This is a genomic window from Nocardia inohanensis NBRC 100128, from assembly GCF_001612945.1.
Taxonomy (GTDB): domain Bacteria; phylum Actinomycetota; class Actinomycetes; order Mycobacteriales; family Mycobacteriaceae; genus Nocardia; species Nocardia inohanensis.
Genome location: NZ_BDBK01000010.1, coordinates 171,598 through 286,619 on the forward strand (window position 1 = coordinate 171,598; position 115,022 = coordinate 286,619).

The 115,022-nt window shown below is 67.7% G+C and carries 107 protein-coding genes, 1 tRNA gene and 1 pseudogene (1 of these 109 running past the window's edge); 42 read left to right on the plus strand and 67 right to left on the minus strand.

Features of this window, described 5'->3' with window-relative positions; all coding sequences use genetic code 11:
- Window positions 1-405 precede the first annotated feature (405 nt).
- The gene (locus NI1_RS20460; protein ID WP_067823201.1) at window positions 406-1,359 is read right to left on the minus strand and encodes a DUF5996 family protein; all 954 of its coding nucleotides are present in this window, start codon (window positions 1,357-1,359) and stop codon (window positions 406-408) included.
- Between the two features lie 222 nt (window positions 1,360-1,581).
- Window positions 1,582-2,262 carry a TetR/AcrR family transcriptional regulator gene (locus NI1_RS20465; RefSeq protein WP_067823204.1) on the minus strand — a complete coding sequence of 227 codons (681 nt, stop codon included), beginning with the start codon at window positions 2,260-2,262 and terminating at the stop codon, window positions 1,582-1,584.
- Window positions 2,263-2,396: 134 nt separating this feature from the next.
- Here NI1_RS20465 and NI1_RS20470 point away from each other — a divergent pair, with 134 nt between their 5' ends.
- The 6 genes from NI1_RS20470 to NI1_RS20495 all read left to right on the plus strand — a co-directional run bounded on the left by NI1_RS20470 (window position 2,397) and on the right by NI1_RS20495 (window position 9,239).
- A complete protein-coding gene (locus NI1_RS20470) occupies window positions 2,397-2,960 on the plus strand; it encodes a dihydrofolate reductase family protein (protein WP_067823206.1) in 564 nt (187 codons plus the stop codon).
- Window positions 2,961-3,161: 201 nt separating this feature from the next.
- Complete coding sequence (locus NI1_RS20475) at window positions 3,162-6,344, plus strand: AfsR/SARP family transcriptional regulator (RefSeq protein WP_169815604.1); 3,183 nt, start codon at window positions 3,162-3,164, stop codon at window positions 6,342-6,344.
- A gap of 73 nt (window positions 6,345-6,417) precedes the next feature.
- The gene (locus NI1_RS20480) at window positions 6,418-6,852 is read left to right on the plus strand and encodes a DUF4267 domain-containing protein (protein ID WP_084523465.1); all 435 of its coding nucleotides are present in this window, start codon (window positions 6,418-6,420) and stop codon (window positions 6,850-6,852) included.
- A 7-nt stretch (window positions 6,853-6,859) separates the two neighbouring features.
- Window positions 6,860-7,312 (plus strand): DUF2871 domain-containing protein, encoded by a 453-nt coding sequence (locus NI1_RS20485; RefSeq protein WP_067823212.1) that lies wholly within the window; start codon window positions 6,860-6,862, stop codon window positions 7,310-7,312.
- Entirely contained in the window at window positions 7,309-8,745 is a 1,437-nt protein-coding gene (locus tag NI1_RS20490) for an amidase (protein WP_067823214.1), read from the plus strand. The genes NI1_RS20485 and NI1_RS20490 overlap by 4 nt, the downstream gene beginning before the upstream one ends.
- A 59-nt stretch (window positions 8,746-8,804) precedes the next feature.
- Window positions 8,805-9,239 carry a nuclear transport factor 2 family protein gene (locus tag NI1_RS20495; protein WP_067823217.1) on the plus strand — a complete coding sequence of 145 codons (435 nt, stop codon included), beginning with the start codon at window positions 8,805-8,807 and terminating at the stop codon, window positions 9,237-9,239.
- A gap of 8 nt (window positions 9,240-9,247) precedes the next feature.
- Here NI1_RS20495 and NI1_RS20500 read toward each other — a convergent pair.
- Window positions 9,248-9,324 (minus strand) — tRNA-Ile (locus tag NI1_RS20500).
- A gap of 112 nt (window positions 9,325-9,436) precedes the next feature.
- Here NI1_RS20500 and NI1_RS20505 point away from each other — a divergent pair.
- From NI1_RS20505 to NI1_RS20515, 3 genes are all read left to right on the plus strand, one after another.
- Window positions 9,437-9,865 carry a nitroreductase family deazaflavin-dependent oxidoreductase gene (locus NI1_RS20505; RefSeq protein WP_067823220.1) on the plus strand — a complete coding sequence of 143 codons (429 nt, stop codon included), beginning with the start codon at window positions 9,437-9,439 and terminating at the stop codon, window positions 9,863-9,865.
- Between the two features lie 188 nt (window positions 9,866-10,053).
- A complete protein-coding gene (locus NI1_RS20510; protein WP_067823222.1) occupies window positions 10,054-11,067 on the plus strand; it encodes a TerC/Alx family metal homeostasis membrane protein in 1,014 nt (337 codons plus the stop codon).
- Between the two features lie 52 nt (window positions 11,068-11,119).
- Window positions 11,120-11,608, plus strand: a complete 489-nt coding sequence (locus tag NI1_RS20515; RefSeq protein ID WP_067823224.1) for a UCP032817 domain-containing protein — start codon at window positions 11,120-11,122, stop codon at window positions 11,606-11,608.
- Here the strand turns inward: NI1_RS20515 and NI1_RS37280 are convergent.
- From NI1_RS37280 to NI1_RS20600, 18 genes are all read right to left on the minus strand, one after another.
- A complete protein-coding gene (locus tag NI1_RS37280) occupies window positions 11,605-11,865 on the minus strand; it encodes a hypothetical protein (RefSeq protein WP_174564514.1) in 261 nt (86 codons plus the stop codon). The two genes, NI1_RS20515 and NI1_RS37280, sit on opposite strands and share 4 nt — an antisense overlap.
- 189 nt (window positions 11,866-12,054) lie before the next feature.
- Window positions 12,055-13,821 (minus strand): SDR family oxidoreductase, encoded by a 1,767-nt coding sequence (locus NI1_RS20520; protein ID WP_157535227.1) that lies wholly within the window; start codon window positions 13,819-13,821, stop codon window positions 12,055-12,057.
- A 23-nt stretch (window positions 13,822-13,844) separates the two neighbouring features.
- Window positions 13,845-14,954, minus strand: coding sequence for a PDR/VanB family oxidoreductase (locus NI1_RS20525; RefSeq protein ID WP_067823227.1), 1,110 nt, complete (start codon window positions 14,952-14,954; stop codon window positions 13,845-13,847).
- Window positions 14,951-15,859: a metal-dependent hydrolase gene (locus tag NI1_RS20530; RefSeq protein WP_067823230.1), complete on the minus strand. Its 909-nt coding sequence runs from the start codon at window positions 15,857-15,859 to the stop codon at window positions 14,951-14,953. Before NI1_RS20530 ends, NI1_RS20525 begins: the two co-directional genes overlap by 4 nt.
- A gap of 109 nt (window positions 15,860-15,968) precedes the next feature.
- Window positions 15,969-17,831, minus strand: a complete 1,863-nt coding sequence (locus NI1_RS20535) for an APC family permease (RefSeq protein WP_245663347.1) — start codon at window positions 17,829-17,831, stop codon at window positions 15,969-15,971.
- 257 nt (window positions 17,832-18,088) lie between these two features.
- Window positions 18,089-18,853 carry an N-acetylmuramoyl-L-alanine amidase gene (locus tag NI1_RS20540; RefSeq protein ID WP_245663321.1) on the minus strand — a complete coding sequence of 255 codons (765 nt, stop codon included), beginning with the start codon at window positions 18,851-18,853 and terminating at the stop codon, window positions 18,089-18,091.
- Between the two features lie 56 nt (window positions 18,854-18,909).
- On the minus strand, window positions 18,910-19,329 hold the full coding sequence (locus NI1_RS20545; RefSeq protein ID WP_067823238.1) for a MarR family winged helix-turn-helix transcriptional regulator: 420 nt from the start codon (window positions 19,327-19,329) through the stop codon (window positions 18,910-18,912).
- Window positions 19,319-20,695, minus strand: coding sequence for an MFS transporter (locus NI1_RS20550; RefSeq protein WP_067823241.1), 1,377 nt, complete (start codon window positions 20,693-20,695; stop codon window positions 19,319-19,321). The genes NI1_RS20545 and NI1_RS20550 overlap by 11 nt, the downstream gene beginning before the upstream one ends.
- A 66-nt stretch (window positions 20,696-20,761) precedes the next feature.
- The gene (locus NI1_RS20555) at window positions 20,762-21,547 is read right to left on the minus strand and encodes a hypothetical protein (RefSeq protein WP_084523467.1); all 786 of its coding nucleotides are present in this window, start codon (window positions 21,545-21,547) and stop codon (window positions 20,762-20,764) included.
- A gap of 186 nt (window positions 21,548-21,733) precedes the next feature.
- The gene (locus tag NI1_RS20560) at window positions 21,734-22,960 is read right to left on the minus strand and encodes a cytochrome P450 family protein (protein WP_245663322.1); all 1,227 of its coding nucleotides are present in this window, start codon (window positions 22,958-22,960) and stop codon (window positions 21,734-21,736) included.
- Complete coding sequence (locus NI1_RS20565) at window positions 22,957-24,222, minus strand: cytochrome P450 (protein WP_067823250.1); 1,266 nt, start codon at window positions 24,220-24,222, stop codon at window positions 22,957-22,959. The genes NI1_RS20560 and NI1_RS20565 overlap by 4 nt, the downstream gene beginning before the upstream one ends.
- On the minus strand, window positions 24,219-24,821 hold the full coding sequence (locus NI1_RS20570; RefSeq protein ID WP_067823253.1) for a GTP-binding protein: 603 nt from the start codon (window positions 24,819-24,821) through the stop codon (window positions 24,219-24,221). Before NI1_RS20570 ends, NI1_RS20565 begins: the two co-directional genes overlap by 4 nt.
- Window positions 24,802-25,158, minus strand: a complete 357-nt coding sequence (locus NI1_RS20575; RefSeq protein WP_067823256.1) for a DUF742 domain-containing protein — start codon at window positions 25,156-25,158, stop codon at window positions 24,802-24,804. Before NI1_RS20575 ends, NI1_RS20570 begins: the two co-directional genes overlap by 20 nt.
- Entirely contained in the window at window positions 25,155-25,568 is a 414-nt protein-coding gene (locus NI1_RS20580; RefSeq protein ID WP_067823258.1) for a roadblock/LC7 domain-containing protein, read from the minus strand. Before NI1_RS20580 ends, NI1_RS20575 begins: the two co-directional genes overlap by 4 nt.
- The gene (locus tag NI1_RS39420; RefSeq protein ID WP_245663323.1) at window positions 25,565-27,775 is read right to left on the minus strand and encodes a sensor histidine kinase; all 2,211 of its coding nucleotides are present in this window, start codon (window positions 27,773-27,775) and stop codon (window positions 25,565-25,567) included. The genes NI1_RS20580 and NI1_RS39420 overlap by 4 nt, the downstream gene beginning before the upstream one ends.
- Window positions 27,776-27,988: 213 nt before the next feature.
- Window positions 27,989-28,687, minus strand: a complete 699-nt coding sequence (locus NI1_RS20590) for a hypothetical protein (RefSeq protein WP_067823261.1) — start codon at window positions 28,685-28,687, stop codon at window positions 27,989-27,991.
- Window positions 28,684-29,043 (minus strand): hypothetical protein, encoded by a 360-nt coding sequence (locus tag NI1_RS20595; protein WP_157535228.1) that lies wholly within the window; start codon window positions 29,041-29,043, stop codon window positions 28,684-28,686. Before NI1_RS20595 ends, NI1_RS20590 begins: the two co-directional genes overlap by 4 nt.
- A gap of 85 nt (window positions 29,044-29,128) precedes the next feature.
- Entirely contained in the window at window positions 29,129-29,347 is a 219-nt protein-coding gene (locus NI1_RS20600) for a hypothetical protein (protein ID WP_067823267.1), read from the minus strand.
- Window positions 29,348-29,775: 428 nt separating this feature from the next.
- On the opposite strand from NI1_RS20600, the gene NI1_RS20605 reads away from it, so the two are divergent.
- Both NI1_RS20605 and NI1_RS20610 read left to right on the plus strand, forming a co-directional pair.
- On the plus strand, window positions 29,776-30,768 hold the full coding sequence (locus NI1_RS20605; RefSeq protein ID WP_067823270.1) for a zinc-binding dehydrogenase: 993 nt from the start codon (window positions 29,776-29,778) through the stop codon (window positions 30,766-30,768).
- A 244-nt stretch (window positions 30,769-31,012) separates the two neighbouring features.
- Window positions 31,013-31,276, plus strand: coding sequence for a GlsB/YeaQ/YmgE family stress response membrane protein (locus NI1_RS20610; protein WP_067823272.1), 264 nt, complete (start codon window positions 31,013-31,015; stop codon window positions 31,274-31,276).
- Between the two features lie 19 nt (window positions 31,277-31,295).
- Here NI1_RS20610 and NI1_RS20615 read toward each other — a convergent pair whose 3' ends face one another.
- Complete coding sequence (locus tag NI1_RS20615) at window positions 31,296-33,839, minus strand: cytochrome P450 (RefSeq protein WP_067823877.1); 2,544 nt, start codon at window positions 33,837-33,839, stop codon at window positions 31,296-31,298.
- A gap of 170 nt (window positions 33,840-34,009) precedes the next feature.
- Here NI1_RS20615 and NI1_RS20620 point away from each other — a divergent pair, with 170 nt between their 5' ends.
- Together NI1_RS20620 and NI1_RS20625 are read left to right on the plus strand one after the other, a co-directional pair.
- Entirely contained in the window at window positions 34,010-35,287 is a 1,278-nt protein-coding gene (locus NI1_RS20620) for a glycosyltransferase (RefSeq protein ID WP_067823274.1), read from the plus strand.
- Window positions 35,284-36,084 carry an ABC transporter permease gene (locus NI1_RS20625; RefSeq protein ID WP_245663324.1) on the plus strand — a complete coding sequence of 267 codons (801 nt, stop codon included), beginning with the start codon at window positions 35,284-35,286 and terminating at the stop codon, window positions 36,082-36,084. Before NI1_RS20620 ends, NI1_RS20625 begins: the two co-directional genes overlap by 4 nt.
- Here the strand turns inward: NI1_RS20625 and NI1_RS20630 are convergent.
- The 9 genes from NI1_RS20630 to NI1_RS20670 all read right to left on the minus strand — a co-directional run bounded on the left by NI1_RS20630 (window position 36,073) and on the right by NI1_RS20670 (window position 47,612).
- Window positions 36,073-36,933 (minus strand): UbiA prenyltransferase family protein, encoded by an 861-nt coding sequence (locus NI1_RS20630; RefSeq protein WP_245663325.1) that lies wholly within the window; start codon window positions 36,931-36,933, stop codon window positions 36,073-36,075. The two genes, NI1_RS20625 and NI1_RS20630, sit on opposite strands and share 12 nt — an antisense overlap.
- 74 nt (window positions 36,934-37,007) lie before the next feature.
- Complete coding sequence (locus tag NI1_RS20635; RefSeq protein ID WP_067823280.1) at window positions 37,008-37,637, minus strand: nitroreductase family protein; 630 nt, start codon at window positions 37,635-37,637, stop codon at window positions 37,008-37,010.
- Window positions 37,637-38,614, minus strand: coding sequence for a ScbA/BarX family gamma-butyrolactone biosynthesis protein (locus NI1_RS20640; RefSeq protein ID WP_245663326.1), 978 nt, complete (start codon window positions 38,612-38,614; stop codon window positions 37,637-37,639). Before NI1_RS20640 ends, NI1_RS20635 begins: the two co-directional genes overlap by 1 nt.
- A complete protein-coding gene (locus tag NI1_RS20645; RefSeq protein ID WP_067823283.1) occupies window positions 38,611-39,510 on the minus strand; it encodes a nucleoside-diphosphate kinase in 900 nt (299 codons plus the stop codon). Before NI1_RS20645 ends, NI1_RS20640 begins: the two co-directional genes overlap by 4 nt.
- Window positions 39,507-40,580, minus strand: a complete 1,074-nt coding sequence (locus NI1_RS20650; RefSeq protein WP_067823286.1) for an SDR family oxidoreductase — start codon at window positions 40,578-40,580, stop codon at window positions 39,507-39,509. The genes NI1_RS20645 and NI1_RS20650 overlap by 4 nt, the downstream gene beginning before the upstream one ends.
- Complete coding sequence (locus NI1_RS20655; protein WP_067823289.1) at window positions 40,577-40,828, minus strand: acyl carrier protein; 252 nt, start codon at window positions 40,826-40,828, stop codon at window positions 40,577-40,579. The genes NI1_RS20650 and NI1_RS20655 overlap by 4 nt, the downstream gene beginning before the upstream one ends.
- Window positions 40,825-44,361 (minus strand): AMP-binding protein, encoded by a 3,537-nt coding sequence (locus NI1_RS20660; protein WP_067823292.1) that lies wholly within the window; start codon window positions 44,359-44,361, stop codon window positions 40,825-40,827. The genes NI1_RS20655 and NI1_RS20660 overlap by 4 nt, the downstream gene beginning before the upstream one ends.
- Entirely contained in the window at window positions 44,358-47,114 is a 2,757-nt protein-coding gene (locus tag NI1_RS20665) for a phosphoenolpyruvate synthase (protein ID WP_084523469.1), read from the minus strand. The genes NI1_RS20660 and NI1_RS20665 overlap by 4 nt, the downstream gene beginning before the upstream one ends.
- 186 nt (window positions 47,115-47,300) lie before the next feature.
- Entirely contained in the window at window positions 47,301-47,612 is a 312-nt protein-coding gene (locus NI1_RS20670; RefSeq protein WP_067823298.1) for an EthD family reductase, read from the minus strand.
- 149 nt (window positions 47,613-47,761) lie between these two features.
- Here NI1_RS20670 and NI1_RS20675 point away from each other — a divergent pair, with 149 nt between their 5' ends.
- Window positions 47,762-48,664 carry a LysR family transcriptional regulator gene (locus NI1_RS20675; RefSeq protein WP_067823301.1) on the plus strand — a complete coding sequence of 301 codons (903 nt, stop codon included), beginning with the start codon at window positions 47,762-47,764 and terminating at the stop codon, window positions 48,662-48,664.
- 60 nt (window positions 48,665-48,724) lie between these two features.
- On the opposite strand, the gene NI1_RS38035 is transcribed toward NI1_RS20675, so the two are convergent.
- Window positions 48,725-48,892 carry a hypothetical protein gene (locus tag NI1_RS38035; RefSeq protein WP_157535229.1) on the minus strand — a complete coding sequence of 56 codons (168 nt, stop codon included), beginning with the start codon at window positions 48,890-48,892 and terminating at the stop codon, window positions 48,725-48,727.
- A gap of 251 nt (window positions 48,893-49,143) precedes the next feature.
- Window positions 49,144-49,569: an ATP-binding protein gene (locus tag NI1_RS20680; RefSeq protein WP_067823885.1), complete on the minus strand. Its 426-nt coding sequence runs from the start codon at window positions 49,567-49,569 to the stop codon at window positions 49,144-49,146.
- 262 nt (window positions 49,570-49,831) lie between these two features.
- On the opposite strand from NI1_RS20680, the gene NI1_RS20685 reads away from it, so the two are divergent.
- From NI1_RS20685 to NI1_RS20700, 4 genes are read left to right on the plus strand one after another with little or no spacing between them, the layout of a single operon-like run.
- A complete protein-coding gene (locus NI1_RS20685; protein WP_157535230.1) occupies window positions 49,832-50,158 on the plus strand; it encodes a hypothetical protein in 327 nt (108 codons plus the stop codon).
- Window positions 50,159-50,182: 24 nt separating this feature from the next.
- Window positions 50,183-51,118 (plus strand): alpha/beta hydrolase, encoded by a 936-nt coding sequence (locus NI1_RS20690; RefSeq protein WP_067823306.1) that lies wholly within the window; start codon window positions 50,183-50,185, stop codon window positions 51,116-51,118.
- Window positions 51,119-51,153: 35 nt separating this feature from the next.
- Window positions 51,154-51,585, plus strand: a complete 432-nt coding sequence (locus NI1_RS38040; RefSeq protein WP_157535231.1) for a hypothetical protein — start codon at window positions 51,154-51,156, stop codon at window positions 51,583-51,585.
- Complete coding sequence (locus tag NI1_RS20700; RefSeq protein WP_084523470.1) at window positions 51,519-52,247, plus strand: DUF2238 domain-containing protein; 729 nt, start codon at window positions 51,519-51,521, stop codon at window positions 52,245-52,247. Before NI1_RS38040 ends, NI1_RS20700 begins: the two co-directional genes overlap by 67 nt.
- Here NI1_RS20700 and NI1_RS20705 read toward each other — a convergent pair.
- The 3 genes from NI1_RS20705 to NI1_RS20715 are packed head-to-tail and all read right to left on the minus strand — an operon-like array spanning window position 52,216 to window position 54,955.
- Window positions 52,216-53,199 (minus strand): ABC transporter substrate-binding protein, encoded by a 984-nt coding sequence (locus tag NI1_RS20705; RefSeq protein ID WP_067823314.1) that lies wholly within the window; start codon window positions 53,197-53,199, stop codon window positions 52,216-52,218. The two genes, NI1_RS20700 and NI1_RS20705, sit on opposite strands and share 32 nt — an antisense overlap.
- A 5-nt stretch (window positions 53,200-53,204) precedes the next feature.
- On the minus strand, window positions 53,205-53,978 hold the full coding sequence (locus NI1_RS20710) for an ABC transporter ATP-binding protein (RefSeq protein WP_067823317.1): 774 nt from the start codon (window positions 53,976-53,978) through the stop codon (window positions 53,205-53,207).
- A gap of 2 nt (window positions 53,979-53,980) precedes the next feature.
- Window positions 53,981-54,955: a FecCD family ABC transporter permease gene (locus NI1_RS20715; RefSeq protein ID WP_218026791.1), complete on the minus strand. Its 975-nt coding sequence runs from the start codon at window positions 54,953-54,955 to the stop codon at window positions 53,981-53,983.
- Between the two features lie 301 nt (window positions 54,956-55,256).
- Between NI1_RS20715 and NI1_RS20720 the strand changes: the two genes are divergently transcribed.
- Genes NI1_RS20720 through NI1_RS20740 form a run of 5 tightly spaced genes read left to right on the plus strand, consistent with a single transcriptional unit; the run spans window position 55,257 to window position 60,548 of the window.
- The gene (locus tag NI1_RS20720; protein ID WP_084523471.1) at window positions 55,257-55,448 is read left to right on the plus strand and encodes a streptamidine-related RiPP repeat protein; all 192 of its coding nucleotides are present in this window, start codon (window positions 55,257-55,259) and stop codon (window positions 55,446-55,448) included.
- 60 nt (window positions 55,449-55,508) lie between these two features.
- Window positions 55,509-56,306, plus strand: a complete 798-nt coding sequence (locus NI1_RS20725) for a hypothetical protein (RefSeq protein ID WP_067823327.1) — start codon at window positions 55,509-55,511, stop codon at window positions 56,304-56,306.
- A gap of 26 nt (window positions 56,307-56,332) precedes the next feature.
- The gene (locus NI1_RS20730) at window positions 56,333-57,850 is read left to right on the plus strand and encodes a CocE/NonD family hydrolase (RefSeq protein WP_067823330.1); all 1,518 of its coding nucleotides are present in this window, start codon (window positions 56,333-56,335) and stop codon (window positions 57,848-57,850) included.
- Window positions 57,847-59,217, plus strand: a complete 1,371-nt coding sequence (locus NI1_RS20735) for a YcaO-like family protein (protein WP_067823333.1) — start codon at window positions 57,847-57,849, stop codon at window positions 59,215-59,217. Before NI1_RS20730 ends, NI1_RS20735 begins: the two co-directional genes overlap by 4 nt.
- Window positions 59,218-59,222: 5 nt before the next feature.
- Window positions 59,223-60,548 carry a YcaO-like family protein gene (locus NI1_RS20740; protein WP_067823336.1) on the plus strand — a complete coding sequence of 442 codons (1,326 nt, stop codon included), beginning with the start codon at window positions 59,223-59,225 and terminating at the stop codon, window positions 60,546-60,548.
- A gap of 18 nt (window positions 60,549-60,566) precedes the next feature.
- Here NI1_RS20740 and NI1_RS20745 read toward each other — a convergent pair whose 3' ends face one another.
- Genes NI1_RS20745 through NI1_RS20755 form a run of 3 tightly spaced genes read right to left on the minus strand, consistent with a single transcriptional unit; the run spans window position 60,567 to window position 62,810 of the window.
- Window positions 60,567-61,283 carry a SagB family peptide dehydrogenase gene (locus tag NI1_RS20745; RefSeq protein WP_084523473.1) on the minus strand — a complete coding sequence of 239 codons (717 nt, stop codon included), beginning with the start codon at window positions 61,281-61,283 and terminating at the stop codon, window positions 60,567-60,569.
- Window positions 61,276-62,505: an MFS transporter gene (locus NI1_RS20750; protein WP_067823342.1), complete on the minus strand. Its 1,230-nt coding sequence runs from the start codon at window positions 62,503-62,505 to the stop codon at window positions 61,276-61,278. The genes NI1_RS20745 and NI1_RS20750 overlap by 8 nt, the downstream gene beginning before the upstream one ends.
- Window positions 62,502-62,810 carry a hypothetical protein gene (locus NI1_RS20755; RefSeq protein WP_067823347.1) on the minus strand — a complete coding sequence of 103 codons (309 nt, stop codon included), beginning with the start codon at window positions 62,808-62,810 and terminating at the stop codon, window positions 62,502-62,504. The genes NI1_RS20750 and NI1_RS20755 overlap by 4 nt, the downstream gene beginning before the upstream one ends.
- A gap of 616 nt (window positions 62,811-63,426) precedes the next feature.
- On the opposite strand from NI1_RS20755, the gene NI1_RS20760 reads away from it, so the two are divergent.
- Entirely contained in the window at window positions 63,427-64,860 is a 1,434-nt protein-coding gene (locus tag NI1_RS20760) for a formylglycine-generating enzyme family protein (protein ID WP_067823350.1), read from the plus strand.
- Between the two features lie 231 nt (window positions 64,861-65,091).
- Window positions 65,092-65,520, plus strand: coding sequence for a helix-turn-helix domain-containing protein (locus tag NI1_RS20765; protein WP_067823353.1), 429 nt, complete (start codon window positions 65,092-65,094; stop codon window positions 65,518-65,520).
- Between the two features lie 20 nt (window positions 65,521-65,540).
- Here the strand turns inward: NI1_RS20765 and NI1_RS20770 are convergent, their stop codons facing one another.
- Window positions 65,541-66,572: an AraC family transcriptional regulator gene (locus NI1_RS20770; protein WP_067823356.1), complete on the minus strand. Its 1,032-nt coding sequence runs from the start codon at window positions 66,570-66,572 to the stop codon at window positions 65,541-65,543.
- A 271-nt stretch (window positions 66,573-66,843) separates the two neighbouring features.
- Between NI1_RS20770 and NI1_RS20775 the strand changes: the two genes are divergently transcribed.
- On the plus strand, window positions 66,844-67,977 hold the full coding sequence (locus tag NI1_RS20775) for a sensor histidine kinase (protein WP_067823358.1): 1,134 nt from the start codon (window positions 66,844-66,846) through the stop codon (window positions 67,975-67,977).
- Here NI1_RS20775 and NI1_RS20780 read toward each other — a convergent pair.
- Both NI1_RS20780 and NI1_RS20785 read right to left on the minus strand, forming a co-directional pair.
- Window positions 67,974-68,981, minus strand: a complete 1,008-nt coding sequence (locus tag NI1_RS20780) for an alpha/beta hydrolase (RefSeq protein WP_067823888.1) — start codon at window positions 68,979-68,981, stop codon at window positions 67,974-67,976. The two genes, NI1_RS20775 and NI1_RS20780, sit on opposite strands and share 4 nt — an antisense overlap.
- A gap of 237 nt (window positions 68,982-69,218) precedes the next feature.
- On the minus strand, window positions 69,219-70,889 hold the full coding sequence (locus NI1_RS20785; protein ID WP_067823361.1) for a hypothetical protein: 1,671 nt from the start codon (window positions 70,887-70,889) through the stop codon (window positions 69,219-69,221).
- A gap of 453 nt (window positions 70,890-71,342) precedes the next feature.
- On the opposite strand from NI1_RS20785, the gene NI1_RS20790 reads away from it, so the two are divergent.
- Both NI1_RS20790 and NI1_RS20795 read left to right on the plus strand, forming a co-directional pair.
- Window positions 71,343-71,984, plus strand: a complete 642-nt coding sequence (locus NI1_RS20790; protein ID WP_245663328.1) for a response regulator — start codon at window positions 71,343-71,345, stop codon at window positions 71,982-71,984.
- A gap of 175 nt (window positions 71,985-72,159) precedes the next feature.
- On the plus strand, window positions 72,160-72,606 hold the full coding sequence (locus NI1_RS20795) for a helix-turn-helix domain-containing protein (RefSeq protein ID WP_067823366.1): 447 nt from the start codon (window positions 72,160-72,162) through the stop codon (window positions 72,604-72,606).
- Window positions 72,607-72,639: 33 nt separating this feature from the next.
- Here the strand turns inward: NI1_RS20795 and NI1_RS39900 are convergent, their stop codons facing one another.
- The 4 genes from NI1_RS39900 to NI1_RS20815 all read right to left on the minus strand — a co-directional run bounded on the left by NI1_RS39900 (window position 72,640) and on the right by NI1_RS20815 (window position 77,080).
- The gene (locus tag NI1_RS39900; RefSeq protein ID WP_067823369.1) at window positions 72,640-73,077 is read right to left on the minus strand and encodes a WhiB family transcriptional regulator; all 438 of its coding nucleotides are present in this window, start codon (window positions 73,075-73,077) and stop codon (window positions 72,640-72,642) included.
- An 86-nt stretch (window positions 73,078-73,163) separates the two neighbouring features.
- Window positions 73,164-74,804: an alkaline phosphatase D family protein gene (locus NI1_RS20805; RefSeq protein WP_067823891.1), complete on the minus strand. Its 1,641-nt coding sequence runs from the start codon at window positions 74,802-74,804 to the stop codon at window positions 73,164-73,166.
- Window positions 74,805-75,284: 480 nt separating this feature from the next.
- On the minus strand, window positions 75,285-76,418 hold the full coding sequence (locus NI1_RS20810; RefSeq protein WP_169815605.1) for an AraC family transcriptional regulator: 1,134 nt from the start codon (window positions 76,416-76,418) through the stop codon (window positions 75,285-75,287).
- Window positions 76,419-76,465: 47 nt separating this feature from the next.
- Entirely contained in the window at window positions 76,466-77,080 is a 615-nt protein-coding gene (locus NI1_RS20815) for an MspA family porin (protein ID WP_067823376.1), read from the minus strand.
- Between the two features lie 329 nt (window positions 77,081-77,409).
- Between NI1_RS20815 and NI1_RS38045 the strand changes: the two genes are divergently transcribed.
- Both NI1_RS38045 and NI1_RS20820 read left to right on the plus strand, forming a co-directional pair.
- Window positions 77,410-77,706 carry a hypothetical protein gene (locus NI1_RS38045; RefSeq protein WP_157535232.1) on the plus strand — a complete coding sequence of 99 codons (297 nt, stop codon included), beginning with the start codon at window positions 77,410-77,412 and terminating at the stop codon, window positions 77,704-77,706.
- A gap of 329 nt (window positions 77,707-78,035) precedes the next feature.
- Complete coding sequence (locus NI1_RS20820; RefSeq protein ID WP_169815606.1) at window positions 78,036-79,520, plus strand: alpha/beta fold hydrolase; 1,485 nt, start codon at window positions 78,036-78,038, stop codon at window positions 79,518-79,520.
- 189 nt (window positions 79,521-79,709) lie between these two features.
- Here NI1_RS20820 and NI1_RS20825 read toward each other — a convergent pair whose 3' ends face one another.
- Entirely contained in the window at window positions 79,710-80,705 is a 996-nt protein-coding gene (locus NI1_RS20825) for an ABC transporter substrate-binding protein (protein WP_067823383.1), read from the minus strand.
- A 173-nt stretch (window positions 80,706-80,878) separates the two neighbouring features.
- Here NI1_RS20825 and NI1_RS20830 point away from each other — a divergent pair, with 173 nt between their 5' ends.
- The 3 genes from NI1_RS20830 to NI1_RS20840 are packed head-to-tail and all read left to right on the plus strand — an operon-like array spanning window position 80,879 to window position 83,726.
- Window positions 80,879-81,829, plus strand: a complete 951-nt coding sequence (locus NI1_RS20830; protein ID WP_169815607.1) for a FecCD family ABC transporter permease — start codon at window positions 80,879-80,881, stop codon at window positions 81,827-81,829.
- Window positions 81,826-82,911 (plus strand): FecCD family ABC transporter permease, encoded by a 1,086-nt coding sequence (locus NI1_RS20835; protein WP_245663329.1) that lies wholly within the window; start codon window positions 81,826-81,828, stop codon window positions 82,909-82,911. The genes NI1_RS20830 and NI1_RS20835 overlap by 4 nt, the downstream gene beginning before the upstream one ends.
- A complete protein-coding gene (locus NI1_RS20840) occupies window positions 82,908-83,726 on the plus strand; it encodes an ABC transporter ATP-binding protein (protein ID WP_067823392.1) in 819 nt (272 codons plus the stop codon). Before NI1_RS20835 ends, NI1_RS20840 begins: the two co-directional genes overlap by 4 nt.
- On the opposite strand, the gene NI1_RS20845 is transcribed toward NI1_RS20840, so the two are convergent.
- From NI1_RS20845 to NI1_RS20870, 6 genes are read right to left on the minus strand one after another with little or no spacing between them, the layout of a single operon-like run.
- Window positions 83,721-84,941: an MFS transporter gene (locus tag NI1_RS20845; RefSeq protein ID WP_067823395.1), complete on the minus strand. Its 1,221-nt coding sequence runs from the start codon at window positions 84,939-84,941 to the stop codon at window positions 83,721-83,723. The two genes, NI1_RS20840 and NI1_RS20845, sit on opposite strands and share 6 nt — an antisense overlap.
- Entirely contained in the window at window positions 84,938-86,305 is a 1,368-nt protein-coding gene (locus NI1_RS20850) for a type I glutamate--ammonia ligase (protein WP_218026792.1), read from the minus strand. Before NI1_RS20850 ends, NI1_RS20845 begins: the two co-directional genes overlap by 4 nt.
- Window positions 86,302-88,119: an IucA/IucC family protein gene (locus tag NI1_RS20855; protein ID WP_218026793.1), complete on the minus strand. Its 1,818-nt coding sequence runs from the start codon at window positions 88,117-88,119 to the stop codon at window positions 86,302-86,304. Before NI1_RS20855 ends, NI1_RS20850 begins: the two co-directional genes overlap by 4 nt.
- Window positions 88,116-89,516 (minus strand): lysine N(6)-hydroxylase/L-ornithine N(5)-oxygenase family protein, encoded by a 1,401-nt coding sequence (locus NI1_RS20860; protein WP_067823398.1) that lies wholly within the window; start codon window positions 89,514-89,516, stop codon window positions 88,116-88,118. The genes NI1_RS20855 and NI1_RS20860 overlap by 4 nt, the downstream gene beginning before the upstream one ends.
- Window positions 89,497-90,972, minus strand: a complete 1,476-nt coding sequence (locus NI1_RS20865) for a pyridoxal phosphate-dependent decarboxylase family protein (RefSeq protein ID WP_067823401.1) — start codon at window positions 90,970-90,972, stop codon at window positions 89,497-89,499. Before NI1_RS20865 ends, NI1_RS20860 begins: the two co-directional genes overlap by 20 nt.
- A complete protein-coding gene (locus tag NI1_RS20870) occupies window positions 90,969-92,303 on the minus strand; it encodes a diaminobutyrate--2-oxoglutarate transaminase family protein (RefSeq protein WP_218026794.1) in 1,335 nt (444 codons plus the stop codon). Before NI1_RS20870 ends, NI1_RS20865 begins: the two co-directional genes overlap by 4 nt.
- Before the next feature lie 362 nt (window positions 92,304-92,665).
- On the opposite strand from NI1_RS20870, the gene NI1_RS20875 reads away from it, so the two are divergent.
- The 3 genes from NI1_RS20875 (at window position 92,666) to NI1_RS20885 (ending at window position 96,230) form a co-directional block, all read left to right on the plus strand.
- The gene (locus NI1_RS20875) at window positions 92,666-93,214 is read left to right on the plus strand and encodes a chorismate mutase (protein ID WP_084523478.1); all 549 of its coding nucleotides are present in this window, start codon (window positions 92,666-92,668) and stop codon (window positions 93,212-93,214) included.
- Window positions 93,215-93,852: 638 nt separating this feature from the next.
- Complete coding sequence (locus NI1_RS20880; RefSeq protein WP_084523479.1) at window positions 93,853-95,058, plus strand: sensor histidine kinase; 1,206 nt, start codon at window positions 93,853-93,855, stop codon at window positions 95,056-95,058.
- Between the two features lie 203 nt (window positions 95,059-95,261).
- The gene (locus NI1_RS20885) at window positions 95,262-96,230 is read left to right on the plus strand and encodes a (2Fe-2S)-binding protein (protein ID WP_157535233.1); all 969 of its coding nucleotides are present in this window, start codon (window positions 95,262-95,264) and stop codon (window positions 96,228-96,230) included.
- Here NI1_RS20885 and NI1_RS37290 read toward each other — a convergent pair.
- Window positions 96,151-96,426, minus strand: a complete 276-nt coding sequence (locus NI1_RS37290; RefSeq protein ID WP_369690150.1) for a PLD nuclease N-terminal domain-containing protein — start codon at window positions 96,424-96,426, stop codon at window positions 96,151-96,153. The two genes, NI1_RS20885 and NI1_RS37290, sit on opposite strands and share 80 nt — an antisense overlap.
- A gap of 225 nt (window positions 96,427-96,651) precedes the next feature.
- On the opposite strand from NI1_RS37290, the gene NI1_RS39905 reads away from it, so the two are divergent.
- Window positions 96,652-97,701, plus strand: coding sequence for a collagen-like domain-containing protein (locus NI1_RS39905; protein WP_281179506.1), 1,050 nt, complete (start codon window positions 96,652-96,654; stop codon window positions 97,699-97,701).
- 64 nt (window positions 97,702-97,765) lie between these two features.
- On the opposite strand, the gene NI1_RS20895 is transcribed toward NI1_RS39905, so the two are convergent.
- Window positions 97,766-99,004: a S1 family peptidase gene (locus tag NI1_RS20895; RefSeq protein WP_157535234.1), complete on the minus strand. Its 1,239-nt coding sequence runs from the start codon at window positions 99,002-99,004 to the stop codon at window positions 97,766-97,768.
- A gap of 406 nt (window positions 99,005-99,410) precedes the next feature.
- On the opposite strand from NI1_RS20895, the gene NI1_RS20900 reads away from it, so the two are divergent.
- Entirely contained in the window at window positions 99,411-100,169 is a 759-nt protein-coding gene (locus tag NI1_RS20900; RefSeq protein WP_067823415.1) for a 3-oxoacyl-ACP reductase family protein, read from the plus strand.
- Window positions 100,144-100,389: pseudogene (locus tag NI1_RS39430) on the plus strand (LamB/YcsF family protein); the annotation flags it as partial. The gene NI1_RS20900 and the pseudogene NI1_RS39430, both read left to right, overlap by 26 nt.
- A gap of 314 nt (window positions 100,390-100,703) precedes the next feature.
- Here the strand turns inward: NI1_RS39430 and NI1_RS20910 are convergent.
- Window positions 100,704-101,639 (minus strand): NmrA/HSCARG family protein, encoded by a 936-nt coding sequence (locus NI1_RS20910; RefSeq protein WP_067823421.1) that lies wholly within the window; start codon window positions 101,637-101,639, stop codon window positions 100,704-100,706.
- Window positions 101,640-102,082: 443 nt separating this feature from the next.
- Between NI1_RS20910 and NI1_RS20915 the strand changes: the two genes are divergently transcribed.
- From NI1_RS20915 to NI1_RS20925, 3 genes are all read left to right on the plus strand, one after another.
- The gene (locus NI1_RS20915) at window positions 102,083-103,021 is read left to right on the plus strand and encodes a VOC family protein (RefSeq protein ID WP_067823424.1); all 939 of its coding nucleotides are present in this window, start codon (window positions 102,083-102,085) and stop codon (window positions 103,019-103,021) included.
- 38 nt (window positions 103,022-103,059) lie between these two features.
- Window positions 103,060-103,908 (plus strand): CPBP family glutamic-type intramembrane protease, encoded by an 849-nt coding sequence (locus NI1_RS20920; protein WP_084523481.1) that lies wholly within the window; start codon window positions 103,060-103,062, stop codon window positions 103,906-103,908.
- 133 nt (window positions 103,909-104,041) lie between these two features.
- The gene (locus NI1_RS20925; RefSeq protein ID WP_067823430.1) at window positions 104,042-104,335 is read left to right on the plus strand and encodes a 3-hydroxyacyl-CoA dehydrogenase NAD-binding domain-containing protein; all 294 of its coding nucleotides are present in this window, start codon (window positions 104,042-104,044) and stop codon (window positions 104,333-104,335) included.
- Here NI1_RS20925 and NI1_RS20930 read toward each other — a convergent pair.
- The 11 genes from NI1_RS20930 to NI1_RS20980 all read right to left on the minus strand — a co-directional run.
- Window positions 104,310-105,476, minus strand: a complete 1,167-nt coding sequence (locus tag NI1_RS20930) for a glycoside hydrolase family 3 N-terminal domain-containing protein (RefSeq protein ID WP_067823433.1) — start codon at window positions 105,474-105,476, stop codon at window positions 104,310-104,312. The genes NI1_RS20925 and NI1_RS20930 overlap by 26 nt on opposite strands.
- Before the next feature lie 130 nt (window positions 105,477-105,606).
- Window positions 105,607-106,356, minus strand: coding sequence for a DsbA family protein (locus NI1_RS20935; RefSeq protein ID WP_245663330.1), 750 nt, complete (start codon window positions 106,354-106,356; stop codon window positions 105,607-105,609).
- Between the two features lie 491 nt (window positions 106,357-106,847).
- Window positions 106,848-107,690 carry a S1 family peptidase gene (locus NI1_RS20940; RefSeq protein ID WP_067823439.1) on the minus strand — a complete coding sequence of 281 codons (843 nt, stop codon included), beginning with the start codon at window positions 107,688-107,690 and terminating at the stop codon, window positions 106,848-106,850.
- A gap of 163 nt (window positions 107,691-107,853) precedes the next feature.
- Window positions 107,854-108,633, minus strand: coding sequence for a class I SAM-dependent methyltransferase (locus NI1_RS20945; protein WP_067823900.1), 780 nt, complete (start codon window positions 108,631-108,633; stop codon window positions 107,854-107,856).
- Window positions 108,634-108,640: 7 nt separating this feature from the next.
- Window positions 108,641-109,426 carry an ABC transporter ATP-binding protein gene (locus tag NI1_RS20950; protein ID WP_067823443.1) on the minus strand — a complete coding sequence of 262 codons (786 nt, stop codon included), beginning with the start codon at window positions 109,424-109,426 and terminating at the stop codon, window positions 108,641-108,643.
- The gene (locus NI1_RS20955; protein ID WP_084523484.1) at window positions 109,423-110,403 is read right to left on the minus strand and encodes an ABC transporter substrate-binding protein; all 981 of its coding nucleotides are present in this window, start codon (window positions 110,401-110,403) and stop codon (window positions 109,423-109,425) included. The genes NI1_RS20950 and NI1_RS20955 overlap by 4 nt, the downstream gene beginning before the upstream one ends.
- Window positions 110,404-110,428: 25 nt before the next feature.
- The gene (locus NI1_RS20960; protein ID WP_067823449.1) at window positions 110,429-111,478 is read right to left on the minus strand and encodes a FecCD family ABC transporter permease; all 1,050 of its coding nucleotides are present in this window, start codon (window positions 111,476-111,478) and stop codon (window positions 110,429-110,431) included.
- 309 nt (window positions 111,479-111,787) lie between these two features.
- Complete coding sequence (locus NI1_RS20965) at window positions 111,788-112,642, minus strand: LLM class flavin-dependent oxidoreductase (RefSeq protein WP_067823451.1); 855 nt, start codon at window positions 112,640-112,642, stop codon at window positions 111,788-111,790.
- Between the two features lie 18 nt (window positions 112,643-112,660).
- Window positions 112,661-113,176, minus strand: a complete 516-nt coding sequence (locus NI1_RS20970) for a hemerythrin domain-containing protein (protein WP_067823454.1) — start codon at window positions 113,174-113,176, stop codon at window positions 112,661-112,663.
- Between the two features lie 309 nt (window positions 113,177-113,485).
- The gene (locus tag NI1_RS20975; RefSeq protein WP_084523486.1) at window positions 113,486-114,484 is read right to left on the minus strand and encodes an ABC transporter substrate-binding protein; all 999 of its coding nucleotides are present in this window, start codon (window positions 114,482-114,484) and stop codon (window positions 113,486-113,488) included.
- 4 nt (window positions 114,485-114,488) lie between these two features.
- Window positions 114,489-115,022: the 3' portion of an ABC transporter permease gene (locus NI1_RS20980; protein WP_067823457.1), read on the minus strand. It continues 261 nt past the right edge of the window; the window shows 534 of its 795 coding nt (coding positions 262-795); the start codon falls outside the window, past its right edge; the stop codon is at window positions 114,489-114,491.

A 115,022-nucleotide genomic window follows, 5' to 3' on the forward strand; every position in this document is an offset into this window, starting at 1 on the left:
TGAAGCGGTCGCAGCGGCGACAACCCGGGATCGGTCCCGGGCGCAACCGGGCTCCAGCAGGCGATGGGGGACACACGGCCAATCGGGGGGAAGCCGGGACCTACCGGGAGGGATCGAAACTGTTCGACCGCGAAAATCGGTTCAACATTATGCGTTCCACCTACCGGAAACGCATCTCGAGTTGATTGAACGACGGTCGTGTGAAAGGAAGAATTCATGATTACTGGATCCGCCAACGCCGGGCTCGCAGCTTTGAACGGCTTCAGCGCAACTGTCCACGCCCTTGCGGCGGGTGTTATCAGCAGCCTCTCCCTGGGCAGTATCCAGCTATAGGCCGAACTACCGAAAAAAGGCCCCGCGCTCGAAATGGCGAGTGCGGGGCCTTCTTTCGGTGTCGCCGGTGGGTCAGCGCACCTGCCGTACCGGGTCGGTGATTCCGCCGTGACAGGCCAATGCCAATGCATCCCACCCCGCCAGCCGCGCGCCTTCGGAATAGACGGTGTCGAAGAACTCCAGGGCGACCCCGACCGGATCAGCGGTTTGCCGGACCGCGTCGTAGGAAAGGTATGCGGTGTGCCCGGAGCCGGCGGCCACCCAGCGGGCCGCATCGGGGCGAAGCGGCCGGTCGCTGAGACCGGCCGGTTCGGGCGCGGTGTACGAGTAGAAGGTGGGTTCCCCGACCTTGTCATCGCCGAACCAGAATCCGGAACTGATCACCTCACGCGAATACGCTTCCCGAGTGACCGGATCGACCGAGGCGGGCAGCTCGATCTCGCGGTCGGAGAACCGTTGCACCGCAATATCGAAGGAGTGCCAGAAGAGCTGAACCGGGCTGATCTTCCCGGAGTAACCGGCACTGAACCGCTCCAGGACGCGCCCGACCTGACTCAGCACCGAGAAGGCCCGGAGCGCGTCGGCGGGATCGTAATGACGGTGTTCCTCGTCCTCGGCGAACGGCCGGCCATGATCGGGCAGATCGAAAGGGGTCGGATGAGCAAGGCTCGCCTCGATATCGAGGCCGGCCAGCGCCGCCATGGTCTCGGTGTAAAAACTGCCCACCGACTGGTTCTCCAGCGCCACCTCACCCTGCTTGCCGGCGGTGGTGGAGATCCGCAGCACATGATCGAAAAAGTCGAATTCGCACGTGAAGACGGGTCCGTCACTGCCGTCACCGAGCGGAACGGTGGTCCACCCGCGGGCGGTGAGCCGGAAGGTCGAATGCCACCAGTGGTTCCGCCGAATCCCCTTGTCCAAAGCCACTTTCCCGACGATCTGCGCATAGCGGTGCAGAGTTTCCTTGGTCGGCCGCCACTCCTCGAGCGGGATAGCGGAGAGTGGTTCGAAAGATCGCCCGGTCATTCGGAATCCCGCTTTCAGTTCGAAGAACGCTCGTGGTGGAAACCAGATCGCGCAGTTACTCGCCGAACAAGCTAAACCGATCCGAACCGGTGAACCTTCACGATGATCCCGAGTGTCTTCCCCACCCCTGCCGGTGTCCCGATTTCCCCTATGCGGGACTCGACGGCGTTCACCCCGGTACGGTGCAGCCGACGGTGGCCCAATAGGTGGCCGGCGCCGGCTCTAAGTCGACTTCGTCCGGCCGGGTGCGGCTGCGGGTGCCCGGTAGGCGGCGAGAAAGACATCGACCGCGGAATTGGCGTACCGGTCGAGTTCGGCCGCGTTGAACTCGACGTCCTCGCCGCAGAACATCACCTTGTTGACCGGGATCGACACCACCAGCCAGGTGAAATGGTTCGCGGCGAGATCGGGTTCATCGACTCGCAACAGTCCCCGGCTGGTCAATTCGGCCAGACACGAGGCAAGCATGGCGTGGACACGCTCGGGGCCGGCCTCGAAATATGCGCGGCCCAGCGCCGGGAACCGCCCGGCTTCGGCGATCACGAGGCGACGCACGCGCAATTGGGCCGGCTGGGTGAGCAGGTGGACGAACCGGTGCGCGACCGCCCGAAGGGTGCCATCCACATCGTCGGTAGTGGCGAGTTCACCGATGGCTTCCTGGAAGATCTGGTCGATTCCCTGGAGACGGTCGAGCACGATGCGCTCGAACAGATTCTCCTTGCAGCCGAAGTGCTTGTAGATCGTCTGCTTCGACGATCCGGCGACCGCGGCGATCTCGTCGGTCTTGGCACCGACATATCCGTCGCGCAGGAACACCTCCATCGCAGCGTCCATGATTCGGCGGCATGCCCGCGCGCCCGAACCCTGCTCGGCCGCGTCGAGTCCGGATTGAGGCCTCTGCATTGCACTCCTGTCTGGCGCGATTCCGGCTGTTGACTCTCGAACCAAGTGTACCGTACGGTACGGTTCGCCTGTACCGTACAGTACGGTACACCCCCCGCCTGATCCATCCATCGTCCAACCGCAAGGAGCAATCGATGCGCAAGATCGTTTCGAGCCTGTTCGTCTCTCTCGACGGTGTCGCCGAATCACCGGACACCTGGCATTTCCCCTACTTCAACGACGAGATGGGCGCCGCCCTGGGAGCAGCCATGGGCTCCTCGGACGCGATGCTCCTCGGACGGGTCCAATACGAAGAGTTCGCCGCGCACTGGCCCGACAGTGACGACGAGTTCGCCGGATTCATGAACAATCAGAAGAAGTACGTCGTCACTTCGACACTGACCGAAGCCACCTGGAACAACACCGAGATCGTCACCGGCGATGTGCTCGCCAACCTCGAAGTTCTCAAGAAGTCCGACGGCCGGGACATCGCGATCACCGGCAGCCTCACCCTCGTGCAGTCGCTGCTGGCCGCGGGCCTGCTCGACCGGCTGCAACTGTTCGTCCACCCCATCGTCCTCGGCAAGGGCGCGCGCTGGTTCGACAAGCTCGACAACACCGTCGAACTGCGTCTGGCCTCAGCTGAAACCTTCAGCACCGGCGTGATCAACCAGATCTACACGCCCGTCGCCCACGATCACGAGGAGAACGCTTCGTAATGACCGGCTTGCACTTGCGCGAACGGGGTGCCGATAACCGGATCGCGGTGCTGGTCCACGGCCACAGCCGGATCGATCTGCGCGGAGCCGAACGCTGACGGTGGGTTTCGGCTTCGAGGGCGATTCATGCTGGTAAGGCTTTTGGGTCCGGCAGTGGTGGGGAATGCGGACGGGACCATGATGTCCGTCGGGGGGCCACGGGTGCGCGCTTTGCTGGGATTGCTGGCGCTCGAGACCGGGCGGGTGGTGCCGGCGGCGCGGTTGGTGGACGGGGTGTGGGGGGAGGATCCGCCGGCGGGGACCGGGAATGCGTTGCAGACCTTGGCGAGTCGGTTGCGTGCGGTGGTGTCGGGGGCGGTGCGCAGCGACGGGGGCGGCTATGTGCTCGAACTAGCACCCGAGGCCGTCGATGTGCACCGGTTCCGCCGTGAGGTCGGGGCGGGGCGATCATTGCTCGAGGCCGGAGAGGCCGAGCGAGCCGTCGCGCGCTTCGACGCCGCGCTCGGGTGGTGGCGCGGTGAGCCGTTGGCCGATGTGGGGGAATCGGAGATATTGCGCTCTGCGGCACTGCGATTGACCGAACAGCGGCTCGAGGCGGTCGAACTGCGGGCGGATGCCTTGCGGGCCTTGGGCCGCGGCGGCGAGGTGCTGCGGGAGCTCCACGCGGAAGTCGCGGCCCATCCGTTCCGTGAGACATTGGCCGCGCGACTGGTACGGGCGCTGGCGGCGGCGGGACGAACATCCGAGGCGGTACAGCAGTTTCAGCGCATCGAGGCCATGCTCCGGGAGGAACTCGGCACGACGCCCAGCGAGGTGCTGCGCTCGGCCCTGGCGGATATTCACGCCGGCACATCCCGCGAACCCGCAGGCCGTCCCGGCGCGCCGAGGTCCGGATCGGATCGGATCGAAGTTGCGACAGCATCGCGGACCGACGGGGTCTCAACGGCGTCCGCGCCGCTGCTGCCCCGACTGCACACCAGCTTCGTGGGACGCGGAGGTGATGTGGAAGGGGTACGGCAGGCGCTGCGCGCAGCCCGGGTAGTGACGCTGTCCGGCGCGGGGGGCGTAGGAAAGACGCGGTTGGCCATCGAGGTGGTCGGGGCGCACGCCATGGACTGGGTGGATGGTTACGCTTTCGTCGAACTGGCCGCACTCGAGCGAGAACGCGCCGACCGGTCGGCGCTGGCGGCGGTCGGAGTGGCGATAGCGAACGGCCTCGCCCGATTCGAGCGCCCCGGCGAACAGTCCGCCGACTGGGCCGAAGTACTGGAGCGGGCGATGTCCGGCCGCCGGATGCTGTTGGTGCTCGACAACTGCGAGCATGTCGTGGAGGCGACCGCACGCCTGATCGACGAGCTGTTGCAACGCCTGCCCCTGCTGCGGGTCCTCACCACCAGCCGGGAACCGATCGGCATAGACGGCGAGCGACTGTATCCGGTCCAGCCACTGGAGCTACCCGACGCCGACGCGGACGCGCGAGCGGTCACCGCGTCGCCCGCGGTCGCGCTGTTCCTCGACCGGGCCACCGCGGCACTCCCGAATTTCGCGCTGTCCGAAAGCAATTGCGCGGCTGTTCGCGCCATCGTGCGCAGCCTGGACGGCGTGCCGCTGGCCATCGAACTGGCCGCCGCGCGGGTGCGGAGCCTGCCGCTGCCGGAGCTCAGCGCGCGGCTCACCGATCGCTTCCGGCTGCTCACCAGCAGCACTCGTCACGCGGTCCCACGCCATCGCACCTTGCGCGCGGCCGTCGCCTGGAGCTGGGAACTGCTCACCGGTCCGGAGGCCGCTGCGGCCCGGCGTTTTTCGGTGTTCGCCGGCGGGGCGAGTCTGGATGCCGTCACCCGGGTCTGCGGTCCGGACGCCATCGACACTGTCGCTTCGCTGGTGGCGAAGTCGTTGGTGGACTTCGATGGACAGCGCTACCGAATGGCCGAGACCATTCGAGCCTATGCCACCGCGGAATTGGCCGCTGCCGGCGAGGTGGACGAGGTCGCCCGCCTCCATGCCGAGTACTTCCTGGAATTCACCGACGCCGCCGCCCACGGCTTACGCACTGCCGCACAACCCGATTGGCTCGCACGGCTGATCACCGAGCACGGCAATGGCGAAGCCGCGCTGCGCTGGGCGCTGGACGTGGGCGACGGTGAGCGCGCGGTCCGCCTCTACGCGAATCTCGTCTGGTATTGGCTGCTGCGCGGGCTGCACGGCGAAATCTCCGCACGCCGCCGCGAGGTCCTCGCGCTGCTCGGCGACACACCACCGGCGGGGTGCGCGGGAGCCTATCTGGCCTACCGATACGCGGAGGACGTGCCCGCGTACTTTACCAATATCTGGTGGGGTCAAATACGAGATAGCACAGGGGAATTCGAGCGCTTGGCGCGTGCGGCCCGCACCGAGGACCGGCCCCCGCACCCGATATTCGTCCTCATCCTGGCGCTGCGCGACCTGCTCGACGACGACGATCGCCTGCTGACCGCGTGCACCACCTCCGACGATCCATGGCTGCGTGGAAACGCGTTGATCGCCAAGGGTTTCGACGAACCCGGCGGCGACCGTCCGGACCGCGCCCTGCCCACCCTGGAGGCGGCGCTGTCGTGCCTGAACGCACCCGGCGACGCCCGCTCACGCAGCCGCGCCCGGTGCTCGGTGGCCGGCTATCGGACCCGGATGCTCGGCCTGGCCAGCGCCCGGCCGCTGATCGCGAGCGCGCTGGACCTGCTCAGCCCCGACGTCGGCGCGAGCGAGCGCATGGGCGTGCTGCTGTTCGCCGCGGAAATGTCGCTGGTCGGCGGCGACACCGACGCCGCAGCGGCAGCAATCGACCGGGCCGAAGCCCTGATCGCCCCGCCCATCATCGCTGACCCCGGGCGCTTCCTGACCGCGGTGCAGGCGCACCTGGCCCACCTGCGCGGCGATAACGACCGCGCGGTCGAACTGTTCGCGCGCATGTCCGGGCAGCCGCTTCCCCCCGGCCCGCCGCCTGCCGGGCCGCACGACACCGTCCGGTTCGTGAACCTGATCTTCGTGAGCACCGCGCACGCGGCGACACTGGTCGCGGCAGGTCGGCCGGACGACGCGCTGCGCGAGCTGGCCATCCCTCTCGAACTGGCTGCTCAGACCTCGGCTGCGCTGCTGGCCGAGGTCGGGATCGGTTATGCCCTGGTCGCCCTGGCCAAGGGGGCGCCCGGCCGCGCGGCGCGCATTCTCGGCGCCACCGACCGGATCAACCGGCGCGCCGGAGTGAGCCGTATCGGCCCGTTCCGGCGGCGGGCGCTCGATCAGGCCGAAGCCGCGCTCGGGCCCGAGCGCCTGAGCACGGAATTCCTGGCGGGCGCCCGGCTTCCGGATGCGGAAGTGCTCGAACTGCTGCGTACGGTTCGCTGACAGCGACCGTCAGCGAACGGTACGGACCGCACTGGATCCTCGGGACGCGTATCCCACCGATCCAGGAGTGCTCATGTCCGTTCCCTCGAACACCGAATCCGTTGTTTCCGTGCGCGATTCCCGGCTCTCCCGACGTCTCGGCACGGTCGGCGCCGTGGTGGGCGCCGGGTTCATCATGTCCGTCGGCGGCGGTTATCTGTTCGCGCCGCAGAAGATGGCCCCGGGGTTCGGCTTCACCGACTGGCCGCACCCCGAGGCCGACGGCTTCCTGAACGTCAAGGGCGTCCGCGATGTGGTCACCGGTCTCGTCCCACTCGCGCTGCTCGCGGCGGGGCAGCGGCGCGCCACCGGCATCGCCCTGCTCACCCTCGCCATCGTCCCCACCGGCGACATGCTCACCATCCTGGCGCGCCGCGGCTCCACCGCCACCGCCCTGAGCGTGCACGGCCTCACCGCCGCTCTGGTGGCCGCCACCGGCGTGCTGCTGCTGCGCCGGGAAAACCGGTGAGCGCCCGATGAAAACACTGGCTGATACCGCACATCTCTACATGATCATCGGCGTGATCTCGGGGTTGTACTACCGCGAGATCACCAAGATCGAACATTTCACCGGGCAGACGCAGCTCGGCGTCGTGCACACCCATGTGCTGGCGCTGGGCATGCTGTTCTTCCTCATCGTGCTGGCGTTGGAGAAACAGTTCACGCTCAGCGCCCGGAAAAGCCTGTACGACTGGTTCTTCCGGCTCTACAACAGCGGCCTGGCCATCAGCGTCGCGGCCATGACCGTGCACGGCACCCGCACCGTACTGGGCAAGAGCAGCGGCGAAGCGATCGCGCTCGGCGCCGGTCTGGGCCACATCCTGCTGACCGCCGGGCTGATCCTGTTCTTCATCACCCTCGGCAAATCCATCGAAGACAGCCGAACCCCGCGCACCACAACGGATCTCGACGTACAGGAGACATTATGAACACGGGCCGAACCGACGCGCTGTGGACACGGGACGCGGTCTCGCTCGCGGCGCTGATCGCCGAGGGCGTGGTCACCGCGACCCGGGTCGTCGAGGCGCACCTGGAGCGAATCGAGCAGGTCGATTCCGAAATCGGGGCGCTCACAACCATATTCGCCGAGTCCGCACGGGCGGAGGCGGCGGCGGCCGATCGCGGGGCGCCGATCGGGCCGCTGCACGGGGTTCCGGTCACGGTCAAGAACAACCTCGATGTCGCGGGCAGCCCGACCACCTGGGGCGTGCCGGGTTTCGGACAGGCCGTCGCGACAGCGGACGCACCCGCGGTGGCGGCACTGCGCCGAGCCGGAGCCATCGTGATCGGGCGAACGAACATGCCGGACTTCGCCACTCGCTGGCACACCGACAATGACGCGGCGGGCCCGACGGTGAACCCCTGGTACCCGACCCGCAGCCCGGGCGGTTCCAGCGGCGGAGATGCCGCCGCGGTGGCCACGGGCATGACACCGCTCGGCCTGGGCACCGACTTCGGCGGTTCACTGCGAATACCCGCCGCGTTCTGCGGAGTCGCTTCCCTGCGCACCACGCCCGGACGGGTGGCCGTGGCCTCCAGCCTGCCCGGGGCCGCACCCGCTCCGACAAACCAATTGTTCGCGGCGCCCGGCCCGTTGGCGCGCACCGTGCGGGATCTGACGATCGTCTACGAGGCCTTGCGGGAGAGCGACGATCCGCGCGATCCCGCATGGATTCCGGTGCCCGACACCATCGATGCCACCCCGCCGGCTGTCGCCGTCACCCTCGGTGACGATATCGATCCCCAGGTGCGGGCCGCGGTACTCGGCTGCGCCGACGCCCTCGAACGCGCGGGATATCCGGTGGCGCAACTGGATCCGCCGGACCTGGGCGAAGTGGCGGCAGACTATGGCCGGCTGGTCTCCACGGAGGTAGCGGTTCAGCGCCGCGAAGCCATGCGACGGCTCGGCAGCGCCGGACTGAACACCTTCCTGGACGCGGCGATCGAGCTGTTCCCGCCGCTGGATCTGGCGGGCTACATGACCGCACTGGGTGAGCGCCTCACCCGCCGCGCGGCCTGGTCTCGTTTCCTCGCCGAGCACCCGATCGTGCTCGGCCCGGTCTCGACCGAACTGCCGTGGCCGGTCGGCTACGACCTCGGCGGCGTCGCACAGGTTGCGACCATGTATGCGGCACACCGCCTTACGATCGCCGCCAACTACCTGGCCCTGCCCGCGGTCACGGTCCCCGCGGGCATCTCGGCCGAGGGTCTCCCCATCGGCGTCCAGCTGATCACCGCCCCGTTCACCGAACGTCGCGCATTGACCGCCGCCGCCCACATCGAAGCGGCTTTTCCGATGCCCACCCCCATCTCACCGGCCCTACGCCCGAATCCAGGCCCCACCGCCGCCCGCGAATACTGATCGGATAGAGCGACCATCTTCCGATTCGCAAGTACGACCTGGGCGGCGATACTCCCGTCATGGACAAACCTGAGTCCCAGCTCCCGTCCGACCCGGCGCTGACCGATGTACTCACCGAATTGACAGCTCGCGAGCCGCTGTTCCATCGCCCCGAATACGGCACTACCCGAGCCGATTTCGACCGTCTCACAGCGGCGGACTACTGGGAGGTCGGCGCCTCGGGAAACCGCTACAGCCGCGAACACGTCTGGTCGGCGCTGGAGCGGCGTTACGCGGTCGCACCACCGATCTGGCCCGAACCCGACTGGGCCATAGGCGAATTCGAGGTCCGCGCCCTCGCAGGAGACACGTATCTACTGACCTACGTTCTACGCCAGTCGGAACGACTCACCCGCAGATCGACCATCTGGCAACGCCGTGAACACGGCTGGGCCGCGCTTTATCACCAGGGCACGGTGATCACCACGAAGTTTTCCGCGCCGGGTTTCGAGTGAGGCTGTCATGGTGGGGCGGGCGGGGCTCGAACCCGCGACCAATGGATTATGAGTCCACGGCTCTAACCGACTGAGCTACCGCCCCGGACCGCGGAGGATCTCCGCGGGCCTCGCGATGGTACCGAATCGGGAGGCCGAGTGCCTACTTGGTTCACGGTGCGGCTTACCGTGTGTTGGGGGACGGACTAGGAGGGTCTATGGCGGGCGTGTTCGTGAATGTGCTTCGGGCGCATCAGTGGATCTATGAGAACAGTGGCGGGGTGGTGGGGCATCGGCTGTTGTTCGGGAATCCGACCCTGTTGTTGCGGACCGTGGGGCGGAAGACCGGGAAGCTGCGGACCAATGCGCTGACCTATGCGCGGGATGGGAAGGACTATCTCGTGACCGCGTCCAATGGTGGGTCGGCGCGGTCGCCGGGGTGGCTGGCCAATGTGAAGGCTGACGGGCAGGTCGAGATTCAGGTGGGGACGAAGCGGATTCCGGTTACCGCGACTGCTACCTATCCGGATGATCCGGAGTATGTGCGCAGGTGGGACTTGGTGGACAAGGTGAATCAGGGGCGGTACGCGGAGTATCAGAAGAAGACTTCGCGGAAGATCGCGGTGGTGGTGCTCAGTCCCAGGTAGGGGGTGTGCGGCGGCGTGGTGAGTTGGACAGGTGAGATAAGGGTCGGCTATCCTCGGCGGCAGAGGGGAGTACTTCCCAAGAATCATTCCGGTCAGTACGGATCGCGCCGTCGCGGTTCCCGGGTGGTCGCCCATGGAGACACGGGTGAAGGAGACCTCGGCTGGTTTTCCATGTCCGAGGAGGTCCTATGAGTTCCGTGTCCGTTCTTGCTTCTTCTTCCATCGAGTCGGTGGGTACGCCCTGGTTGTGGGCGGGGACGATCATCGCGGTGCTGGCGTTGCTGGTGCTGGATTTCGCTCTGACGCGCAGGCCGCACGAGGTGTCCATGCGGGAAGCGTTGGGGTGGACCGCTTTCTATATCGCGCTGCCGGTGGCGTTCGGCGTTTTCCTGTGGATCAACAATGGCGGGACGCCGGCCGTGGAGTACTTCACGGGGTATCTGCTGGAGAAGTCGCTGTCGGTGGACAACCTGTTCATCTTCATGTTGCTGCTGTCGGCGTTCGCGGTGCCGGCTGCCTTGGCGCAGCGGGTGTTGTTGTTCGGCATCGCGGGGGCGCTGGTGTTGCGCGGTATCTTCATCGCGCTGGGGGCGGCCGCGCTGGCCACGCTCGATTGGGCGTTCCTGCTGTTCGGGTTGATTCTGCTGGTCACCGCGGTGAAGCTGCTGGCCGATGCGGCGGGCGGGCACGAGCAAGAGGTCGATATCTCCTCGATGCGGTCGGTGCGGATCCTGCGCAAGTTCTGGCCGGTCACCGATGACTATCGCGGCACCAAGCTGACCGTGAAGGAAGCCGGCAAGCGGGCGCTGACGCCGCTGGCGCTGGTGGTCGCCGCCGTCATGGCCACCGATGTGGTGTTCGCGGTCGATTCGGTGCCCGCGGTGTACGGCGTGACCGGTGACCCGTTCCTGGTGTTCGCCACCAACGCCTTCGCGCTGCTGGGTCTGCGGGCGTTGTACTTCGTGCTGCACGCGGCGCTGTCGCGGCTGGTGCACCTGGCCTACGGGCTGGCGATCATCCTGGCCTTCATCGGCGTGAAGCTGGTGCTGCACTGGGCGCACGGCGTGTGGAGCGGGGTGCCGACCATTCCGACCGCCGCCTCGCTGGTGGTGATCGTGGTGGTGCTGGCGACGGTGACGCTGACCAGCTTGCGCGCCACACGCGGCCAGTCGCAGCCGGATGACGCCGAGGCCACCACCTAGCCCCTGGAATCGAGGCCATGCGGACGCCCGCGCGGCCGATCTACCGTGAATCATGCTGCTGCAATACTTCCGGCGTCCGGGTATCGACGAGATGAATCGCGTGGTGGATGCGCTGGAGCTGCCGGAGGCGGTCTTCAAGACCTGCCCCTGGCAGCCCCGGGAACTGGTGGAAACCGGTCTGCGGCAATGGCTTCGCTGCTGCGGCGCGGCCATGCGGGACGATCGGGTGATCGGTATGCCGTCCTATGCGGTGGACGAAGCCTGGCACGGGTTGATCCTGTGCACGCTGCGCTATCAGCGCTTCTGCGAGGCCGCGTACGGCAAGTTCCTGCACCATTTCCCGGCCGGCGAAAGCCTCGGCGGCGCCGGTGATCCGATGGCCGATCAGCTGGGCCGCACCGTCATCGCCTGGTCGCTGGTCAAGCGGCCGGGCGAGAAGTGCGTGCTGTGGGACCTGGATTCGATGGTGGGCGTGACCGATCCGTGGGGTATTCCCACGGATCGGGTGGAGCTCATCGAAGCGGCGCTGCGCGAGGACTAGCTGCTGCCTCCACCACCGCAGCCGCCCCCGCCGCCGCAACCTCCACCGCCGCAACTGCCCGCGCTGCAACTGCTTCCGCTGCATCCGCCGCCCCCGCAGTCGGCGCCTCCCCCATCGCTGCCGCCGCTGCCGCCGTAATACCGCCCGGCGCGCCCCCAGCGCCGCCGCGCCCGCCGCGCTTTCTCCCGCCGATCCGCCCAGACGTATCCCAGCACGATCACGCCGATGACAACGAATCCGATGATCATTTCAATCATCAGCTTCTCCTCCCCGAGCCGGTCCCGGTGCCGCGGACTTCCTCCCGTGCCGCGGACTTCCCGGGTACTACCGTTATGCCATAACCGAAAACTACTGGCATCGAACCGGCTTCGACAGCCCCCGCATTTCGGGGAATCGGAGAAGGTGTCGGGGAGTCGCCCAATGGGTACGACTCCCCTTTCACGCGATTAAGTCAGCTTCACCCGCGCCGCGAAGAACCGCGCCACCGCGGGCGCGAAACGGTTGAAACGGTATTGCAGCCACGCTTCCGGGGTCACCGGCACCACATCGCGCCCGTTCTCGACCGCCTTGACGATCTGCGCCGCCACCTTCTCCGGCCCGTAGCGGCGCGCGGCGTACAGCTTGTCGAATCGCTGCTGCTTGGCGGCCTCCTCCTCGGCGGAGACACCCGAGAAACGGGTGGTGGCAACGATATTGGTGTGCACGATGCCGGGGCAGATGGTGTGCACGCCGATGCCCTGGGCCGAGAGTTCGGCACGCAGGCAGTCGGAGAACATGAAGACCGCCGACTTGGAGGTCGAGTAGGCGGCGAATCCGCGCTGCGGCGTATAGGCGGCCATCGAGGAGAGGTTGACGATATTGCCGCCGAGTCCGCGGTCCGCCATTGCCTTTCCGAAAGCACGGCAGCCATTGATCACGCCGTGAAGATTGATATTGAGCACGCGATCGAATTCCGCTGCGGGCGTATCGAAGAAATCGCCCGCCGCGCCCACGCCCGCATTATTGATGAGAATGTCGGGCACCCCGTGCGCGGCGATGACCGTGGCGGCGTGTTCGTTGACGGCGGCTTCGGAGGACACGTCCAGCTGATAGGCGTGCGCCGTACCGCCTTCGCGCGCAATGAGTTCGGCGGTTTCCTTGGCCGAATCGAGGTTGATGTCGGAGACAACCACCTCGGCCCCGCGCCGGGCGAAGGCCAGCGCGGTCTCCCGCCCGATGCCGCTGCCGCCGCCGGTGATGACCAGCAGCTGGTTCTCGAAAGTCCGCTGTTCCCGGCCGACTTCGGCGCGCCGCAGCGTGCGCGGGGTCTCGCCCGTGCGCAGCGAATCGATCAACTCGATGGTGGAGGTGGCCAGCAGTTCCGGATGCGAGAACGGCAGCCAGTGCCCGCCCGCGACCTCGCGCCGGTACAGGTTGGGCGCGTACTCCTTGGTGTCGTCGTAGCCCGCGGGCCGCACCGCCACATCGCGCCGGGCGATGATCAGCTGCACCGGTACCTCGGTGCGCCGCTCCCGCGGCCCGGTCATACGCGGCAGGATGTTCGCGCGGTAGATTCGCATCCCGTCGAAGAAGTCGCGCCGGAACTCGGGCCCGAATTTGATGTTCTGCGGCGAGGTTTCGTTCATCAGCCCGACGAACCGCGACCACATCTTCTCGGTGGCGAGCGGCTTCAGAACCACGCGCGGCACACCCGGCGTCATGAACAGCCCCGTGTACGCGGAGGACAGCAGCTGGGTGAAGGGTCCCCACAGCTTGCCCTTGGCCAGATTCGACCGCGCCCACGCGCCCAGGTGATCGAGGTTCGGCCCGGAGACCGAGGTGAACGAGGCGACGCGCTCGGCGGCCTGCGGCTCGCACACGGCTTCCCACATCTCCACCGAACCCCAGTCGTGCGCCAGGATGTGCACCGGCTTATCGGGACTCACCGCATCCGCCACGGCGAAGAAGTCGGCGGCGAAATGCTCGAGCCGGTAGTCCTCGGTGCGATCGGTGCGGGTGGAGCGCCCGTGCCCGCGGGTGTCGTAGGTGACCACGTGGAAACGGCCGGCCAGCAGCGGCACCACCCGGTCCCACAGGTGATTGTCATCGGGCCAACCGTGCACCAGCACAATGGTTTCCGCCGACGGTTCCCCGTATTCGTAGACGGCGATATCGAATTCGCCGCTGCGGACGCGGCGTTCGGCGGCGGGGATGATGTTCGTTCGATCGGTCACGATCTTCTCCTGGGAGACGGGTGCTAGAGGTCCAGCACCAGACGGTCCCCGTCGCAACGGGATACACAGATGAGCATGTCGCCGGCGGCTCGCTCGGCGTCGGTGAGCACGGTGTCGCGGTGCTCCACCGATCCTTCGAGCACCCGCACCACGCAGGTGCGGCAGAAGCCCTGACGGCACGAATACCGGCTGTCCGGGCGGGCTTTCAGCACTTCTTCGAGCACCGACTTGTCGGCCGGGACGTCGAGGGTCTCGCCGCCGCGCGCGAGCCGCACGGCGAAAGCGGTCCCGTTCACCACCGGCGGTGGTGAGAAGCGCTCGGAATACAGTTCCACGCCCGGCATCTCGCGCACGGCGTCGGCGATGACCTGGGTCATCACCACCGGACCGCAGCAGTACACGGAGGTGTCGGTGCCGACGCCCGGCAGCAGTGCGGCCGCGTCGGGAATGCCGTGCTCGTCGTCGGTGCGCACGGTGACGCGGTCGCCGAAGCTCTCCACCTCGGACAGGAACGGGATGGTGTCGCGGGATCGCCCGGCGTACACCATGGTCCATTCGACGCCGAGGCTCTCGGCCATCCGGATCATCGGCAGGATCGGGGTGATGCCGATCCCGCCGGCCACGAAATGCACTCGGGCAGCGGAGGATCCGTAGCCGGGCAGCACGAACGGGAACGCGTTGCGCGGTCCGCGCACGGTCAGCGCGGTGCCGACCTTCAGCTCCTCGTGGACTTCGAGGGAGCCGCCGTTGCCGTTCGGAATCCGCCGCACCGCAACGCGATACGCGTGCCGATCGGCGGGATCACCACAGAGCGAGTACTGCCGCACCTTCCCCGAGGGCAACTCCAGATCCAGGTGCGCGCCCGGCCTCCATTCCGGTAGCGCGCGCCCGTCCGGCGCGGTCATCAGCAGGCTGATCACGTCGGTGTCATGGGCCTCGACCCGGCGCTCCACCACGATCAGCGGTGTCCGGCGATCGTCGACGCGGGCGACCGGAGCCTTCCGATTGACGAAAGTGGTCCAGCGCAAGCGCGCTTCGGCGATCTTGTCGAGCACCAGGGTGGTGCGGTCATGACGAGCCTTGCCGTACAGATCTTCCGGCAACGTCTCCGGAACCGGGCGCGCTGCGGTCACGACGCCATGATCCGGGCGGCCGGGGACTGCGCCAGGTAGGCGATGGCCTGGGCGCTGGAGCCGACCGGTTCCGGGGTGTAGGCGGGCTTGAACACCGTCAGCGCACTGTAGAGCAGCGACGGAATGCCGGGCAGCGCACCGCGCCACATGGCGGCGAAGATGCGCAGGATCAGCATCGGGTAGCGATGGTTCGGCAGGCTCGGATCCTGATGCGCCAGGTATTTGGTGCCGCGCACCAGCAACGCGATGAAGATCGGGAACACCACCAGCATGAGCGCGCAGCGCCGCACGTAGCCGACGCTGAAGTACTCGGCGACGTCGTGCGCGACCATCCGATGCTCGACCTCTTCGGCCCCGTGCCAGCGGAACAGGTCCAGCATCTGCGGGTCGGCGTCGAATCGCTCCAGGTCGGCATTGAGGATCCAGTCGCCGAGGAAGGCGAAGAAATGCTCGAGGGTGGCGATGAAGCCGAGCCGCTCGACCAGATGCTGCTGCCGGGCCGCCTCGGTGCCGAGGTCGTCGCGCGGGCCGAGGGTCTTGCGGAAGAGGTATTCGGTCTGCCGCACATACGGTTCGACATCGATGCCGTGCGCGGTCAGCACCTCCTCGAGCACCCCGTTGTGGCTCTCGGCGTGCATGGATTCCTGCCCGATGAAGCCGATCATGGCCTCGCGCAGCTTCTCGTCCTTGACCAGTTCGAGGGCTTCACCGAAGGTCACCAGGAAGCTGCGCTCCCCCTCGGGCAGCAGCATGCTCAAGGCATTGAGCACGTGTGAGGCGACCGGTTCCTTTTTCATCCAGACCGGTTCGGTCCGGGACCAATCGAACTGCACATTGCGGGCATGCAGGGCCACTTCACCGGGTTCGGTCACCACGCGGCGGCCCAGCTTCGGAAGTAGCTTCATCGATACTCCTGGTTTCGCGTTCGGATTTGCTACGGCAGCGTAGCAATATTCTACCCGTACATGAAACCAGGAGTTACACCTAGAATTATGGTCGCGACCGTGCTATTGATCAGCTGTCCACGTGCACGTGCGGACGCTGCGAGCGGCGCGGGACGGCCCGCCGGATGATCTCGCGGGTCACCGGGGCCACCTCGCCCTCCCCGAAGAAGATGAAGCGCAGCAGGTTGGTCAGCGGATTGCCCTCGGTCCATTCGAAATAGACGTGCGGCGGAGCGCCGGTGCGGTCGCGGATGGCCAGCAGGATCGCCGCGATGCAGTTCGGCACGGCCGCCGCCTCCACGGTGAGAATGCGGTACTCGTCCACCTCCACCTCGGTCACCAGCAGCTCGGTGCTGAACTCGGAAGGGTCCTTGACGATGACCTCGAGGAAGAGAATCGGCTCCGAATCCGGGATGTGGCTCTCGCGCCGCTGATCGGCCTCCTTCTCCGCGTACTCCTCCGGCTGCCGATTGTCGATGTCGTGGGTGACGATGCGGACCTCGCCGCGTGCGGCCAGGGCGTCGATCATCGCGGCGGCCTTGTCGTCGAAGGTGACCGTGACGGCCCGCAATTCGAAGGCGCGGCGGAAGCGGGAGGCGAAGGACACCACCAGCGTCGCCAGGATGAACAGCAGCGCGAGCTGTGCGCCCTCCGGCTTCTCGATGACATTGTCGATGGTGGTGTAGACGAAGATCGCCGACACCGCGCCGAACAGGAACACCCGCGAACGCTGCTGCTGCCGCGCCGCCGACAGGGTCACCGCGACGGCCGCCGAGGTGATGAGCACCAGCACGCCGGTCGCGTAGGCCGCGCCCTGCGCATCGACACTGGCATCGAAGTACCAGGTGATGCCGAAGGCGACGGCCGCGAAAACCAGGACCAGCGGCCGGATCTGACGCGCCCATTCCGGCGCCATGCCGAAGCGCGGCAGGTAGCGCGGCACCAGGTTCAGCAGCCCCGCCATGGCCGAGGCGCCCGCGAACCACAGGATCGCGATGGTGCTGATGTCGTACACGGTGCCGAAGGCATTGCCGAGATGCTCGTGCGCCAGATACGCCAGCGCCCGGCCGTTCGCCGCGCCGCCGGGCTCGAACGCGGCCTCCGGAATCAGGATGGTGGTGATGAAGCTGGAGACGATGAGGAACCCGCTCATGATGAGCGCGGCGGTGGTGAGCAGTTTGCGGGTGCCGACGATGCGGGTGCGCGGGTACTCCTCGGTGTCCCCCGGCGCGCCCTTGATCTGCGGCATCACCGCGACCCCGGTCTCGAATCCGGACAGGCCCAGCGCCAGCTTCGGGAACACCAGCAGCGCGACGCCGATCATGGCGATCGGGCTGCCGTGCTGCGCGGTGAGCGCGTGCGTCCAGTCGGTGACCATGGAGCCGTGCTGGAGCACCTGGATCAGACCGGTCACGGCGACAACGAGATTCAGGGTGAGGTAGATCCCGACCAGCACCACCGCGATGCTGATGGCTTCGCTGAACCCCTTCAGGAACACCGCCGCCAGCAGGGCCAGCAGCACCAGCGTGATGATCAGGTTGTGCCCGTGCAGCGCGTCGGGAACCAGCGGGTTCTCCACGATGTGCGCCGCGCCGTCGGCCGCCGACAGCGTCATGGTGATGGTGAAGTCGGTGGCCGCGAAGCCGAGCAGCACCAGGATCAGCACCTTGCCCCACCAATTGGGCAGGAACTTGGCGAGCATGGCGATGGAGCCGCCGCCGTGCGGGCTCTCCTTGGCCACCCGGCGATACACCGGCAGCGCGCCGAACAGGGTGAGCGCCACCAGCACCAGGGTGGCCAGCGGGGAGAGCACGCCGGCCGCGAGGGCCGCGATGCCGGGCTGATAGCCGAGGGTCGAGAAGTAGTCGACACCGGTCAGGCACATGACCTTCCACCAGGAGTGCTGGTGGTCCTTCGGCGCCCGCTTGGCCATCGGCCCCGGTATCTGCGAGTGCTCTTCGCCCGCGTCTTCCAGCAGCCAGTCCGCGAAGCGCGAACGTAACCGTACCTCGGTGGTGGTCACAGGATCCTCCCCGGAACCCGTTGGCGCGGTTCCCGAAATGTCGGCGATGTCGTGGTCAATGTACTCACGACACGCCGACGGAAGATAAACCCCACCCCGCGAGTCTCGATCAGCGCCGTGCCGACCGCGTAAACACCGGTCGCGCCGTTATTTCCGGATGGTACGGCCTATCCGACGTAGGCCGCGATGGCGGCGCTGATCGCCTGCGCCAATCGTGCACGGCCGTCCGGGGATTCGAGGATCGCGATATCCCCGGGGTCACGCATGTTGCCGCATTCGACCAGCGCGGTGGGGCGGTCGGAGTGGTTCAGCCCGGCCAGATCCGCGCGCGGGTTCATACCGTCCGAGCCGATGTAGGTGGAGGTCTCGAATCCGGCGCGCACCAGGCTGTCCCGGATGCCGGTGGCCAGCCGCACCGACGGCTCCCCCTGCGCCTCGTTCAACGGCGGCGAGGAGTGCGCGACGTGGAAGCCGTGCGCTCCCGCGGGCGCGCCGTCGGCGTGGATGGAGACCACGGCCGCCGCCCCGGTCCGATTGCCGAGGGTGCCGCGTTCGTCCACGCACGGCCCGACGCCGGAGTCGCTGTCCCGCGACATGATCACCTGGTAGCCACGCGCGGTGAGCAGATCCCGCACCCGCTGCGCCACATCCCAGTTGAACTCGTGCTCGGTGTAGCCGTCGTTGGCGGCGGTGCCGGTGGTATTGCAGGCTTTGGTGCCGCCGCGGCCGTCGGAGACCTGGGCGTTGATCTCCTCGGGATGCGCCGCGCCGCCGCCGTTGTGCCCGGGATCGAGCACGATGGTCTTGCCCGCGATCGGAACCAGCGGGGCCGCAGGGAGTTTCGCGATCGGCGCGGCCGTCACCGGCCCGCTGCCACCGATCAGCAGAGCACCGCAGACCGCCGCCAAGACTTTCCAGTGTCGCTGTCGCACGCGCCCCACCCTACGGCCCGGCGCAAGCCCCGAGCCAGTGCGGCGCGGGCTTCCGATCATGGTTCGAGCTTGCGCAGCAGATCACGCAGGGTGCGCAATTCGGCGGGCGCGAGTGCGGTGACCGGGTGTGGCGCGGGATCGGGGGTGGCCTTGGCGTCGGCGTACACGCGCCGGCCCTCGGGGGTGAGCGACACCAGTTTGCTGCGCCGATTCGCCGGATCGATCTCGCGCAGCACCAGCCCGCGCTGCTCGAGATCGTTGACCGCGACGGTGGTGGCGGGGGCGTCCATCATGGCGGCCTGGGCAAGATCCTTGACGGTGAGCGGTCCGGGCAGCAGCCGCTTCAGGATCCGAATCCGGCTGAACGGCATACCCGTTCGCTCCACGACGGCGCGCTTGTAGCCGTCGCGGGAATCCATCACCAGATGGGTGAGCAGGTTCCAGACCTCGTCGGGGGTGGGCGTGTCAGCCGGCATGGGTGGGGACCTTCGTTTCGAGCAGTGGTGCGACACGGTCCCGGGAACGGTACGCCCACGGGGTGCTCGCGGCGACTCCGAGCGCGAGCACGGCGGCGGTGAGCGCGCTGATGGTCCACCACAGGCCCGCCCCGGAGAGCGCACCGCACAGTGCCACACCGAGACTCACGCCGACCTGGCGGCTGGTGGAGGCGACCGCGGCGGCGGCTCCGGCGCGATCGAGCGGCATACCGCTCACGGCGGAGGTGGTGATGGGGGCGTTGACCATGCCGAATCCGATACCGAACAGCGTGAACAGCACGATCAGCTGCCAGATGGGGGTGTCGGGGCGCAGTTGGGTCAGGCCCACCGCCGCGATGGTCATCAGTATCCCGGAGGCCACCAGCGAGGGCCGGGTGCCGTGGCGGCCCACCAGGCGACCGGAGACGGGCGAGAAGATGAGCATGCCGATCGCCATCGGCAGGTACAGCAGGCCGGTGTGCACGGCCGAGAAGTGCCGCACCCCTTGCAGATACAGCGACATGTCGAACAGGAACGCGCCGAGGGCGGCGAACGCGCCGACCGCGATCACGGTGGCCGAGGCGAAGGGGAAGCTGCGGAAGAACCGCAGATCGATGAATGGCGAGCGGTGGCGCGCCTCGTGCCAGAGGAAGCCCAGCAGGGCGGCGGCGGCGATGACGAAGACCGGCGGCTTGCCCTCGATCAGCCCGAACACCAGCGTGAAGAGGGTGATCATGGCCAGCACCTGGCCGATCGGGTCCATACCGCGCGGGGCGGCCGACTTCGATTCCGGCACATACAAAGTGGTGAGAACGTAGGCCACGGCGACGATGGGCAGGTTGATCCAGAACACCGACTGCCAGCCGAGGGCGTCGATGAGCCCGCCGCCGACCATGGGTCCGAGCGCGGTCGAGATGCCGACCACCGCACCCCAGATGCCCACCGCGCGAGCACGTTCCACCTTGCCGGTGAAGACGGTGGTGATGATCGACATGGCCACCGGGTTCAGCATGGAACCGCCCACGGCCTGGACGAATCGGGCGCCGATGAGGATTTCGATGGTGGGCGCGATGCTGCACAGCAGCGAACCGGCCGCGAAGGTGAGCAGGCCGATGCGGAAGATCCGGCGGCGGCCGAGGCGGTCGGCCAGCGCGCCCGAGAGCATGAGCAGGCCGGCCAGGGTGAGGGTGTAGACGTCGACGATCCATTGCAAGCGGGACAGCGGGGCGCCGAGATCGGAGCCGATGGTGGGGATGGCGACATTGACGATGGTGGCGTCCATGGAGGAGATCAGCAGGCTCAGACAGCAGGTGATCAGGACTATCGTCTTGCGTCGCGCACTCAACCCGTCAATAGTTGTGAACACACAACGATTGTGTGCTCACAACTATTCGTCCGCAACCCCGGCTCGCTGTGGCGTGGGTTACACCCGTCAGGGCGACGACCGGTAGAGGAATGCGCCGAGCACATCCGGCACTACCGCGGTCACGTCCTCGGTCTGCTCGTCGGCGGTGCCGTAGGTATGTGCGGAGACGGTGAACCCCGGGCCGAAGGAGGCCGAGGCGACCTCCGGGGTGCCCTGGTCGGCCCAGCCCCATTTGGTGCCGGTGACTCGCGGCAGGCGTGCGGTCCCCCAGTCCTGCTTCGTGCCGTCGGCGGCGATCGGACTCGCGTCGGCCATCCAGCCGAGGATCGGCGAGTCCGGGTCGTCGCGGAGTTTTACGGCCAGGAAGTCGGCCACATCGGCGGTGCTGGTCGAGGACAGGCTCCAGCCGCCCTGCCCGTGCGTGGCGGTGAGCTTGTACTCCGCGGCCACGTCGTCGATGGCCGTCGGATACTTCGCGGACAGGGCGTCGGCGGCGGCATCGTCGGAGAGGCGGATCATGCGCTCCCCCAGCTCGCGATCCTGCGCCGCACCGTCACCGTGCCGCAGTGCGTAATCGACGACGTAGAGCTTGACCACCGAGAGCCCCGACCGGGCCTCGCTCTCGTTGGGCGTGCCCCACTTCAGGTCCGGCAGGATCGAGCGCACCGAGATCGCGGTCCGGGACGGCACTTCCACCGTCGGCAGCTCCCGCTGCGGGACCGGGAACGGCAGGCCGGGGAGCGGCGGAAGTGGAATCGACGGTGGCGCAACAGGATCCGCCCCGGCGAGCGGCCCGCCGCACAGTACGACACCGGCCACCACCGACCCGACCACTCGCGTTCGCCAGCCCATCGCCACCTCCGCGCCAGGCCCCCGGCTTCCCAGCTTGCCTCCCGCACCCCCTTGATTCGCGAAGAACCTCCACCGACACGCCGCACCTCCGTCATTCCGGCGCGCTTTCAGCCGGAATCCACACACCCGCCCGGCGTGGATCCCGGCTGAAAGCATGCCGGGATGACGGGGGTCAAGGCGGCGGCGTCAGCTGACGAGTACCGGCACTCCCGCCACGTCGTTCTGCGTCATCACCGGCAACTGCTGGATCTCGTTCTCCGGCACCGCGAGTCGCAGCCCCGGGAAGCGGTCGAAGAGCGCGGGCAGTCCGATGGCCGCTTCCAGCCGGGCCAGCGCCGCGCCCGGGCAGATGTGCGGGCCGTAGCCGAAGGAGATATTGCGATTGGCGGTGGGCCGGGTGATGTCGAACTCGTCGGCGTCCGCGCCGTGGATGGCGGTGTCGCGGCCGACGGCGCGGTAGGAGATCACCACGCCCTCACCCTTCTCGATGACGAGGTCGCCGACGGTGATGTCCTCGGTGGCGAAGCGCATGAGCAGATGCGTGACCGGCCCGTCCCAGCGCAGGGTCTCCTCGATCGCCTGCTTCCATTCGATATCCCCGGCGAGCACCTTGCTCAGCTGTTCGGGGCGAGTCACCAAGGCGCGCACCGCATTCAGGATGAGGCTGACCGTGGTCTCGTGTCCGGCGGCGACCAGGGCCTTGAGGTTGCCGACCACCTCTTCCTCGGTGAGCGGTTCGCCGCCCTCGTCGGCCAGGATGAGCGCGCTGGTGAGATCGTCGCCGGGGTTGGCGGTCTTCTCCCGCACCATGTTCGTGAAGTACACATCCATCTCGCCGATGATCCGCAGCCGCTCGTCCTGCGGGGTGAGCATGGAGAAGAACTTCTTGTACCAGTCCAGCAGCATGGCGTGATCGGCGCGCGGCACGCCCATCAGTTCGCTGATCACCCGCATGGGCAGCGGGTAGGCGAAGACCTGCTTGAGATCCACCACCGCGCCGTCCGCGCCGGCGGCCTCGAGATCGTCGAGGAGTTCGGCGACGAGCCGTTCGATATCGGGGCGCAGGGCTTCCAGACGGCGCGGGGTGAGCGCCTGGGTGGTCTTGATCCGCAGCCGCCGATGCTCGGCCCCGTCCACGGTGAACATGGAGCGCCCGGCATTGATCATGCCGATCAGCGGCCAATCCCAGGTCACCACGCCCGAGGTCCACAGCCCCCAGCTCTCGATGTCCTTGACCAGCCGGGTGTCGGTGAGCAATTGGCGCGCCAGGGTGTGGTCGGTGACGGTCCAGGCGGGCACGCCGAGCAGTTCGATGCGGGTGAGCGCACCGGCGTCGCGCAGGCGTGCGGTCTCGCCGGCCAGGTCACCGACCATCGGATCGATGGCCATGGCATGCGGGCATAGGGAACTCACTGGAAACCTCCGACGGAACGAACTGGGGTGAAAACAACTGGCAGCGAGGACATCCCGCGCAGGAACGGCGACGGCCGCCGCACCAGGTTCCGCGCCGGGACGGCCAGGTCGATATCGGGCAGCCGGTCCAGCAGCACCTCGATGCCGGTCCGGGCGATGGTCTCCGCGATCTGCTGGGCCGGGAACGGGCACCGGTATTCGCCGTGACTGAACGCGAAATGCGCGCTGTTGCCGGTGTGTACGGCACTGCCGGGCACCTGCTGGCGCACGTGCGGATCGGTATTGGCGGCGGCCAGGCCGAGCAGCAACAGGTCGCCGGCGTGAATCACCTTGTCGCCCAAGCGAGTATCGCGGGCAGCCCAGCGCCCGGCCAGGATCGAGGTGGGCGAATCCTCCCACAGCACTTCGATCATGGCCTCGCCGACGCTGCGGCGGCCGCCACCCAGGGCGGCGGCGAATCGGTCGTCGGTGAGCATCAGGCTCACCGAGTTGACCAGCCAGTCCGAGGTCGGCAGGTGACCGGCGGCGGTGATCGCCATCAGGTCGTTGACGTACTCCTCGTCGGTGAACGCCTCGGGATGGTCCAGCAGGCGCGAGACCAGGTCGTCGCCGCGTTCGGCCTGTTTGGCGGCGAGCACGCGCTGCATGTGCTCCATGAAGCGCAGGTGCGCCGATTGCGCGTCCGCGCCGCCGTCGGCCATCACCTTCATGGTGCGGGCCAGGCGCGGGCCTTCGTCGTCGGGAAAGCCCAGCAGCCAAGCCAATACGAGCACCGGCAGCGGTTCGGCGAAGTCGGCCACCAGGTTGGCCTGCCCGCGCCCGCAGAAGCCGTCGATCAGCCGGTCGGCGGATTCCTCACAGACCCTGCGCAATTCGAACGGATCGACCGCTTCGAGGGCGGGCTCGACCATGGCCAGGTGACGGCGGTGCTCGGCCCCGGCGGTGAAGTAGATGGAGGGCATGGGGCGTCCGACCATGGGCAGCAGCGGCCAGTCCTCGGGGATGCTGCCCCACTGGTTCCACAGGCTCACATCGCGCGGGAAGAGCTCCGGAGATGTTGTCACCTGGTGCATTTCGCGATAGCCGAGCACCAGCCAGGCGGGCACGCCGCCGGGCAGCTCCACCGCCACCACGGAGCCGTGGTCGCGGCGCATCTCCTGGTAGAGGCTGTGCGGGTCGGTGTGGAAGCGGGGACCGGACAGCGGGACGACGCCGGGACCGGACTGCACCGGGCAGCCTCCGGCGGGTACGGGCGAGGTCATGAGAGAGGCTCCGGGCGGTAGAGGTGTTCGACGAGCGCGATCAGCACGCGTTGACAGGAGTCGCGCTGCCGGGCATCGCAATCGACGAGCGGGACAAGGGGATCCAGGTCCAGGGCGTCGCGCACCGCCTGCTGGTCCGCGCCCGGCCCGAAGTTGTTGGTGGCGACGATGAACGGGGTGCCCTGGTGTTCGAGCCGGTCGATGGCGTACCAGGAGTCCTCGATGCGGCGTTGGTCGACCAGCACGATCGCGCCCAGCGCTCCGGCGAAGAGCCGGTCCCACAGGAACCAGAACCGTTCCTGGCCGGGCGCGCCGAACAGGTACAGCACATGCTCGTCGTCGATGGTGATGCGGCCGAAATCGAAGGCCACCGTGGTGGTGGTCTTGCCGGGCACCGCGCTGGGATCGTCTACGCCGTAACCGCTTTGGGTCATGGTGGCCTCGGTGTCGAGGGGGCGGATCTCGCTGACCGAGCGCACCATGGTGGTCTTGCCGACCCCGAAACCGCCGACGATGACGATCTTGAGTCCGTGCCGGGCGTCGGCGTGCAGCGGGGCGTCCGCGCGCGCCGGCCGGGGATCAGAGATTGCGGAGTCCAACGAGCACCTTCTCGAGCGTGGTGGTGTCCGGCAGCGAATTCCATTGCGCGCCAGTGTTGTGCCGCGGATGGCGGACGGTGATCTTGCCCGCGTGCAGCAGATCCGACAGCAGGATGGTGGCGATGCCGACCGGCAGCCGCAGTTCGGCGGCGATCTCCACCACCGCCGTGGGGGCGCGGCACATGGTCAGGATGGCGGCGTGCTCGGATTGCATGCCCGGAGCCGGATCGCATTCGGCGACCACGAGGGTGACGAGATCGAAGGCGTCGGAGTCCGGACGGCTGCGGCCACCGGTGAGGGTGTACAGCCGATCCGGATTCTCGTCTGGGCGGGTCACGACACGCCCGCTCCCCGGACTCGGGCCGGAACCGCCAGATGCTCACCCAGCTGTTCCACCAGTTCACGCATATTGTGGCCGACCAGTCCGGCGTCGGCGTGCTCGGCGGCGACCACCGCGATATGCGCGCCCACCCCGGCCTCCACGATGAACAGGATGCCCCCGTAGAACTCGGTCATGGACTGCCGCACCCCGCCGCGCCCGTCACCGAACTCCACCGACGCCCCGTGCGAAAGGCTCTGCATCCCGGCGGCGATGGCGGCCAGTTGATCGGCGCTGTCGGCGCCCAGCCCATCCGTATGGCAAATCTTCAAACCGTCCCCCGACAGCAACAGCGCGTGCCGCGCGTGCGGGGTACGGGTGAGCAGTTGCTCGAGCAACCACCCCAACTCTGTCGCGGATGCCGTCATAGCTCGCTCTCCATGTCCGGGGACTGGGAAGTCGGTGCGCCCCCGGAGTTCTCACGCACCGCACGCTGAAAGGCCCCCAAAGCCGAAGGCGATCCCGCCGGTCGCACCGGCGCATCCACCCCCGCTCCCCCCGACAATCCCTGCGGATGCGCCGCCGCCAGAGCACTCCCCCGCTTCCGCTTCGGCAACCGCAACCCACCCGACGTCGCCTCCCCGGCGCCCTCCTCGCGAGTCCGCGGACTCGCCTGCACGTCGACGCCAGGCCCGAAGACGTCGGCGCGGGCGATGGTATCCGTGGGCGCTACAACAACTTCCGCCCCGAGGACCTGAACCCGGTCCCCGCCCTCGGGCGTCACGTCCGCCGCGCCCGCGATGACGGACGCGAGAAGAGGCGATCTTGGATCGGCACCGACCATGGCCGCATCGCCCACGGCGGAGACCGCATCGCCCACGGCGGAGACCGCACCGCCCACGGCGGAGGGGGAAACGGGCGCGCCGTCGGCAGCCGAACGGGCGGTGTCGCCCGATGGGATCGCGGCAGTCCGTGCGGCCGTGGCGGATTCGCGCGCATCGGCCCCGGAAGAGGGCAGGGCGGCGTGACCGGCCGCCGCATCAATCGGCACCGCCGCATCAACAGGCACCGCCACATCAACCGGTGCGGCGGTATCAACTGGCGCGGCGGCATCAACTGGCGCGGCGGCATCAACTGGCGCGGCGGCGATTGCCATGGTGGCGGGCGCGGCATCCAGGGCGGACGCGCTGACCGGCCGCAGGCGCGTGGATGACGTGGCGGCCAGCGCGCTGGCCAGGGTCGCGGTGTGGGGGGCGGGCTGAGCGCCCGGTCTGCGGTCGAGGCGGGTGGTGAGTTCGCGGGGTACGACCACCACTACCGCGGTGCCGCCGATGGCGGAGGGGCGGTAGGAGACGGTCAATTCGTGTTTGCGGGCCAGGTGGCCGACTACGGCGAGGCCGAGGCGGGTGCCGGAGAGGGAGGCGAGGTCGGCGCCGCTGCCGGTTTGACCGGAGACGGTGAGTTCGGCTTTGCGCAAAGCGGATTCGCTCATCACGAGGCCGCTGTCTTCGATGGTGATGACCACGCCCGCGGGCACTTCGGCGGCGTAGACGTGCACCTCGGTGGTGGGCGGGGAGAAGTTGCAGGCGTTGTCGAGGAGTTCGGCGAGGGCGTGCATGATGCCTTCGGCCGCGTGGCCCGCGATCGCTATCTCCGCGATGGCGCGCAGGCGGATTCGCTGATAGCCCGCGACCCGGCCCATGGCGCCACGCAGAATCGATTCCATCGCAATGGGTTTGGCCCACCGCCGCCCGGAGCGCGCCCCGCTGAGCACGGCGATGCTGTCGGCCAGCCGTCCGGCCTGCGCGGTGCGATGGTCGAGTTCCAGCAGGTCGGCCAGTACCTGCGGGTCGGCGTGCCGGTGCTCCATCGCCCGCAGTTCGGCCAGCATGCTGGTGCTCATCGCCTGCATGCGCCCGGCCGCGCCCGCGAACGCCGCCATGGCCGCGGCCCGCCGGCGCTCGACTTCCTTCGCGTCCCGGATCCGCTCCGCCAGTGCGCCTTCGAGCTCGTCGATCCGCTGCCGGGTACCGGCCTCGAGCCGTTCCACCCGCTGCCGCGCGGCGTTCTCGGTCTCCTCCAGCCGCCGCCGGGCCGCGTTCTCGGTCTCTTCGATCCGCCGCAGCGCCTCGTTCTCGACGGCCTCGACCCGCAGCCGCGCTTCGCTCTGCACCGCGTCGATATGCTGCCGCGCCTCGTGCTCGATGGCTTCGACATGCTGGCGCGCTTCGCTCTCCACCGCCTCGACATGCCGGCGGGCCTCGCCGGCGCGCGCGTCCACGATCTGCTGCGCTTCCCTATCGAGCGCGTCGAATCGCTGCTGGGCCTCGGTGATTCGCGCTTGCGCCTCCGCGAGCGCGCCGGTCAGCCGTTCCTCGGCCGCGGCAACCGCGCCGCGCGCCCGCACGGCTTCATCCCGGTAGTGGACGGCCGCGGTCACCGCCGCACAGAACAGCATTCCGGCCAGCAACGCTCCGATGGCGAGCGGGATCCGGAATTCCACCGGTGCCGCGAACACCGCCGCGGCGATGGCGAGCCCTGCCACCAGCGCCGTGATCAGCAATACCGGATAGGGCAGGCGCACACCCGGAACGGCCGCCCCGCCGCCGTCGGGCGGATTCGATGTTTCCGACAAAGCTCCGCACTTCCGCATTGACCGAGGGCAACCCCCGGGCATCCGCTTCCCGGCCCACGCCAAATACGCGGACCGGCAACCGGTTTCGAATCTCGCGCAGAAGCATAGGCGTCTGAGAAGGTGCGCGCTACCCGAGCGCGAACCTGCTGCCAAGCCCCTGTTCCGGCGTTCGGGACGGCCGTCCCGATGACCGAACGGGCGGGTCGGCGCGGCTCAGATTTCGGCGTCGGCGTCCGATTCGGCGCTGTCGCGCAGGAACGCGCGCAACCGGTAGGTGCCGATGAGCGATCCGAAGGCGAAGGCGAAGATCGGCAGGCTGACCAGTGGGGCCCACACCTCCACCTGGGTGCCGTGCGGCCGCAGCAGCGTCACCGCGCGAAGTACGCTGAGCCCCAGGCTGAGTGCGCCGCCGAGCATGAAAAGCCCGAGCGGCAAACGGAATTGCGCGGGGATGGCCGAGATGCTGAGGCAGGCCGCCACCAGGATGGCGATGCTGGTCACCATGCCCGCCCCGGCCAGCATCCACTTGTGCCCGTCGATCATCGCCGCGGACGGCTTGGACGGCTCATAGGTGAGCAGCAGCGCCGCCTCGAACACGATGAGCCCGACATAGAAAGCCCTCTTCCACACCACACTGCCGAACGCGTCGGTGATCGCCACCCCGATCAGCGCTCCGGCCGCCACCAGGGCGAGATTGGAGATCAGATCGGGCAGGCTCTCGAGGGTGGTGGCCGAGACGGCGAACTCGGTGGCGGCGGAGTTGAGCACCGGCGCGCGCAGCACCGCCCACAGCGCCAGCAAACCCAATCCGATGGTGAGCGGCCGGGATTCGGGCGCGCCCCAGCGTGGCAACCGGCAACCCGCCGCCGCGAGGGCGGCGAGGGCGGCCAGCAGGGTGACGACGTCGTTCACCGGAACAGCCTCGCGCCCGCTTCGCCGCGCGAGGGTTTACGCCGGGGCGTGTCGTCTTCTTCTTTATCCCGTCGCATCAATTCGGTGAGCAGTTGCCGGGTGCTGGCGTACCGGATGGCGCTGCCGGATCCGGCGCGCTGTGCCTCGGCTTCGGTGATGATGCCCGCGACCACCTGCACCTCGACGGGATTGGCGTTGTAGGCGCGGGCGATTTCGATCAGCGTCTCCACCGGCGGCGTCTCGAGCGCGAGATGCCGCGCCAGGGTGGCCTGCGGGATCCCGGTGACGGCGGCGATGGCGCGGGTGCTCTCGCCCCCGGTCAGCTCGTCGATCCAGGCTTTCAGCTGATCATGCACGGTCCGATTGTCGCACGCGGTGCGTCTCATTCCCGGGGCGCTCATCGCGTGGATCCGGGACGCGCCGTCGGGCATCGCGGCCGGTTCAGCGGGTGCTGCCGGTGCGGACTCCGTCTCGAATCTGATACACGCGGGAGGTGGTGATGTCGCCGGCTGCCTTGGCGATGAGGAATACCCGCTCACCGGCCTGGGTGGCCTGCTTGATCTTGCTGCGCCAGATGCCGTCGGCGGCCAGGGCGGCCTGCTTGGCGGCTTCGCGAGCGCGGGTGGCTTCGCGGATATCGGCGAGGTACTGCGTGGGCATGGGCGTATCTCCTTGCTGTGATCGCGGGTTGCGCCGGGTCTGCTGGACGGTTCGCGGGTCACGCTGTCCCGATCCCGCCAAGAGACTAACGACGTCCCGAATCGGAGTCAAGACTGCTTGCCCCGAAAATGAAACATCGAGAAGCAGCCGCACGGGAACAAATGCCTGGTCAACGATCTGAAAACCCCGCTTTGTCGCACCGCCCACACTGGTACTAACCAGCGCGCGGTACCGGCTCGCGACGTATCAGAAATGAACGGGCGGCGATCGTCGCGGAGCGTCTCCCGATCCGCCCGCCGAACGCGACCGGCGCCGGTATTCCCGGATTCACCACACGCGTAATCCCGCCGCTCGGCTTGACCTCAACAGAGCTCGAGGTTCCACGCTGGAGTCGGTCAGGTGATCGAAAACGATAGGGAGGCAGCGAAATGCGCGTGGTGGAGGCAAAGGAATTCGGCGGGCCCGAGGTGCTGCGAGTGAGCGAGGCCCCGGCTCCGGTGGCCGGTGCGGGTCAGGTGGTGGTCCGGGTCGCGGCGGCCGACGTGATGTTCCTCGACACGCTGATGCGCAGCGGCTGGGCCCGGGACTTCTTCCCGGTCGAACCGCCGTTCGTGCCCGGCGGCGCGGTCACCGGCGTGGTGGAGTCGGCCGGTCCGGGCGTGGATCCGGGCTGGGTCGGGCGGCGCGTGGCCACCCAGACCGCGGCCAGCGGGATCGGCGGCGGTCTGCCCGTCGGCGGCTACGCCGAACTGGCCTTGGCCAGGGCCGAATCCCTGGTCGCGGTCCCCGACGACCTGGATCTGCGCACCGCCGCCGGGCTCGTGCACGACGGCCGCACGGCGCTCGGCGTCGCCGACCTCGCCGCGGTCCAGCCCGGGGAATGGGTCCTGATCACCGGCGCGGCGGGCGGTCTCGGCACCCTGTTCGTCCAGCTCGCCCGCGCGGCCGGCGGCCGGGTCATCGCCGCCGCGAGCAGCCCCGCCAAACGCGAACTCGCCCAGCGCCTCGGCGCGCACGAGGTCGTCGACTACACCCGGCCCGACTGGGCCGGCCGCGTCCGTGAACTCAGCGGCGGCGTCCAGGTCGTCTTCGACGGCGCGGGCGGCGAACTCGGCCGCACCGCCCTCACCACCGCCGCCCCGGGTGCTCGTTTCCTCGGCTACGGCAACGCGGCAAGCGGATTCGCCCCCATCGACCCGGAAGCCGCTGCCGCCCAGGGCGTCACGGTGCACACCCTGATGGACATCACCAAGTCCGGTATCGACTGGAACGGCGCCCTGGAACGCGCCCTGACCGACGCCGCGGCCGGACGGCTGAAAGTCGTTGTCGGTCAGACCTTCCCCCTGGAGGAAGCCGCCGCCGCCCACGCCGCCATCGCCGCCCGCACCGCGACCGGCCGAACGCTGCTCACGATCGACTGATACCGCATCCCGGTCATCCCGCCGACGGCCTGTGCTGTGGACAGCCCGAGCCTGTTCACAGCCACCGAAAACTCCTGGACCATTCGTTTTCCTCCGCCGAGGGGACTGAACACCGCGTTGCTGGGTAACCGCACATCAGCAGGTGCGAACCGGCCAGGCGCGCTGACGTATTGCGACACGCTCGCCCCCGGGCTCTCCCCTGCTACCGTCGAAAACGCGACACATGCAACGCTAGGAGCACGTCATGGGCATTATCACCATGATCATCATCGGACTGATCTGCGGCGCCATCGCCCGCCTCCTCGTTCCCGGCAAAGAAGACTTCGGCTGGATCTGGACGATCGTCCTCGGAATCATCGGCGGCTACGTCGGCGGCACCCTCGGCAGCCTGGTCTTCGCCCCCCACGAATTCACCCTCCGCCCACCGGTCGAGCACACCTTCATCGGCGCCATCATCGGCTCGGTAATCCTGCTCCTCATCTACAAATTCGCCCGCGCGCGCGTCTGAGGCCCGCCGCCCACCCGGGCTACCGCCGGTGCAGGGTCACCGGGAGAGCCGACGGCGACAGGACGAAGTCCTGGTTGCTGGCGCGCACGGTGTAGCCCGGGTCGGCGACCGGCCGCCAGCGCGTCAGCAGGGCGGCGGTGGCCAGCGCGATTTCGAGCATGGCGAAATGGTCGCCGAGACAACGCCGGCGGCCCACGCCGAAGGAGAGGCTGGCGTGCTTGGCGGACTCGTCGGCCTTCTCGGGGGACCAGCGGTCCGGATCGAAGGATTCCGGGCGGGGGAAGTAGCGGGGGTCGTGCTGAACCATGTACGGGCTGAACATGATCGCCGAGCCGCGCGGAATGGTCACTTCGCCGATGGTCAGATCGTCGCTGGCGTTGGCGGCGCTGATCCACGGCCCCCAGAACCGGATCGTCTCGGCCACCACCTGTTTCAGGTACGGCATGGAGGTCAAATGGGCGGGCCGGACGTCCTCGGTGCCGACCACGGCATCGAGTTCGGCGTAGAGGCGGCCCGCGACGGCGGGGTGGCGCATGACCTCGTGCCAGAGCCAGCCGGTCAGTGAGGCCATCGAGCCGACGCCGCCGGCCAGCATCAGAATCGCCTCGTCGATGATGTGCTCATCGGAGAGGGTGGCGCCGGTTTCGGCGTCGGTGTGGCGGATGAGCGCCGAGACGACATCGTTGAAATCCTCGTCGCGCCTGCGGTATTCGGCGACCACCGCGCCGACCGCCGCCCGCAGGTGCCGGGCCTTGGTACGCCAGCGATAGTTGGCGATCACGCGCAGCCGGCGCAGCTGCGGGGGCAGGGCGGTGCGCAGAATGACCTGACTGAGCAGCCACGGCACATTGTCGCGGATCTCGCGGCGGGCCTGATCGCCGAAGTCGGCGGTGAACAGGGTGGAGGAGACGGTGTCCAGGACGAGACCGTGGGCTTCGTCCATCAGGTTCACCGTGCCGGAGAGACCGGCGGCCCAGGTATTGGCGATATCGGCGGCGGATTCGGCGTATTCGGCCAGCCGGGTCTGGCGCAGCGCGGGGGCGATCATGCGGCGGCGCAGCCGGTGCTCCGCGCCGCGCAGGACGTTGACCGAACCGCCCGCGATATCGGCGATGGCCTCGCGCAGGTCCTCGCGTTCGAATTCCGCGTCGCTCAACGCGACTTCGCGCAACGCCTCGGGGGTGGTGAGGACGTAGCCGGTCTTGGCGCCGAAGTCGATACGGACGATGGGTCCCAGCGCGGAGAGGGACTTCACGAAACCGGGTGCGTCGGTGAGGGCGCGCAGGCTGTGACCCACCAGCGGGAGGCTGCCCGGTGCGGTCGGGATATCGGCGAGCGTGCGGGGCAGTCCCCGGGGCGTCGCGGTCTGCTCGCCGGCCATTCGGTACTCCTCCAGAACCATTGCGGTGTAGTGGGATTGGCGCACCGTGTAGGCGTGCTCCTGGACGACCGCGCGCATCTCGGAGAGCAGGGCGCGGTCGGCGGACAGCTTGGCCAGGGTTTCGGCGATGGCGTCGACGGAGGAATCGGCGGTGCGGATGCCGCCGCCCGCCGGAATCGATTCGGCGAGTGCGGGATCGCAGTGGATGACCGGCAGCCCGACCGCCACCGCCTCCAACAACGTCATGCCCTGGGTGTCGAAGCCCGAGGAGGAGAACAGCAGGGCGTCGGCGCCGGCCATGGCATCCAGGCAAGCCGATTGGGAAACCCTGCCGTGCAAGCGGATTCGGTCCTGTGCCGCATGCGCGGCGACGAGTGCGGTCGCGGCTTCCAGCAGGTCGCCCTCGCCGTACACGTCGAGTTCGCAGTCGGCGACCCGGCACACCGCCTCGACGGCTTCCGATATTCGCTTCTCCGCCGAGAGCCGCCCGCACCAAACCAGCCGCAGGGCACCGGATTCCGGACGCTCCACCATGGACCGGCCGTCGAGCAGCGCATCGTCGACGCCATTGGAGATCACCCGGACGGGCCGGGTGACGCCGTGATCGAGCAGCAGATCCGCGAAGTGCCGGGTCGGGGTGAGCACCCGATCGGCGGCCTGCGCCTGCCCGGCCATGGTCCACCAGGCGTGCCGGGCGGCCCGGCTCTCGGCGCGATGGGGCATGTGGTGGGAGTGCGGTACGAAGCGCCCGTGCAGGGCGCGCAGGGCCAGCGCCGCCGGATACGGCGCGGGCGAGGTGTGCGCGATGAAGACGTCGTCGCGGCTCTGCGCGCTGTGCACCAATGGAATCCGGTGCCGCCGTGCGGCTTTCATACCCGCGATGGCCGCCCCGTAGGTGGTGAGCGTGTGCACCACATCCACCGGGCCCCGTTCGGCGAAGACGGCGTCGATCAGCCCGGCATTGGCCCGGTTGGGTGGCACCACCGCGAAGCCGTTCACGGCCAGTGCCGAAATACCGTGCAGCTCCACGACATTCGGATCCACCGGCGCATCCGGCAGCGGCGCCGCGAAGAGCGTGACCCGGTGCCCGGCCCGCTCCAGCCCCCGCCGCAAGGAATCGACGGCGGTCTGCACCCCGCCCAGCGTGCTCGGGTGGTAGTCCATGAACATCGCGATGTGCATCAGCCGCACTGTACGCAGAACGGCCGCCCTCTGAAACGCCCACACTTCTATGGTCTGGACGGCGCAACCGCACAGCACACAGGGTCGATCTCGTATACCCGCACGCGGTCCGACCGAGCTGCACCGGTGCCGGCCGTAGTGCTCCCCCGAACAGCGTCGAAAGAGGCCCAGTGCGAATCGCCATACCGCTCACCGGAACCCGCGGCGATGTGCACCCCGTCGTGGCGCTCGGGCTGGAACTGCGGCGGCGCGGGCACGATGTACTGCTCGGCGCGCCACCCAACCTGGTCGATTTCGTCACGGCGGCGGGGCTTGCCGCGCAGGCGTGCGGACCGGACGTGCAGCAGCTCTACAGCTCCGCGGAGGGGCAGCGCGCGCTGGCGGCGGGCAATACCCTGCGCCTGATGCAGATGGTCGCCAAGCAGATGTCCGGGTACGCGGATCAGATGAATCGCGAGGTCATCGAGGTCTGTCAGGGCGCGGACCTGATCGTCGCCAGCACGGTGACCGAGGATCGCGCGAGCTCGGTGGCCGAGGCGCTGGGCGTGCCGCTGGTCGCCCTGCATTACTTCCCGGCGCGCGCCAACAGCGCCTACCCCTTCCCGGGTGCGCTGCCGCCGCATTGGAGCCCGCCCGCCGCGGTGAATCGCGCGACCTGGACGGTGGCGGAGAACCTGCGGCGCGTGGTCTTCATGCGCTACCTCAACGACCTGCGCGAGCAGCTCGGCCTGCCCAAGTCGTACGCCGGCCCGGCCGCCGCGCTGCGCCGCGCGAACGTGACCGAGGTGCAGATCTACGATCCCGCCTTGGTGCCGGGGCTGCCGGCGCAGTGGGACGACCGCCGCCCCTTCACCGGTTTCCTCACCCTCGACGAAGCCACCCGCGCCGCCGTCGGCGAACTGTCCGGGGCCCACGAGGAGGTCCTGAACTGGGTGCATGCCGGTGAGCCGCCGGTGTTCTTCGGCTTCGGCAGCATGCCCATCCGCGATACCGCCGCCGTAGTGCGGATGGCCGAGCAGGTGTCGGCGCGGCTGGGCGTGCGCGCCCTCGTCAGCGCCGGTTGGAGCGACCTCGACGTGGCGAATGCCCGGGTGGCCGAGCATGTGAAGATCGTCGGGCCGTTCGCCTACGACAAGGTGTTCCCGTACTGCGCGGCGGCGGTGCATCACGGCGGGATCGGCACGCTGTTCGAGAGCCTGCGGGCCGGATTGCCGACCATGGTGTGCTCGGTCTCGTTCGAGCAGCCCATGTGGGGCGGGCAGGTGGAGAAGCTCGGCATCGGCGCGCATCTGCGCTTCACCCAGCTCACCGCGGACCGGCTGGAACAGCGCCTGCGTCCCCTGCTGACCGCCGAAAGCCGCGCGCGCGTCCAGGACTTCGCGCGCACCCTGCGCACCGAGGGAGCGGCCGAGCAGGCCGCCGACATTGTCGAGGCCGCCGCGAAGTGACGACGAACGCCGAGGACCGTCCGGCCGCATACCGGCCGCGGGTCCCCGCTGTCATCGCGGATTCGCTGGTCATGTTCATACGGTGTGCGCGGCGGACGTTGCGCAGTCCGGACACGCTGGTCATCTCGCTGACCATGCCGATCTTGATGATGCTGCTGTTCACCTACGTGTTCGGCGGCGCGATCGACGTCGGCGGGCCGTATCTGAACTATGTGGTGCCGGGAATCATGTTGCTGTGCACGGGGTTCGGGGCTTCGATCACCGCCACCAGCGTGTGTACGGATATGACCCGGGGCAGCGTGGATCGGTTCCGGACGTTGCCGATGTACCGGCAGGCGTTGCTGGCGGGGCATCTCATCGAAGGGGTGGCGCGGACGCTCGCGGCGATCGTGATCGCGGTGGGAGTGGCGGCGGCGCTGGGGTATCGCCCGGCCGCCGGGCCGGTCGGCTGCCTGGCGGCCCTCGGCATGATCACCTTGTTCGTGGTGGCGGTGACCTGGATCGCGGTCGCGTTGGGCATGGCGGCGCAGAATCCGGAGGCGGCCGGCGGACTCACCTACGCGATCACCTTCATTCCGTACGTGAGCAGCGCGTTCGTGCGGACCAGCACCATGCCGGAGTGGTTGCACGGGTTCGCCGACAAGCAGCCCGCGACACCGATCGTGGAGACGGTGCGGGCCCTGCTCGATGCCACGGAGCCCGATCGGGCGGTCGCGGCGGTGCTGTGGTCCGCCGCGCTCGCCGCTATCGGGTTCGCCTGGGCCAGTGCGTCGTTCCGGCGGATGTCATATCGCTGACGCCTGGACGATGAGCGCGAGGTACAGGGCGAGTATGAACAGTACGGCGGGTATCACCGGATAGTCGGTGTCCTGTGAGCGCTGGAAGCGCCAAGCTCCCGCCAGCGGAATCAGTAAGAGTCCCAGGGGAATCCAGCCGACGACGGCGGCCACCGTGCCGTAGGTCCACGGCCGGACCGCCGCGATCTCCGCACCGACGGCCACGCCCGCGCACAGCAGTGACGCCGCCGCGCTCCCGTTCGTCCCCAGCGCGTTGGAGTAGTACATCTCCCCCGGCCGCTCGACTCGCGAGGTCTTGCGGGCGAATTCGAATTGCAGGAAGGCTCCGGCGAACACCACCGCCACCACCGCGACCCGCGCGCGTCCCTGCACCTCGCCCGTGTCCACGGCCGAGAGCACCGCGTACGCCGTCACCAGCAACTGCACCGGATAGGTGACGACCAGGTTCAGCATGATGTTCGTGCGCACGGCCGCCGACATCCGCTCCAGGCCCCACAGCACCAGGCCGTAGGCCAGCACCGCGGCGATCATGACGGCGGATCGCACCGAGAGCAGCAGGCTCCCGGCGATGGACAGCACCGCGATGACCGCCATGGCGCCACGCAATTCGAGGGCGCTGACCGCCCCGGTCACCAGCGGCCGGTCCGGATTGTGGATGCGGTCGTAGTCCAGGTCCTTCTGTTCGTCGACCATGCGCAGATACAGCAGCACGATCGCCACGACGGCGATCCGCAGCACCGTGGCACCGCTGGGCCGCCAGGCCGTATCCGGTTGCCCGACTATGGCGGCCGTACCCTCCAGCGCGAGCACCCAGAGCACGCCGTAGAGCAGGTAGTGCGGCTTGTACATCACCTTCGTGAACCGGGCGATGCGCGCGACAGATCCGAATACACTTGTCCAAGAAGGAGTTTCGACAACCTCTGTCACGGCGACTCCCCGCCCGGCGTCTCCCAGCCGTCCCAGCCGATGAGCTCGGCCACCGGCGTACGGCGGGCCGGGGTGTCCGCTCCGGGCAGCAGCCGCGCCACCGGCAGCATCGCCACCTGCGTCACCTCCTCGAACGGAATGCCCAGCAGCTCGGCCACTTCCCGCTCATAGGCCAGGTGCGCGGTGGTCAGCGTCGACCCCAGGCCGCGTTCCCGCAAGGCCAGCAGCAGATTCCACACCATCGGATAGATCGATCCGTAGAAGCTGGCCGACCGCAGCGCCGAGGGTTCGGCGGGGAGCCGCCCGAGCGAGCACACCAGTACCAGCGCGGGCACCTCGTGCAGATGGTCGGCCAGATACTGCCCGGACGCCAGATCCGCGAGCTGGTCCGGACGGGGAATGCGCCCGGACAGGTTGGCGGCGAAGCCCTTCCGGTAGTACTCGCCGATCCGCTGCTTCCGCTCGGCGTCGCGCACCACCACGAACCGCCACGGCTGCCGGTTGCTGCCGCTGGGCGCATGTGCCGCGATCTCCAGGCACTCCAGCAGATCCTGTCGCGATACCGGCCGCGTCAGGTCCAGCCGCCGCCGGTAGGACCGGGTGGTGGTGAGCAGTTCGACACCCATCAGGCGGTCACCTCCGGTTCGGAATCCGCTGCCCTGTCGTCGAATTCGAGATCGATGCGGGCCGCGACCGCGCCCGCCTGCCGGATCTCGCAGCGGACCACCTTGGTGTCCACGCCCGAGTCGGTGATTTCGGCGACGCATTCGGCCGGGCGGTCCAGCTCCACGAAGTGCTCGAAAGTACTTGTCACGCTGATCAATCGGCGCGGTTCGGGACGCATGGCGCTGAGGGCGGTCTGCCGGGCCGCTTCGATGAGCAGATTGCCGGGCACATGGTCGAGTTGATGATCGAACAGGATCGGATGCGTGGTGTCGGCGACCACGGCCGCCCGGATCCGGCCGTCGGCCTCCACCGGTGGCCCGATCACCACATTGCGCGGATTCTCCCGCCCGACGGCGGCGGCGTCGGCGCGTTCACCGATCTCCCCCGCGCCCCGGAACTCGCCGAGCCCCAGCCGTTTCCGGAAGCCGCCGCGAATCGCGGCCCATTGCGCGGGCGCCACCCAGGAGAAGGAGCCGTCCACGGTGCCCATCGGCTGACCACCGCTGCTGATATCGAGCACCAGGTCCAGGCCCTGCAATTCCTCGCCGCGCCGGTGTTTGCGCAGCGCCCGCACCTGCATGACGAGGTCGGCGGGCGCGGTGCCGACCTCCCAGGACGAGGTGTCCGCGCCGGTGCAGTTGAAGGTGCGCACCAGGAACGCGCGATCGGTGGGCACGTCGTAGAACTCGTGGGTGACGGCGATGGACGCCTGCCGCGCCGCCTCCATCACCCCGACCAGGTCGTGCCGCGTGCCCAGCGCACCCGCGTGATCGCCGTAATGGCCGTGCATGCGCGGCAATTGCGCGCCGACCACGAAGGCGTCCGTGCCGATGGTGTCGAGGGATGTCACGAACACCTCGGCCACCGCGCACCGATGCGCCAGCGCGCGCGGGATGGTGCGGACGTGCGTGGCGGTCACGGTATCGGTATTGATCACGGTCGAGCCTCCAGCCAATCGTTCGCACCGATGGGCGGCAGTGTCTGCGACTGCGTCCCGGTGCGCATGGGTAGTACGTAGGACCCGAGCACGATCACCGACCACGGGTCGAGATCCCGCCCCGCGGACCAGGCCGCCGTCAGCAGCCGGGCGCAGTCCGCATCGGATTCCGGTGCGGGGACCCGCAATTCGTTACAGAGACGTTCGAGAGCCGCCGCGCGTTCGAAGCTGCGCGCGGGCGCGTCGGCGTAGAGTTCCTTCGCGATCGCGGCGGCCTCCGCGCTGCGATCGGTGCCCGAAACGGCTTGGGTGAGCAGCTCGCCGCGGGTCCGCTCATCGAAATAGATGGCCAGTTCCCGCAATACGTCGGCGGGATCGTCGGGCGAATGCACCAGGTTAAGCAGATAGTTGTGCCGGCCCAGGAGATACCGCAGCTCACCCGGTTCGCGTTTGCGTGGATCGGTCGCGCCCTTGGCCGCGGCGAGCCGGATGGGCACGGGCAGTTCGGCATCCGGTGCGTGAACCACGAGAACCAGCACATCCGAGATGCCGACCAGCAGATCCGCCAGCCGCCGGCGCTCCGGTGAGGCGATGTTCCAGGCGAAGTACCACAGTGCCCGCGCGATGTGCCGGTCCACGGCCACCCGGTGCGCGCCGACCACCCGGAACCCGTTGTCGCGCAGCCACTCCAGGGTGGGATCGACCGCGCGAGCGACGATCGCGTCGGGTTTGAGCAGCAGCAGCGAGTGTTCGCGCGCGAAGGCGGCGGGGTCGATATGCGCCGCCTGTAGCTGGTCGAGGGTTTCCAGCACGTAGGTGTCGCCGAGGTAGGCATCGACCTTGGCCGGTGCGGGGGTCAGCCGCGACAGCAGGCTCCGTAGGGCGTCTTCGGTCACAGGGCACCGCCGATTCCATTGCGCGCCAGCATGTCAGCGATCGAGGACAGCGGTGCGCCCAGGTATCCGGACTCCAGGCAGTAGTCCAGCAGGGCGCGCAGATAGTCCTTGCCGGTGGCGGGTGAGAGATGGCCGAGCAGCGCATCGGCGGCCGTGGTGTCGAAGACCAGCCGGCGTTTGAAGTAGCTGGTGTAGAGCGTGCCGATGCGCAGGTAGTACTCGCGTTCGATGGGGTCGAGATCGGCCGGGTCGAAGGTGGATTCCGGGACGAAGGTGGCCACTTCGAACGAGGGATACTCGGCGAGCACATCCGAAACCTCGCGCAGTGAGAGCGTATCGCGGCCCACCGCGTGCAGGGTCCGTCCGGCCGCGCGATCGAAATCCGTTGCGGCGGCGACGATCACCTCGGCGACATGATCGACCGGGGCCAGCGAGAGGGTGGCGTCGTAGCGTCCGGGCAGGCGGCGCAGTTTGCCCTCCACCATCAGCTTCACGACCGTGTAGAGGTTCTTGTACTCCCGGATCACCCCGGTGCCGAGGTCACCGGTGACGATTCCCGGCCGCACGATCGCCCAGCGCAGCCCGCGCTCGCCCGCCGCCCGCACCAGCTGCTCGGCGCGCAGCTTGCTCTGCTCGTAGCCGTTCCCGAAGGTCTGGCCCGCGTCGAGTTCTTCCTCCCGGATCAGGCCGCCGCGCATCCCGCAGACGTAGGCGGTGCTGACGTGCACCAGCGGAACATCCCAGGCCAGCGCCAGTTCCACGGCGTTCGCCGCGCCCCGCACATTGAGTTCGTCGTAGACCGCGTCCGCGGCGTCGAAGGCGGTGGTGGCCGCGCAGTGCACGATCATGCCCACCCGGCCCGCCAGTCCGTCCGCCGCGATCCCGAAGCCGGGCTCGCGAATGTCGCCGTGCACCCGGGACGCCGGTTCGAAAGGGGTGCCGGCGTTGCGGCGGATGGCCGAATTGCTGTGCAGCACAGCCGTAACCGGCCTGCCCCGGGCGGACAGCCGTGCCGCGACCTCCGCGCCGACCAGGCCGCTCGCCCCGGTCAGCAGCACTGTTTCGCTCACGCCCGCACCTCCAGCGTGCGGTTGACCAGGCCCACCACCGCGCCGACATGCAGCACGCCCATCAGATCCTCGGGCTTATACCGCGGCAGATCGAAGGTGCGCTCCAGCACCACCGTCAATTCCATCAAGCGCAGCGAGTCGTAGCCGAGGTCCTCGATGAGGCGCTGCGCCTCCCGGAGTTCCGCGCTCGGCTGCGGGGCCATCGCGGCGATGATCTGCCGCACCCGTTCGGTCACCGTGTCGCTCATGCCCGCTCCCCTTCCCGCAGATGCGGTTGCAGCCCGCCGCTGGCGAGCAGATCGCGCGCCTCGTCCAGTGGCAGTTCGGTATTCAGGTATCCGGCGATGCGCAGCCAGTCGTAGCCGATGGTCAGGGTGCGCTGCCATTGCTCGCGGGAATCGAACGAGGCCGGGAAGGCGGCGCCGATCTCCGCGCCGCTGGCGGCCTGCCGTACCGCGGCGACGAACTCGTCGAGCATCGCGAGCCCGGCGAAGACGTCACCGCCGGATGCGACGATCTCCGAGAACCGCACGCCCCGAGCCGAACTCAACCGGTCCAGCAGCACCTCGCGCCCGGGCGTACGTCCCGGCAGCAGTCGCCGCACCGTCCGTTCGGGCGCGACATCGGCGGGGAGCGGGTGAATTCCGAACGCCGACAACAGCACCCGGACGCTCATCCCGATCAGCCGGTGCGCGGCGATATCGGCTACCGCCCCCTGCGCGTCCTTGATCGCCCCCACCAGATCTTCGCGGGCGTTCTCCAGCACCACGTTCGACCACACCAGGTTGAGCCCGCATTCGGTGAACTGCGGTGCGGGTAAGGCCGCCAGCGCAGCGATCCCGCCGTCCCGGGCCGCCCCGTTGAGACCGAGGGCAGGCGCGATCGCACTCGGCACCAGCGAGCCCGGTCGCACCGGCTTGCACATCGCCAGCGCCGGTTCGATGACCTCCCCCGCCCGCCACTGCAATCCGACGAACCCCAGCCGCACGAATTCGGCCAGCTCCGCCCCGATATCCCGCGAGGCGCGCGCCAGCACATCCCGCACCGAATGCCGGAACACCACCGACCGCCAAGCCCGCGCCGCGTCGTCCGAGAGCACGAACACCTCGCGGTCGCCCCGCAGCACGTGCACCCGGCCGCCGATCGACCAGGTGGTGACACCGGCCCGCCGCGCGAACACGATCTGCCCCGGATCATCGACGACACCGGTCACGCCGAGCGCGACAGCCAAGTCCAGCAGTCGTTCCCAGCGTCGTGCGTCAGCCGGATCCGGCGGCGGCTCCGTGACAGCCGTGGACGTGTCCGCGGCCGCCGCGCTCGGCGATTCCCCGGCCGCGGTCGAAACCACCGGGGTGGGGCCCGGCGCGCGAGTGGGCCGCGACTCTCTTGGAGTGCTGAGCTCGCGGTAGCGGTCCACGAGTTCGTGCGTGCCGATCCGGTCGAGCTGGGCGGGCAGCCATTTGGTTTCCAGGTAGGTTTCGCCCTGATGGGCCGCCCAGCCCTTCATGGCCTGGAGTAGTCCGTCCGCGGCCCATTCGGCGGCTTCTTCGTGGGCTCCGAAGGCGCGCAGGGCGATCGCGAAGCGGAGAGCGTGCGTGGCGCGCGCGGTCCACCAGTCCGCGATCCGGGTGGTGAACTCGGGGTAGTCGAGAACTCGGCGCAGGGCATCGAGGTCCACGGTTCCGGCGCGCAGGACGGTTGCGCGCAGGAAGCGCTGGCAGCGGTTGAGGGAATCCTCGTCCGGGTTCGTAGCTACCTGGGCCAGCTGCCGGCGGAGTTGCGCCACCGAGCGGGTGCGGACCTCAACCCGCCGGCCGTCGATGAACAGGACGGTCGGGAGCGTGGGCATTTCCTCCGCGCCGTCGGCCACCACGAGGAAGTCGATATCGGACCCGGCATTGCCGAAGCCTTCGGCGAGCGAGCCCTCGAACAGCACGGCCGCGTCGGCGGGCACCGTCACGGTGGCCAGTGCCGCGTCGAGCAGCTGGTGGATCCGTTCGAGCGGCATCGCCGGGCGCGGCGCTTCGCTTGCCTGATTCAGCGCCGCCCCGTGCCCGGTGGGGATGGACTGCGCGGCGCCGGTCGTGGCGTCGGAATCGTGCACGACCGCGCCTTCGAGGGCTCCGTCGCGCAGCAGCTGCCACATGTGCCGGCGGCGCGGCTTCCCGCTGGAAGTGCGGCGGATCAATCCACGCGGACCGGTGACGATGTGGGTCATCTGAGCGGGACCGAGCTGACCGCGAATGATTTTGCGGGCCTCCGCGATCCAGTCACCGGGCGCGGTTTCGGCGAAGAGCGCGATGCCCTGCACGCCCGCTTCGGAGATCCCGACGGCGGCGAGTTTGCCCTTGGTGAGCCCGGTTTCCTGGGCGACACGGGATTCGATGTCCTCCATGAACACCGAACGCCCCCGCACCTTGAGACTGGTACCCATGCGGCCGAGCACGAAAACCTCACCGTTGTAGAGGAATCCGGAGTCGCCCGAGTAGAGGCGGCCGTCCTCGATGCGGGTCAGTGACCCGGATGTGGGTTCCCCGGAGTAGCCGAGCGCTACCGAATCGCCGACCACCACCATTTCGCCGAGCACCCCGTCGGGCAGCTCCCGGCCGTCCTCGTCGACCACGATGACGGTGGATTCCGGTGTGGAGTAACCGAGTCCGGTGATCCAGCCCGCGCCTTCGACCCGATGGTCGTCGTCCAGTTCGGCTCGCTCCAGTACCGGAACCGGTTCGCCGAAGCGGAGATTCGGATTGTCCAGGCGCAATGCGGTCGTCGGGCGGCGCGTGGGTGACGAGGTCACCATGAGCGTCGCCTCGGCCAGTCCGTACGCGAGGGTGTACGCGCCCATCGAAAAGCCCTGGGGCCCGGTCAGATCGGCGAAGGATTGCAGGTCCGCGACCTCGACCGGTTCGGAGCCGACGGCCAGGGTGCGCCAGCCGGACAGATCCAGGTCCGCGATCTCCTCGGGCCGGACCCGGTGCGCCACATAGCCGAGCGCGAACGACGGCGACGGCGTGTGCTGCGCCTTCGTCATGGCGCGCAACCATCGCACGGGATCCCGCACGAACTGGTCGGGGCGCATGAGATACAGCTCGGCCTGGTTGGTGACCGTGGACAGGAACGCGCCGACCAGGCCCATATCGTGGTACAGCGGCAGCCAGGACGCCATCGACTCGCCCGGCTGCCAGTCGAGCAGGCGGGTGATCATGTCGACATTGTTGGCGAGGTTGCGCCAGCTCACCCGCACGCCGCGGGGGGCACCGGAGGATCCGGAAGTGAACTGCAACAGCGCGACTTCGGCGGCCTCGCCCAGGTCTCGCTCCTCCGGCGGCGGTGCCAGCCGGGCCGCGTCCACCACCAGGGGCTCGTCCGCCCGTCCGGCCTCGATCGCCGCCCGCCGCACGAACTGCTCGAACTCCGGTGCGGTCACCACCAGTTTCGGATCGGCCTGCCGCAGAATGCCCGCGATGTGCGCGACGATGGCATCCAGGTCGCCGAACATGGGCGGGGCCACCGGGGTGAACACTCCACCGCAGGCCCAGACCGCGTAAAAGGCTGCTACACAGGGGAACCCGGTCGGCATGATGACGCACGCGCCGTCACCACTGTCCAGCCCGTGTGCCCGCATGAGCGCCGCGATCGACCAAACCTGATCGGCCAGTTCGCCGTAGCTGCGGTACTCCCACCCGTCGGCCTCATCGGCCAGGTGAATACCGCGGTCCTGCGCGGGACTGGTCAACCAACCCCGCACCGTCGCAATAGCGTTCGCACTCTCGGTCACGCGGCATCTCCTTCGGGCAGCACGGTCACGGTGCCGCCGGCTCCATCGACTCGAATGCGCATACCCGTGCGTATGCGGCGGGTGACGTCCTTGACCTGGACCACGGTCGGCACGCCCAGTTCCCGGGCCACGATGGCCACATGGGTGAGCGGGCTGCCCCGCTCGATGACCAGCGCCGAGGCCGACGGCAGCGCGGCCACCCAGCCGGGATCGGTGCGGTAGGCGATGAGGATGCCGCCCGCGACATCCCGGGGTTCGTCCACCACCACGGCCGATCCCTCGACCACACCGGCCGCGGACGGAGTGCCCGGCAGCACGGTGCCGACCGTGGCGGCGTCGGAGCCGGTGATCGGGACCCAGCCCTGCGCGGCCAGTTCGGCGCGCCCGAACGCCGGTCCCACCGTGCGGAAGCGGGCGGGGGCGACCAGTGCGGAATCCCTGGCCCGCAACGCTTTCCGGGCGGCGGCCACGGCACGTAGCTTCGAGGTGTCCGCGCCTTCGTAGCAGCCGCGCAATTCCTCCACCGTGAGCTGGAAAACATCGCTGAAATCGTCGATGACGCCGCGCGCAACCAGGTCTCGCCCCATCACGCGGATCATGCGCTTGACCATCCCGAAAGCGCGGGTGCGGCAGAAGCGCAGCCGCTCCCGATGGGCAGCGCAGCGAGAAGTCTTGGTGCGCAGCCGTTCATAGATACGGCGGCGGATGCCGTGCAATCGTTCGTCGAGGTAGGCATCGGCCTCCTCGCCGCGCCCGGCGGTGACGGTGTCCCCGACCCGGCTCGACGCGCTGCGCAGCATGATGAACAGGCTCGCCGGATCCTCCCGCAGGTCGGGTGTCTCCAATTTGAGCTCGTCCAGGCTGCGGTATCCGTACCGGTCGATGTAGTCGTCCACGGCGGCCAGGAACTCGGTGCGTCCCGCTGCGCGGAGCGCGTCGTAGATCTGCTCGGGCGCAGTCGAATTCACCAGTTCGGTCAAGCCCGCATCTGCGCGCACCAACCGGGCCAGCTCGGTCATGGCCCGTGCGGGTTCGGCGGACTCGATATCCGCGCCCGGTCCGACCACCGCGTACAGGAACCATTCCGGGGCCTTGGGCAGGAACAGTTTGGTCAGGATGTACATGAATCCGGTGCAGGTCAACAGGATCGCGTCCAGGACCATCAGCGGTCCCCAGCGCTCGACCAGGTCGCGATCCACTTCCCGGTACGCCTTGTACGCCTGCTCACCGGTGAGCGTGGTGTAGTCGAGGGCGTCGTATTCGTCGTAGACGCGATAGAACTCGGCGGCGAACCGCTCGACCATATCGTCGATGCCTTTGATGCGCTGCCAGTAGGTCCACGTGGTCAGCGCCCGCGACTTGATACGCCCCAGCGTGCTCCGGAAAGCGAAGGGCCGCAGCGTCTTCGCCAACGCGTCATCCAGGGGCTCGTCCACGCCCAGCGCGGCCTCGAGCACCTTGCGATTGAGCGGATACCCCGGCGCAATGCCGACCATCCGATACCAGTGCAGCAGGTTGTAGTACACCCGCCCGTGGAAACTGCCCAGCAGCACCGGAGTCCACTCGTCGGTCTGGCGCACCTGCTCGTCCGGCACGCGCAGCGATTCGGCATAGCCCCGGTACACGCGCCCGTAGATCCCGGCTGCCACGGTGTAGGTGAGCGGCGAGGTCACTCCGCTGAAACTCTCGATAATGTTCGAGTTGTCCCAGATACGCTCCGCGCCTGCGGGAATCACCTCGCCCGCGCCCCGCAATTCCACGCCGGGCAGCGGTTCGGCGAGGGTGGTGATGGGCCGCGCCTGCAACAACCAGACACCGCTGTCGTCGATGGCCCACTCGATGTCCTGCGGTGCGCCCCGGTCGATTTCGAGCTTGCGCCCCAGCTCGGTCAGCTCCGCGATCTCGGCCTCGGTCAGCACCGCGGCCCCGCGCTGCCCGGCCGCGACCGGCCGCCGGACCAGTCCTTGCCCACCGCTGGCATCGAAGCGAATGTCCTTGTCCCCCAATACGACTTCGATCACCGCCGCGCCGTCCTTGTCGACGATCACCGTGTCGGCGTCCACCGCCCCCGACACCAAGCCCTCCCCCAGCCCGTAGACGGCGCTGATCACCAGCTCGTCCCGCGCCCCACTGGTCGGATTGGCCGTGAACACCACGCCGCTGGCCCGCGCCGCGATCAACCGCTGCACCACCACACCCGGCGCACCGGCCCGCGGCAGCCCGCGCGCGAACGCGTACCGCACCGCACGCTCGGAGAACGCCGAGGCCCAGCAGTCCCGCACCCGCGCGATGACCGCGTCCATGCCACTCACATCGAGGTGGCTCTCGAACTGCCCCGCGAAGGAATGCTCGTCCCCGTCCTCGGCGCTCACCGAGGACCGCACCGCGACCGGATCCGCCCCGAAACGCTCACACGCGGCAACGATCACCTCCCGCACCAGCTCCGGCAGCTCCGCACCGATCACCTCGGCCCGCAGTTCCGCCGCATACGCCACCGCCGTATCGGCATCGTCGATACGCGCGAATTCCGCTACCGCGGCGTCCAATCCACTCGCGGCCGCGAACGCCTCGAACACATCGCTCCCCAGCGCGACCCATTCCGGCACCCGAAACCCGCTGTCCCGCACCGCATACAACCCCCCGGCCTTACCACCCCCCAGCGCGCCGAGCTCCGCCTCATCAGACCATGGACCCAATACCCGCAAAGCAGCTCTCCCATCACCCCCGGCCCGAACCACAGCAGGACACCTCATCCAACGGGAGCTGGACAAGATCAAGGGGTAATCTCTGAATAACCTGCGCTTCACTATGTGCGCCAGACCACACTTTTTGGGTCTGCACAATCAGGGTCCTCGATTTGCGCCCCCGCAAACCGGGTGCTTCGCGATCGACCGCACCGCAATCAACCCACCCCGCGACCGCGCCGCACCCGCTCCGACTCAGTCCGTCCCGTCCTGCACCGCATAGTCGATGACCACCACACCACCGGTGGCGTAGTTGACGACATCGGCGGCCGCCAGCCGGCCGTACTCCGACTCCCGCGACGCGGCCAAGGCGGCGGCATCGGCGAAGTCGGCTTCGAAAACCGCGAAATACGGCGGTTCACCGTTACCCGCCGCCGCGTCGAAGCTGTACCGCCACGCCAGCAGTCCGGGCCATTTCATGACCAGTGGAAGGTGCTTGGTCACGTAGTAGTCGCGGAAGTGGTCGGGGTCGACGGGCTTGGGATATAGGACTAGCAACTTGTGCATGACTGCCTTTCGGTGTGCGCGAGTGCGGCATCCGGTACCGCACTCGGTCGAATCGTCATAGATGCAGGTTAGGGCTGGATGTGCGGTCGAGGGAAAGACCGGAACGGGATAGGCTCAGAACGGATCGTTATCAATCGAGTGGAGGGCATGTGGCGCCGGATACGGTGAGCCTGCGGTACTTCCTGGTGCTGGCACAGGAATTGAACTTCACCCGCGCAGCCGCCCGGATCGGCATCGCACAGCCCGCGCTCAGTGCCCGCATCCGCCGATTGGAAGCGGAACTCGGTATCAGCCTGCTGGTCCGCAACACGCGCAGCGTCGCATTGACCACGGCCGGTGTGGCTTTGGCCGAATCCGCACCGCCGGCACTGGCGGCACTGGACCGAGCCTGGGACACCGCCCGCAAGGCAGCCGCCGGCAAACTGGGCACGCTCCGCATCGGTTACAGCGTCAGTACCGGCGCCGAAACAGCACCGGCCCTGGTAGACAGCCTCATTCGCAACAGTCCGGGACTCGAGGTCATCGCGGCCCCGATGGCCACACCGGAGATCTCCCCCGCAGTCGCCGACGGCCGCATCGACGCAGGCATCACCCGCGGCGAACAACCGGGCCGTGGCGTGCGCCGCTTCCTGCTGCGGCGCGAACGCATCGGAGTCCAACTGGCACAACACCATCCGCTGGCCGAACACCCGGAGGTCGACATCCCCGACGCGGCCGCATACCCGCTGCGCCTCCCCGACCATATGGCCAACCCCGTAATCCACGACCAACTGGCCGCACTCTTCCGCGACATCCAGCCGACCCCCCGATTCCACACGCCCGCAGTCTCTTTCGATCTCTCCCAGCGTGACCTGCGCGACGGCCGCACCCTCGCCCCAGCCGGTGAAGTCGCGCTCACGACCCAACCAGCCGGTCTCACCTGGCGCCCTCTACGCGGCGCCCCCACCTTGACGATCCATCTGGTCCTCCCGCGCGTGCAGTCCCCACTCCACCACCGCCTCCGCGCCGTCGCCAAAACCTTGGCACACGAACTGCACTGGCTATCGGACTGACGCACAGCAGCTTTCGAACCGTGGAGCGATCAGCCGAAGGAGACTGGATCGGCCAGGTTGTCACCGGTCGGGGCGGGGCAGTGCCAGCATCTTGGTGGTCAGGAGGATTGCCGTGGCCAGCGCGACCGCCGCCGACAGGCTGGTGCCCAGCGAGCCGGTCATGGCCAGCAGTCCGACCAGGAGGATCAAACAAATGCCGACCGCCAGAGCGAAGCCGGTCGGATCCATGCTCGTAGCATTCGGGGCGCGATTTCGTGAGATGATCATATCTACAGCATTGACCATATCAACAGTTATCAAACCGTGATTGGTGTTTCGACGTAATTGCCAGCGTCCATGGCCTTATATATCACCGGCAGTTATCCGTCTGTGATGCTGTACCGGCCAGCGGGAACGGCATTCCGAATCGCCCCGCACCGGTATTCCGCTGATCTTCTCGACCGATGGGTATTCGCGTGCGCGGCAACCCCTACCCTCGCTCAAGCCGGACGCAAGGACGACCGCGCGAGGACGAGTTCGGCCCACACGGTCTTGCGATCGTGGTGACGATTACAGGCCCACGCGGTGGCGAGCGCATCGACCAGAATCAGCCCGCGCCCGCCGGTGCCGTCCGGGGTCCGCAGATGCGGAGTGTCGGGGCCGGTGTCGTCGACTTCGATGCGCACCCGCGCGTGCTCACGCAGCGATACTCGGCATCGCCGCGGCGCGAGTCCGTGGCGGCAGGCATTGCTGACCAGCTCGTCGAACACCTGGATCGCATCGGCGAGCGCCACCGCCGGCAGTTGCCCCAGCAGCTCGCGCACCCGCGCCCGCGCCCGCCCAGCCTCGACCACGTCCAGATCCAGATCCAGCACGGCGGCCGCTGTGCGGCCGCTGTGCCCGCGACCCAGCACCGATGTCGTCATGACCATTCCCTCTGTCCGCGTCGTTGCTTCGAGTTATCTGGGGCTACCCGCTAGCCACACCCCGAAACCGCTTTCGGGTGGACCGGGACGCCAGGTCATCGTCCGCTCCACCCCCCTGACCGGCTGGTTCACCCCTGGTCAGATACCGAAGCAAGCCGGAATCATTGACGCTCGCAGTCATGCGACGACCCGCGGCAATGCATTACGGAGGAGCCGGCGATTGACACGTACACAACTGGCGGCCATGCGAATGCTTTGGATTGTGGGCACCGTAGGGCTGATCTGCGGCGGCGCTTTGTTTCTCGTCGATCACCTCGGGACCACCACCGAATGCCTGGCATGGGCTCCTGACATCTGCCGGACCGTCCGACCCTCCGACCGCGGCACCTACCTTGCCGCCGGCGCGGTACTTATCCTCGTCGTCACCGCCATCGCCTGGTCCGCGCTGACTCCGCCGACCGCACTCACCCGTCGCCAGCAACTCGGTCTGCCACCCCAGCAACGCAAAGGGCGCGGTCTGCTGTTCGGCATCGTCTGGTTGTTCACCCTTTTCACGTCGATGGCGGCGATCGACGTCCTAATCGGCTGAGACCGACGCCTCCCAGGAGATCAGATGACCGCGTCACTGCCAGCTCGTCTGCTCGGCACCGGCATGCGCATGGTGGTCCGGCCGGCCACCGACCATATTCCAGCGAACCGGGCGGGCATCGCGTTCATTCGCGCCGCGGCCGCCGGAGCGCTCCGTGTCGCGATGCTCGGTGAGCGGCTCGAACCGGTGTCGGTCGTCGATGCCGACAGCCCGCATGGGCCGGTACGGGGAGAATGGGTCGGCGGTGCACCCCGGCCCGGACAGCCGATCCTGTATTACCTGCACGGCAGCGGATTCGTGATCCTACGCGCACACCATTTCCGCGGCCTGGCATCGCAACTGGCACACCGCACCGGCAGGAGCGTGTTCACCCTGCGCTACCGCATGGCGCCCGAGTACCGGTTCCCCGCCGCGCACGACGACGCCCTCGCGGGTTACCGCTGGCTGCTCGATCAGGGCCATGCCCCCTCGGACATCGTCGTCGGAGGCGACTCCGCCGGCGGGCATCTGGCCCTCGCACTGACGGCTCAGCTGCGCGCCCTGGAGCTTCCGCAGCCCGCCGCGATCTTCACGCTCGCGCCGCTGGTCGACGCCACATTCGGCACCGCCGCGGCGACCGAATCGACCGCGAACGACCCATTCGTCACCGCACGCGCGGCATACCGGTTTCTCGGCCGGTACGCCCACGCGGTCGACGATCCGCTGATCGACCTCCCCGCACACGTCAGCCCCGACACCCCGCCGCTGTTCATCCAGGTCGGGGAATGCGAGATGCTGCGTGCCGATGCGGAGCGTTACGCGGCAGCGCTCACCGCGGCGGGCGGCGACTGCACGGTGCGTGTCTGGCCGGAGCTCTTCCACGGCTTCTATATGGGTTACCGAATCGTTCCGGAGGCGCGCGCCGCGCTCGGCGAGATCGTCGATTTCATCGCCGCCACCACAACAGCCGACCTCCCGTGACCGGCGCGCGCCGAGCGGTGAAAAGGGCGGTGGCCGTGTCGGCTCTCGCGATCGCCGCCGCGGTCGAGTTCGTCCCGGCCTGGTACGGCTCGGTGAATCCACAGGTCACCGCGGTGCAGGTACTGACGCCATCGCTGTACCGCCCGGATCCGGGGTGCTCTGCGCAGCCGGATCTGGCGGTGTGCCTGCAACATTGGCGATTCATGCACGACTACTGCTCGATCTCGCCGGACGAACTCCCGCTACTCGGATCGGCGGTGGACTTCCGCGGTCCGTGCGCCCGCCATGACCGCTGCCTGGAAGACGGTGGCGCCAACGACACTTGCAACCGATTGCTGTTCGCCGAGATGCGGCAGAATTGCATGGCGAGATACGACCGGTGGGATCCGCGCCGCCCGATATGTTCCCGGGTGGCCGAGGCGTATCTGGATGCTGTCGGGCCGCTGCTGAGTGTCATCCGACCGTGACCGGCGGTGTATCAGCTGCTGGGCCAGGCGTTTTCCGCATATCGGCACTCGCGGTGTTGATCTGCATGACAGCCGTGACGTGGGTAGACCCCCCGTACCCGGCGGGGCAAGCTCTACATACCTTGTCAGGGCTCGCCTTTCTGATCGCCACGATGGTGTTCGATCGCTGCGTCCAGCGACTGAGCCGTGCGGCGATCGTGCGGATCACCCTGTTCCTTGTTCTCCACACGATCGGCGCCCGCTATCTGTATTCCTTTGTGCCCTATGCCGATTGGCTCGCCGACCAGTGGGGAATCGAGATCGGCGGCGGCCGGAACAACTACGACCGGTTCGTGCATTTCGCCTACGGCGTGCTCCTGACGCCGGTCTACACCGAGCTGCTCGACCGGGCGCCCGCGCCGCGCCGTCGAAGACTTCGGGAATTGCTCGGTATCGCAGCGGTTCTCGTGACCAGCGTGGGCTACGAAGGCCTCGAAGCCGCGATCGCCTGGGCCGCTTCGCCGGAAACGGCCGACAGTTACAACGGACAGCAGGGCGACCGTCTCGACCCCTACCGGGACGTCCTCGCCGCGCTCCTGGGCGGCACGCTGGCATACGCGGTGGCGATCGCCGGCCCGGTGCGACCGCGAACTACCGGGATCGCCAGGGCCGCACGGCCGTGAGCAGCTCGGTGAGCGCTTCCACGCTTTCCGGACCGCCGGCCGTGGCGGCCTCGGGAATGCCCACGATGGCGCGGTCGCGGCCCGCCGGCGTCGCCGCGAACAGCGCGGCTATCTCGGCTGCGTCGCCGAGCCGCTGAGCTTCGCTGCGATAGCTGAAGACGATGAGCCGAGGCGTGCGCTGGATCAGCGTTTCGACCGGCACGGAGCCGCTGTAATCGCCCGGCTTCATATCGGCGACGCCGGCGAGGTTGTCCAGGTTCGCTTGGGTCAGCAGGTCGCCGTAGATCGCCCCGGCGTGTGTGTAGATCTGGTTGGCGTAGCGGGTGATCAGCAGAGTCGACAGCGGCGGTTCGGTCGCGGCCCGCCTGCGCGCGTCGTTCAGCTGCTCGCGCAAGGTCGTCAGGAGCTGCCCGGCGCGCTCCGGTGCGCCCACGATGCGCCCGAGGTCGCCGATGACATCGAGGGAGCGCTCGATGGTGCCCGCCAGCATCTGCGGCTCCCACCACGCGGGGTTGATGTAGACCTGAATCCCGAGTTGTTCCAACTCCTTTCGGGTCGGCAACCGCCGGCCGTCGAAATGGTATTCCTGATCGGCGACGATGAGCTCCGGGCGGGCGCTGAGCAGGCTCTCCCGGTTCGATTCGGTATCGCCCAGCAGTGGCAGCTGTTTCGCTTGCTCGGCGACATCGGCCGGGAAAGGCGTGTACTCGGTACCGGCGTGGCCGACGATCCGGTCGGCCGCACCCAACCGCAGCAGCGCGGCAGTCATGGTCGGGTAGAGCGATACGATGCGCCGCGGCGGCTGCGCGAAACGCAGGGTATGGCCGGTGTTCTCGATGACGATCGCGTCCGCCGCGCCGGGGGCCCGCTCGAGAGCCGGCTGACCACAACCGGTCACGGTCAGCATCGCGGCGAGAATCGGGAAACCCAGCCGGAGTAGACGTTTCATCATTGGTGCTACCTCTCGCGTTCGCGTAACGACAGGGACGATGTGAACAGGTGGGGACGGCCGGTCAGCGGGTTGGTTCCCATCTCGGCGGCGACCTGGAACACCTCCGCCACGGTCGCGGGCGTCAGCACCGCTCCGGGTGCGCCGCTCGCGACCACCTCTCCCCCGCGCATCAGATAGAGCTGGTCGCAATAGCCCGCCGCGAGATTGAGGTCGTGCAGTACCGCCACCACCGTGATGCCGAGGGCGCGCACCGCGTCCAGCAGATCGAGCTGGTGCCGGATATCGAGGTGATTGGTGGGTTCGTCGAGCACCAGTACGCGCGGCCGCTGGGCCAGTACGCGGGCCAGGTGTACGCGCTGCTTCTCCCCGCCGGACAACTCGCGGAACCGGGAATCGGCCTTGTCCGCCAACCCCATACTGCGCAACGCCGCGGGCACCGCATCGGCGGTGCGAGCCGCGCGCGGTAGTGCGGTGAGGCCGAGTGCCACGACCTGGGACACCGTCAGCTCGAGGTCGGTGTCGCCGTGCTGGATGAGCGCCGCGGTGCGCTGCGCGGCCTGCCGGGTCGACAACTCCGACCAGACGTCGTCACCGCCGATCACGATGGTCCCGGCGGCCGGACGCAGCGCGCGATAGATGCCGCGCAGCAGCGTCGATTTGCCGCTGCCATTGGGTCCGAGGATGCCGATCATCGATCCTGCGGGGGCGCTGAGACTGACGTCGGCGCAAATCCTGTTGCGCCCGATGCTGATATCCACATGCTGGAGTCGCACATCCATTGCTATCGCCCCGATCCGGGATCGCGCCGCACCAGCCAGAGCAGGAACGGCACGCCGATGAACGCCGTGAAGATCCCCAGCGGCAGCTCCGATTCGCTCGCCATCCGCCCGGCTGTGTCGACGACGGTGACCAGCAGGGCGCCGACCAGGACCGCCCCCGGCAGAAGCTTGCGGTGATCTCCCCCGATCAGCAGCCGGACCACGTGCGGAACCATCAGTCCGACGAAGCCGACACCGCCCGCGAGCGCTACGCAGACCCCGGTGGCCAGGGCCGAGACGATCAGCAGTTCGATCCGCAGCCGGGTCACCTGGGCGCCGAGCGCCGTCGCCGAATCATCGTCGAGCAGCAGACTGTTCGCGAAGCGCGCCCGCATCATGGCCCACCCGAATCCGGCGGCGATCACGATGGCCGCGAGTCCGGTCTGCCGGGCATCGACCCCGGCCAGGGAACCGAGCAGCCAGAACATCACCGCCCCGAGTTCGGCCGGGGTGGCCCGTATCTGTAGGTAGCTGGTCACGCCCTGCAACAGATAGCCGATGGCCACCCCGGACAGCAGCAGCCGGCCCGGCGCGATCACACCGTGCCGGCGGCCGACGAGCATGACGAGCGAGATCGCCGCGAGCGCGCCGAGAAACGCCGCCAGCGGAACCTGATAGCCCAGGCCGCCCAGCCCCGCCCCGACCGTGATCATGGCCACCGCACCCGTCGCGGCCCCCGCGGAGACACCGAGCAGGTACGGCTCGGCCATCGGGTTACGAACCACGGTCTGGAGCAATACGCCGGCAATCGAAAGCCCGGCCCCGATGACCAGCGCCGCGAATACTCTGGGCACCCGCTGATTCCAGACGATGTAGTCGCCGACCGGATCCAACGACCCGAACCGAGCTCCGGTCAGATGGTTGAGCACACTACTGATCACCTGCCCCGGGGGCAGGTCGGCCTGCCCCAGAGAAATCCCGAACGCGACAGCAATCACGTTGCAGCACAACATAACAGCGATGAACAACGGATATCGCGCGGTCCCCATCAGGTACCGGCGAGGAGTCACCGGCCGAGCGCCCGGCCGAGCGAGGTTGATGCGCACTGGAGATCCTTAGGAGTGGCGGGTTGCCCGTGCGGAGGAATGAACCGCCACATTATTCGGCTGTCGCACAAAAGATTTCAAGATAGCTGTGGGATAGCGCACTTGTCCGGAATTCCCCTCGGCCGTAGCGAAAACAACCTCTAACCTGAGCCCTCTAATGGAAACCGTTTCCATTAGAAGTCAAGGAGGAGACATGTCCGAGTTCTCGTTCACCGAGTCCGCCCCGGCCGAAAACCTCGCCGCTCCCCAGGGCCCCGGTACCAACGCCCTGGTCCAGAACCCCTTCGCCTTCACCGCCACCGACGCGGAGAAGCACCTGGCCGCCCCGCAGGGGCCGGGCACCAATGCGCTCGTGCAGAACCCCTTCGCCTGGGGCGTGAAGTAACCCGAAGCAGTCGCGCGCCCGGCCGATACCGGCCGGGCGCGCCGGCGAGAGGACACCAGATTGCTCCGGCTCACTGACGGCTACCACCTGTTCACCGATCCCGACGGACGCTGGCTCTACGCGCGGGCGGACGGCGGATTCGTTCGGATCGACGGTCCCGCCGAGGTGATCGCCACGCTGTCCACGCTGATCGCGACGGGTGCGGTCGAGATGAATTCGCTTCCGGCGCAACACCGTCAGCTGGCCGAGGAGCTGCTGCGTCGCGGCGTGCTCGACCGCGCCGCCGACGAGCCCGGCGGCGAGTCGGCCACCGTCCTCGTCGAGGGGACGAACCCGGTATCGCAGCTGCTGCGGGAACTACTGGACCAACCCGGCGTCGACATCGTTACCGCCGACCCGCTCACCGCGGACCACGTCGCCGCCGACATCATCGTCAGTTGCGCGGATCGGCTCACCGATGACCGCTGGCAACAACTAGATCGGTGGTGCGGCGCTCGCGAGATCGCTTGGCACCGAACCTATGTCGAGGGCACCGCGCTGGTGATCGGACCGTTCACGGCGCCCGGCCGGACCGCGTCCTACCGCGACACCCGGGGTCGGCTGCTCGCGGCGGCGCAGTCACCGGACGAGTTGCTGGCACTCTGGGCGCACCTCGACCGCGTGGCCGACGCGCGCACGAGGATTCCGGCCGCCGCGGCGGCGGTCGCGGCGGGTCTGCTGGCCGCGGATGTCCTTGCGTACCTGTCCGACCGGACCGTGCCGAGCCACGGCCACCAGCTCGTCTACCGGCCGGGGGACGCGGTGCTGACCCGGCATCCGGTGCTCCCGCTCCCGCGGCTGAAAGCCGGCGTTTCGTGAGAATACTGGCGGGCGAGGAAGTTCCGATGCCCGACGGAGTCACCCTCGCCACCGATGTATACCTGCCGGAGGATCCGATCGCCGTGGTGATCGTGCGCACTCCCTACGATCGGGCGAACCTGCGGCAGGAAGGCATCGGCTGGGCTCACGCCGGAATCGCCATGGTGGCCCAGGACGTCCGTGGCCGGTACGGGTCGGCCGGAACCTGGACGCCCTACCGGTCGGAGCGCTCGGACGGGGCGGCGCTGGCGGACTGGATCGCCGCGCAACCGTGGGCTCCCGCGACGAGGGTCGTCCAAGGCGCGTCCTATGCCGCCTTCACCGCCTGGTCGACCGCGATCGAACGGCCGGATCTGGTGGCCGGGGTGATATCCCAGGTTCCCGCCATGGGCACCCATTCGATCGTGTTCGATCCCGGCGGGATACTGCGATTGGCCGAGCATACGCACTGGTGGATCGATCATGCCGAATCCCGCACCAGCCGTATCGGTTTCGCGGCGGCGATGCTGACGGCGAACCCGGGGCTGTACCGGCACCTGCCGGTCGCCGGCATCGGCGTGACCGTGTGGCCGGCCGGTTCCCGGTGGTGGGAGGTGATCGAGGCCGGTCCCAGCCCGCGATTCCCGGATGACGACGGGCCACAGTCGATCACGGCCGCGGAACTCGCCGCGCTGGAGCTGCCGAGCCTGCACATCGGCGGCTGGTACGACAGTTTCCTGCCGACCACGCTGCGGCAGTGGGAACTGGCCGGAGCCACCGCGGCCGAGCCGCCGGCCAAACAACTGCTTGTCGGCCCGTGGGCACACGAGCTCTCCTCGCCACGCCACCGGACGGTGGGCGCACGGACCCACGGCGTCAATTCCCAACTCCCGCTGGGGCCATTGATGGCCGAGTGGGTACGGTCGGTAGCGCAGGGTAATCCCGCGAGCGGCGAACACGTCTACCTCACCGGTGCGAACGAATGGCTGCGGCAGTGGCCGCTGAAGACCGAGCGCGTCACGTACTACAGCGGAGCATCCGGGACCCTCGATCGCCGATGGCATTCCGGCCGAACCGAACTCACCTACCGTTACGATCCCGACGACCCGTTCCCCAGCGACACCGCCGGGCAAGCCCGGCCGGATCTGCGCACCCGTACCGACTGTCTGCGATTCACGACCGCCCCGGCCGGCACGGCGTTGTGCATCGCGGGCAGTCCGGTGGTGCGAGCCGGTACCGCGGCCCCCGTCCCGACCGACCGGGTCTTTCTGCTCACCGAAACGACCACCGCCGGAGCCGAATTCGTACTGGCCATCGGCACCGCGCGGTTGCCCGCCGGGCAGCACGACGTCACCGTGACCATGTCCGCCGTCGCGGCGGAGATACCCGCCGGATCGACGCTGACCCTGATCGTGACCGGCGGCTGGTTCCCGGAGCTGGCCCGGCATCCGCAGCACGCCACGGACCGCTATCTGACCACCGACCTGCGGCCCGCGATCCATACCGTCATCGCGGGCGCCACCCGAGTCGGGCTCCCGATCCGGAAAGGACGAGCGAAGCCATGAGCGCAGCGATCCACACCGTGGCTGCCGGCACCGATCCGCTGCTGGACCCACGCACCGGAATCGTGGTCTCCATGCAGCGTTTCACCCCCGCGCCGGAAGCGCCGCACGGCTGGGGCAGTTGGATCGCCTATCTGGCGGACACCAGCCGGTTCGGCGCTTTCCAGGCCGACCGCTACGGATACGGCGCCGCTCTCGACGACAGCGAGGCGGCGCGACTGGCCGCGCTGGGCGAGGCGGTGGAACGCTACTGCGGCAATGCCGTTCCCGACGGACTTCGCCGTGCCACCTGGGACGAGCTCACCCGCGCGCGAGTGGCGGCGCTGGACCCGGACCAGCTGTCGCTGTACAGCCCGCGGCAATACGCCGATCCGGAGTTCCCGTTCGTTCCCCTGCGCCGCGACACCCCGGCAACCTGGGCCGATGGTGAGGAAATGCACAGCGGCACCACCGCTCTCGTGCCGGCGGCATTGACCTACCTGAACTACTTCACCGGGTCGCGCCGCGCCGAGCCCTGGACGAACCCCGTGCCCTATTCGGGAATCGCCGCCGGTGTGGATCGCGAGCACGCGGAAGTGGCCGCGCTGGAGGAGGTATTCGAGCGTGACGCCACCGCCCTGTGGTGGGCTTCGGGCGCACCGGCGGTCCGGGTGCGCGGCTTCGACGAGTCGATACTGAACCCCCGGCTGGACGCCCACGTACTTTGGGTGCCTTCACAATTCGAGGTCTCGGTCATCGCCTGTTTCCTGGAGGACCACCGACGGGGCATCGTCGGCTTCGGCAGTTCGTGCAAGGCCGACCCGGAAAGGGCGGTGCGCAAGGCGATCGTCGAGGCATACCAGGCTTACCTGCTGGCGAGCGAGATCGACGACCCCGGCTCGGCCCTGTGGGCGGCCATCGCACGTGAGGACTTCCACGCACATACCTTCCGGCCGCACCGGGCGGACCGCGGGTACCGGCACGAGTTCCGCAGCGACCTGCGCGATATCGTGGATCTGCCGCTGCTGGCCCAGTACTACCTGGACCCCGCCCATCAGGGTGCGCCCCTGGACCGGCTGCGCACCCACGCCGCGGAGATCGAGCTCCGCGAGCTCCCCGCCGCCGCTCCGGACCGCGCCCGGGCGCACTATCTGGAAACCATTGCCGCGCAAGGCATGCTCGCGTACTCGGTGGATCTGACCACCACCGATGTGCGGGCGGCTGGGCGCCGGGTGGTGCGGGCGCTGATCCCGGGCACCTATGGCAATTCCCCCGCCGCCTACCCCTTCCTGGGCGGCACCCGGCTGTATCGAGTGCCGCAGCGCCTGGGCTTCACCGATCGAGTGCTCGACGACAACGACCTGTATCCCTACCCGATCCCTTTGGTGTGATGACTATGACCGGACCGCTCGTAGACCCCCGTACCGGTATCGTGCGCCGGGTCACCCCCGTGCAGCTGCCGGCCACCTTTCCCCCCGGTTTCCGGATGTTCGATTCGGTGCTGTCCGACACCACCCGGTTCGCCGCGTGGCCGGTCGACTCCTCCGGGGGCGGCTGCGCCTTCCACGACGAGGACGCCGCGCGCGCCGCCGCGATCGGCGAAGCCGTCGAACGGTACTGCGGCAATCTGGTGCCCGACGAGCTGATCCGAGGCCGCGGTATCGATCTGCGGGCCGCGGGCCACCGGGTGCTGCCGCTGGCGGAGGTCGCGCTCTACTCGCAAACGCAGTACGCGACAGTGGGTTTCCCCTTCGTGCCGCTCACCGACGAACTGGAGATCGACTGGACGCGCGGGCACGACCTGCTGACCGGCGCGGCGGTGCTGGTGCCGGCCGGCCTGGTGTGGGTGTCGTATCCGCTCGCTGTCGCGGAATCGACTCTGCCGGTGACGAATCCGATCATCCAGGCTGGACTGTCCGCCGGTCCGGATATGGAATTCGCGACCTTCGGCGCACTGTGCGAAATCATCGAGCGTGATGCGATGGCGCTGGCCTGGCACACTCGCGACGAACTGGTCGAACTGACGCCGGAGCCGTCGCTCGCCCGCCTGGCGACCCGCGCGGACTCCGGGATCACGACCCGATTCTTCTTGTTCCCCAACGAATTCGGACTCTACGTGGTCGGCGCGCTGACCCATGACCCCAATCGCGGCTACCTGACCATGGGCGCCGCGGCGCGGCCGTCGGCCACCGCCGCCGCACGCAAGGCACTGCTCGAAGCTCTTCAGCTGCAACGCTTCGTCGCCGAATACGACGATCCGGACGGTCCCTATATGCGGGCGGCACTCGACCCGCGTAGCCCGTTGCAGCCGTGGCGTCGCGACCGCGGCTATCGGGACGGTTACGGCGAAGAACTCGATCGGCTGGTGGACTACGGCTGCCATCTGCAATTATTCCTCGACCCCGCGGTACAGCGAGAGTTCCGGGCGGAGTTGGAAATCTCGTCCACCTCGGAGATTCCGCTGTCCGTACTCCCCGACGCGACCGAACTCACCGATGCTCGGGCCCTGGCCGCCCGGATCGCCGAGACCGGGGCGCAGGTGGCGGTCGTCGATGTCACCACCGAAGACGTCGCACCGACCGGCATGCGAGCGGTGCGGGTGATCGCCACCGGACTGTATTCGAACTCCGCCGCGGGAATGCCGTTCCTGGGCGGCCGGCGGCTGGCCGAGGCGCTGACGGCGCGCGGCACGACTCGCCGGGTACTGCCGCTACCGCACTGAATCCGCTTGTCCCGCAGTTCAGCTCGCGCCCACAGGCAGCACCAGCACCGGGAAGCAGGTGTCGCGCACGCCCAGCAGCGCGCCCAGTTCATCGTCGTAGAATCCCGCCACCGCGACGCAGCCGGTGCGCAGCGCGGTCGCCACGAGGTAGAGATTCTGCGCCACGACTCCGGCGTCGATATGTAGGGTGCGATAGTGCCGCGCGGGATACTTGCTCATGGTGGTATCGAGGCGCGCTGCCAGCACGATGAATGTTGTTGTGTAGGTGAGGAATTGCGGCTGAAGTAGCGCGGAAGCGAAATCCTCGGCCGACGGGGCGGTGCGCACCGGGGTCAGGGTATGCGCGCGCCGATCGTATCGATGCACCCCCGCGGGCACCGCGCTGCCGAGCAGGTCGACGAAGTAGACGTCGATCGAATCCAGCCCACCGGCGCTCGGCGCGGCCGACATGACGTGCGGGGTGCCATTCGGGCTGATCACGGTGCGCTGCGGCCCGCAGGCGTAGCCGAGCAGCGGGGCTACCATCGCGGGCGGGAGCGGGCCGGTGAACCGGTAGGTCGAACGCCGGGTGGCGAGTACCTGCGCCAGCGAGGATTCCCCGAGACCGGTCGGGGGCAGTAAATCGACAGCTGCGCCGGTTATTTCGCTCGTGCCCGGATGGCCGCCGGACGATGCCGGTCCGGACGCGGTCAGCAGGCGATGGATCCGCTGTGCCACCCGAATCGGGTCACTCATCGGATGCTTCCGACAGCAGAGCGGGCACTGGAGGTTGCCGCAGGGCCGTCATCGCCATGATCGCCGCGAGAATCAGGATCGGCGGTGCCACGGCCACGCTCGACGCCGGACCGAGACCACTGGCCAGAGCGCCCGCGACGAAAGCGCCGAGCGGCATCCCACCCCAGGCCACCATTCGCGCGGTGGTGTTCACCCGGGCCTGTAGCCGCAGCGGTGTATTGCGGGAACGAGCGGTGATTCCATTGAGAATGACCACGGTGGCCGCGGCCTGGTAGACAGCGAGCCAGAGCAGCGCGATCTCGAAGTGGCGCACCATAATCCAGCCGCCGATACCCACGGCGGCGGTGAGCAGACCGCCGGCGGTGACCGCGCGGATCGGAAGATCGGACATACGGGCGAAGACCCCGGTGCCTACCAGCGCGCCGACTCCCACCACCGAATACGCCACTCCTACCGCAGCGCCCGCCGCGGACTCGCCGTGCAGTTCCGTCACGCTCGGCGTCAGCAGACCGATGACGATACCCTCCGCGAACGAATTGGCCGAACCGAGCAGCGTCAGAGTCCGAATCACGCTTGTACCGAAGACATATCGCAATCCCTCGGCGATATCGCGCACGATCGATGGTCCGGCGGAGTCCGGTTCGTCCGCCGACGCCGCCGCGGGAACGGCCATGCGCCAGAACATTCCCGCCGCCGCCAGCAAGAGCACGGAGTCGGCGAGCAAGGCGTACACCGGGGTCACCAGCGCGGCCAGCGCGCCGCCCGCGGCTGGAATAGCCAGGCGGACAACCGTATTGGTGCCCGTCGCCATCGAATACGCGCGCCCGAGCCGCTCGGCTGGGACAATCGCGGGCAACATGGCGAACATCGCCGCGTCGAAGAAGACCAGCGCGGTATTCGCGAGTGCGAAGGCCACGAAAACTTGCGTTGTGGTGAGCACACCCGATATGGCGACCGCCGGAACCGAAACCGACGCGGCGGCGGCCGTCAGGCAGCAAACCACAGCCAACCCACTCGACGAGCACCGATCGGCGAGCGCCCCCGCGATCAGCCCCACCAATAGGTATGGCACCGCGCCGATCGCGACCATCAGCGCGCTCGCCCCGGCATTCCCGGTGCGCTCGTACACCATCAGCGGAAACACCACCATGGACACGCCGCCGGCGATCCACACGAAAGTGCGCGCCACCAGCATCCAGGTGAATTCGGATTTCAAGATCACGGCTCGTCGGTCCGGCCACGCCGCGCGGGTCCACCGCCCGCCAGCAGCCAGATGTATACGCCCAGCATTGCCGAGGCCAGCGCGAGGACGAACCCCGACATACTGATTCCCGCCGCCAGCCAGGGACCCACCGAACGCTGACCTTCCCAGTCGTCCATTCCCCACAGATACAGGAAAGCGACCGCCCCGCCGAAGGAGAGACAGGCGCCGACGGGAACACCGGCCACCACGAGCGCTATGGCCAGCCCGCGCAGGGCGGCCGCCTTGCGGCGGATCGGCTCGGCATCGGATACCGGAATCGACATGCGCCCAGCCAATCCCAGTCGGCGCACGGAGCCAAGGGCGCGGAGCTCGGCAACGGGGGGCGGACCGGACAACCTTCCGTCGAGCGTCACAGCCTGATCACAGTTCGCTTGTCGCGGTGGTCTTTTGATGGCAACAGACCGCCACCGACCCGGAGGTGCTCGAATGACGTTCAACACCTGGAAAGTCCGGCTCGTATTACCGCCCTGGCCGTCTCGACCGGACTCGTTTCCGAGCACTTCGCCACGCTCTACAGCCCGCGCGCCTGGCACCACGTTCTGAACGCCCTCGATCCCGGCCACTCCACCCGGTCCCCTGCGTCCCGGTCGACCCGTATTTCCCCGGCGTACCGGTCGTCGGCATTCCTGCCTGATCGAAGTAGCCGGGGGTGCGAGGCAGCTGAGCCGGACACGGTCGGGGGGTCAGCAGCCGCGAGCTCGCGCCGCTGTGTCCGCTGCTCGGATTCGCGGATAGGTTACGTGCCTCCCGGTTCGAAGGCACTGTCAATCCGGGATGGAAAACGCTGCCTCGCGTCACCAGCAGCATCAACTCGAGTCGATCCGACTCGCGTTGCCAACGATGAGAGGAATCCTCGTGATTACTCGTAGACTGCCCGGGTTGCGCATCGCGGCGGTAGCCGCAGCGCTACTGGCAACATCATGTTCCACTCCGAACAGCGAGAACAAACACGTACCGGAGAACGGTGCCGCTGTCTCGACGCTGCGAATCGCGCTGGCCAACCTGATCGATACCACGACCGTGACATGGGATTGCAAGAACACCTTCACCGAAGTCGTTCCGAACGCCATGGCCGCGGAGGTCGCGGTCAAGAAATTCCTCGACGCTGACGGAGTATCCGAATCCGGTAGGAAATTCGTCGAGAAGGTTGTCGCCCCTCAGGTCACGCAGTTCCGCGTCGAGGGGCAGTGGTGGCAAGAACACTGCGGCGCACCCGGATTCGACGAGACCAAGCAGTGGGGATACCTCTTCGACTCTCCCTGGGGTATTCAAGGAGACCTGCTCGAGTGGGGCCACACCTTGCTCAGCCTCTCCAATGCCATAGCCGACCCGTCGAAACGTTCAGAACCGAAGGATGTCGACGCGGTCGGTCGAAAGGAACCTGGTACTCACGAAGATCTGGTGAAATTCCGTGACTGCCAAGAGTTCTGGTGCTCGGACATGGTGCCCATCCCCACCGGCAGCTTCCAGATGGGCGGCACGATCGAGCAGGATCAGGCTACCGACCCGACCAACATGTTTCCGCCCTACCACGAATTCAACAAGCCGGTCCACCGAGTGAACATGGCCAAGCGTTACGCGATCGCCGACCGCGAGGTCACCGTCGGCGACTTCAAGAAATTCACGGAGGAGACCGGCCACTTCGTGCCGGAAGGCTGCCGCCTGGGCGACCCGAGTAATTCGGGCTGGACGATGCAGCACAAGGAGGTCGCCCTCACCACACGCCCGTCCCCGCAGCGTAATTGGCTCGAACCAGGCTTCACGCAGACCGATGACGAACCGGTGGTATGCATTCGACGTCAAGATGCTCAGGCATACGCCGAATGGCTCAGCGACAAGACCGGCCAGACCTACCGGCTGCCGACAGAAGCGGAGTGGGAGTACGCCGCCCGCGCCGGCGCCCAGACCGCGTTCTTCTGGGGCGACTCGATCGACGCCGCCTGCGACTACGCCAGTGTCAACGACTTGAGCACCTATGACGCGGTGCACTGGCTGCCACTGACCATGCGGTTCAACTGTCACGACAACGCGGCGTTCACCGCGAAGGTGAAAAGCTACCGGCCCAATGCCTTCGGGCTCCACGACGTGCTGGGCAACGCACGAGAATTCGTGAGTGACTGCTGGAATCCCTCTTTCGAGCGGGCGCCGGCCGATGGCAGCCGCTGGGACACCGGAAACTGCTGGGCCACGACAATGCGGGGCGGCGGGTGGGCCTACTGGCCTACCAACGTCACACTGAGTATGCGCGATGCCTATTACACAACCCAGGCTCGCTCCAACATGTGGGGCATGCGTCTGGTGCGTGAACTGTAGATCGTCGGAAGCCCCCGAGACCGCCCGCAAAACTGACGATCTCGGGGGTTGGCCCCCTACCGCTGATTCCTCGGAACAATGAACCGTGCGGCGAAGGACTTTTCATACCCGAACGGGGGGCGAACAAGACGATCCGCCGAGAGATAGCGGCGCACGCGATTCGAATTGGAGATGATCGGTAGCCGGGGGCACACGAGGAAGGCCGATGGTTCCATGCCAGGCGAAGACCGAATGTCAGGCCCCGCCAACACTTTCGCGGCCGGGCTCAATCTGCTGTTCAGCCGTTGGGAGCGGCAGCACGGTCGGCCACTGTCGAACAGCAGGCTCTCACGCAGCCTGGAGCACTCGGGGCAATATCTCTCCAAGGCCTATCTCACGCAACTGCGCAATGGCACCCGGGTCAATCCGTCGGAATCGACCATCCGGCGCCTGTGCGAATTCTTCGGGGTGGACTCGGATTATTTCGCCTACGACGCGAGCCGGTACACCGACGACCATGACACCTGGGTGATCACCCGGCTGCACCGGCCCGAGCTGCGACGCCTGGGCCGGGCCGCGTGCGGGTTGTCCGCGGCGAACCTGGAGCGGCTCATCCGCGCGGCGGAGGAGATTCGCCGGAACGACGGCCTGCCGCCGACCGCGCGCACAGCCGGAATCTAGGCGACTCCCGTTGCCGGAGTTCAAAGTTCGGGCAGCACCCGAGGCAGGTGGTGGGCGGCGGCGCGGCGACGGGTCTGGGTGGGGGGATGGCCGGTCCAGCGCACATACGCGCGGCGGAAGTCGCGGATATCGCTGTAGCCGATCTCGTCGGCGATCGTCGCGATCTTCATGTTGGACTTGCTGATCAGGAATTCGGCGCGCTGCCGCCGGACCCGATCACGAATATTGCTGAACTGCTCGCCGGCGGCGGCGAGCATGCGGCGCAGGGTGCGCTCGGTGACATTGAGCCGGCGCGCGACATCGGTCATGGTCAGCGAATTCCGCACGTTCTCACGGAGAATGGTCTCGACGGCCGCCACGATATCGGGGCGAACATCGTCCTCCTTCATCAGTTCCCGGCACGCGAGCACGGCGCCGCGCAAGCTGGTCTCGTCGTAGAAGGGGGTGCGCTCGTTCAGGATCGCGGCGGGGAAGAACATGCGATTCGCATCGGCATTGAAACGCACCGGACAGCCGAAGAACTTCGCGTAGAGGTCCGCGTACGGCGGCGCGGGGTAGGCGAGATGCAATTCCACAGGTGCGACGGGCATTCCGGTCATGGCCTTCAGCATCAGCAGCGAGCTGCAAAACGCTTCCTCGCACAGGAACCGCAGCAGCTCCGGTTCCGGCATGCGCTCGATCAGGCGCAGCGCCACCTGGTCACCGTGTGTCTCCAGTTCGGAATCGATCAGCACCCCCACCAGATTCTGGAATTCGCGCCCGACCCGGACGGCGTCCGCCACGGTGCGGCTGAACCGCATCGCCACCCCCGGCAGACCGCACGACAACAGCACGTCGCGAGTTCCGACGTGCATGCCGAGCGGTCCTTCCGGCATGGTCCGCACCGCCCGCCGGAGAATCGAAACCGATTGGCAGAACGACACTCTCGTCTCCGGTAGCACCATGTGATCGGGGGTCAGCCCGGTGCCCGCGAACCACGGGTTGGGGTCGAGGCCGCGTTGCCGGGCCAGACCGACCACCGCGGCGATGACGACGGGACTGATGGTTGCCATTTCGAACGAAGGATCATGGTCCACGGATTACGCCTTCCTCCATCGGCCCGAGGGGCCTGCTCACGGCAAGCAACGTATTCGATGCTGAATATTTGCTGAATCCCGCTGAAGGATGATGAAGGAATCTGATCGACTGGCAGCGAGCAGCCACTCGGCTGGCGGCCGTCAGTCACCTGCCCGCCACTATGCTGCACCACATGCCGGAATGCAAGATTTATAGCCTGTACTGCGCATTAGTCAGCGAGCGGCCGACCCCTCGGATGGTCCCGTAATGGCTGTCACACTCCCCCGTCGTTGGGCCGCGGCAGCCTATTTCGCACCGCTCCCGGTGGCGGCCCTGGAGCTTGCCCTTGCGGTTGCTGAAGAGAAGCCGCCATTGCTGTGGACCACCGCGGCCGCTGTTTCGGTCGCCATGCTCGCCGTGCGGCGCCGGTACCCGGCGCTCGCCTTCCTGGCCGCTCTGCCCGCCGGGGTCCATCTCACCATCGGTCTGGTGGTCGCCGCCTACAGCGTCGGCCGCTATGCGGCCCGGCTGGCCACCGTGGCTGGTTGCTGCCTGGTCGTAACCGTGATCGACGCCTGTTTCGATCTCTCCCGGCTGGACCACTACGACGTCTTCCATGTGACCCAGACCGTCATCTATGCCATGCTGGCCAATTCGGCGGCTTTCGTGCTCGGCAGGCTGGTGTCATCGCGAATCACCTTGCACAACAAGTACATCGAACTGAAGCAGGCGAGGGAGGAGACCATCGGACTCCGGACCCGGGCGGCGCTGGTGCGGGATCGGGCACGACTGGCCGCGGAAATGCACGACATCGTCTCGCACCAGATGAGCCTGATCGCGGTGCATGCGGGCGCGCTCGAAATGACGAGTGACGATCCGGATGCGCGAACGGCCGCCGCCACCATTCGCGGATTGAGCGTGAAGACGCTCGACGAGCTCCGGCATGTGGTGGGCATTCTGCGCAATTCCGGTCTCGCCGAACCGGGTCCGCTCAATCCACAGCCCATGGTCGCGCAATTGCCGGAGCTGGTGCGCGAGAGCGGCCTGGAGGTCACGGTCAGCGGTGCACTGCCGGAGAATCTGCCCGCCGCGAGCCAGCGGGTCATCTATCGCATGGTGCAGGAAGCATTCACCAATGTGCGCAAACACGCGCCGGGCTCGCGGGTCGTGCTCGAATTCGGTGACAGCGCTTCGGAAATCGTGACCGTGGTACGGAACACCGCCGGGCACGGCCCGAATCTGGGCCTGCCCGGCGGTGGTCATGGTCTGGCGGGTATTCGCGAACGCGCGGATGTCCTCGGCGGGACGTTGACGGCTCGGGCGGAACCCGGCGGCGGATTCCGCACCGAACTCAGAATCCCTTACACCCGAGCCGAATCGGTGCGGGCGGCGGAGATCTAGAGACCGATCCCGCGCGCCAATACCGGCCAGGAGGCGATCAGATCGTCCATCCAGTAGCCCCACGAATGGGTGCCGGCCGGGCGAAGGTTGTAGGTGGCGGGGATGTTCAGCTCGTCGAGCCGCCGCTTCAGATTGTGCGTGCACAGGTTGGTCGCCGCTTCGATCACGCCGCCGACCACCATCTGATTGCCGAGACCGATCGGGCCGGGCAGGGCGTACTCGCCGTTCAGCACATCGTGCTGCCCGGGGAGACCGTTGCCGCTGGAGACATAGATTTCCAAGCCGCGCAGCCCCTCCGCGTTGAGCAGCGGATCATTGCGCCGCCACTCCTCCGAACCGATCGGTCCCCACATGTTCTCGACATCGCCGCCGGCGACCATCGAGACGGTGGTCTTCACGAACTCCGCACCGAGCGGATCGCTGGTCTGCGCGCAGCCGCTGTACGAGGCGGTGGCGCGGTACAGGCCCGGCGCGGCGATCGGCAGCGCCAGTACCGAGGTGGCCGAGGCCGACAGGCCGGCAATGGCATTGAGCCCGTTGGTGCCGAGCGCGCCGTCGACTATCGGCGGCAGTTCACGGGTCAGGAAGGTGCTCCACTTGTTGACGCCCAATTTCGGATCGGCCTTGATCCAGTCGGCGTAGTAGCTGCCGCGGCCGCCGATCACCTGCACCACGTTGACGTTCTTGTCCGAAAGAAAGCCCAGCGCATCGGTTTTCGCGTTCCAGGTGGCGTCGTCCTCGCCACCGCCCGCGCCATTGAGCAGGTAGAGCACCGGACGGGGCTGCGAGGTGTCGGCCGGACGCTGGATGTGCATCGGTACCACCCGGTCCATCGCCGCCGACCACACGTCCAGCCGGATGTGGCGGTCGCTGAGCAGCCGGGCGTCGACGATCTTGGAACCGTCGGGTGCGGTCGGCATCGCCAGCAGCGACTGACGTTCGACAATCGGATCGGATTTGGCCGGGACCACAATGAATGCGGCGACCGCGACGATCATCGACATCAGGATGAGGATCGCCACCAGAGCGCGCTTGTTCTTCGAATTGCCTGCACGGCCGTACATACTTCACCTGGTTCTGAATTACGGTGTCGGGGGGGAATGCCGCCGCCCGCGAAGGTATGGCGGCGGAGAAAATTCGGCCCACAGTGGCGAGCCGGGGCGGTGGCCCGTGAGGTCCACGGGCCACCACCCGTTGACAGCTGTCAAAAGCTCAACTGTCGGATCGAATCTCGAACTGGATCAGCTACGGACAGCGCCGTTGTACTGCCACCAGCGACCGTTGAACAGACCACCGATTCCCAGGAAGCCACCGTCGGACGCGAGCTTGCTCGTATCGAACTGCGACCAGATGATCCGGCCGTCCAGGATCTGTTTTTTGAATTCGTCGGTCTTGTAGTTCATGAACGTATCCGGAATCATCTCCGCGAGCTCGGAGGCCGGAATCTGGTCGAACTGCTTGTAGTCGAAGCCGTCCGGCACATTCTTGCCCAGGAGCAGATCCCAGGCGTTGGTCTTGTCGATGGTGACCTTCGGCTCGTTGTACTCGCCCCCGCCCTCACCGAGCATGTCGCCCCACGGGAAGCCGCTCCAGAAGCCGTTCATCTCGATGGCGTCCGCCAGCTTCGACGAACCGGCGCCGTCCAGGAACTTGGCGAGACCGGTGTCGCCCATGGGCTTTCCGTCCGTGCCCAGCGGCCGGCCCAGACCCAGCGCGTCGGCGACACTCGACGAGCCGACGCCGTACAGCAGCGCCGCCGGCAGCGTCGCGCTGCCCGCCGACACCGTGCTGTCCGGCTTGCCGTCACCGTCGGCGTCCACCGGCTTCGAGGAGCCCAGCGCCGACAACAACGACGAAGACCAACTGCCCCCATCCTTGTCACCCTTGCCATCGGTACCGGTGCCGGTGCCGTCCGAGGAACCCAGCGCACCCGCCAGCGACGAAGAACCCAGCGCCGTCAGCAACGAACCCGGAATCGCCGCACTACCGGCGGAGGTCGAGCCGTCCGGCTTGCCGTCACCATCGGTATCCACCGGCTTCGAGGAGCCCAGCGCCGACAACAACGACGAAGACCAACTGCCGCCATCCTTGTCGCCCTTGCCATCGGTACCGGTGCCGGTGCCGTCCGAGGAACCCAGCGCACCCGCCAGCGACGAAGAACCCAGCGCCGTCAGCAACGAACCCGGAATCGCCGCACTACCGGCGGAGGTCGAGCCGTCCGGTTTGCCGTCACCATTGGTATCCACCGGCTTGGACGAACCCAGGCCCGCGAGCAGCGACGAAGATCCGGTGCCAGTGCCGGCGCCACCCTCGGTACCGGTACCGCCCTCGGTGCCGGTACCGCCTTCGGTACCGGTGCCGGTGCCGTTCGAGGAACCGAGCGCGGTCCCCAACGACGAAGAACCGCCGCCCTTGCCACCGTTGCCGTCGGTGCCGGTGCCGGTGCCGGTGCCACCCGACGAACCCAGCAGCGGGAGACCGGCGGAACCCAGCAGCGAACCCGCCGCGGTGGAGCCGGTGGTCAGGCCGGGGACCAGGGTCCCCAGCGTCGCCGAACCCGGCAGTACGCCGGCCGAACCGAGCACCGCCGAACCGAGCGCGGCCGAACCCACCGCGGCCGAACCGGCAGCCGCCGAGCCCGCGGCCGTGGCGGCGGCGCCGAGCGCCGCACCGCCGGCCATGGACGGACCCTCCGGGCCGCCCGCCCAGGCTTCGTTGTAGAACGGCTTGGGACGACCGTCCGCAGCGCGGTCCGCCTGATCCGCGGGGATCAGGCTCGGGGTCTCCGGGTCGGCCGACGCGTTGCCGGCATTGGCCGCAGCACCGAGGGCGACAGCGGAACCGGCCGCCGCGACCCAGAGTGCCTTACGCCACTTGTGCGCCGAGGCGCCATTATCTGCAGAACTGCGCATTACTCGTGTACTCCGAACATGGTGGTTGGTAACTGTTTTCGATTCCCGATCGAGGAATCGGATTTACCGGAACGAGTTGACGATGCTGATCACGTTCGCGGCGAGGCCGGTCAATGTGCTGGCGAGATTCAGGGCGCTGGAGCCCAGATTGAGCAGCACGGGCAGTGACGATGACATGAGACTCCCGAAATTTTGCTGAAAGTTGTCTGTTGGACTCCCAGATTCTGTTTTTATGCTCTTCAAGCGGTCAATTCAATGAGTCGATGTGTCCGCCGCACCCCCGGTTGTGGCGGCAGTCCCCTATGCAGCAGCACAATTCGTTCCATCCGGAAATAACCAGCCCGGCGCCATCGCCCACCGCGGCGGCGAAAAGCAGAGACAGACACCACATTCGATGTCGCACAGCCAATAGCGGCAAGGATTCCCGTAAGGTCGGGCACCATGATCCGAGTCATGGTCATCGACGATGAGGCTTTGGTTCGCTCCGGATTCGCCCTTATCCTCAATCAGGATCCCGACCTCGAGGTGGTCGCCACCGCGGACGGACGGGAAGCGATCGCGGCCATCGAACGGCACCGCCCGGACGTGGTGCTGCTCGATATCCGGATGCCCGAGGTGGACGGCTTGGCGGTACTGCGAGCGGTGGCGCGCGGCGACCACACGCCGGCGGTGGCCATGCTCACCACCTTCGATGCCGACGAGTACGTACTACAGGCGCTGCGTCTGGGGGCCGCGGGTTATCTACTCAAAGACACCGACCCGCATCAGCTCGCATCGATGGTCAAGACCCTGGCGGCCGGGGGCGTGGTGCTCTCGTCGAAGGTCACCGTGGCGGTCATCGCGCAGATGTCCACCACCGCAGGCGATTCGGCGACGACGGCCGCGGTCGGCACGCTGTCCGAACGGGAGCGCACGGTGCTGCGCCTCATCGCCGGCGGCGCCTCCAATCCCGAGATCGCCGCGGCGATCCAGCACAGCGTCGGCACCGTCAAGGACGATGTGAGCGCGATTCTGGCCAAACTCGGTGTCGGCACGCGCGTCGAGGCCGCGCTGATCGCGCAGCAAGCCGGGCTGCTCGAGGCCGCCGACGGCTGAGGATCATCGGCCGGCCCGACCGCATCGGGTCCGGATCGTCCGCGATCCCCCGCCGATCGGCACCTCGCGCCCTCCCCGTGCGAGCCGATTCTGATGTTCGATGTTTACCGCTCCGAGATCTGTGTAGCACAGCGAATTTCGCTCGGCACGTTTCTCTTCGGAAAGGTGAACAATCATGGCTGGCAAGCGCTTTCAGCAGGAAGGGCCCGCCTTCGCCCAGCGGCTGAACCTGTTGTTCCGCCACTGGGAAAGAACCAATGGGCGCCACCTGACCCTGCGTACCGTGGCCGAATACCCGACCAAGGATCAGTCCAGGGTCTCGATCCACTATCTCAGCCAATTGCGTCACGGACAGCGCGACAACCCGTCCGCGACGGTGGTCCGGCACCTGTGCGGCTTCTTCGGCGTCGACGAGGAGTACTTCGACTTCGGCTCGACGAGCCCGGCGAGCGACGATTCCGCCCTCGCCACGCGGCTGACCGACCCGACCTTGCGGCGCTTGCTGCGGGCGGCGTCCGGCCTCTCCGCGCAGAGCCTGGAAACGCTTGTGCGCGAGGCTGATCGGCAACGCCGGCAGCAGAGCCTGCGGACAACATCCAAACATGATTCGAGCGAACAGTGATGTCCGCTCGAACCGGCGGGTAGGGGCCGGCGGCTACGCGTCAGGATCCGACCCCGCGTGGCCCGCCGCGACATCGTCGGCCGTAAGTTGCTGTCGTGCAACGGTTTTCACTAGCTGGCCGAACCGCTTGACCGGGACCTTCAGCTCGGTCACCTGCCGGGTTCCGCAGGTACCGTCGGCTACGGCCTCGAATTCCGCGATCATCCGGTTCGCGCGCTGGCACCGCATGCGCTCTCCCGTGGTCATACCGCCCCACACCCCGAAACGCTGATCGGTCAGCAGCGCGTATTCCAGGCATTCCTTTTGCACCAGGCAGCTACGGCAGACCACTTTGGCGGTTCGCGCCGATTCCCCGACCGCGGGGAAGAACAGATCCGGATCGATCTGGGAGCACAGGGCTTCCTGCCGCCAATGCCGTTCATCAGGGTCATCATCGTGTAATTCGGGTCCAGAACTGTTGAAATACGACACGTTTCGATCCTCGCGAACGCACGTACCGGCCCGGAAGGGGAGCACGGGACAGTTGGGGGGGCATCCGCCGACAACCGGTGTGGCGATCAGCACGGCTCCAGCGCCGGTGTGCCTGAGGGGACCCGGAAGGAGACCGTGGAAGTCGTTCTGGGCTCGGGAGTTTCGATCGGCACCTCCCGGAAGTGGAAGCGCGCCTCGTCGGCTCCGGCCTCCAGCACGCCGTATCCGTGCGTAGCCATATTCGCGTAGCGCAGGTGCGGATTGTGCCCCTTGCGCAACGCTTCCTCGTCGTGATGACCGGTGCCCGGGGAAGTCAGCGACGGCACCACGAACTCGACGCCCGCCCGGCGCGCGCCCGGCGTGTTCGCCTGCGCCCCACTGGTAACGCCCGGCGCGAAACCGGTGTCCCAGAGCTCGCCCGCGTACGCGTCATGGTCGTCACCGGTCACCACCACCAGATTCGGCCCGCGCTGCGCGGCCGCCGAAAGGACCCGGGCGCGTTCGGCGCCGTAGCCGTCCCAGGTATCCAGCCACGCCCGGCTGCCATCGTCGGCCACCACCATTCCCATCATCATGTTGGCGTTGGCCAATACCCGCCATTGCGCGGAGGATTCGGATATGCCGTCGATCAGCCAATCGGCTTGGGCGCGGCCGAGCATCGATCGCGCCGGATCGTCGGCGTCGGCGCAGACCACCGGTCGCATCGAATCGCCGCACCCCTGCACATCGCGGAACCGGCGCACGTCGGGCGCGAACAGTTCCACGGTTCGGCCCAGTCGCAGGGTCCGGTGCGTGCGCAGCGGATCCTCGGAAAACCTCGGCACCGGCATGTATTCGAACCAGGATTGCCAGGCCCACTGCTTCTTCTGCTGGAAGTCCGAGAGCAGGCGGTCCACCTCGGCCAGGGGCCCGGGGGTCCAGCCGCCGGACCAGTAGTTGTTGCGGAACTCGTGATCGTCCCAGATCGGCACGAACGCGTGGCGCGAGTGCATGTAGTGCAGATCCGGATCGCTGCGATGCACCCGATACTTCTCGCGCATACGATCCAGCGTCTGCGGATAGAGATTGAGATCGGTGCCCCGCGGTCCGGCCGGGTAGCTGTTCTCGTAGACGTAATCCCCCAGGCAGACAACCAGATCCAGCTCCTCGTCACCGAGCAGCCGGTGCGCCCCGTAATAACCGGAGGCGAAATCCTGACAGGCGAACCAGCCGATCCGCACCGGCTCCCGCGAGTCGGCCGGCCGCAACGTCCGGAAGCGACCGGTCGGGGATTCCGCTCCGGCGCCGCGGAATTGGTAGAAGTACTCCTCCCCCGGGCGAAGACCGGAGACCTCCAGGCGCGCGGTGCCGTCGGCGCCGGGGTCGACGGCCACGGTGGTGACCACCTCCGGATCGGAGAGATCCGCACGCCGCGAGACGATCACCGCCAAGTCGCCGATATCGCCGGCGGCCGGTCCGTTCGGGACGAGCAGGGCAGGCTCGCGCAGTGGCGTGACCGCCGCCGGTTCGGCGGTCACCCTGGTCCAGAGCGTGATGCCGTCGGTCCGCGGCACCCCGGCCGTCACGCCGTTGGCGAAGTGCGGGTCGCGCACCAGCCCGGGCTGCGCATCGCGCGCCCGGCGCAGCATCGGTCCGGACGCGTGCGCGGGCCTCGCGGCGGCTACCCCGGCCAGCAGCGCCGCCGCCGAGCCGCCGAGTAGAGCGCGCCGGGAAACACTGCCACTCATGGATACTGCCGCCTTTCCACTGATGTGCCGCATTCGAGACAACCCGCCGCTGAAAATCGAAACGCCGCCAGGAGAATGCGAATCCTGGCGGCGTCCGATGCTCACCGGAACTCGGTTCACCACTTCCGAGACACCGGCTGAAAAGCCCCAACACTGAAGAGACGACTCCGGTTTCAGTGCCCTGATGATGGGACCCGGCCCGTAGGAGCGATACCACGAGCCGATTTCCGAACCTAGAAGCAACCGCGGATATCGGGAAGCATCCTGGCACAGGCTGTCCGCCCACCACCCCACCGTGTCCGCGTTTCGTGAGTCGAGTCCGGAGAAAAGACGATGCCGCCGAGGTGTACCTCCTCGGCGGCATCGTCAATAGGGTTGGGCGGCAAGATACTTTGCGAGAGGTCCGACGCCCACGGCAACCATATCCAGCGGACGGCGTCACGGTCGTGCGGCGCCGGACAACCGTCCGGTTCGGCTACCTCATGGCCGGAACCGCCCCCGGCGCACCGCCCCCGCCACTTCCGCGTCACGGGCGCCCTGGCAGGTCTCGAAGCCCCCACCGCTGGGCCGGACCGCGAGACCGGGCGACAGCTGGGCGATGTGCCGGCGGGCGTGAATCGGAGCGTGCCCGGTCCAGCGCACATAGGCACGCCGGAAATCGCGTATATCGCTGTAGCCGATCTCGGCCGCGATGGCTGCCATCGTGAGATCGGATTCGCGAATCAGGAACTCCGCGCGGCGGTAGCGAACCCGGTCTCGGATCGCGCTGAATTGCTCACCGGAGGCGGTGAGCAAACGGCGCAAGGTGCGTTCGGTGAGATGCAGCCGGTGCGCCACATCCGCCATGGTGAGCGGCTGCCGAATGTGCTCGCGCAGAATCCTCTCCACGGCGCGCACGATATCCGGCCGAGCCTCTTCCTGCCCCAGCATCTTCCGGCACGCCGTGACCGTTGCGCGCAGGTACTCCCGATGGTAGGTCGGGATGCGCTGGTCCAGCAGCGCGACCGGGAAGACCATGCGGTTCGCGTCGGCGCCGAAATGCACCGGGCAGCCGAAGAACCGGAGGTAGCGATTCGCGTGCGGCGGAGCCGGATAGGCCAGCTCCAGCCGGACCGGTGCCAGCGCCGACCCGGTCATGGCGCGCAGCATCACCAGCGACCTACAGCAGGCTTCCTCGCACAGGAACGCCACCAGATCCGGTTCCGGCGCGCGCTCGTAGAGTCGCAGCGCGACCTGAGCGCCGAACGTCTCGAGCTCACTGTCGACCAGCATGCCCATCAGCGCGTGGAACTCCCTGCCCACCGCGATGGCGGACCCGACGGTTCGGCTCAATCGCATGGCCACACCCGGCATGCCGCACGATACGAGTACGTCCCGGGTGCCGATCCGCATACCCAGCGGCTCCGCCGGCATGGCCTGGAGCGCGCGCCGCAGTATCGAGACCGATTGGCAATAGGAGAGTCTCGTGCCGGGCAGGAATATCTGCTCGGGCGTCAGCCCGGTGCCGGCGAACCAGGGCGCGGCATCGATGCCACTCTCGCGCGCGTGATCGACCACGGCCGCCGGCACCACCGGACTGATGGTCGCGGCCACCACATGTGGATCTTGGTCCACGGTTGTCCCCTTCCCCTTCCCCTGCACCGCGCAGCCAGTTCCTGTGATCAGATGAGCTTCGGGTCGGAATAGACCGTCGCAACGGTGTCCGAGACCCCGGTGGAAACGGCGAACTCGGTGAAGACCCGCACCGAGACCGGGCCTAGGCAGCCATCGACATGCACGTGCATACCGGCGAGATCGACCGCGCCGAGCTTGCCGTCGAGGGTGCGTTCGTTGATCGTCACCGACGTGATGGTGCCGGGTTTGATGGTGGCCGTCAGGCTGGGTTCGATGCTGGGACCGAGCTTGAATTCGGTGCCGGGAGTCGGGAGCAGGGTCACCTTGGCGTCCGGGCCGATGGTCGTCGACGATCCGGCCTCGATGCCCTGCGACACGTCGGTATTGCAACCGAGCTGAATGCCGGTGCGCAGCACCGCGGATTTCACCTCGCTGCTGCCGGCTCCCTCGATGGCGCCGATGCTCCCCGCATCAACGAAAGCCTCTCGCGTCCACGGCGATTGAGCCAGGTTGGGAACGCTGTTGACGCCGACGTTCACCGATGACGCCCGGACCGTCCAGCCGTCGGCGGTGATCCGCTCCATCGAGTGATCCGCACTCCGCGAGAACTCCGCCGCCGCGGTCCCCGCGACCAGGGTCGCGCCGAACGCGACTCCACACACACCGATAACATACTTTTTTGTTTTCACGGCAATCGAAAAAGTCCGCCGAGGCGGTGTAAGGTCTATCGACTTGCTGCCGAAGCACTGGCAGCGGCCAGCAATGCTTGCCTCCGGGCTGCCAGTTCGGCTCTCAGCTCGGCGATTCGCTCGGCAGCGTCTAACAGAATTCGGTCGATCGAATCCAGCTCCGCCGGTTCTCGGACCGAAATATCCTTTCGCGCCGCCTCAGGTGATCGCACGGTGATATCAAAGCGCGTCAGGGAAGATCCGCACAGGGGCGAATCGGCGAAGGCGGGCGAAAAGCGGACAAACGCCGACAGTTCCGTGACATGAAGCGGCCCGGGCGGGAAACCCGCCCGGGCCGCGACGATCACCGAAATGCCTTGCTACGCCCCGAAGGAGCCGGTGCTCAGGGTGTTGAAAACGCCGCCGAAACCAGCCGTGATGGTATTGATGATGCCATCCAGGGCGGCGCTACCAGTGTCAAAGATAACCGGAATCATTTAGATCCTTTCATCGCGATTCCCCGGCGAAGCACCGGGCTGACATTTTCAGTATCCATACGCCGCTGGCGAATGTTTCATGCGGAAGCAATTTGTGACGCCGATAACATAAAAAGTCCTTGAATGCACCTGAACGCGAAAAGGAAAAGGGTATAAGCGGACTTGAACGGGGGAAATTCGGACGCCCGAGACGGTTCGGGCGCATTTTGCCTGCCGCCCCGCCGGTCGCCATACGCTCGGTCACCGGAAGGGGGAAAGAATTCTGCGGCCGGTGCGCGACCGGACAGGTCTCTCCACCTTCCGGGCCCACGCCCCTACGTTGAATTCGCAGGCGTAATTCTCGAAAGGGCGGAATCCGGCTCATGAAGTTCTCTCCGGCTCGGCTCGGAAGTAGGCGGCAGTTGGTATTACCGGGTCTGTGTCTGGCACTGCTGGCCGGCACCACCGCGAACATGTCCGCCACGCAGGCGGATGCGACGCCGTGGGTGAGTTGCCCACCCGACAGCGGGGTCACCGCCGACTCGCAGGCCCGGTGCGCCGTTCTCGAAGTGCCGCTCGACTACGCCGATCCCGGCGCCCGCACCATCGAGGTGACGGTGAGCCGTGTACCCGCCCGCGATCCCGCGCATCGCCTCGGTGTGTTGTTCGGCAATCCCGGCGGTCCCGGCGGATCCGCACTCGACTTCTGGGACAGGCGAATCGGGGCACTGCCGCCGATGATCGCCGACCGCTACGACCTGATCGCCGTGCAGCCGCGTGGACTGCGCTGGTCCACTCCGCTCGCCTGTGCGGGCGAAGCCGAGGGGGCGACCGATCCGTCCTGCGCCGCTGTGCCGACGGACCTGGCCCGGCACATCACCACCGCGGCGACGGCACGGGATATGGATCAGGTGCGGAAGATGCTGGGCGAGCAGCGAATCGACTTCTACGGAGCGTCCTACGGAACGTACCTGGGTGCGGTGTACGCCACTCTCTTCCCGGAGCATTCCGGCAAGTTCGTGCTCGACTCGAACGTGCACCCCGGCTGGATCTGGAACGAGGAGTTCGCACAGCAGCAGGAAGCTCGGGAAACCCGGCTCGGCGACCTGTTCAGCTGGATCGCCGAGAACGACGCGATCTATCACCTCGGTTCGACCCGGCAGGCCGTCTACGAACAGTGGGCGGCGCAAGTGGCCGCGGAGGGCTCGCCGGTCCTGGCCAATCTGGCGCCGGAGACGCAGGGCCTGACCGAACAGGCGCAGCGTCATCTCGCCCCGGTGATCGGCCCGGACGCGGCCACCTGGACCGCGGAACAATTGGCGTTCCTGCGCAATATGACACGTGTGCTGCCCCGGGCGGTTCGGCCCGATCCGGTGAACCGGACCTTCACGGCCACATCGATCGCGCTCTACGCGCGCAAACTCTGGCCCGATCTGGCGTCGGCACTACAGCGCGTCCGGGCGAACGCCGCCGATGTCGAGGCGCTGGACCGCATGGCGGGCCGGAGCACCGACGGCGATCCGAGTAGTCCGTTCGTCTTCACCGCCATCACCTGCGGCGAAGACGGTCATCTCGGCGACCCGGTGCAGCTCCTCGCGGGTCTCGGCCGGATGGTCACCGGCGCGAGCTTCTTCGATGTCGGCAAAGCCATGGTAAGGAGCGGACTGCACTGCGCCGGCGTCGAAAAGCCCGCCGACCCGCCGGTGCGGATCGACGGATCGGCGCTGGCGATCAAGCCACTCGTATTGCAGAGCGATCACGACCCGGCGACCGCGGCCGCCGGCGGCCCGGCGATGGCGGAGGCACTCGGCGGCACGCTGATCCGGGTCGGCGGCGGAGATCACGGCCTGTTCGGACGCGGGGACGCTCGGCTCGATGCCGCGGTGGTCCGCTACCTCGAAACCGGCACGGTCGAAATGACTTCGGCTGATCAGGCGCCTATCCCCGCGCGGCGCTGACCGCTTCCGACCGGAGGGGAATACCGGAATCGACAGGTCGTCCGAGGACAGCATCGGATACGCGTTGTCCGGGATTCCGTTTCGATTCGTAGGCTCGGTATCGAGGCACCGACAGCCTCACCCCACAGATCGGAAATCGCCGCCGGGCTCCCCTCGTCGCCCGGCGGCGATTTCCTTTTTCTCCCGCTGCTAGCGCCGCCGGTCCACGTGGTACACGGCGGCGACATCATCGAGAACCGAACGCGCGCCGTACAATCCGACGGCGCTCATCCAGGTGAGGTCGTCGACTTCGTGGATTGCGCCGTGCAGTTTGCCCCACAGCGGGTTGGCCTTGAACTTCTCCTCGGTCTGCTGCGAGAGCCCGCCCTTGTCCGCGTAGCGGGTGATGAAGATGTCGTCGGCGTCCATCAACGCGATCTGCTCATCGGAGATCTCGGTGCTGAATCCGCTGCCGCGCGCCGCCGCCGGCCGGTCGAAGCGGAGGTCCTTCATGATGACGCCGATATAGGTCGCCTCCTTGTAGATTCGCGTCGGTCCGTCGACGAAGCGCACCACCGATACGGTCGGATTGCCGCCACGAGTCCGGCGCACCTCGTCCCCGATCTGCCCGGCTCGCTGTTCGAAAGCGGCGATCTGCTCCGCGGCCTTCGTCTCCGCGCCCAGCACGGTCCCGGTCAATCGCAGGTTGTTCTTCCAGTCGGCTCCGGTCGTCGCGGAGAACACCGTCGGCGCGATGGCGGACAATTGCTTGTACAGCTTCTCGTGCCGCACCTTCGCCGACAGAATGACATCGGGGCGCAGGGCCGCGATCTTCTCCAGGCTCGGCTCCTCCAGCGTGCCGACCGCCACGGCGTCCGGCGCGAACTTCGCGGCGTCCTCGCCGAAATAGGCCGGGAGACCGTCGCCGCTGCCGGCGATCGTGGTGTAGCCCACCACATTCCCGCCGAGGGCCAGGGCGGCATCGACGAAAGTCAGGTCCAGGGCCACGATTCGACGCGGCGGGGCTTGAATGTCGGTCGATCCCATGGCGTGTTGCACGGTCAGGGGAAATCCGGCCGATTCTGTCCGGGTTTCCCCGTAGCCGCTCGAAGCGCCGGATCCGCATGCGGCAGTGGCTATTACGCCCAGCAGGATTGCCGCCATGCTCAGCAGGCGTCTGAGCGGATGGATTCTCAACACAGTCATCGATTGCGTCCCTCCACGGCGAATTTGGTAAGGGTAGGGTTATCTATGAATTTGCCGCTCTGGGAGGATAAGTGAAGGAAGCCGTCTCCGCACCCCCGGAAATCCGGCCGAGAATCAGGCGAACTAGCATGCGCAGGAAGCATTTTGCGGTCTTGGCACTGCTCATCGCAGCAATGTTCGCCAGTATTTTGCTGAGCATCGCAATCGGCTCCAAGCTGCTGACACTCGAGCAGATCTGGCACGGCCTGTGGCACGCCACCGACACCGAAGGCGACATCATCGTGCGCGACCTGCGCCTGCCCCGCACCGCACTCGCCGTCATCGCCGGGATCGCCCTCGGGGTGGCGGGTGCGCTCATGCAGGGCCACACTCGCAATCCCATCGCCGATCCGGTGCTGCTGGGCATCAGCGCGGGCGCGAGTCTCAGCGTGGTCGCGAGCATCACGCTGCTCGGCATGACCACGCTCGCCGGTTTCGTGTGGTTCGGCTTCGCCGGATCCCTGCTGGCCAGTGTGACCGTCTACCTGGTCAGCGCTCGCGCCCGCGGCGGTGCGGCCCCGGTGACCCTGGCCCTGACCGGCTCGGCGGTACACGCGTTGTGTACCGCGCTCACGGCCGGGATCGTGATCCTCGATCAGAATGCCCTCGACGTCCTGCGGTTCTGGACCGTCGGTTCGGTGAGCGGCCGCCCGACCGGCATCATCGCCGACATGCTGCCGTTCGTCGCGATCGGTCTGTTGCTCGCGGCCACCGATGCGCCACGCCTGAACGCGCTTTCGCTCGGTGAGGACACCGCGCGCGCACTGGGGGTGCGGCTCGGCACGGCCCGGCTCACCGGCATGGCGGCCATCACCCTGCTCACCGGCGCGGCCGTGGCGGCCTGCGGTCCGATCGGCTTCGTCGGCCTGATGGCCACTCATATCGGCCGGGCTCTCACCGGCCCCGACTATCGCTGGATCACCGGCTACGCGGCGATCATCGGAGCGACCATGATGCTGTGTGCGGACGTGCTGGGACGGGTAGTGGCCCGGCCCGGTGAATTGCCGGTCGGGATCATGCTCGCCCTGCTCGGCGCGCCCCTGTTCATTCATCTGCTCCGCCGCCGGAAGCCGGTGCGATTGTGAAAGATGCTCGGACAGAACGGCTCTCGCTCCACACCCGCGCCACCCTCCGGATCGGCCCGGTATCGGCGGTACTGCGTCCGCTGACCCTGCTGGTCCCACTGGCGGTCGCCGCGGCGCTCGCGACCGCGCTCGTGATCGGTACGGGCAGAGGCGATTTCCCGATTCCCGTCCTCGATGTCGCGCGTGTCCTGCTCGGCGGCGGGACCGAGTCACAACGACTGGTGGTCCTGCACTTCCGGATGCCGCGCGCACTCACCGGCGTATTCGTCGGGGCGGCGCTGGGGCTGGCAGGCGCGATCGTGCAGGGCGTGGCACGCAATCCCCTCGCCAGCCCGGACCTCCTCGGCGTCACGGCCGGCGCGGCCACCGGGGCCGTCGCGGTGATCGTGCTCGGCGGCGAATACGGCGGGGTCGGCGGCGCCGCTGCCACCATCGGCGTCCCGGCGGCGGCGATCGCCGGTGGACTGGCCGCCGCCGGCATCGTGCACCTGCTCGCGGTCCGACGCGGTCTGGCCGGATTCCGGTTGCTGCTGATCGGTGCGGGCGTGCAAGCCGTGCTCTCCAGCGTGGTCTCCTGGCTGCTCATCAAGGCCTCCATCGTGGACGCGGGTCGCGCCGTGCTGTGGCTGACCGGGAGCCTCAATGGTGCGAGCTGGGACAGCGCCCGCGCGGTGGGCTGGGCCCTGCTTGTGCTCCTGCCGGCCGTCGGCGCGTTGTCGTTCACCTTCGGCGCCTTGACTTTCGACGACGACACCGTGCGGGGCCTCGGTGTCCGGGCTACCGGCGCGCGCGGCGGGCTGCTCGTCGCCGCCGTACTACTCACCGCCACCGCGACCGCCGCCGCCGGGCCGGTGGCCTTCGTCGCGCTGGCCGCACCGCAACTGGCGCTGCGGCTGGCGCGCACACCCATCCCGCCCCTGTTCACCTCGGCACTGGTCGGCGCGACCTTGACGGTGACCGCGGATCTGCTGGGGCGCACCGCATTCGGATCCATCGAACTGCCCGTCGGCATCCTGACCGCCGCGCTGGGCGCTCCCTATCTGCTGTATCTGCTCGTCACGGGCGGAAAGGATCGCGCATGACCGATACGACCCTCACCGGATCCCGTTTGCGGGCAGAGCGTTTGACGGTCGGCTACGGCGACCGGGACGTCGTGCACGAGGTGGATCTGGCGATCCCCGACGCGGCGGTGACGGTGGTGATCGGACCCAACGGCTCCGGCAAGTCCACTCTGGTCCGTGCGCTGGGCCGGCTCGTTCGCCCACGCTCCGGCCGAGTTCTGCTGGACGGCAGCGATATTCACGAACTGCCGACCCGCGCCGTGGCGAATCGGCTGGGATTGCTGCCGCAGACTCCGCAGGCTCCCGAGGGCATACTCGTCGCCGATCTGGTGGCCCGGGGCCGGCACCCGCACCAGAGTTGGTACCGCCGCTGGTCGGCCGAGGACGAAGCGGCCGTAGCAGAGGCGTTGCGCCGCACCGGAACCCACGATCTGGCCGAACGCCCGCTGGATCAGCTCTCCGGCGGACAGCGCCAGCGCGCCTGGATCGCCATGGCCCTGGCCCAGCACACCGACATCCTCCTGCTCGACGAGCCCACCAACCACCTCGATCTGGTGCATCAACTCGATGTCCTGGACCTGGTGCGCGAATTGCAGCGCGATACCGGCCGCACCGTGGTGCTGGTCCTGCACGACCTGTCGCTGGCCGCACGGTACGCCGACCGGATCGTGGCGATGCGCGCGGGCCGCGTCGTGGCGCACGGCCCGCCCGCCGAGATTCTCACCGGCGAGCTGTTGCGCGAGGTGTTCGATCTGGAGGCACGGGTGCTGGTCGACGCGGAATACGCTGTGCCGCTGGTGGTACCGCTCGGCCGTCACCGGCCGGCAAGGCTATGACGGCGCGGCCCTGACCACCGGCGGGCGGCCCATGCAGCCGGCGGCGAGCCCGCACATCCCCGCCGCCGCGACGGCCGCCGCGACCGCGCCCCACCGATCGACGAGCAAGCCGCTCAACGGATTCGCGACGGCTGTCGCGGCCGTCGTCCCGGAGGCGATCCAGCCGAAGACCTCGGCCCGGCAGGCGGGACCGGCCGCATCGCCGACGACGTCGTAGACGACCGCCAGCGCGGGCGGAATCAGCGCACCGCCCAGCAGCAGGGCCAGCCCGACCGGCCAGACCCGGCCGCCGGTGAGCGCCGGGGACAGCGCCGGAATCAGCAGCGCCACACCGCAACCCACCACCGCCATGCGCGCCCTGGGATTCCCGCCGCCGGTCAGCCACAGCGTCGCCGCCAGCCCACCGAGCACCGATCCCACCGCCCAGACTCCGATCAGCACGCCACCGAGCGCGGGGGTTCCGCGCTCGTAGGACCAGGCGATCAAGACGAAGTCGATCATGGCGAAGCAGGTGACGAACAGCGTCACCGACAGCACCGAACGCGCCACCCCGGGCACGCGCAGCGGTGAGCGGCCACCGTGGCCCGCCGGGTGCTCCGGCGGTGGCCGATCGATTCCGGCCCGGCGCACCGCCAGCGCCAACCCGACCCCGCCGGCGACGGCCAGCAGGCCGGAGACCACCACCGCGCCGCGCGCACCGACCGCGGCGATGACCAGCGCGGTGGCCCCGGGCCCGGTGACCAGCACCAGTTCGTTGGCGGTCGCTTGCACGGCGAAGGCACGCTGCCGCACCGCTCCCCGGGCCAGCTGCGAGACTTTGGCCCGCGATATCTGAGTTCCGGGCGGACAGCAGCAACCGACCGCGAAGGCGGCGACGACCAAGGGCGCCATACCGGCCGCGGCGGGTACCGCGGCGAGCGCGGCGACCCCGCAGCCGTACAGCGCCGAAGTCGTCGCGAGATAGCGCGCCGCCGGTCGCCGGTCCACTACGCGCCCGCGCAGCGGCGCGGTGATCCCCTGGCCCAGCACCAGCGCACCGCTCACCACACCCGCCGCCGCGTACGAGCCTGTCACCTCCGTGGCCATCACGAGCAACGCGAACAGCGTCGCCGACAGGTGCAGCCGGCCCGCGAACCCCCAGACCAGCACGGATACCAGACCGGGCGTCGCGGCCAACTGCCGCAGTGGCGACACCGCACCGCGCTCGGAAATCACGACCGCAGCGCTCCGCGGCGGCGCTGCCAATCGGTCACGGCATCGGCGGACGCGTCCAGCTCGGCGCGGAACAACGCGGCGTAGTGCTCGACGATCTCCGAACCCAGCAGGCGGGCAACGAGTTCGGAGGAGGTGAAGCGGTCCAGCGCCTGCCACGGCGTGACGGCCAGCCGTTCCAGCGCCTGACCGGACGGGGGCGGGCGCAGTTCGTCCTCGATCCCCGACAGGCCCGCCGCGATCAGCGCCCCGACCGCCAGATGCGGTTGCGCGTCCGCCCCGGGGAATCGGCATTCCAGGCGCAGCGACGAGCCCGCGCCCGCCAATCGCACCGCCGCCGTGCGATCATCCACGCCCCAGCGCACCTCGGTGGGTGCGAAAGAGCCGGTGCGCAATCGCACGTAGGCGTTGACCGTCGGCGCCCACACCGGGGTCAGATCGGCCGCGGCGCGCAGCACCCCCGCCAGGAACGAGCCCAGCAATGGGCTCAGCTCTCGCGAACCGGCTTGCCGTGCACCGAGATTCGAGCCGTCGGCGCTGTTGAGCGAAAGATGGGCGTGGCAGGAGCTGCCCTGTCCGGACGCCTCGGAGGCCAGGTAGGAAGCGGTAATCCCGTGCCGGACCGCGGTCTGGCGCACCAGGAACTGCTGGATCATGGCATCGTCGCACGCGGCGAGCGCGTCGCGGTGGCGCAGCACCAGCTCGTACTGGCCCGGATGGGTCTCGGCCCGCGCCGATTCCGGGCCGAGCCCGCCTTCGCCCAGGACCTCGCGCAACTCCGACAGCAGCGGCAGCAGCGGCTCGGTGCCGCCGAGTGCGTAATCGATGCCGTGCGCGGTCATCGGTGCGCCATCGGATCGATAGAAGGTGACCTCGTGCTCGAGCCCTACCGAGGGGATGATGCCCCACCCCTCGGCCGCCGCTAGCTGGGAGCGCAGGAACGTGCGCGGCGCGACGTTAACCGGCGATCCATCGGGCCAGATCGCGTCGCAGACCAGATACCAGCTGTCGCCCGATCCCGGAACCGGTATGGCGGTCGCCGGATCCGGCCGCAGCAACAGGTCCGAAAAGGTACCGAAATAGCGCGCGAGCTCGGGTGCGGCGGCGACTCCGCGCTCCACGGTCCACGCGAAAAGATAAGTGCACGCGCCATATCCGCTCGCGAGCACGGAATCGGTGAAGACCTCGCCGTCGATCTCGACCGCCGCGAATCGGGCGTGCGGGTCTGGCACCAGCAGGATCACCCGGCGCGGAGGCCGCGCGGCCCACCCGGCGCGTACCCGCTCGGCGGCAGCCGCTCGCGCGGCGAGCGTACGCGGCCCGGTAGGGCGCGCCCAACCGGCATCGGTCGCGGCGGCCGAGATCACCAGGCCCCCTGCGGATCCGGTGCGGCCAGCGGATTGGGCACCTGCCCGAAGCGGACGTCGAATTCCTCGTCACGGTCGACCCGATCGAAACCCTCGCCCGCCAGATGCTCGCGATTGAGGGTCACGCGCTCGAGTTCCGGGACGAACAGATCCAGATCCGGCATGCGCCGCACGTAGTCCGGGAAACGTTTCAGATAGGCGCGGACGATGCCGCGCACCTGCTCCCACATGGCGGTCCGGGGGTAACCCAGGTCGTCGTAGGCGATCTCGGCCAGAAAGCGAACCTGACCCGAGAAGACCGGCGAGAACAGCGATTGCGCCATCAACGGGGCCGGCCAGCGCAGCATGTGGGCGCGCGCCTCCGGACTCAGCGTGTCGTGGATGGGCAGATCCGCGTCGATGAGATCGACGCCCTGGGCGAAGTCCTTGATCAGCACCCGCTGCGGCCAGCCGTCGGAATCGACGACGAGGATGAGGTTCTGACTGTGCGGAACGAATGCCACACCGTACTTGTAGAGCCAGTGCAGCAGCGGGGTGAGGATCAGATCGTAGAGGCGGCCGAACCACTCCGCCGGGCCCATGCCGGAGGTGCGGACGAGGTGGGTGACCACCGAATCACCCCAGGCATCGCGAAACGGCAGGGCCGCCAACGAGATAGCTCGCTCGCCGGCGGCGATCCGAGTACGCACCGGCTCCCGCCACAGGGCGCCCAGCGTCTCGTGGAAGCGGTACGGCAGGTCCTCCAACGGGCCGAACAGCGGGTGCCGCACCGACACCGCCGCGATCTCGCCGAGCAGCTCGAACCGGTATTCCTCGGACAGCAGGGCGTCGCGCCGCTGAATCGACAACAGCCATTCGGTGACGGCCGGGCCGGTGAGGGTGGCCGTGGAGTTCAGGCCGCGATAGACCAGGGTGTTGCGGATCGAACAGGCGGTCTTGACATCACGCCGGTCCGGATGGGCGATATTGGCCAGCGTGCGGACGGTCTGGTGCGGGACGTACTCGTCGACCGAATCGCCGAGCGCCACGATCTTTCCGGTGGCGAGTTCGGCCGCGTAGAGGGTGCCGACGATCTCCTCCCACTGCCACGGGTGGACCGGCATCCACACGTAGTCGGCCGGTTCCACCCCGGCCGCGCGCAGCCGATCGGTGAAGGCCGCCCGGGTTTCGGCGTCCAGTTCCTTTGCGAGCAATTGCTTTTCATCGAGCCACGGCACGGATCGGAAGCTGGCCAGATCCCGGTGCACCGCGGCCCATCGAACCGGGAACGGCGTCCGGGCTTCCGGCGCGAAACGGGCCCGGTCCGCGGCGGAGAATCCGACGCGGCCCTTGTTGACGACGATCCGGGGGTGGCCGGGCAGCCTGCTGTCAGCGAGATCGTAAGGAAGAGAGGCGAGTTCGGCCGCCATGATGTGCTCGGACAACCGCATCGCCTCATTGGACACGGTGGCGGTGAGTTCGGCGAGCACGTCGGCCAGGCGCAGGCCGGAAAGACCCAGCAATGCCCGGGCGTCGACCAGCAGCGCGCGCGGATCGTCGGCGGGCACCTGGACGGCGGTCCCGTCCTCCCGGGTCGCCGAACCAGCGGTGACAACCCAGGATTCGAACGCACCGCGCCGGGCACGGAACCGGTACACGACACCGTCCGGCAGCGGCAGCCGCCAGGCCGGATCGGTGCCGTCGGTCACCGGCGCCGGGTCGGGCTCGGGCCGGAACAACATCTCGTAGGAGAGTTCGCCGAGCATCTTCTCGGTGATCAATCTCCCGGCGCGCCGCCAATGCGTCTGTGATTCCGATGAAAGTCGCTGCGTCACTGCGCATCTCCGTTCTGGTTCAAGGTGGTGGCGTACTCGTCGGCGTCCTCCGGCACGGGGATGGCGCCGATCCCGAAGGAGGTGAAGGCGGTGCGCTCGGGCAGCGGATAGGTCTCGACGCCGGTGAGGGCATTGATGATCACCGCCGAACGCCAGGCGGCCAGCCCCAGGTCCGGCGTGCCGACGCCGTGGGTGTGATCCTCGAAGTTCTGGACGAACACGGACCCGCCGATCGCCGGATCGAGCACGAGCCGCTGTGTGGCATCGACCAGCGGGCGGTGCCCGGTGTCGGTGCGCAAATAGGGCCGCAGCGGCGCCAGCACGGCATCGACGGGCCGCTTGCGGTAGCCGGTGGCCAGCACCACGGCGTCGGTGCGCAGCTCGCGCCGGGCACCCTGATCCCGTTGTTCCACATGCAGTTCCAGATGGCGGCCGCGCCGTCGCGCGCCGGTCACCGCCACCCCCGGGGTGAGGGTCACATCCGGCCAATTCCCATCGAAACTGCGGTGGTAGAGCTCATCGTGAATCTCACCGAGGGTCGTAGCGCTCACGCCCTTGTACAGCTGCCACTGCTGCGGCCACAACCGATCCCGCGCGTCCTCCGGCAGCTGGTGAAAATACCGGGTGTAGTCGGGAGTGAACTGTTCCAGCCCGAGCTTGCTGTACTCCATGGGCGCGAAAGCGGGCGTGCGGGCGACCCAGGTCAGCCCCTCACGCAACGGCGGCCGGTGACGCAACAGATCGAGCAGCACCTCCGCGCCGGACTGGCCCGCTCCGACCACGGTGATGTGGTCGGCCGCGAGCAGGCGTTCCCGGTTCCGCAGATAGTCCGCGGCATGCATCACCGGAGTCGAAGGGTCGTCGAGCAGGGATCGCAGCGGTGCCGGAACGTGCGGTTCGGTGCCCACCCCGAGGGCCACATTGCGGGCGTGGACGCGGCCGCGACGGCCGGTCGGCCCGGCGGCGTCGAGTTCGGTGTAGTCGATATGGAAGGCGGCGGCCTCGCCATCCCACCCGATCCGCTCGATCCGACGGCCGAATCGCACGGACGGCAAGCGCTCACTGGCCCAGCGGCAGTAGTGGTCGTACTCGGCGCGCCGAATGTGGAACCGTTCGGCGAAATAGAACGGGAACAACCGCCCCTGACTGCGCAGATAGTTGAGAAACGAATAGGGACTGCGGGGTTCGACCAGGCTCACCAGGTCCGCGAGGAACGGCACCTGTAGCGTCGTGCCGTCGATGAGCAGACCCGGGTGCCAGCGAAACGCCGGCGACTGCTCGAAGAATGCGGAACGCAACCGCGGCACCCCGTCGGCGAGAGCGGCGAGGGACAGATTGAACGGTCCCGCACCCACGCCCAGCAGATCGAGCGGGTGGTCAGCGGTTCCATGCGACATCGGTGTCCTCCGGAGAATCGAATGCGGTATCGGCGGCCGCATCCAGCAGCGCGCGCAGATCCGCTGCCCGCGTGTGCGGATGCAGCATGGTCACCTTCAGCCACAACAACTGTCGGCCGTCGGCATCCTCGGCCAGCGCCCGCCCGAGCACGGCCCGGCCGGTGTAGAGCAAGTGCCGCCGGATCTCGGCGACGAGGGCGTTCCCGGCGGCGTCGGGCAGGGCGTCGGCCAGGATCGGCCGGAACAGGACGGTGCTGATGCCGACCTCCCCAGCCCGCCGGCGCAGGGCGGGATGCGCGTCGACGGCGCGCGCCAATTCCGTTGCGGCATCGATACACCGGTCGACGAGCTCCCCGATTCCGGTGCGGCCCAGGGCGCGCAGGGTCGCCGCGATCTTGAGCACATCAGGTCGCCGCGAGGTACGCAGCGATCGGCCGAGTACATCGGGCAACCCGGCCGCGGTGTCGTCATCGGCATTGAGATAGGCCGCGCGCAGCGACAAGGCTTGCAGCGCCGTGGCATCGGCGACGGCGAGCACGCCCGCCGCGACCGGCTGCCAGCCGAGTTTGTGCAGGTCGATGGTTACCGACACCGCGCCCGGCAATCCGGCGAGCCGATCGGCGAACCGGGCGCTGAACAGCAGCGCACCGCCGTACGCCGCGTCGATGTGCAGTGTCGCGCCGTGCCGGGCGACCGCGTCGGCGATCTGCGGCAGCGGATCGATCAAACCCTCGTCGGTGGTCCCCGCGGTGGCGACCACCAGGGTGGGGCGCTGCTCGCCGGACAGGATCTCTTCCAGCGCTTGCACATTCATCACCCCGGCCGGACACGGGATGCCGACGGGAGTGGGCAGGCCGAGCGTCCACGCCGCACGGCGCACGCTGTGATGCGCGTTCTCGCCGACCACGATTCGCAGCGGTTCGGCGGAGCGCGCCCGGGCCCGCTCCCGCGCGATGAGCAGGGCGATCAGATTGGATTCCGTTCCGCCGCTGGTGATCAGCGCGTCGGGGGCCGGTGCGTCCGGGTAGACGAGTTTCGCCAGTGCCCGCGTCGTCAGCTCCTCCACGACGGTGGCCGCGGGGGCTTGATCCCAGGAGTCCATGGATTGATTGAGGACCGACGCGGCCAGGTCCGCGGCGACCGAGACGGCCAGCGGCGGGCAGTGCAGATGCCCGACGCAGTCGCGTTCGGAGGGGTCGGCCGAGCCGGCCGCCACCGCCCGCACCAGGGTCGTGAGCGCGTCGCCGACCCCGACGCCATGCTCGGGCAATATCGGACCGCAGGCTCGGATCACCTGTTCGGCAACCGATTCCGGCCCACCGCTGGGCAACGGGCCACCGCGGTCGGCGGCACCTGCCTCCAGTGCCTCGAGCACGGTCCGGGTCAGCGAATGCATTTCGGCGAGCCCCTCGGCCCCGCCCGCGACTCGCACCGCGCCAGGTGATTGCCCGCTCACGCCGCTCCGCTCCGAACGGTCCCCAACGCGGACTGAATGCGATCCAGCACCGAGTCGGCTTGCTTGTCGCTCAGCACCAATGGCGGCAGCAGCCGCACGACGGTGTCGGCACGGCCGCCTAGTTCGAGCATGAGACCCGCTTCCAGGCAGGCGATCTGCAATGCGCGGGCCCGGCTCGGATCCGGCGGGAGGGATCCCAGCGGGTCGGGATCGCCGCTCGGGTCGACGATCTCGATGCCGATCATCAGCCCGCGCCCTCGGACTTCACCGAATTCCGGATGGTCGGCGGCCAGTTCCCGCAACCCGAGCCGCAGCCGCTCCCCCAAGGTTTCGGCGCGCGCGGCCAGCCCCTGCTCCGCGACCGTTCGCAGCGTGATCTCCCCCGCCACCATGCCCAAGGTGTTGCCGCGGAAGGTGCCGGTGTGATCACCGGGCTGCCAGACATCCAGTTCGGGCCGGTAGGCGATGAGCGCCAGCGGCAGACCGCCACCGACCGCCTTGGAGGTGACGAGGATGTCGGGCGTGACCCCGGCTCGCTCGCAGGCCCAGTAGTGCCCGGTGCGGCCGACGCCGGTCTGCACCTCGTCGATGATCAGCATGACGCCGTGATCGGTGGTGATCCGCCGGATCTCGCGGAGCCACTCGTCCGGCCCTTCGACGACACCGCCCTCGCCCTGGACGACCTCGAGCACCACCGCCGCCGGCGTGGCGACGCCGCTGCTCGGATCCGACAGGAAATTCTCGAGCAATCGAGCCGACAACCGCCCCGCCTGCGCGGCGCCGACCCCGAAGGGACAGCGATATCCATACGGGTACGGGAGGCGGGTGACCGCCACGGTATCGGCGCCGGCCGCGCGCATCCGGGCCGGGCCGGAGAGCGCGGACGCGCCGAGCGTCATCCCGTGATAGCCGCCGGTGAAGGCGACCACGCCGTGTCGGCCGGTGGCGTAGCGGGCGAGTTTCACCGCGGCTTCGACGGCATCGGTGCCCGCCGGACTACAGAAGTGCAGTCGTGCTCGGTCGCGCAGCGTGCCGGGTAGCACGCCGGCCAGGGTGGCGCTGAACGCGTCCTTCTGCGGCGTGATCATGTCGAGGGTGTGCAGTGGCACCCCCGAGTCGAGCGTCTGCCGCAGACCCGCGACAACTTCGGGGTGGTTGTGCCCGAGAGCCAAGGTGCCCGCGCCGGACAGGCAGTCCAGATAGGTCCGGCCGTCGGCACCGGTGACGATCGCCCCGGTCGCGTTGACGGGAGCCACCGGGAGCGTCCGCGCGTAGGTGCGGGCGGCGGATTCCCGCCGCGCCTGTCTTTCCAACAGCACTGCACGCTGCATGGGCATACCCTTCGGTCATGATGCACGGGTGGTAGCTGAAGATTTCCCAGATCGAGAGTCTTGGGGAATTAGGTAAGGCTTAGTTGCCCGAGAGCGCCCAAGGTAGCCACCGGGGCGGTCACATGTCAATCCCGTACCGGCGCAACCTGTCCTGGAAAACCCTTGACTGTCAACATCATTGGCGAAAGCAACGACAGCGGGGCAACATCGGCCACGCGGGTCTCCCGATCGGACAATCCGAATCGCGGACCGCGGTCATCGCGCCCTTCTCGGATATCACTCGGATACGCCAGTCGCAGCCGCGGCACCGGAACCATCGTCCAGATCGACCGACACCGCTGGGAGAACCGATGTTTCGTCCGATGATCGCCTTCGCACTGGCCGCCGCGACCCACGCCGGCGTAGTGGCCGGAACCGCCGCCGCCGACCCGCAGCCGCCATTGTTCGAGCTGGTCCAGGCCGCCGCGCAACGGCTCCTCATCGCCGACGACGCCGCGGCAGCCAAGTGGGGCACCGAGATTCCGATCAACGACCCGCCCCGCGAACGCCAGGTGCTGGACGCCGTGACGGCCATGGCGACGGACCGCGGCGTCGATCCCGGCTACGTGCACCGGGTGTTCCGGGACCAGATAGACGCCACCGAGGCCATCGAATATCTGCGGTTCGCCCAGTGGAAGCTCGATCCCGCTCAGGCGCCCGCGGCACGCCCCGATCTCGCCGCGGCCCGAGGTCGTATCGACACCCTCAACCGCCGCATGGTCGAGGCGATCGCGCGGGACGGCGCGGAATTGCGCGCCGCGGACTGCGCGATGAAGGTGGCCGCCGCCGTGACCGTCGCGGTGCCGACCCTGCGGCTGTCGCCCGACTACGCGCTCGCGCTCACCCGGGCGACCCGCTCGTACTGCGGGTAGGGGCCGCGCCATCTCGGCCAGGACGGGGGAGTTCCGGTCGCGGTGACCGGTGCGGGTTTCTGCGCGGACCGGTCACGCGCGATGCTGGGAAGAGATGGTTGGTCCAGAGCCGGACAAACCGGTATCGCTCCTCGAACCCGAACGCTCCAGGCATCGAACGGCGGGTGATCTCATGCACCATTGGCAGTGTTCTCCACGCCCGACCGAACCCGATGTGCGACTGAGTATTCGCGTGCACGGCCTACGCTTGGACTACGCCGCCTGCGAGAGCGCCGCGCGCGAGTTCGTCCGGGATTGGGAGAGCCATCGCGGGACGGGTTCGGTGGCGATCGTCAGCCGCGCCACCCGCGGTTTACCGCGCCTGCCGAACGAGCGACTGTTCACGCAGACCCGAGAGCATTGGCTCCCCTACTACTACGGCCAACCCTCGCGAACTGTTCCTGGTCACAGGCCGACACGCTAGACGCCCCTGGTCCCCGGCGCGACACCCGTTCACCGGTCGCGGCCGGTATTGTCCGCCTTCGCTACGCCGAGACCCGAAATCCCCCGTTCGCTCGCCTCCGATTCGGCTCGTCGAATCAACCGGCACGGATCGGAGGCTCGAACGGATCCGCTCGCATTTTGACTACGGTGCTGATATGTCCCGTCAGCAGCGATCTTCGAGGGTCCGCGCCGCCGAGGATGACGGCGGGCGCCGCACCGGCCTGCACCGGCAACACCGCCCCTGGTCGACGCTGCTGTACTACGCGCCCGTCGTGCTCGCGACCGCCCATGCGGGGTTGACCATGAGCACCGGAACCAATCCGACCCTGATCGCCTGGACCGTGGCCGCGATCCTGCTGCTGATCGTGCGCCGGCGCTTTCCGCTGCTGACCTTCGCCGTGAGCATCCCGGCCGGGATCGAGACCCTGGTGCCCGCGATGGTCGCCGCGTACAACGTGGGCCGCCGATACACCTCCGCGGTCGTCCTCATCGGCTGCGTGCTCACCATCACCGCGGTCAACGTCTGGTACGCCGCCTCCGGCTACACCGTCTTCACCTCGCCGGACGCCCGCATTTCTCGCACCGACATCGGCTCGCTGATCAACGATTCGCTGCTCTCGCTGATGCTCGGCGCAGCCCCGGTGCTGCTCGGCCGCCTCGTCACGGCTCGCCTCAGCCTGCAAGACCGTTATCTCGAACTGAAACGTGCCAGGGAGGAAAGCGTCCGGCTGCGCACCCAGAGCGCCATCGCGCGGGAACGGAATCAGCTCGCGTCCGAACTGCACGATGTGGTGTCACACAATGTCAGCCTGATCGCCGTGTGGGCGGGCGCGCTCGAGATGACGAATCCGAACGACGATGCCCGGTCCGCGGCGGCGACCATTCGCGGTATGTGCGTACAGACCCTTGATGAACTGCGGAACGTGCTCGGCATTCTGCGCACCTCGGGGTTCCGCACCGCCGATTCGCTCGACCTGCATCCGATCACCGCGGATCTGCCGAAGCTGCTCGCCGACAGCGAACTCGACCTCGAAGTACAGGGCGTCCCGGCCGCCGATCTCACCGGTCCCACCCAGCGCACGATCTACCGCACCGTCCAGGAGGCGTTGACCAACGTGCGCAAGCACGCCCCGGGCGCGCGGGTGACCGTCGAGTTCACCGCCGACGATCGGGAAATTGTTGTCCGCGTTCACAATACGGCCGGTGATGGCACGCATATCGGATTGCCCGGCGGCGGTCAGGGGCTGCAAGGGTTGCGCGAACGCGCGGAACTGATCGGCGGCACGCTGGAGGCCGGGCCCGACGCTGCCGGCGGCTACGCCGTGCTCCTGCGCGCACCCCGCACCCGCCCGAACGGCTGAATCCGGTTCCGCAACGGACACAACGGGGTTGGTTGCGGACACCGTGCGTCCGACGCATAGTCGGCGCTCGCGCAGTCGAATACGGTCACCCGTGGATCCGCCCACCACGTGGATCCGATCTCGAATCCCAGCGCCGGAACTGCGTGCCGGTTCGGGATTCGCTCACCGGGCAGGCCGGCGGTCGTCGGGGGACTCCCTGTCCTGTGGGCCGCGACGCCGCCAGGAACACCCGCTTCCTGGCGGCGTTCGCGCGAGGCCCTACCGAGCGGGGAAGGAATCGGCATGGCAGACAAGACCGCGGCCGATGGGACCCGGCGATGGGGCCTGGCATGACCGTGCCCGCCAACCCGTTGGCCGGGACCTACACCGCGCTGACCGTCGCGTCACCGGTGCTGAATATCGACACCGAACCGAGAGACGGTGCCGACGGCTGGTTTTCAGCGCAATCGATCGCCTCGAACGCCGATGTCGTTGCCGCGCTGGTAGATCGAGAGCAACAGCGGATCACCGAAACCCACGGGGTCGCGCCGCCGCGGTGGATCGCCGCGACCTGGGCACTGCATCGCTACGCCTTCACCGCGGTGGCCGCCCTGACCGGGCCGTGGTATCTGGAGCAGCGAGTTCCCGTAATATCACTGCCGCACACCGCTTTTCATCCCACCGAGCGCAGGCTGTCGGTGGCGCGCATCGAGCGTCTGCACTGTTCGGCCTCCGATCCGCTCGCCGGTGAGGCCGTGGCCGACATCGCGAGCGATCCGGAAGACCTGGCCGTGCGTCTGCGCACGACCGTCGCCGACCGACTGGCTCCGATCCTGAACGCTTTTCGCGGTGAGACGCGACGCGGCGACCGGGCACTGTGGGGCCTGGCGGCCGATGAACTGGCGGACAGCGTCTGGCATATCGGGCGTGTGTTCGGCACCGAGGACGCCGCCGTCGCCGCCGTTACTCGATTGCTCCCCCACGCGATCGGCCGCTTTCCCGGTGGCGCGCGTTTCATCCGGGGCCCGCACGGCTGGTGCCGAACCCAGCTCAGTTGCTGTCTGTACTACGCGGTTCGCCCGGCCGAACAGTGCGCGGGCTGCCCGCGCGGAGCTATGAGGACTGCGGCGGAACCATGCTGGACCGGCGACCCCAGACGAACCAAACCACCGGTCCCAGAAGCGGAAAAGTGAACATGAGCAGAATCCACACCGCCTTGCCGCCGGCCGCGTAATTGCGGGAACGAACGGCGCTCACCACGGCTGCCACGAAGAGCACTACGACCACGCAAATCAAAAGTATCAATGCGATACCGGCGACGGTCCCGCCGATGGAATCGCTGTCCGGTGCAGCCGGCACCGACGCGACGAAAATCGTTTCACCCATCATGCGATTCAATCGCCACCGCCGGCGGTGAACCCCACACCGTCAGCAACCTGACCGCATCGCCCATTCCAGCGGCCGGTCCTCCCCCCGATCTCGCCTCCGCGACATGTCCGATGCGCCCCCTTTCCGTCCGGCAACCCCCTTGTCGCCCAATTTCTTTCATAGTCGAATGACATAACCGCAGCCTGCGGTAGCCGGATAAACGATCTGTTCATCGAAAGAGGGGATATGACAGGGAAATTACGGAAGGCAGGACCTGGACTGCTGGTCTCCGTCGGCCTTCTCGCCGCGCCGAGCATTCTCGTATCGCCCGCAACCGCGGATCCTGGCAACGGCGTGTCGTTGCTCGGCAATGCAGCCATCGAGCCCGCCGCCGGCCAGGACTGCCTGGCCGACCGAACCTGCTTCGACACCGGAACGCTGGCCGGCGGCGCGGCCCTCGCCGCCGGCCTCGGAGCCCTGACCGGTTCGGCCGCAATCGGTTCCGCCGCGGTCGGATCAGCCGCTGTCGGCTCCGCGATGCTGGGTTCCTCGGAGGCGGGCCTGCTCGGTTCCGGTTCGGCCGCGACCGGCTCGGCCGGACTGGGTGCGGCCGGCGCGGGGGCCGGGGAAAGCACACTCGGCGGACTCGCGGGCCTCACGACGGGCTCCGCCGCCCTCCTCGGTGCACTCGGATCGGCGGGTCCCGCGGGTGCCAAGGGAGATACCGGCAACGAGGGTCCAGCCGGTCCCACCGGTCCCACCGGACCGCAAGGTGACACCGGCCCCACCGGACCACAAGGCGACACCGGACCCGCAGGACCCACCGGACCACAAGGCGACACCGGACCCGCAGGACCCACCGGACCACAAGGTGACACCGGCCCCACCGGACCACAAGGCGACACCGGACCGACCGGACCGCAAGGCGATACCGGACCCGCAGGCCCTGCCGGACCACAGGGAGAGAAGGGCGACACCGGACCAGCCGGACCACAAGGCGACACCGGACCCGCAGGCCCTGCCGGACCACAGGGAGAGAAGGGCGACAAGGGCGAGCCCGGTGGCATTGATGCCGCCTCTCTCAACCAAGCGCTCGGAGACCTGACGCCGGACCAGGTGAGCGACATGCTGACCAAGCTCAATGTGTCCCAATGGTTCACGCTCGAACAGATCAGCGGTGCCACCAGTTACCGGTACAAAATCGTTTACAGCGGTCCGGGCGCACCCGCGGGCGGCATCGAAATGCCACTGCTCCAGCGAGGTTACGACCCAGACAGAGACGGGGAGACCTGGTAGTTGTAGTTCCTCCGCATCGCACGCTGGGAACTCCGCACCGGGTATCGGCCGGCCCCACAGCCGTTCACTCGGTGCGGAGCTGCAAACCGGGGTTCTCCGCGAGGACGTCGACCGCGCTCTGAGCGATCATGACAATGCTGGGAACGGCTCGCACGAGCTGATCCACTAACGGCCCGAGTTGCTGTAGTAGTGACCGAGTATCGACGATATCGGCGATATCGACGAGTAGTTGCTTGATCTCGTCGGCCAATGGGATATCGGGAACATCAATCGACGGCATTTTTTCCGGCTTGTTGGTCGGAAACCGTATCGGCTTACCGAAGTCGATAAACCCGCCTCTGCTTACGACGCCCATCGCCAATGTTCCCGAGACCAGTGGGCCCCCGCTGTCCCCCGGCAGGGTGAACGCGCTGTGCATGAAACGGGTCGGCGGTCGTTGCGGATCGGGTTGGTCGAGCTGGGTGATCACCCCGCAGGTGAATCCTGTGGTCGCACCGGATTTGCACACCGGCGCACCCACCACTGGAATGCCTACGCCGGTGATCGAAAGGGTTCCGTTCGCGGTGCGGACCAAGCTGTTGTCGAAGGATCCCTTGACCTCTTCACGGATCCGGACGATCGCGTAGTCCCGCCGGCCGTCATTCACGGTTTTGTCGAATTCGCCGGTCGCCGTGCCACGGGTGGGGCCCGGCGGCATGGCGAACGTCTGCACCTTCTCTCCGTCGACCGCGGTCGGATTGCAGTGACCCGCGGTGAGCACGACCGGATCGCCGCTGCTGTCCGCGGCGTTGAATGCCCAAGAGCAGTTGGTGTTTTCGGCGTAAAAGGGGTCTCCCCCCGCAGCCTGATCGCCGCCGGAGTTCGCAACGGCATCCATCAGCACCTGCCGAACCGAATCAGCTCGAACTGTCGGCAGTTCAGGCGTCGCCGTGGCATCGACAGCAAGGATGCCGGCCCGCTGAGCTGCTTCACGGGCCGCCGCGGAATCGTGCTGAAGGGCGACCACCGCGCGGCCCTGGCGGTCCAGCCATTCTCCTGTCACCGCACCCGGAAAACGTTGACGCAGTTCTGTGGCAAAGCCGTGCAAACGTTGCGCCAGATCGACCTGTCTCAAGTATTCCTGTGGATCGAGCCCCAGATCTCGCTCAAGCGCGGCAGTCAACGCTTGTCGTGCATCCGCGGCATAGGTGGTGTCGGGTTCTGCCGCCGCGCCGGTCATCGCGACCATCGAGAACGGCAGCGTGGCAGCAATGCAGAGCAGCAGCCGAGATCTGGCGGCGCCACGAGCGAAGAATCGAACCATGCCTGCTGAAGCTAGACAGACCCACTTCAACCACACAAACAGTAAAAACGATCTGTCCGCCCGAAGCTCTCCCCGGGGTGAACCTCCCCCGATGGTCGAACCCGATCGCCAGGGCCGAATACTCGGAATCACCCTCGGTTTGCGCACACTGAACCACGAGTAGCGATATCTCGAAGAGCGAGGGGAATACCGGACATCGAGGCAATGCACCCTGTCGGTCACGCGGTGCTGCTATTAGCCTGACCACGGCAGTAAATCTCTTTCTCCCTCCACTTCGCCAACCGGTTGGACGTCCATTCTTTCGACCACCGGTCAGACATCGGCGAGGAAAATTCCCGGCTTCCGATCGGCTGCCGCATTACCAGCACTGATCAACGAATCAATCGAGCTGATCCAAGGAGCAGGCGTGAGCCAGCAGAACGAACGCGTATTGCAGGGCAAGATCGCACTGGTGACGGGAGGTTCCAGGGGCATCGGCGCCGCGATCGTCGACCGCCTTGCCGCCGACGGCGCGGCAGTGGCCTTCACCTACAGCCAGGCCGAAGCGGAGGCGCGGGCACTCGTCGAAACCATCACCGGTCGTGGCGGCAGCGCGGTCGCGATCCGCGCGGACGCCGCCGACCCCCGTGCCGTCAACGACGCTGTCGCGCAAGTCGTCCAACGGTTCGGTGCTCTCGACATCCTGGTCAACAACGCCGGAGTCGTACATCACGCCGAGCTCGGGGCATTCACGCTCGAGCAGTTCGACCGCCTGGTCGCGGTCAACGTGCGTGGCGTCTTCACCGCCATCCAATCCGCGAGCGCTCATATGGGCCACGGCGGGCGGATCATCACCATCGGAAGCATCAACGCCACTCGCGTCCCACTGCCGGGGACCGCGGTATACGCGATGACCAAAGCTGCTGTCGCCGGGCTGACCCGCGGTCTGGCCCGCGAACTGGGACCACGCGGCATAACCGTGAACAACGTGCAACCGGGGCCCGTCGATACCGATATGAATCCGGACGACACACGCGAATTCGCGGATACCATGCGAGCGATGCTGCCGCTGGGCCACTACGCCGAACCGGCCGACATCGCCAGTGCCGTCGCCTATCTCGCCCGCCCCGAAGCTCGTTTCATCACCGGCACCAGCTGGGATGTCGACGGCGGCTTCGCGGTCTGAAATCTGCACCGCGGCCCATCGCATGGGCGATGACGACGCCATGCTCGATGTGGTGGCCAGTGCGAACATCGCCAGCGGTTTCCACGCGGGCGATCCTGCCATCATGCGCCGCACCTGCGCGCTCGCGGTGGAGAAGGGCGTCCGTATCGAAGCGCACGTCGGCTATCGCGATCTGGCCGGTTTCGGCCGCCGCACCATGGTTGTCGCACCGGACGAGCTGGCCGGAGGCGGGTACGGCGCGCAGCGTGGTCTCCCCGGTTGGAAGGAGGGGATTGCGGAACCCCCGGCGCGTGCACCGGGATTCTTTGGACTGCTTACCGTTCGGTGCGTCATACGTCGGTTTCACGCGCCGCACCCGCTCGAGCGTGTGGCCGGCCGGGAGTGGTCGACCGGCCACACTCCATCGACGGTAGGCCCGCCGCCACTATCGATCCGACCTGTGCGCGGTGACTGACCGGTATGCCCCCTCTATGACCGCAACGATGCCCACGCCGAGACCTACTGGCGGGGCAGCTGCGGCCGGCCGATGCCGGTTCAGTTCGCTGCCGGGTCCAGGGCGGCGCGGATCTCGGGCACCGATTCCGTCGCCCACGTCTCGAAGGTTTTCATCGCCGGATAGATCAGGCGGGTAACCGTCCCGTCTCCCCAGCAATCGGCGGCATGGCGATCGAAGAACTCGAACATCTGGGCCAGGTCCCTGGTGGGTTCGTCGACGCTGTACTCGGCGGCCGACTTCGGGCGGTGGCGCACCGTCTCGCCGAGCACCCGGCTGAACGTTTCGGCAATTTGATCGGAGGTGCGCAGCTCGCTGATCACCGGGACGGTTACGCCGTAGTAGCTCTCCCGATCCGCGAGCATGCGCGCCACGACCCCGCCGAGATCGCGGATGTCGAGAATCGGAAGACTGCCGTTCCGCAAAGTATTCGCGAACGTTGCGACCCCATCGACGTCGCGGAACAGCTTGAGCAGTGGCACCTCGAGCCAATTCTGGTAGTACCAACCGGGATGCACGAACGCGACCGGCGCCCCCGCGTCACGATAGTGCTTCTCCACCGAGAACTTGCCCTCGTAGTGCGGGACATCCAGCGCCCCGCCGGTGATATCCCAGACGCCGGGCAGACTGCTGTACACGATATTCGTGATCCCATGCCGCAGCGCGGCATCGATGACGGCACGTCCCTGTTCGTACTCACCGCGCTGCTGCGGTTCCCAGAAATTGGACACCAGGAAAAGCGCGTCGGCGCCGGGCAGTACCTGATCACCGACCCCCGGATCGTCGAGATCACCCCGCACCATCTCGACACCGCGTGCGGTCATTCGCTGCGCCGCCGGACCGGCCGGATTCCGGCTGACCCCACGCACCCGCCAAGTCCCGCCGCGGAGCAAATGATCGATGACACTGCCGCCTTGCGCACCGGTCGCGCCGAACACGACAGCGGTACGCAGGTCCGGACCTTCAGCTGAGCTCATATCGCCTTTCCGTTCACCGAATCCAGGACGACGCGCCCATACCGAGGGCCGTTCGGGGACCACTGTCAGATCGGGACGACGAGTGGCAGCGGGTGGTATCCACCGGGGCGCTCGAGACTGCGGAGAGGCTGATGCAAGTAGCCCGTGAGCAGGGCAAACAAACCGAACATGGTTGCCGAAGATAGACCGATCCGAAACTCGCGCCTACCTGTTCGGAACGCACCGTCCGATACGCCACCCGCATTGTCCCGATACCCCCTTGCCTGCGCGAAGCCCGAGCGAAGGGTCTACCTCGCACCGGCTCGCGGCGCTCGAAACTGCCCATAGCGGGGGCGAACCGGACAATATCGGCTACGGAACCTCGGCACGGATCGCGTGATCGTTAGCGTCGCCTCCGTCACTCTCAGCGACCTTGCACGGGGGGTTGAAGGAGCCGGCTCGACATGGCACTGCATCGTTTGAACCAGATCACCATCGGGGTACCCGATGTCACCGCGACCAGCCGCTACTACACGGAATTCGGGCTCGCCCCCAGCGAGCACGAAACCGGCACCGGCACCGCACTTCTCGCAACAGTCGACGGCGGAGATCAACTGCGGCTGGTTCATTCGGAACGCAGGCGACTGCACGAGTTGCGCATCGGCGCCGACGACCCCGACGATCTCGACCGAATCGCGTCCGCGTTGGCCCGGCTGGAGGTCGCCGCCACCCGAACGGACAATAGTGTCCGCGCGCTCGACGTCGGCACCGGAACCAGCGTGGTCGTCGAGATCACCGAGCACCTGCGCCAAACCCCTACGCACACACCGCCGTACAACGCTCCCGGATCGCCGGAGCGCCCCGACACCCGTGCGCCCGCGGTCCTGCGCACCACACCGGTGCGCCCCCGCAAGCTCGGGCACGTGGTACTCGGCTCCACCGATCAGGAACGCTCGCAACGCTTCTTCACCGAGGGGATCGGTCTGCGGGTCAGCGACACCGTGCCGGGGCTCGCCGCGTTCCTGCGCTGTTCGACCGACCACCACAATGTGCTCGTGCAGCAGGCGCCGGCGCGCTTCCTGCATCACACGGCCTGGGAAGTGGACGACGTCGACGAGGTGGGCCGCGGCGCCACCGCCATGCTCGCCGCGCATCCCGAACGCCATGTCTGGGGCCTCGGTCGACATCACATCGGCTCGAACTTCTTCTGGTACCTGCGCGATCCGGCGGGCAACTTCTCCGAGTACTACTCGGATCTGGACTGCGTCGTCGAGGACGCACTGTGGAAACCGGAGGTCGTGGCGGGCGCGAAGGGCCTCTACAGCTGGGGCCCGCCACCGCCACCCTCGTTCCTGGCTCCCGAGGATCTGGCCGACCTGATGATCAACGGGCACGGTAGCTGACGCGCGGGACCCGGGAAATACGACCGAAGGAACGCACGATGCACAACCCCTTGTCCTGGCCCCTTCCCGTCCCCGCCCTCACTCGGCGTGCGACGACTCGGAGCCGCCGCGCACTGGCCGCCGCTGTCCTTCTCGCCTACCTGATCGCTTTCGGGCTTCCCATGTTCAGTGCCGCGCGAGTTCTGATCGAGCCCTCCGGCACGGTCGAACGCACCAGCGAACAATGGTGGTGGTTCGTGGCTTTCAATCTGCTCGCCATTACCGTGTCCGCGGCGCTGTATCTGTTGTTCCGCATGCTCGGCGCACCGCTGACCGTGCGTTCCATGGGCCGCAACACTTTGCTCACAGGCGCTTTCGCGGCTGGCATCTGGGTCATATCACAACTGATCGCCGCGCCCATCAGCGTGCTTCTCGACGCGATAACGACCAGCCCCAGCTACCCCAGCTCATCCACCACCGCAGATCTGTCACTACAGGCACTCGGATGGGCGACCTGGGCGCTCGCGGCCGGTATCGGTGAGGAGATCGTCGCCAACGCCGCGGTCGTGAGAATCCTCGAATTGTATGGAACCCCTACTGCGGCAATATACTTGGCCGCGATCGTCGCCAGGCTGGCTTTTCATATCTACTACGGCTGGGCCGTCCTGGAGAAGGCGGTGTGGGCGGCAGGTGCGGCGTGGGCGTACCGCAACAGCCGAATCCTCTGGCCGCTCATTACGATCCACATCATCCACGACCTGCTCATCCAAATACCCCAGCTGTGGAACCTACCGCTCCTCACGTGGGCGAACATCCCCCTGAACGCCTTATTGATCGCGGTAGTCATCGTGGTCTATCGAAAAAGTTCCGGAAGTCGTCAAGCGCCAACCCGGCACCCAGGTCAATAGATTCAGCGCAGTAGCAGCGGAATCATCGATGGCGAGTTGTCCGCTGCTACCCGCTGTTCCGCTCCCCCGCTATCGCCCGAGCAGTCGGGCTTCCCACACCGGGTCGGTGATTCCACCGAGTCAGGACAGTCCGATGGTGTTCTTCCAGGATGCGCTCCACTCGGCTTTGCACTCGAAAAGCGCGCTGGGCCAGCACCGGATCGTAGTGGGCGCGCTCATCGACGCCGAGTTCGGCGGTGGGCCCGACGCCACCTGGACCGCGAACCTTGCCGAGGCGGTACACGCCGCTGACCTGGTCCAGGAAAACGGTCCGGAGCAGTTGCACGTCAAACAACGGATCTTCGGCGAGATTCTGCGCGCCGCCCCCCCAACAATCCGCACGGGCCACCCGGCGTCGCGTTTCAGCAATGCGGCGCGGCATCCTTGAACTTCGCCATACGTAGCACCGAGGCATCCACCTGGCTTTGCGGCAGACGGCCGCCACGCACCGCCTGCTCGAGCCGATCCAACACCTGCGGCACCGCGTCAGTGGTGATCCACAGGGCATTATCAGCCCCCGCGATCAGCGTGGCTTCCGCCGCCTCGGCGATGCTCATACGCGCCGTGATTGCCTCCATCCCGCCCAGATCATCGGTGAAGATCACCCCCTCGAAGGGTGCGGAATCGTAGCCTGTGCCCTGTCGCAGCAGCGCCATGGCTTGTGGACTGATGCTGGCCGGCTTGTCCGGCTCGGTGAGACCGGGCACATCCAGGTGGCCGACCATCACCGCAGCCCCGGAATCGGCCAGTTTGCGATACGGAATCAGGTCTTTGGCCTGCAACTCGGCCAGCGGTGGCGTGCGCACCGCGCCGGTGTGCGAATCGCCGGAGCCGGAGCCGTGACCCGGGAAATGTTTCATGACCGTGCCGATACCGGCCTCGTTGTAGGCGCGGATGAACGCCTCCGAGTACTGCACCACCACGTTCGGATCATCGGAGAACGAACGGTCGCCGATTACCGAATCGCCCGGCTGCGAACTGACATCGACCACGGGTGCGAAATCCACCGTGACGCCCAGCGCCTTCAATTTCCGTGCCCGATCAAGGCTGAAGGTGTAGAACTCCTCAGGGGTCATGGTCTGCGCGACCACCCGGGCCGAGGGCGCGGGTCCGATCAGGTCCTTGACCCGCGAGACTCGGCCGCCCTCCTCGTCGATAGTCACCATGAGCGGAGTCCGCGCTGCCGCCTTGACCTTTGCCATCGTGGCCTGGTCGGTCAGCATCGCCTTATCGGTCCAGCTGCCCACGAAGATTCCACCTACCTGCTCGGTCTCGATCACGCTCTCGGCGTCGGCGGCACCGGTAACACCCACGGTCAGCAACTGCGCGAGCTTCTGCCGCAGTGTGAACTGATCTAAGTACCGTGCGGAGCAATCCTGTTGCACGTTCGAGTTGATGGGCAGCACTTGACTGGCTTTGACGGATTCTCTGTTACCTGTAGCCAAGTGGTTCGTCGGGCCGCTGCCACTCGAGCAGGCGGCGAGGGCCACCGCGGTGGACGCGAGCACAATCCCAGGGAATAGTCGCATGCCGGCCGACGCTAGCCGCCGCGCAGGCGCGGCTGGACCGGGCTGCCGAAGTTGTCCGCAACTGCCGTCCTTCCGACGGCCGAGACCACAACCCGAGGGTCGAGGTTCGGCAGGCATGGCAGTCGCCGAGCTACTTGCCTGCTTTCTCGATCGCTGCTCTCATCCCGTTCGGGCTCATCAGCGACCGCGCGTCCTGGATCTGCTTGCCATCGACGGTGACCGTCGGTGTCGCGTTCACGCCGTCGTCGAGCACCCGCTGGGTGACGCTCTTCACATAGTCACCGTAGACATTCGATCGAATACGCTGAGCGACATCAGGATCCGCATACCCGGATTCGACTGCGATCGCGATGAGCTGATCGTCGGTCATGCCTTCGGTGCCCTCGGCCGGCTGCCTTTCGAACATGAGCTCGAGCCACCGCGAGAACTTGGTGACGTCCGCCGAAGCGACGACATAGGCAGCGTTGGCGGCCCGCGACGAGTAAGCGTTGCCGTTGGAGGCCGCATCCAGATACGCGATGATGCTGTATTCGACAACGGCGGTGCCGCCGGCGGCCGCTTCGTCGAGTACGGCGGCATTCGCCTGTTCGAACATCCGGCAGGCGGGACACTGTAGGTCGGTGACTACGCGGATCTTGACCGGCGATTCCGGTCGACCGATTCGAACGGCGCCCGCATCGGTGACATTGGCCGGAGTCGGCCCGAGGTATTCGGCGCGAGAGCTACGATTCTCGGTGCGCGATGTCAGCGAGACGCCGATGCACGCGATCAGCCCGAGAAGAACTGCGGCAACAACGCATTGGGTGAATATTCGTCGTCTGCGCTGGATTCGCTCCATGTCAGCGACGGGATTTCTGCGTCGGTCGGCGCTGGCTGACACTGTGCCTCCTCATTCCCAAAGCAAACTGGTGCGCGGCGAGTTGTTTCGAGACCGGCCGAGACCGCTACATCCGCAACGGTTTCAACGGCATCGTGAACGTCGGCAGCGGCGCGACCGGGTAGTGCAGAAAGGGCGCGAGCAGGGCACGCAGGAAATCGGGTGACACGGTATTACCTTTCGAACGAGGTGCGGCCGAAGACCTGGCCACCTCTGAATTGCTTGTGCTCGACGGGGTTTCCGGCGGCGCGGGATAACTCCCTCTCGGCCGCACGGATGCCGCCCGGGCGTTGCGGCACTTGGGCGGCATCCGTGAGTCGTAAGCGCGATCCCCGCATGAATTCGCTTCGACCGGATTCGACGGTAATAGTCGCCGCGGCCGGACCGGAAGGCTCGGACCGCGAAGTGTCCGCTCCGGCCCACCTTTGGCCTCGGGAACGCCATCGCCCGACGCCTGACCCGCCGAGCAGGGTCGCGAATTCGTGCCGGACGGCTCAGGAGATATGCGAGGCGAGTTCTGCTGATATCGCCAGCGTATTCGTGAAAGCCGCCAGCCTCTGCTCCGTACCGTCCATCGACTTACCCTGCGACATTATGCCGATTACCTTGTCCTGCCAGACGAATGCACTACCCGAATCTCCGGGCCGGACCGCCGCGCGCGCACAAAAATACTTTTCAGGACGGGCCTGGCCCCGAGAGCCACTGCCACTGGTCGAACCCGTCGGCGGCTGCGGAGCACCTTCGGGCGCCATTGCGAAGTCACATTCGGCCCGGTCGATCACGGTGGCGCGCACCTGTCGGAGATGGTCGCCGCCTCTGGGCCAACCCGACACCGTCCCTTCCGTACCCGGCGCATAGGCGCCGGCATCGCCAGCCGTCGCCAAGGGCAAGGCCTCGGCTTCCGGAACGGGGCTGTCGAGCGTCAGAATCGCCACGTCGGGAATCTCGCCGAGGCTGCCTCGCTCGCGCGTGTATCCCGGGTAGAACCAGATATCGGAAACAGCGCGGACTTCCCCTCCGGACGGAGCCATTTCATCGCTTCCATGGGCTACACGGAACATCCCCGGCGGATATACGAGTGCCTCGGATCCTCCGGATTCCGAAGGCGCGCTGCCGATCACGCAATGGGCAGCCGTCAGCACTCGGACCGGCGACACGAACGTCCCGCCACAGTCGTGCCGCCATTTCTCGCCGCCGGAACTCGCCGATTCGTTGACGAGCACCCGTGCCATGTACGGCACCTCCCGGGTCGAGACCTCCCGGTCCTCGGGCACCGGAGCCGCCCGCGTCTCCGCGAAACCGATTGGCAGGAAAGTCAATCCGGCCACGATAGCCACGGCCGTCCGCCGATACGCACCGAATGGGGTTCGCCCTGCGGATGCCAAACGTCCAATTCGCATGGCCACCAACGCTAATCGCTACCTCGGCCGACGGAACAGGGCATCAGCGGACAAATGCCGGCTCTGTCACCTTCATTGTCCCGCAACGGTTTCAATTCGCTCAGCGAATGGCGTAGACGACATGGTCGTCGAGGTATTGCCACACGGTGCCGCACTGCCGGAATCCGGCCGAGCGAAGCGCCTCGAGGTGCAGCCCGAGCGTGACTTTTGGCGGTGCGATATGCAGCTCCGGCCCCCAGATCTCGTCTCGGCGTGCGAAAGCCGCCGCGTATCGGGGTTCGGCGGCGACCGCCTGCCACCACTCGTCCCAGGTATCCACCCGCCGGCCGAAACTCGCCCGCTGATTGGCCTCGTCGTCGGCCTTCGCGATCGCGGCGAGAACGCTCTCGCCGTGCGAATCGTAGGACAGGTGATCGCCGTTCATGACGATCCCGCCCGGCCGGACCATCTGTGCGAGAACACGATAGACATCGACCAGTGTTGCCGGTTGCAGCCAGTGCAGGGCCGTGGACGAGACCACGGCGTCGAAGGGCTCCCGGGCGATCACGGAATGTTCGAACCAATCAGTTCGGGCGAGATCGACATCGGCCAATTCGAGACGGGGATCCCCGCCGGCGAGATCCGCGGCCACAGCCAGCAGCGCCGGGTCCTTGTCCGCGATCACGATGTGCGCGTGCGGTATTTCGGCCAGCACCGCCCGGCCGAGTGAGCCGAGGCCGCCGGCCAGGTCCAGCACGCGTGGCTCGGGTCGATCCGCGCAGACCGCGGCCGTCACGCGCGCGATGGTGGCGAACCGTTCCGCCCGATGACGGATGTAGGCGGTTTGCTGTGCGTCCCAGCGCTCGGCGAGTGCCTGGGCGATTTCGCGCGGTGCCGCCACGGATTGTTCATTCAATTGCTTGCCCTTCTGCTGTAGTCGGCAGGGTGAAGGTGAGATGTGGAAATCCGTCCGCGTCGGGTGATGTCCGAGCCCGGACCCCGTAGACCTGTTCGATCACGGCCGGGCTCAGCACCTGCGAGGGGGCGCCGTCTCGCAGCACCCGCCCCCGATCGAGCAGGACGAGATGATCGCAGACCCGAGCCGCCAGATCGAGATCGTGCAGCACGATGACGACGGTGGGGGCGATTGCCTCGAGCATGTTCAGGATTTCCAGCCGATGCCGGATGTCGAGGTGGTTGGTCGGCTCGTCCAGCAGAACGTGACCGGCGGCCTGCGCCACCGCGCGGGCGACCGCCACCCGCTGCCGTTCACCGCCGGAGAGTGTCGAAAGCGGCTGGTCGGCAATGTCTTCCAGGTCGAGCGCGGCGAGCGCGCGTGCGACGCTCCGGTCGAATCGCCGCCCGGTCCCCGACCGCAGACCGTGTCGCGCCAGACCGGCCAAGCCGACTTCCTCGGCTACCGTCAGCGCGGGATCCAGGTCGCCGTGCTGGTGCACCGTCGCGACGCGGCGTGCGATCCAGCGTCTCGACCGGGCGCTGATATCGCACCCGTCGACCTCGACTTTCCCGCTCGCCAAACGCACCGCGCCGTGCAGGGCACGCAGCAGCGTGGACTTGCCGCTGCCGTTCGGGCCGACGATGCCGGTGACCGACCCGGTGGTCACCGTCAGGCTGACCCGGTCGAGCAGGGTACGGCCCGAGACGCGGACCGTGACGTCGAGGGCGCTGATCATGGCAGTGCGGCCAGCGACTCCGCCAGGACGCGCGGCCCCTGTACCGACAGCATGCTGGGCGGATCGGTGTACGGGAAGGCCAATGCCACCACCCGCCCGGCCCGCACCGCGCTCAGACCCGACACTCCCGGATTGGTGCGGAAATTGTCGATGGTCTGCTGTGGATCGCCGTTGTGCAGCAACACGATGGTGTCCGGATCACGAGCGATCAGGTCTTCGACGTTGATGTCGAACACCCGCTCGCGGAAGTCGAGATATACGTTGCGCAGACCGGCCGCCTCGAAGACCGGGGTGACCATACTGGAGGCGCCGTAGGCCGAAAGCGCCGCTCCGCCGGAGGCGACGTACAGGGCCGCCGCATCCGCCTGCGGCGCCGGGGTCCGAGTCATGGGCGGGGTTTCGGTGACAGCCTTCTCCGCGAGGTCCTTCTTGCCGAGAAGAGTTCCGAGAGAGCGCATTTCGGACCAGACCCGATCGAATGTGGCGGTCGCGGTGAGATCCGCGCCGGGTTCGAGGCAGTACGCGGTCGGGGAGAACACCGCGATCCCCGCCGATTCGAGTTCACCACGGTCGACAGCGTTCTCGGGTGCGATGACGAGATCAGGTTCGACGCCGAGAACGGCTTCCTTCGAGATGATCGAACCACCGGTCGCGTTCTTGGCGGCTGTCAGTGGCGTCAGCCGTTCCAGCGTCGCGTTGGTCTCGGCGCGGTACAACCCGGCCTGCGGGCGGGTGGTGAGCGCGACGACGTTCCCGACCGCGTCCAGAGCCTCCAGGTTGGGTAAGGCGTCGTTGTTCACCAACAGGATTCGTTCGGGCGGGGCGTCCAGCGTGATCCGGCTTCCGCAGTTGTCCACCGAAATCCGCTCCGCGGCATCACCTTTGCCGTTCGCCGACGGCTCCGGCGCAGCGCATCCGACGGTGATCGCGCAGGTAACCGCCAACGCGGCAAGGGAAATGGTTGTTCGACGGGCCATTACCGGCCTCCAATCTGTTCAGAGTTCATCGCCGCGCCGGTGTCTGCGATCTGAGCAACACCAGCAGCAGGGGCGCGCCGACAATGCCGGTGACGACACCGACCGGAATTTCACGAGGGCTGAAGACCGTACGGGCGATGGTGTCGGCCACGACCAGGAAGATCGCACCGAGCAACGCCGCCGCCGGGATGACCAGGCGGTGCCGACCGCCCACGAGCCGCCGGGCGAGTTGCGGGGTGACCAGCCCGATGAAACCGACTCCGCCCACGCCCGCCACGACGACGCCGACCATCGCCGATACGCTCACCGCCAACACCAGCCGCGCCCGCTCCGGGGCAATACCCGCCGCTCGCGCCGAATCGTCACCGGAAGCCAGCGCATCGATCATCGGGGCCGCCACCATCAGCACACCCAGACCCAGTGCAGCGGCGGCGCCGGCGGCGACGATCATGGCCGGCTGTACGACGGCGAGTGATCCCAACAGCCAGAACATCACCGAACGGGCGGCCTCGGGCGAGGCGTTGGTGAAGATGAGAAGACTGGTGGCCGCATTGAGCGCATATCCGACGGCGAGCCCGGACAGCACCAGACGCAATGGCCCGCGCTGGTTGGCAGCGCCGGCGACGGCCAGGACCAGCACCATCGCACCGACCGCACCGGCCAGCGCCGCGCCGGAGAACGCAACGGCGCCAACCCCGCCGAGGAGCACCACCAAAGCCACACCGGTCGAAGCACCGGAATTCAAACCGAGCAGAAACGGGTCCGCCAGATAGTTGCGGACCACCGCCTGTAGCACCGCGCCTCCAGCAGCGAGCACCGCGCCGGCGATGGCGGCCATCACGATCCGCGGGGCGCGAGTACCCCACACGATGTGCTCAGCCGCCGCGGACCAGGGGCCCCGGCCGGTCGACAACAGATGTTCGCCGAGCACCGCCACGACGGTTCGCAGCGGTACCCATACCGGTCCGACCGCCAGCGCGGCCAGCACCGTGACCACGGCAGCGACCACGAGCATTCCGATTACGAATGCCGCCCGCCGCCGTCTGCGCCGGATCCCCGCGATGACACCGCTCATCGGGAGGGCCCGCCATAGCCCGCGAGCAACTGCTCGGGACTGCCGCGCCGGAGCATTCGTCCGAGGCCGACGATGGGAGCACTCTGCCCTTCCACTCCGGTGCCCGCGAGGTTGCTCCATTTGGTTCGGTCTCGCATGCGCGGCGACGTTATCCCCTCGACCCGGTTACCGTCCGCACGCGGCGTCCAAGAGGCCGGCATCTGTCCGCGCTCACCCCCGTAATCAAAACCACAGACCCCGAAGTGATGGCGTAGGAATTGCTTTCGCTCAGCGGGAGGAGTCGGGATGTCGGGACCCTCGAGGCTCGCCCTATCGAATTTCGTCGACGGCCTCTCGGACGCGCGGAATCACGTCTGTGGCCAGCCTTTCGAGCGCAGACTCGGTTGGCTGGCCGGTGAGTATGAAGGTGTCGATTCCGTAGTCGAGCGCGAGCCTGGTAAGCAGTTCCGGGAGCCGTTCGGGCGTGAGGTCCACTCCGATGGTCAAAATCCGCCTGATCGACTGTGGGGTGCGACCGGCCTTCACGGCGGCGTCGTCGATTACCCGATTTCCAGCGCGCAGCCCCTCCAGATCGATGTAGCCGAGACTCGGCAGCCATCCATCGGCGAGTTCACCGGTCAGGCGAAGCATCCGCGGCCCGTATGCCCCCGTCCAGATGCCGATGCCGTGGGCAGGTTTCGGCCCGGGCCGGGCACCGTCGACGGAGTAGACACTCCCGGAATAGCGAATCGAACTTTGGTCGCTCCACATGAGTTTGATGATCTCGATTGCGTCGCGCACCGCTGCGACTGCCTCCCTCGGTGAACGTTTTTCGCCACCCATCGCCGCTATGGGCCCCCAGAATGCCCCCGCGCCGATCCCGAGTTCCACGCGACCCCCGGATAGAACATCCAGCGTCGCTGCGGATTTCGCCAGCACCGCGGGCAGGCGCAGGGGAAGGTTGGCGACAGCGGGAAGCACCGAGATCCTCTCGGTACGAATTGCGATCGCGGACAACAAGGTCCAGGTATCCAGGAACGACTCCTGGTAGGGGTGATCCTGTACCGCGATATAGTCGAAGCCGAGCGAATCGAGGTGACTCGCCGTGCGTAGCAGTCCTGCTGGATCGGTGGCGTCGGGGATCAGAAAGTAGCCGAACTTCGTCGGCCGTCGGTCGTTCGTCATGCAACTGTTCCTTCGCGGTCAGCCCAGATGCCAGTCGGTATCCATCCGGCGGAAATAGGGGAACATGGTGTCCTCTTCGAACTTCAAATGCGCGCGCAGATGCTCAGCCAAGTTCTTGATCGCGGCGTGCGCGCGTTCGACAGTGCGATGCTCCTCGGTCAAATTCAATGCGGCACTCTTGGTTTCAGTGACGAGCTGATGCACCTGTCGGTGTTCGGAGCGGAGTCGTGCAACCGCCGGCCCCAACTCAGGGAATCGGCGCAGCATGACAGGGAACATGCGGTGATCCTCGAGATCATGGTGGCCGTTCAGCACATTGCAGAAGTAGTCGCAGTTGACCCGGAGCTGCCACAGAAACTTCGCCACCGTCAGCCCAGCGATCATTTCGGGGACCCGGCTGCTGTCCGCCGTCGCATTCGACAGCAGTGCGAGCGCCTCGTCGAGAACTTCGATGTCGGCACGCATTGGGTTGTGAATCTGTAGTAGTTGGGCGATCATCTGCCGCCCGGCTGGAGTGCTGTCACCTTGCGACATATCGACTCCTTGTGGCAAGTAGTCACCTACCTCTCAGGCGGCAGCTGCGTGGTTCGGGCCGGAGCCCACAGAATGTCGGAGCCGACAGCGAACGAAAGGGGCGGTGCCGCCAGCCGAGCGTTCGGGCAACTGGCGGCACCGCGACGGCCCGCGCGGCCGGGGGGGTAGAACGGCGGGCCGATTGTGGTGGGCCGGATGACGGGATCCGGCCCAGGTCAACGCTATCCCCAGCAGCGGTGCCGGTGAACTATCTGCCACGCGATGTCCGCCGAACACCCCTCCTTGCCCTACTCGCCCCTCGTGAACAGATCATAGGTAGCGGTTGGTATAGGTACGTCCCAGATCGATGGCGGCTTGGGCGATCTGTGGGTCGGAGGCGGCCAGCACGGCTCGTACGGCGGCGGCACCGTTCTCGGGCATGACACCGTCCGGAGAGAAGGAATCGATCATGGCGGCGATCGCCTCGATGTAGGCTTCCCGGTCGCCGCCGGCGTATTCGGGCGGCATCCGCTCGGCGATTTCCGCGGCGGTGTGGGACGAGATCCATTGCAGCGCAAGGGTAATGGCCTTGGCGACGCGGCGCACCGCGTCGTGATTGCCGTCGATCCAGCTCAGGTTCGAATACAGCACCGCAGCTGGGTAATTCGGCACGCCGAGAAACCGCTCCACCCCGGCCGATGTGCGGGTGTCGGCCAGTATTTCGACGCCGGTCGCCCCGGAACGCTTGCGCAACACCGATATCGCGGGTTCGACCAGGACGGCCGCGTCGACGCGGCCCGTGCTCATGGCGGCTATGGCGCCGGCACCGCCTCCTACGCCTTGGATCGACACTGCCGTGGTGGCGATTCCATTGGCCGTCAAGAGATATCTGAGGAAGAAGTCCGAGGAGGAGCCCGGTGCGGTGACACCGATATTCGCACCGGCGAGATCATGAAGGGATCGAACCGTCCGATTCGTGGCCGGAGATACCGCCAGCACCAGTGAGGGATAGCGCAGCATGGTCACGAACGAGGTGATGTCACGTCCCTTGGCCTGCATTTGAATGGTGTGATCGTAATAGCCGCACACCATGTCGGCGCTGCCGCCCTGTAGTGCCTGTAGGGCCTTGGAGCCGCCTTGGAAGTCGTCGATCCGCACCCGCACGCCGGCCTCGTCGAAGTAGCCCAGTTGCCGTGCCAGCGTCAGTGGCAGATACACCAGCAGCGATTGGCCTCCGACCGCGATGGACAACTCCGTGCGCTCCGGGCCGCGCGCGCACGCGGCCATCGGCAGGACCGCGGCGGCGAGCAGAGTCCGGCGGTTGATCACGACATCACCTCTCCCGAGTGGTTGCGGCTGGTTTCCAACGCAGCAGCCGGCGTTCCGACCGTTGCACACCGAAGTCGATCGCCACCGCGGCCGCACCCAGCACGGTGATTCCCGCGAAGACGCCGGTCGCGTCGAGGGTTCCCTCCGATTGCGCGATCAGGTAACCCACACCCCGCGCGGCGCCGAGGTACTCGCCGATTACCGCCCCGGCCACCGCGAAGCCCACGCTCACATGGAGTCCGGCGAAAATCCAGGTGAGCGCGCTCGGCAGCAACGCCAACCGCATCACCTGCACTTCACCGGCGCCGAGCAGCCGGAGATTGTCCACCAGGTCGGGGTCGACATCGCGGATGCCGTGCACGGTGTTGTAGAAGACGATGACAGCGACCAGGGTCACCCCCAGGGCCACCTTCGACCAGATGCCCAACCCGAACCAGAGCAGGAAGACCGGGGCCAGTACGACTCGGGGCAGGGCATTGAACACTTTTACGTAGGGATCGACCACCGCCGCCGCGAACGGCATACGCGACAGGGCCAG

Coding starts and splice junctions, on each gene's coding strand:
- NI1_RS37290 (WP_369690150.1), bottom strand. CDS start 96,426: ATGATGGGTGAAACGATTTTCGTCGCGTCGGTGCCGGCTGCACCGGAC.
- NI1_RS20600 (WP_067823267.1), bottom strand. CDS start 29,347: ATGCCCACGCAGTACCTCGCCGATATCCGCGAAGCCACCCGCGCTCGC.
- NI1_RS38045 (WP_157535232.1), top strand. CDS start 77,410: ATGAAGCGGCCCGGGCGGGAAACCCGCCCGGGCCGCGACGATCACCGA.
- NI1_RS20530 (WP_067823230.1), bottom strand. CDS start 15,859: ATGAAGCTACTTCCGAAGCTGGGCCGCCGCGTGGTGACCGAACCCGGT.
- NI1_RS20925 (WP_067823430.1), top strand. CDS start 104,042: ATGGTGTTCTTCCAGGATGCGCTCCACTCGGCTTTGCACTCGAAAAGC.
- NI1_RS20920 (WP_084523481.1), top strand. CDS start 103,060: ATGCACAACCCCTTGTCCTGGCCCCTTCCCGTCCCCGCCCTCACTCGG.
- NI1_RS20670 (WP_067823298.1), bottom strand. CDS start 47,612: ATGCACAAGTTGCTAGTCCTATATCCCAAGCCCGTCGACCCCGACCAC.
- NI1_RS20775 (WP_067823358.1), top strand. CDS start 66,844: ATGGCTGTCACACTCCCCCGTCGTTGGGCCGCGGCAGCCTATTTCGCA.
- NI1_RS20930 (WP_067823433.1), bottom strand. CDS start 105,476: ATGCGACTATTCCCTGGGATTGTGCTCGCGTCCACCGCGGTGGCCCTC.
- NI1_RS20655 (WP_067823289.1), bottom strand. CDS start 40,828: ATGAGCGACACGGTGACCGAACGGGTGCGGCAGATCATCGCCGCGATG.
- NI1_RS20955 (WP_084523484.1), bottom strand. CDS start 110,403: ATGGCCCGTCGAACAACCATTTCCCTTGCCGCGTTGGCGGTTACCTGC.
- NI1_RS20555 (WP_084523467.1), bottom strand. CDS start 21,547: ATGGGCTGGCGAACGCGAGTGGTCGGGTCGGTGGTGGCCGGTGTCGTA.
- NI1_RS20630 (WP_245663325.1), bottom strand. CDS start 36,933: ATGTACAAGCCGCACTACCTGCTCTACGGCGTGCTCTGGGTGCTCGCG.
- NI1_RS20825 (WP_067823383.1), bottom strand. CDS start 80,705: ATGACTGTGTTGAGAATCCATCCGCTCAGACGCCTGCTGAGCATGGCG.
- NI1_RS20480 (WP_084523465.1), top strand. CDS start 6,418: ATGTCCGTTCCCTCGAACACCGAATCCGTTGTTTCCGTGCGCGATTCC.
- NI1_RS20495 (WP_067823217.1), top strand. CDS start 8,805: ATGGACAAACCTGAGTCCCAGCTCCCGTCCGACCCGGCGCTGACCGAT.
- NI1_RS20470 (WP_067823206.1), top strand. CDS start 2,397: ATGCGCAAGATCGTTTCGAGCCTGTTCGTCTCTCTCGACGGTGTCGCC.
- NI1_RS20740 (WP_067823336.1), top strand. CDS start 59,223: ATGACCGGACCGCTCGTAGACCCCCGTACCGGTATCGTGCGCCGGGTC.
- NI1_RS20875 (WP_084523478.1), top strand. CDS start 92,666: ATGATCGCCTTCGCACTGGCCGCCGCGACCCACGCCGGCGTAGTGGCC.
- NI1_RS20915 (WP_067823424.1), top strand. CDS start 102,083: ATGGCACTGCATCGTTTGAACCAGATCACCATCGGGGTACCCGATGTC.
- NI1_RS20680 (WP_067823885.1), bottom strand. CDS start 49,569: ATGACGACATCGGTGCTGGGTCGCGGGCACAGCGGCCGCACAGCGGCC.
- NI1_RS20785 (WP_067823361.1), bottom strand. CDS start 70,889: ATGCGCAGTTCTGCAGATAATGGCGCCTCGGCGCACAAGTGGCGTAAG.
- NI1_RS20870 (WP_218026794.1), bottom strand. CDS start 92,303: ATGCAGCGTGCAGTGCTGTTGGAAAGACAGGCGCGGCGGGAATCCGCC.
- NI1_RS20780 (WP_067823888.1), bottom strand. CDS start 68,981: ATGTCGATGATCGTCGCGGTCGCCGCATTCATTGTGGTCCCGGCCAAA.
- NI1_RS20860 (WP_067823398.1), bottom strand. CDS start 89,516: ATGTCGCATGGAACCGCTGACCACCCGCTCGATCTGCTGGGCGTGGGT.
- NI1_RS20635 (WP_067823280.1), bottom strand. CDS start 37,637: ATGGGTGTCGAACTGCTCACCACCACCCGGTCCTACCGGCGGCGGCTG.
- NI1_RS20535 (WP_245663347.1), bottom strand. CDS start 17,831: ATGGCCAAGCGGGCGCCGAAGGACCACCAGCACTCCTGGTGGAAGGTC.
- NI1_RS20665 (WP_084523469.1), bottom strand. CDS start 47,114: ATGAGGTGTCCTGCTGTGGTTCGGGCCGGGGGTGATGGGAGAGCTGCT.
- NI1_RS20960 (WP_067823449.1), bottom strand. CDS start 111,478: ATGAGCGGTGTCATCGCGGGGATCCGGCGCAGACGGCGGCGGGCGGCA.
- NI1_RS20840 (WP_067823392.1), top strand. CDS start 82,908: ATGACCGATACGACCCTCACCGGATCCCGTTTGCGGGCAGAGCGTTTG.
- NI1_RS20770 (WP_067823356.1), bottom strand. CDS start 66,572: ATGGCAACCATCAGTCCCGTCGTCATCGCCGCGGTGGTCGGTCTGGCC.
- NI1_RS20965 (WP_067823451.1), bottom strand. CDS start 112,642: ATGACGAACGACCGACGGCCGACGAAGTTCGGCTACTTTCTGATCCCC.
- NI1_RS39905 (WP_281179506.1), top strand. CDS start 96,652: ATGACAGGGAAATTACGGAAGGCAGGACCTGGACTGCTGGTCTCCGTC.
- NI1_RS37280 (WP_174564514.1), bottom strand. CDS start 11,865: ATGATTGAAATGATCATCGGATTCGTTGTCATCGGCGTGATCGTGCTG.
- NI1_RS20820 (WP_169815606.1), top strand. CDS start 78,036: ATGTCCGCCACGCAGGCGGATGCGACGCCGTGGGTGAGTTGCCCACCC.
- NI1_RS20970 (WP_067823454.1), bottom strand. CDS start 113,176: ATGTCGCAAGGTGACAGCACTCCAGCCGGGCGGCAGATGATCGCCCAA.
- NI1_RS20615 (WP_067823877.1), bottom strand. CDS start 33,839: ATGCACATCGCGATGTTCATGGACTACCACCCGAGCACGCTGGGCGGG.
- NI1_RS20795 (WP_067823366.1), top strand. CDS start 72,160: ATGGCTGGCAAGCGCTTTCAGCAGGAAGGGCCCGCCTTCGCCCAGCGG.
- NI1_RS20690 (WP_067823306.1), top strand. CDS start 50,183: ATGACCGCGTCACTGCCAGCTCGTCTGCTCGGCACCGGCATGCGCATG.
- NI1_RS20460 (WP_067823201.1), bottom strand. CDS start 1,359: ATGACCGGGCGATCTTTCGAACCACTCTCCGCTATCCCGCTCGAGGAG.
- NI1_RS20790 (WP_245663328.1), top strand. CDS start 71,343: ATGGTCATCGACGATGAGGCTTTGGTTCGCTCCGGATTCGCCCTTATC.
- NI1_RS20950 (WP_067823443.1), bottom strand. CDS start 109,426: ATGATCAGCGCCCTCGACGTCACGGTCCGCGTCTCGGGCCGTACCCTG.
- NI1_RS20745 (WP_084523473.1), bottom strand. CDS start 61,283: ATGAGTGACCCGATTCGGGTGGCACAGCGGATCCATCGCCTGCTGACC.
- NI1_RS20490 (WP_067823214.1), top strand. CDS start 7,309: ATGAACACGGGCCGAACCGACGCGCTGTGGACACGGGACGCGGTCTCG.
- NI1_RS20730 (WP_067823330.1), top strand. CDS start 56,333: ATGCCCGACGGAGTCACCCTCGCCACCGATGTATACCTGCCGGAGGAT.
- NI1_RS20805 (WP_067823891.1), bottom strand. CDS start 74,804: ATGAGTGGCAGTGTTTCCCGGCGCGCTCTACTCGGCGGCTCGGCGGCG.
- NI1_RS20485 (WP_067823212.1), top strand. CDS start 6,860: ATGAAAACACTGGCTGATACCGCACATCTCTACATGATCATCGGCGTG.
- NI1_RS20465 (WP_067823204.1), bottom strand. CDS start 2,262: ATGCAGAGGCCTCAATCCGGACTCGACGCGGCCGAGCAGGGTTCGGGC.
- NI1_RS20705 (WP_067823314.1), bottom strand. CDS start 53,199: ATGATGAAACGTCTACTCCGGCTGGGTTTCCCGATTCTCGCCGCGATG.
- NI1_RS20830 (WP_169815607.1), top strand. CDS start 80,879: ATGTTCGCCAGTATTTTGCTGAGCATCGCAATCGGCTCCAAGCTGCTG.
- NI1_RS20755 (WP_067823347.1), bottom strand. CDS start 62,810: ATGTCGATTCCGGTATCCGATGCCGAGCCGATCCGCCGCAAGGCGGCC.
- NI1_RS20720 (WP_084523471.1), top strand. CDS start 55,257: ATGTCCGAGTTCTCGTTCACCGAGTCCGCCCCGGCCGAAAACCTCGCC.
- NI1_RS20700 (WP_084523470.1), top strand. CDS start 51,519: ATGTTCCCGGGTGGCCGAGGCGTATCTGGATGCTGTCGGGCCGCTGCT.
- NI1_RS20580 (WP_067823258.1), bottom strand. CDS start 25,568: ATGACGGCATCCGCGACAGAGTTGGGGTGGTTGCTCGAGCAACTGCTC.
- NI1_RS20545 (WP_067823238.1), bottom strand. CDS start 19,329: ATGCCGGCTGACACGCCCACCCCCGACGAGGTCTGGAACCTGCTCACC.
- NI1_RS20510 (WP_067823222.1), top strand. CDS start 10,054: ATGAGTTCCGTGTCCGTTCTTGCTTCTTCTTCCATCGAGTCGGTGGGT.
- NI1_RS20505 (WP_067823220.1), top strand. CDS start 9,437: ATGGCGGGCGTGTTCGTGAATGTGCTTCGGGCGCATCAGTGGATCTAT.
- NI1_RS20605 (WP_067823270.1), top strand. CDS start 29,776: ATGCGCGTGGTGGAGGCAAAGGAATTCGGCGGGCCCGAGGTGCTGCGA.
- NI1_RS20565 (WP_067823250.1), bottom strand. CDS start 24,222: ATGACCTCGCCCGTACCCGCCGGAGGCTGCCCGGTGCAGTCCGGTCCC.
- NI1_RS20610 (WP_067823272.1), top strand. CDS start 31,013: ATGGGCATTATCACCATGATCATCATCGGACTGATCTGCGGCGCCATC.
- NI1_RS20515 (WP_067823224.1), top strand. CDS start 11,120: ATGCTGCTGCAATACTTCCGGCGTCCGGGTATCGACGAGATGAATCGC.
- NI1_RS20710 (WP_067823317.1), bottom strand. CDS start 53,978: ATGGATGTGCGACTCCAGCATGTGGATATCAGCATCGGGCGCAACAGG.
- NI1_RS20765 (WP_067823353.1), top strand. CDS start 65,092: ATGTCAGGCCCCGCCAACACTTTCGCGGCCGGGCTCAATCTGCTGTTC.
- NI1_RS20735 (WP_067823333.1), top strand. CDS start 57,847: ATGAGCGCAGCGATCCACACCGTGGCTGCCGGCACCGATCCGCTGCTG.
- NI1_RS38035 (WP_157535229.1), bottom strand. CDS start 48,892: ATGGATCCGACCGGCTTCGCTCTGGCGGTCGGCATTTGTTTGATCCTC.
- NI1_RS20910 (WP_067823421.1), bottom strand. CDS start 101,639: ATGAGCTCAGCTGAAGGTCCGGACCTGCGTACCGCTGTCGTGTTCGGC.
- NI1_RS20895 (WP_157535234.1), bottom strand. CDS start 99,004: ATGGTTCGATTCTTCGCTCGTGGCGCCGCCAGATCTCGGCTGCTGCTC.
- NI1_RS20880 (WP_084523479.1), top strand. CDS start 93,853: ATGTCCCGTCAGCAGCGATCTTCGAGGGTCCGCGCCGCCGAGGATGAC.